This is a genomic window from Parabacteroides chongii, assembly GCF_029581355.1.
Taxonomy (GTDB): Bacteria; Bacteroidota; Bacteroidia; order Bacteroidales; family Tannerellaceae; genus Parabacteroides; species Parabacteroides chongii.
The window spans coordinates 263,186-378,528 of record NZ_CP120849.1 but is presented as its reverse complement, the minus strand read 5'-3'; the positions used below and the strand labels follow the sequence as shown (position 1 = coordinate 378,528).

Genomic DNA, 115,343 nt, shown 5'->3' with positions numbered 1-115,343 from the left:
GTATTACCTGTTCCGATGATGAATATAATCAATGGTGGTTCACATAGTGACGCTCCGATCGCATTCCAGGAATTTATGATCCGTCCTGTAGGAGCAAAGAGTTTCCGTGAAGGACTGCGTATGGGGGCAGAGGTCTTCCACGCATTGAAGAAAGTATTGCACGACCGTGGTCTGAGCACGGCTGTTGGTGACGAAGGTGGTTTTGCTCCGGCTCTTAATGGAACAGAAGATGCCCTGGGCTCAATCATGGCTGCCATTAAGGCTGCCGGATACGAACCGGGTAAGGATGTAACCATTGCTATGGACTGTGCTGCTTCTGAATTTTACGATAAGAAAGGTACTTACGATTATACCAAATTTGAAGGGCCCAACGGTGCAAAGCGTACGGCAACCGAACAGGTTTTATATCTGACTGAGCTGGTAAACAAATATCCGATCGATTCTATTGAAGACGGTATGGATGAAAATGACTGGGAAGGTTGGAAGCAATTGACCAAGGCGTTGGGTGATCGTGTTCAGCTGGTAGGCGACGACTTGTTCGTAACTAACGTTGAATTCCTGAAGAAAGGTATTGAAGAAGGTTGTGCCAACTCTATCCTGATCAAAGTAAACCAGATCGGAACATTGAGTGAAACACTGGATGCTATCGAAATGGCCCATCGTAACGGATATACTTCTGTTACTTCACACCGTTCAGGTGAAACGGAAGATGCTACGATTGCTGACATCGCTGTAGCAACTAATTCAGGACAGATCAAGACCGGTTCATTGAGCCGCTCAGACCGTATGGCTAAGTATAACCAGCTGCTTCGCATTGAAGAAGAATTGGGTAACCTGGCTGTCTATGGCTATAAGACTTACAAAAAGTAAGAAATAGATTTGATATATATTTGAAAGCCTCCCTGGTAGAATTGTATAACCATCCGCGATAGCAGATAAGGCAATAAAAAATAGCCGTCCAGTTTATTTGGACGGCTATTTTTGCGTATGTATCCAACGATCAGGCAGTAAATCGCGATATTTTTCTATGGGAGTGTTTGGTGCCCATGCAGCACATTTGTCAATGATGTCACAGAAGTAATCAAACACATAAACTCCACATCGGTGACATGTTATTGCCAACGAGTGATACAATGCGGCAGCTTCGGCTCCTGTGTGGGAGCCTATTGTAAGCCTGCGGCGCGTCAGGGATATGTAGCGATTGATCCGCTCCACTTCATTGTTGTCAAGTCGATATGTCGGTGATGCAAAAATCAACGGTATCTCATGCCATTGTTTAAGAGCGTGATTAGTAGCTGCGAGCAAAGGGTCATCGGGTGGTATGCCAGTACGGTCTTTTACAGCAATTAGCCTCATGTAGATTTTCTCAAGTATCACCTTTGAGTATCGCTGTCTCCACTGAATGTGTGTGTTCTCTGTCCATCCATCTTTACCGATGCGATGCATGTGCTCAAAGTGATACAGCAAACCAAAGAGTTTTGCTATTTCCTGAGCTTGACTATTATCCTTTATATCAAGAAACTTGCGCTTTATATGCTGAAGACATGGCAGTCGTTTTATTCCGGTCATCTCACCGATGCCGATATTGCGATAGCCAGAGTAATAATCGCATTGAAAGGCTCCTTTGAAGCCCTTAATCGGCGTTCAAACACCTCAGCACTGCGTGAGCCGTCATCATAAAAGAAGAAAACAAGACCTGTGGTCATACCGACGAATACCCATATATATCCTTTTTTTTTTTTCTTTCCCGATGGAGTAGCTACCTGAAGTCGCACTTTTGATATGTTTCATCACCACAGATATAATTGTCATCAAGTATGGCTTTAGCAAGAGCCTTATACAGATTTTCCAGTTGCACCTTTGTCTTGCTGACAAGTTTCTGTGCGGTACCCTTGTCAAGATCAAAGCCGTGTGCACGGAAGTATTCGACTGCATTCTCAAGTGGCATTCCATGTAGATAGCGCAGTTCCGCGAGTCCGGCTATAAAAGATGCCGTATACTGAGAGTTGAAAAGAGGCGCTACAGGTGCCATTCCTTTGAAGACCTTGTCATCCTGAACATACTTCTTTATCTTGTATATTTTCTTGATAAAGCGTGTTGGTATCATTTCATACCGTACCACCTCACATGTTCCGATAAATGTAGCCAACTCAGCTCTGAAGTCAGGAGTGTCAGGCTCAACCTCGATAATTTCAACCTTACACTCCGGATGAGTTTTTCTTTAGCACCATTATTAGTCCGTTTTCTTTGAGGCTTCTGCTCTGTCTGCCCGGCAACAGCTTCTATCGGTTTTGCCTGCATTTCAGAGGATGAACCTTGTAAACGCTGCACCGCTTTACGTGCAGCCTTCTCTTTGCTTAGTTCTGCACCTTTTCCTTTGACCACATCCTCCAGCGAGATTATCTGTTTGCGCAGTTCTTCTACGGTTGCAATCAGTTTTTCATTTGCTAAAGTAAGCGAACTGACAGAACTCAGTGCCACATCTAACTTCCCTTGAAGAAAGTCGATTTGGCGTTGTAACAGTTCTATCAGTTCATCTTTTTTCATACTCTAAAGATATGAAAAATATCTGATACAGGCAACTTTAATAGGTGTTATTATTGCTGATTGTCAATACATTAAATACTATTTAACGGCCATTCTGAAGCGACTTTCGACTGTAACCTTTACAGGCGTCAGACCTCTCATCAACATATAAAAATCGTCCCACTGAAGCCGGCGAACACTCGTATCATCTTTTTTGGCGACTTCTCTGAAATGCCCTTGCGACAATCTTTTAGTGTACATTAAAAATCCATCGCCATCCCATCTTAAAGCCTTCATGGTCTTGCGGTCACGTGAGAAAAACACATAAACATCACCCGAGGCAGGTGAATGGCCTTTCCATGACCACACCTTTTGTGTCAGTCCGCGTATACCATAACGCATTGATACCGGAGATGGGCATACCCATAATCGCAAACCCTGTTCAAGCCCCCACATAACCTGCCTCCTTTCTTGTCCTGTCGACAAACTTTGCTATAACATCAATATCTGTGTCAGAGGGAAAACTGACAGTTACGTGTCCATCCACTTTCACTGTTATAACACGGTCAAGGGTGGAGGGAAGAAAACCTGCTTCTTCAAAGATAATGTCTTCAAAAGGTACTTCCTGGTATTGTTCTCGTTTATGCCCTATCGGTTCCGAGTATCCGGGCAAACCGACAACCTTTAGTTTGTGGGAGTTAAGATAATTGTGTATTTGCTTACGGGTTACTCCATGTTTGTCACAAAAACTTTGGAATGTTCCCGGTTGTTTTCCTTCAGCACACAGTTCTTTAAAATCATCGTAAATTTGAGAGTAAAGGAGGCCTTTCCCTGTTAGTCTTCTATATCCTGTAATAGTTTGTACCTGTTGGAATTCACCCTTGAGAACAATTGGCATTTGACATTGAGACACCCCATGTTCCCGACAATAATCACTAAATGAACCTGGTTGCTTTCCTGAAGCACATAGTTCTTTAAAAGCAGAAAAAACCTGCCTGTAGAGTTTAACTTTATCCATAATTTTATTTTTATGGCAAGGTTAATATTTCTACAGGCAGGCTACAATACGCTATCGCGGATGGTTATACGTAGAATTATCAGAGAGGCTTTTTATGTATTTATCCTTTATTGCTTTATACCTTGTATGGTCTTTGTCTCTCTATCAGTAGAAAGCTTAAAGAAATAAATGCCAGTGGATAGACTGCTGGTGTTCAGTATGTTGTTCGGGCGTTGTATTTTCCGTACCAGTTTGCCATCAGAAGAATAAACTTCCAACACCTTTACCTGCTGGTGATTTTGTATCTGAACTTCTTCGCTGAATACATGAGGGTGAATATCTATTTCCTCTTTAACCGGTGTCAGTTCGTTGCTGACGCTTGTTTCTATTCGGGCACTGACGGGAAGACTTTCCTCTTTCCCATAGAGGGCCGATACCTGGAACAGCGATACGTCGGAGATTCTGTTTTTGACCGTATATTGTGTTTGTGAGCCCGGCAATGTCGCTAGTGGAGATTGATCCTGATACACCTTATATTCCGTCAATTCAGGGAAAGCTGTGATCAGGGAACTTTCGGGCAAATCAGAAACAACATTTGATCTTTTGACTGACAACCGACGTGTCTCCGAGGGTTCGGCTGGAGTAACCGGTATGCGTCGCATACCGGATGCCGTATAGTTTGAAGTTAATTCACCATCCTGAGATGAAATGTTAATGGCCAGGAGTGTATTGGCATTTAACTCCTCCTTTGCGAAAGTTTTCCACTCTTTTCCGTCTAACGAATAAATATTTCCTTTTCCATCTATTGCCGGTCCCTCATCAACGAAAGCCGGATAAACGTCATTGCCATATTCTTTCACATGGATGGCTACCAGTAGCTCCTGATTAGAATCGATTACAAAGGGAGTTTTGAGTTTGACCGAATTGAATTTGTCAGGATCGGATTCGATGACATCTTCTTCATAGATACGATTTCCTTGCTTGATATATATACCGTATGTCACATTCGATACCGGATAGATGCAGACGTGTGTAATCGTTTTCTTATGCACGGGGGACAAGTCGCTCGTGTCCCATTTTTGTGCGAAATAGAAAGGTTCCCCTCGTAATCCGTATTGATTGTAACGGCTTGACGTACCCCATCCTGCTAACTGATCATATAAGGGAGCCGACCATTTCAATAAAATATCTCTGTTGTCTGTTTCCTGATATGTCAGATCGGCGGGGCCTTTATAGTTACTTCCTATCGTTTCCCCCGTTTGCGTCATTCCATACAGCGTGGTTACTCCCGTTTGCAATGGGTCGAGCCAGAGATCCATCCTGCCTGTATTGTTTTCGCTGTATTTATTCCAGTGGAAGGATAATTTGCCATATAGGTTGATGCCTTCGGGGTCTTCGCAACTGGAGTTACCTCCGCTCAATGTCCCGATGATTAATCCGTTACTGTTGAACAGCGGTGAACCGGAAGAACCGCCTTCGGTTACTCCGTGTCCGTTGGGGGTTGCATCGTAGATGACATTCCAATGAGCGATTTTCGCTCCTGTTTGCCCTGTGTCGCTATTTCTCCAGGTTATTGATTCTGTGGGGTATTTGCCGTAAGTGGATATCTTCATATAGTCGCCTGCCGGATGGTGAATTCCGACTCCGGAGAGAGAAGGTTTGTTTATACGATCCCATCCATTGAAAAACACATCGTAATCGTCCGGTATATTCTGATTCAATAACAGGAGCAGGCCGTCTGAACCATTTTCGACAGGGATAGCTACTTTTCGGGTACAACCGACCATGGTTTTGATCGGAAGGATCGGTGATTCGTTATCGCAACCCGAGTGTTCTTCGTGAAAATAAAACAACCATTGATTCAGCTCTTCGTTGGTAGCCTCCTTTGTCCCAGACATATTCAGTGAGCAGTGGAAGGCGCTTAATACATAAGGCTTTTTATCTTTCGCTGTGTTATTTATCAAAGAAGCAGAGCAGATATAGGTGGCATCGTCTATCAATTGTATCATCTGAATGATTCCTTTCTTTTGGAGTTGCCAGCTGTCTCCCTCTTCGCAATTGATGTTAACCTGGCAAGGACCTGACTGACCGGCACCGGGGGCTTCAATGGATAAGTGGTTGTATCCGTATCCTACCTTGTCGATTCGCAGAAGCACTTCTTTTCCAGAGGGGGCGGGTACATATTCCAGTACAGCTTCATTACCTGCGATAAGTTCGGTTGCAAAAGCTCCGTTTTGAGGATGTGTACGGTTGGTATAGGCTCCCAATACCTGGGTTTTGTTTGCATTGTAAATATACAATTTACCTCCTTCCGGAATGTAGAAGTCGGAATAATAGAAGATCAGGGCAATTGCATCTTTCGCCTGCAGATGTAACTGCCATACTTGCTGACCATCAGGTAAGGTGATCCAGTCCCCGTCGTTCGCTATGTTGAAGTCGGTGTCGATTACTTTGGCAATACACAGCGGAGCACCTTGGCTAACATGCCATGCATCGACAGCTTTTAGATCTTCGACACTGAATTTTACCGGGATTTGTATGGCTTGCTTTGTACTTCGGAAGTTCGACTTGAACTGAAAACTAGGCGGCAGGCCTCCCTCGCTGATCTGTGCCTGTAAATTAATGACTGTAAAGAGACAAAAAAGACAAATAGTCAGTTGTCGTAAAAGTGGGTTGTAAAGATTCATGGAATCGATATTTTATATTAATATTTGTGTATGTAAGCCGGATCTCTTTCCGATGGATATATATCGACCAGCTTGATTCTCTATTAATGATTCAGGTGTTGCCTGATACAAGAGGTTGATTGGAGGACTCAAACTTAAGACTATACCGGTTATTCTTTGCAAAGATAAAAGTTTATGCAAAGGATGTTATAGATGGTTCTCTTTTTCTTGTTGCTTTATTTGTTATATATAGTCTAGTGCCGGGTGTTGAAGATTAAACAATTTTATCCTGTGTATTAACCGTTAAATATAGGACTTTTAACCTCTTTTCTTATAATGTTTATATAAGTAAGGTATACGTTTTGTTTTTGCAAGGCATAGATTATATATGTGTAATCTGTGCCTTTCCTTTTTGTAAAGCATATATTCTTGATAAAAAGGTGCTGATTTTGATTCTTAATAGTAGGGAGATTGACTTTCAAATAAAGGGAGTAATGACCTTAATTGTTTGGTGCAAATAGAAAATCCCGGTGTATCTATCAGACTGACACACCGGGATTTTTTTGTATGAATTGTAAATAGCTATTTGTTTACAGTAGGGAGAACCATTCACGGATCGCATCGATCAGAACTTGATTCTCTGCTGTTGTCTGGGTGGACAGGCGGATATATGTTTCATCCAGACCACGGAAGTTAGATGCATCGCGGATCAGGATACCGTAATTGTCCCACAGATATTTCTTTAATTCAGCGGCCGTCCCTTTTTTCAAACGGACGAGGAAGAATGTTGTAGAAGTCGGTATTACTTCCAGGTTGTCGAACTTATTCAACTGGTAGATCAGTTCGGCTGTTTCGCGTTGCCATTTGCGGATAGGCAAAGTGAATTGTGCCGGATGGATCAGAATATATTTACTTGCTTCGAGCGCAATGGCATTAACCGACCAGGGGATAATATATTTGTTTACCATAGCCGTTATTTCCGGTGAAGCAACCAGGTAACCGATACGTAACCCCGGAATGTTGTATGCTTTCGATATAGACTGGATCAGGATCAGGTTCGGATTGTTCTTTACGTCCGAAGGTTTCAACATATCTTCGGTAGTAAAGGCAACATAAGCCTGGTCGATGATAAACTTCGTATTGCGATTGGCTGCAAGCAGTCTGAGTATCTCTGTACGATGAAGCAGTTTTCCATCCGGGTTATTCGGATTACAGATCCAGCAGAAATCCTGTCCTTCCAAAGAAAGCTCCGATAGGTCGTCGGAGGTCGAGAAAAAGGTCAGTTCGTGTTCGTGCAGGCGGCAGGCATCTTCGTACTCCGCGAAAGAAGGGACGGCGATGGTGGATTTGGCACCTTTCCATGCCTGGGCGATCAAATAGAATGCAGTGATCGAGCCGTTTGTCACTACAACGTTTTCTTCTTTTATCTCATACCGGCGGGCAAGCAGTCTTTTCAGTGATGCAGCATCCGGCTCCGGATAACGTGTCAGTTTACTGAACTGCTCATTGAGATGTTCTTTGAGTTTATCGAGGTTAGCGCCGTGCCAAACGTTAGAACTGAAGTTTATCTTTACTTCGTTCTGGGAATTATAAAAGTCATCGCCGTGTCCGAATAGCATACTTTCTTGTTTTATATAATTAATAATGTTATAAAAGGTGGTGCAAAAATACTAATCTTTTTGGCTTTTCCTATCAATCGCCTTATAGATTGCGTCCTGTATGCGCGTACGTATATCCAGGGCACTGAGCTTGTTGTTGGCTCGTGAAGGATTTACTCTGTTACAGAGGAATATATAAAGTAGCTGATTATCCGGGTCTACCCAGAAGCAAGTTCCGGTAAATCCCGTATGACCATACGTTGAAGGGGGCGTGAGGTTACTGCAGGGTGAACCTTTATGAGTGCCGACAGCCGGTTTATCGAAACCCAGTCCGCGACGGCTTGTCGGGCTTTTGCTCTGTGTGAAAAGGCGGCAGGTTTCTGCTGATAAATATTGTTCGTTGCCGTATGTCCCCTGATTGAGGAAAAGCTGTAAGACTTTCGCCAGGTCGTTGGCGTTCGAGAAGAGACCGGCATTGCCCGATACACCCCCCTGAAAGGCTGCGGCTTCGTCATGTACGTAACCGCGTAATAGCTGGCGGCGTACGAACTGGTCGTTCTCGGTCGGGACGATTTGCAGGCTGTCCATTCTCCTGAGCGGATTATAGGTGGTATGCCACGCTCCGAGGCGGCTGTAGAAATCGTTATGGAGGAGTTGGTCCATCGGTTGCTTCATGAGATTCTCTGCCATCATCTTCAGCATGATAAAGTTGATACAGCTATATACATACTTTCCGCGTGTACCGAGGCGGGAGTCTTTTATGTCCTGCATGATACTGTCTTTAAAAGAGTCATGCAGGTAGAAGTTGCGTGCCACTTCTGTAGTAAATCCAGGCTTCTTTGTAGTGGAGACCAGTTCCGGCAGATAGCTGAAATCGTTGCGGACATAGGTCTTGGCATCGAAGCGTACCGGATGTGTGGCATTCTTTTCACGGCTGTAAAGGCTGCCTTTGTAACTGTCTTTATCTATTGCATCCAGATAAAAGTTGATTGTGGAAATGACGCCCGATTGATGGTAAAGCAGCTCTTTTATGTTCAGATCCTTCTTGTTGGACTCTTTTAGTTCGGGGATATAATCTGATATTTTATTATTAAGGGTGAACTTCTTCTCATCATAGGCTTTCATGACTGCCAGTAATGTCCCGGCAGCCTTGGAGGCAGATGCGAGATCATAAACGGAATTTTCCTTTACGTTCTGCTTTTGGCTATAATCGAAATATCCGAATGATTTGTCGTAAATGACCATTCCGTCTTTGGCAACCAATACCTGGCAACCTGGATAGGCTTTTTGCTCCAGCCCTTCCTCGACGATAGATTCGATCACGTCGAGACGGACGGCATTGGCTCCGACTTCCTCCGGTTCATGATAGCCCAGCCGTGTCTTTTCCGTAAAGATCCCTGAGCCTGCGTGGAATAATCCGGGGATCGTGACGGGGAGTTTGCCTTTTGCCGGAACTCCTCCGAAAATGACTTGTGCTGCATATTCCTGTGCCAGTGGTGTACCCTCGTATCCCATAATTACGGCTTTTGCTTTCAAGATAGAACTCTTATATTCTTTACAGAAATAGGGGAGGGTAAAGAATGCATAGATCATTTCTTTTTTAGTCGCTAACCCGCGAAGCAATTGACTTTCGGGTATACGGACGGTGTGTACGCCACAGATGATCACGTCGTATTTCTCCAGTTGTTTGTAGACATTCTGTACTTGTGCGGCAGTCGAATTGCGGCTGATACTGAAACAGGCGACGCTGTCGTAACGCCCCAGTATTTCCTGAAATTCATTTCCGGCGGATGCTCCGATCGACAATGCAGCTATCTTCTTTTTATCCAACTGTCTGACCGGTACTATATTGTCTTCGTTTTTCAGCAGTGTGATTGCTTCTGCATTGAGCTTGGCGGCAAGCCAGGCGGCATGGGGCGAGTTCAACCGTTTACTCAATCCTTTCGTTTCGATCGGGCGATAGTTGTTCAGTCCGGTAATGTATTTATATTGAAGTATTTTTATGCATTTGGCTTCAATATCTTCTATATTGAGAATACCTTCGTCGATCGCTTCTTTTACAGCTGTAAAGTCATTGATCGGTGCAGCCGGTGCCAGCAAAATATCATTTCCCGCCAGCAATGCTTTTACCGACGGGTTGTTCGATTTACTGGTGGAGGCACCTTTCATGGCGAGTGCGTCCGTAAAGCACAGACCTTTGAAGCCCAGTTCCTCTTTCAATAGTCCGGTAACTATTGGGCGGGAAAGGGAAGAAGGGAGGTTACGGGTTTTATCCAGTGCCGGGATATAAAGGTGTCCGGTCATGATTCCGGCATACCCGTCATATATATATCGTTTAAAAGGATATAGTTCGACACTGTCCAGGCGGGCCCGGTCATGGTGGACGGCAGGCAACGTATTATGTGAATCTTCCGAAGTATCGCCATGTCCCGGGAAATGTTTGGCTACAGAGATAATGCCGGCCCTCTCCAGGCCGCGGGCATAGGCAATACCTTTGTCGGCTACAGCCCGCGGATTCTCTCCGAAAGAACGCAGGCCGATTACCGGATTGTCTGTATTGCTGTTCACATCTATGTCCGGAGCGAAATTTATTTGTATCCCCATCTCTTTGCATTGGCGGGCTACTTCCTGCCCGTATTCAGTAATCAGCTTATCATCTTCGATGGCTCCCAGCATCATATTTTTAGGAAAGCGCGTAGTTCCGCTAAGCCGCATGGATAATCCCCATTCGCCATCCAGTGAAACGAACATCGGAACACGCGATGCTTTCTGGAGCCGGTTGGTCACTTCCGCCTGGGTGACCGGATTTCCTTTATGGAAAAGGATTCCGCCGATCTTTATCTCATTCACATACCGCATAAGCCGTTGCATGTTGCGGTTCTCCGATTTAGGTTCGGCTATGACCATAAAGAGTTGCCCTATCCGTTCATCGTAAGTCATCGCGTCAAACACAGAATCGACCCAGTGATTCATTTTTGCCTGATCGGTGTTACGGTACATATTAGGTATAGTCTGTGCTTTGGCAGTCAGTAAACACACAGAGCAAAACAGCATTGTAAGTATCTTCCTCATCTTCACGTTATCATTATTATTCTCCAAAAATACACAAATCTGCCGAGGTTTTGTATGAGTGACGTAAATATTCTTTGAACTATTTGCGTATCAAATAAATCTTTCGTTACTTTGCATCCGCTTTGCGCAATCTCTGTCGGGAAAAGGTAACCCGTTATATTGCGTTTCATTTAAAGTTACAATTAAAAAGCTATAAAACAATGGATTTAATTAAGATTGCAGAAGAAGCGTTTGCTACAAAGAAGGAATATCCTTCATTCAAGAGTGGTGACACTATTACAGTAGCTTACCGTATTAAAGAAGGTAACAAAGAACGTATCCAGCAGTACAGAGGCGTAGTGATCCGTATCTCAGGACATGGTGACAAAAAACGTTTTACTGTTCGTAAGATGTCTGAAAACGTTGGTGTAGAAAGAATTTTCCCGATCGAATCACCGTTTATCGAAAGCATCACTGTAAACAAGCTGGGTAAAGTACGCCGTGCTAAATTGTATTACCTGCGTGCTCTTACAGGTAAGAAAGCAAGAATCAAAGAAAGAAGATTCTAATCCGTTTGGATTTAATTGCCATACAAAAAAGCCATCCGATTTATTTCGGGTGGCTTTTTTGTTGTTTATGCGTTTTGTCTGTCAAAAGGACGTTTCACCGATGTTTTTATCCGTTTCGTCGATCGAAATTCTCCATATAAAAGGGGATCGCTATCTTTACGTCCTATAAATGAATCCTGTATGTTACGTTCCGGAAAGAGTGAGTTGTTGATTGGTTTTACGATATCGGTGTTATTGACCCTTTTCGTTAATTTCCCGATGTTGATGCGTAGTTATGATTATGCAGTAAATGTGGCGAACGATAAATATATGATGGCACCGCCAATGCTGTTGCATGGTTCTTTCTTTTATTTCCCTCTGATTTGGTTTTTCTTGTTTGCCTTTATCCTTTTTATGGTCAATGTGCAAATGTATAAGGTCGGCGATCAGTTGCTGAAACTGAAAGAATATAAGGTCGTATTGTTTGCCGGTGGAGTCAGTTTTCTTGTCGGGTTGGGGCTTCTGACTGTTTATCCGTTTGCCCAGCAAGAGTTTTTTGCCCAGGACATGGAGATACGGGAATTTGTGATAAAGGATATTCCTGATGTGAAGAAATCGCCTTCCGATAAAATAATTCCGGGATATGGACGCCCTGTAACAAAGGCAAGAGAGCGGCATGAGGCTGTTTCGATTAGCCGGATGACAGCTCCTCCTTTCTTTTTCCATCCGCAACTTACGGAACACTTGTTTGTGTTATTGACCGTACTTCTGAGTGTCCTCCTGATTCGTTTGCTCAGTGGCAAGCAGCAGATGATGCTGGAATACGAACAGTTGAAAACGGAAAAGCTGCAAACTTCATACAATGCCCTGATGGGGCAGATCAATCCTCACTTCTTCTTTAACTCGCTCAATGGTCTTAACTCGCTGATACGTAATGGTGAAAAGGAACAAACACTGACTTATCTGGATGAACTGTCGAATGTATTCCGCTATATCCTGCAAAGCAATAAAAAGGAAATGGTTACACTGGCGGAAGAACTGCAGTTTGTAAAAGCCTATACATATTTGCTGGGAGTGCGTTATGAAGGCAAGCTGTTTTTTTCCATACAGGCGGAACCAGCGCTGCTGTTTTTGTCGCTGCCTATCCTGAGCGTATTGCCGTTGATTGAAAATGCAGTGAAACATAATGTGATCAGTAAGCAGTATCCGTTGCAAATCGACATTTATACTACAAGGGAGAACATGTTGGTGGTCTCCAACAAAGTTCAGCCGAAAGTAGAGGAGGGACACAGCAGCGGCATCGGCTTAAAGAATCTATGGGGCCGTTACCGTCTGTTGACCGGTAAGGATATCAATATCTCCAACCGGAAAGAGTATTTCAAAGTCTCTCTCCCTTTATCGAATATGCCGGTATGAATAAGAACCCATTTTCATGAACCAAACTAAATAGTATGAATGCAGTAATAATAGAAGATGAAACGGCTGCGGTAAGCACCCTGAAAGCGATATTGGCACAAAACTCCATGATCCCGGTAGATGTCATCGCAGAGTTGGAAAGTATAGAAGAAAGTGTGGCTTATTTCCGTATGGCTCCTCAGCCGGATATCATTTTTATGGATATCCATCTGGCGGACGGCTCCGCTTTTAAAATATTTGAGCAGGTAGAGATCGAAGCTCCGGTTATCTTTACAACCGCTTATGATGAGTATGCATTGCAGGCTTTCCAGGTCAGCAGCATCGATTATTTGCTGAAACCTGTTACGCTTGCTTCCCTGGAACGGGCATTGGGTAAACTCCGCCTGTTCAGTCCGGAGGAACGTCTGGCCCATATCCGGCAGACCAATGATGCGATACAAAGCCGCCATGTTATCAAGAGCCTGCTTATCATGCTTTCTGACAAGTTCTATCCTTTGCAGGTAAAAGATATTCAGTTTTTCTATACGACAAACGAAAAGGTGACGGCTTATACAGCCGATGGTAAACAGCATCCGGTAGACCGTACATTGGACACCTTGACCGACCAGCTCGACGGTCGGCTTTTCTTCCGTGCAAACCGCCAGTTTATCATCTCCCGGAAAGCAATCAAAGACATCGACTTATGGTTCGGCAGCCGTTTGTCAGTCAACCTCACCCTGCCTATTCCCGAACGCATTATTATCAGCAAGACAAAGACTCCGGTTTTCAAGAAGTGGATACTTATGGAAGAGTGAACAGACGAAATACTGCATCATTCGGTCAAGTTTTTTCGCCCCGCCCTTTAGGCGGTTCACCGACTAAGTTGTACCATTGATCGCCCCTTAACCTTTGTTCACCGAAGTTTCTTATTTATTTGTAGTGTAAATTTAAAAGATACGGAACTATGTTGAAATGTATTACTTTCGATGGGGATGCTTCTACGTTGAACGCCTTGATGGGCTATTTTGAGAAGTTGGATAAAGCATTGGCTGATGTGCATGATGTATTGCACAGGGAACAAACCGAGCAACCTGTTTTTGTTCGGGAAGGAAGTAAGATCATTCGTCTTTGCAAGGAAGAAATCCTTTTCCTGGAGGGCTATGGCGATTATGTAAAGATTCACCGTACCACAGGCAAGCCGCTCCTGTCGCAGGTAAGCCTGAAACGTTTTGAAGAAAATCTCGCGGACGGTTTGTTCTGCCGCGTGCACCGTTCGTATATCGTTTCCCTCGCCCATATCAGTTATATCGAGCGGAAACGGATACGTATCGGCGATGAACTGATACCGATCAGCGATTCCTACCTGCCGGCACTTATGGGACGGTTGGCATTGCAGGAATAGGGGATCGGTTTCGGATAACTAAAAAGATTCTATAAAAATGTAATTTGAGAAACAATGCCGTAATCAGGTCTGTTTGGATGAAAATTAAAAAACAAATAGACTATGAATTACGGCATTAGTGTTCTGTTCAGGGCGATACCATTGTTGATGGCCCTGTTTTGTTTCGGTTATGGGTGGTTCGTCCTGGTCTATGGGACAGACCCGAGCCGGTTTGTTGCAGGTCCGGTAGTATTCTCGTTGGGGATGATCTGTATCGCCCTGTTTTCGACTGCGGCAACGATCATCCGGCAGATTATCCATACGTTTGGGGAAATAAGTCGGTATGCACTTCCAACACTGGGTTATTTATCCGCCCTCCTGACCGTGATAGCAGGTATCTGCATCATGAGGTCGCCCGATGCATCATCGTTTGTTGCCGGTCATGTGATTTGCGGAGTGGGATTGATCACTGCCTGTGTCTCTACAACGGCTACTTCTTCCACCCGGTTTACGATGATTACCGTCAATGCGAAAAAGACGGACCACGATGTGCCGCCCGAAGCGTTTACCCGTGCACAGGGACTGATCCTGATCGCTATTGCCGGATTGATTGCACTGGTTGCCTGGGTATGGGCTTTTTATCTGTTGGCCAACAGCGATTGTGGGTCGGAATATTTTGTAGCGGGACATGTCATGATCGGTCTGGCTTGTATCTGTACCAGTCTGATAGCTTTGGTTGCAACGATTGCCCGGCAGATCCGGAATATATTTACTCCAACGGAGCGGGAGTTCTGGCCTGTGATGGTATTGGTCATGGGAAGTATTTGTGTGGTTTGGGGTATCATCCTGATTTTGGCCACCGCCAATCCGGCAAACGGAGCGACTGGTTATATAATGATAGGGTTGGGACTGGTCTGCTACAGTATATCCAGTAAAGTGATCTTACTGTCGAAGATATGGAGGCATGAATTTAAATTATCCAACCGTATCCCGCTGATACCTATTTTTACGGCGTTGACTTGTTTGTTCCTCTCCGCTTTTTTATTTGAACTGGGGTCGGCTCATGCTTACTATTTCATTCCGGCACGTGTATTGGCTGGCTTGGGAGGTATTTGCTTTACCTTATTCTCGATTGTCAGCATTCTGGAAAGCGGGACGTCTTCGAAGTAATAATATCATTGGTCCAGCACTGTAGTGTTAGCCCTATTATCACAGGCATGCTGGATCAGTGACTCTGCTGTCTCAGGATCAGGAGTATCCCTGTGATGAATTACAACTTCAACTTATAGAACAACTCGCTCAATGTGTACGAAACCGTTACCCCAAAGGCATCCCGCCCGAATACATTATTTTTCAACTTCGTGCGGTCATAATAAATAGCGGCATTGATACGACCGTTTATTACCGGTAAGCCCATTCCGGCACTTAGTCGGTAAGAATAACCTGTTTGCCCGCTGATCTGTAGGTAAGGAGTCGACAAATTTATGCCGGCTTTGTAGGTGATCCGTTTCCAATAACTTCCCGAGGTATACCCGTTGGGGAAATAACTGACCCCCATCTTTAATTCATGCGAATCTTTGAACTTTACCCGGCTGTCACCTGATGAAAGGCTGCTGTATTGATGTAAATTATAATCGATGGCATATGTCCATTGCTTATAAATCAACGAACCACCCACTCCGAAATATTGCGGCAGGTATTGTGTTGTATTCCGTTTATTCTCTTCCGTTTCACTGCTTTCGTAAGTAATAGCAATGGAGTTTTCCATTTTCAGCCGTTGTTTATATCCGTAAACAGCTCCTACCGTAAAAGAGACGTCACGACTGATCGGACGGTGATACTGTATTCCGAAGTCTGTATAGAAATTGTGCGTGTACATTCTGTTTTCAACCGAAGTACTGCTTTGGCTTTCTGTCAGCTTCGTGTTTCCGAATATGTAACTCACATTGATACCGACTGAAAGATTCTTGCTTACCATAAATGCATTTGTCAGATAAACCTTGGATAGCCCGCCATATCCTTCAAATGTACTGGTGTAATAGGAGTCGGGTGATCCTTCCAGCGGTTGCGTGCTTTGGAAATAGTAACCGACCGATGAATAAGGTGTCAGTCCCGCTGCCATATACCAGCGGGGAACAATACGTCCTGCCAGGGAAAAGGCTGATACATTTCCCGTGAAAGCATGGCTGCTGCCGCTTTTCGACTGGTAGGATTCGCTTTTCAGGAATGCGGAAGTCTCGGCAAAGAGGCGGAGCGTGTCGAGTCCCGTCAGCCCGGCGGGGTTTTCCGTATTGATCAGCCATGAATCGCGCATACCGGTCGATACGCCTCCCATGGCAGAATTGGAACCATATAGACCTGTTACGATTTCTCCAAGCCCGAACATAGAATAGGGCGAGGAAGTCATGATATTTTGGGCATTGGTTGTCAGTACCGGCAGAAAGGAAAGGATCAGATATTTAATAACTTTCATATATTTTGTAGATTAGCTGTAAGACAATAGGAGAACGACCCTGCTGGTCGTTGAAGGTCAGGTTTCGAAACGATGCTGTATAAGTATCTTCGTTGAATACCAGTTGCAGGTTGTGCTTGTACATTCCAAAAGCACCCAGTTCCTGCTGCATAAAATCGGTGAGGTCGAAATAGTAATAGGTGTTTTCGTCGTATGTATCATCTTTTACCAGGGTACCGCTTTGTACGGCTGTTCCCAGATAATCGGTTACCGCATCGGTTACCACATTATTTTCATCGGCTATATAAAGAAAAATACTGTCGGGGAGTGTATTTGTTCCCGAGAATGTACCCGGCTCCGGGTAAATTTTCAGTAAAGCACTTTCGATAGCCACCTTTTCCCCCTGCATCAGGATATTATTAATGAAAGGAAATTCCAAACGTGTGTACCATCCCAGTCCGCCAAAAAGAACGCCACGATTCCCAAGCGAAGTAGACGGAATTTCTTTCTGGGTTACCGGGAAAGGCTCCATGATTGTTCCGCTGCGGTCGTGATCGATATGGTTGAACTGCGTGGTCGTGTTAGGGATGAATGTCAGAACCTGTTCATTCTCTTTTTCATCGATGATATGATAATGAAGGACGAGTGTCGCCGAACTGTCTGCAACTTGGAAAGAAAGAATCGACCGGTTGTCCGTTATCTCCGGTATGACTACAAGACCTTTGAAATAATCTTCAAAATAGTCGGAGCTGACCTGGATATCCCGTTTGTGGAAACGGGTCAGAAAATCTTGTCCCATCTCATCGGGCAGGCGTACCAGTACCTTTTCTCCGCTTAAAGGACGGGGAGTGAAAGAACTCGTAGCCAGAGGCTCGGTCTCGTAGTCGAATGAAGAGGTATTATAAAGATACCCGTTGTCATTCAATCTTATTTTTTCTGTCAGTTTATGTATATTGAATCGTAGAGGTTGCAAGGTGTCGCCTACGTAATATCCTCCGTAATTAAACGAAAGGACAAGCGAATCGAGCACGACCTGGGCATCGATCTCAGTTGTGTATGACGGGCAGTTATAAGCTATATAACCGGAGGAAGATATGTTGCCCCAGACCGGATGAGTGTACTCGCCTAGCATGACAAGTGATTTACCGGAGGTCTCCAACGAGTCGATCAGCAAGGCGGTAACGGTCACCGTACTGGTGTCGGTACTGATATTGCGGAATGCGGAATCGACTAATCCGTTACCATACTTATTACTCTCGTCATAGCAGGATTGGAAAAGGCAGCCGGCCATAGCCAGGCATATCCATAACAGAAAAATGCTTCTTCTCATATTATTATATACTGTTCAATTGACCGCACAAAGAACCGGATTCGCTCTTTTTCATGCAAGAATAACCTGCCAATGCCCCTGATTTCTCTGTTAATGGCCTGATTGCGCAGATTAGCCGCCAATCGAACCCGGAGAAAGCGGAAAAAAGGTTTTACCCTCCTGAAATCCCCATTCATCGGGTAGGAGGGGCTGTTTGTCGATTAAATTTGCCGGGGTTTGAGATACTTTATTCTTTTGCATTCGTAAACAGTAACACGTTATATGATGACACAAAAGAGACTATTTCTGTTCCTGCTGGCTCTGCTGCCTTTGGTAATGGTATCCTGTGGGGATGACGATGATGATGATTTGATAGGAAAGTGGTATCGCGTATCCGATTTCGACGGACTGGCCCGCAGCGATGCTTCCTCGTTCTCTATCGGGAATAAGGGATATTTGGTCTGTGGATTTGATGGAACAAACCGCTTGTCGGATTTATGGGAGTATGATATGAGTCGGGATAGCTGGACACAGAAAGCGAACTTCCCCGGTACGGCACGTAACTCGGGAGTTGCCATGGCGGTAGGCAGCAAAGGATATTTCGGAACCGGCTATGACGGATCGAATAAACTGAGCGATTTTTGGGAGTATGATCCTACATCCAATAGCTGGACGCAAAAGGCTGATTTCCCCGGTGGGGCACGTTATGATGCAGTGGCTTTCGGTATCAGCGGCAAGGGATATTTGGGGTGTGGTTATGATGGGAACTATCTGAAAGACTTCTATTCGTTTAATCCCGGTACCAATAGCTGGCAGCAGATCGTCAGTATCGGCGGTACGAAGCGGCGCGGGGCTACCAGTTTCGTGATAAACGATAAAGCATATATTTGTTGCGGAACGAATAACGGAACCTATGTGGACGACTTTTGGATGTTCGATCCGTCGACGGAGACATGGAGTCAGTTGCGTGACATTGCCGATACATCGGATGAAAGTTATGATGATGACTATAATATAGTACGTACGAATGCTTCTGCCTTTGTTATCGACGGGGCGGTTTATCTGACCTGCGGAGAAAGCGGAGGCATACGTTCGGACACATGGAAATATTATCCTACAACTGATTTGTGGGAAAATGTTGCCAAGTTTAAAGGATCGGCCCGTACAGTTGCGGCTTCTTTCTCAAATGGTGAAAGAGGATTTGTGGTGACGGGAAAAAGTAGCACTTACCGTTTTGATGACATTTGGGAACTTCACCCTTATGAATACGACGATGATGACTATTAAAGGTAGAAAGGCTCTTTGGAGCCTGGTGCTGCTACCGGTACTGATTTTATTTCTTTATTTTCGTCCTGGTGAAATGGGGTCCCGGGGTGACCGGCAACCGGAGTTGCAAACGTTTCAATTGGAGGATGGCTGGGGCTATCAGATCGTGATGAATAAGAAGGTGTTGATATATCAGCCCTCCATTCCTGCAATTGATACGCTGAGGTCTTTTCCGGATGAGGCGAGTGCCCGTAAGATCGGTTCGCTGGTACTGGAAAGGCTTAGGAATAACAAGGATTTTTCAATAACAATTGATGATATTAAACATTCACTCTCTGATTTAGAAACAAACGATAATTCAACGTGAACGTCGGAAAGGGCTGCCAGTGACTGGTCGCCCTTTCTTCTTGTTTGGTCGATATTTCCATTGAATAAATTTGTATATTTGCCGGCATGGAATCATTTCAGATTGTATTACCATCGCCGGCATTGGCTCCTTATATCAGGCATTACTGGTTGCTGGAGACGGATAGCATAGACCGGAGTACGGAACGAATTATTCCGAGTGGTACTGTTCAAATGGTTTTCTATCGGGGAAATCCCGTTTCACTTTCCTCTTCACAAAATACGTCTCTTATCGATAGTAAAGTGGTCCTGTGCGGTCAATTCGTCGGCTTTTCCGATCTGAGTTATACGGGGAATATTAGGATATTGGCTGTCGTTTTCCATACATATGCAGCGAGTGCCTTTTTCCGTATGCCGGTCAGCGATTTTTGCGATCAGAAATTTACGGCAGATGAGGTAGGTGATCGTGAATTGCTGGAATTGGAAGACCGTATCCTGAATGAAACGGATGATCGGCATTGTATCTGTATGGTGGAACAGTTCCTGCTTCAACGTCTGAATCCTCCGAAAGCTTATAATTTGGACCGGATGCGTTCCGCCATTTCTTTCATAAACCGCCAGAAAGGAGAAATTCGTATATCGGAACTGGCTTCTTCCGTCTTTTTAAGTACCAAACAGTTTCAGCGTGTCTTTACCGGACATGTAGGAATCTGCCCGAAAGATTTCCTGCGGATCGTCCGTTTTCAACATGCTTTGTATGTACTGCAATCATCACCGGAAATCAATTTCTCGCAGTTGGCCTGTGAATGCGGTTTTTATGATCAGCCTCATTTGATCAATGAGTTTAAAGTATTTTCCGGGTATACGCCGAAAGAATATTTGGCTGTTTGTGCTCCTTATTCCGATTATTTCTCGGAGGAGGATAAGTAATGTCTTTTTTTTCCAAGTTTAGGGTTTGCCGTTAGACTACATTTGTCGTGTCAATTGGCAGAAATAATTAAATAATGAAAAAGAGAACATGAAAAAGTTAGTTTCTTTCTTTGAGATTCCGGCAGCAGACTTTAGCCGGGCCGTAAAGTTTTATGAAGCGGTGTTGAATTTGAAATTAAATGTTTTGGATTGTGGTACGGAGAAAATGGCTTTCTTCCCGGAGGAAGAAGAGGTAACTCCCGGCGCTATCTCATGGGCGGCTGATTTTCTACCGTCGAAGAATGGCGTGTTGGTTTCTTTGAATGTGGAAGATATGGAAGAAACACTTTCCTGCATAAAGGAAAATGGCGGTTCCATAGTCCGCGAAAAAACGAAGATCGAATCGGACTGTCGGGGTTATTTCGCTATGTTTTCCGATAGCGAAGGGAATACACTCGGATTGTATTCGGATAAGTAAAGAGTTGGTATAAAGGGCGGTTGAACACCGCCTTTTTCAGTATACGACTGGCTAAAAACACGGAACATGTTCTCTTGTCGGATATGCATCGTTGTAAACAAATCATTCTTTGGATGGTTTTATAAAAAGAAACTAAAATAGAATGATCATGGAATGTCGGATGGAAAAGGATACGATGGGGAATGTCAGAGTTCCTGTTGATGCCTATTACGGTGCTCAGACGCAGCGTAGTGTTGAAAATTTTAAGATAGCACAAGATATAAACCGGATGCCGAAGGAAGTTATTTATGCCTTTGCCTATCTGAAGAAAGGTGCGGCCTTGGCAAACCGGGATGCTGGTGTTTTATCTTCGGAGAAATGCGAACTGATAGAACGTGTTTGTGATGAGATATTAGCAGGAAAACTGGATGATGCTTTTCCTTTGGTGGTATGGCAAACCGGTAGTGGAACACAGACCAATATGAATGTAAATGAAGTGGTCGCTAATCGTGCTCATGTCTTGAACGGAGGTAAGCTGACGGATGAAGTGAAGATACTGTTACCAAACGATGATGTGAATAAATCACAATCCTCGAATGATACTTTTCCTTCAGCCATGCATATTGCCGCCTATAAGATTTTACGGGAGAACACGATCCCAGCCCTGGAGCTACTGCATAAAACCCTGGTGATGAAGAGCCGTGAGTTCATGCCGATCGTCAAGATAGGGCGGACGCATTTTATGGATGCTACTCCGCTGACACTCGGTCAGGAATTCAGCGGTTATGCAGCCCAACTGGAATATGGTATCCAGACATTGAAGAACACCTTGCCTCATTTGGCTGAGTTGGCTTTGGGAGGAACCGCAGTAGGAACGGGTATCAATACCCCGGATAATTTTGCTGAAAACGTAGCCCGCCAAATAGCTCAGCTTACCGGTTTGCCGTTTGTTACGGCACCGAATAAATTTGAGGCACTCGCCACGCATGATGCTATTGTGGAAAGTCATGGTGCATTGAAAGCAATAGCCGTCAGCTTGATGAAGATTGCCAATGATATCCGTATGTTAGGTTCCGGACCACGTGCCGGAATAGGGGAGATTCATCTGCCGGAAAACGAACCGGGTTCGTCTATCATGCCGGGAAAAGTAAACCCTACGCAGTGTGAGGCTCTTACGATGATTGCTGCACAGGTGATGGGGAATGATGTGGCAATTTCTGTCGGCGGTGCTTCCGGGCAGTTTGAGTTGAATGTTTTTAAGCCGATGATCATCCATAATTTCTTGCATAGTGCCCGGTTGATCGGGGATGGCTGCAGGAGTTTTAATGATCATTGTGTGGCGGGTATTGTTCCTGTAAAAGAGAATATAAAGAAACATCTGGACGACTCATTGATGCTTGTCACTGCCCTGAATACGAAAATCGGTTATTATAAGGCTGCCTCAATAGCTCAGAAGGCTTATCGTGAGAATAAAACGTTGAGGGAAGCGGCGATAGAGTCGGGATTCTTGACAGCAGAAGAGTTTGACAAGTGGGTCGATCCTTCCAAAATGGTTGGAAAGATTGATTTTTAGCATAAAACCACTATCTTTATGCTGGTAAAGAGTAAAAACTGTATGGAAGCAAGTAAAGCGCAGTCACCTGGCATATGGGAACGTTTATCGTCGTTGGTAAGCTGGTTTCGGAAGAAGGAGGTAAAAGAGATGAATGTCTATTTTATTTCCGGGATGTGTTATAACTGTAAGGTATTTGATAAGCTGAGGCTTCCGAAAGGATATAAGAAAGTATATATCGAATGGAGTATTCCCCGGTCGGATGAATCCTTGTCGGAATATGCCCGGATTATGGCAAAAGTGATCGATACTTCATCTCCGTTTATCCTGATCGGTTACTCTTTCGGGGCAGTGGTCATGCAGGAGATGACCCTTTTCCTGAAACCTGCAAAATGTGTCATCATCTCTTCTTTTAAAAGTAAACGGGAAATCCCGATTCTTTTCCAGGCTGTCCGTAAGGTGAATCTGATGGAATTCATGCCGAAGCGACTTTTTTCTTCAACCGACTTTATAACCAATGCCTTCAACCGCCTGGTTTATAATGCGTCCAATTCCGACCTCGCCGAATATATGACAGTCACTGATCCTGTCTACATAAAATGGGCAGTGGAGCAGATCACCGATTGGGTTCCGGATAACAAGAGTGAGCACCTTTATCATATTCATGGAACTGCCGACCAAATATTTCCGTATGACCGCCTGGAAGATGTTTTTCCGGTGGAGGGCGGTGATCATTTGATGGTTGTGAAAAAAGCGGATACGGTCAGTTCCATATTGGAAATTATCTTGCTTAAAAAAGAAGACTGACCGGTTTATGTTTTAAGGTCATATCTTGTTTAATAGAATAATTACTAAATAGTGTCATGCGGATGAGCTTTTCAGTTGCTATCGGGGTTATTATAAGCAACTAAAAAAATAGAACAGTATGGCAAATGTATTTAGTGACAAATTAACGACAGAGGAACGTAAAGAACTTCCTTCTTCAGATTTCGGCCTCCCGGAAACGCGGGAATTTCCTATGCCGGATGCTGCCCATGTGAGAGCTGCCGAAGCTTATTTCAGATATGCGCCGGAAGAGAAAAAGTCTTTATTGGCACATCGTATCCTGCTAAAGGCGGATGAGTTCGGTGTAGATGTACACAGTCCGGTGATCCTGGAATGGGCGGACAAGTACGAAGGCTGAAACAACAAAAATGTCCGGGCTTCTCAAAAGTCCCGGACATTTTATCTTAACCGTTTTATAACCTTTGGTTATTCGTTTATTTTACTTCTTCACCTTTGTCATTGAAAGTAACGGTACTTTCAGTTCCTTCCGCTGTAGCGATCACCAACTTGTATGTCTTTGTTTCATCTTTTTCTGCTACAGAGGCTTCTTTGATCGTTTGGCCTGCATAGGCTTTTTCAACTGCACCTTTCACGACATCCGGTATTTCTGTTACTTCAATCTTTTTGTATTCATCCTGTGATGCCTGACATACAGCAACTGCATTTACACTTGCTTCTGCTGCGATAGCACTCATACAACCTACACCCATCACCATTGCCATTACAACTAATACCTTTTTCATGATCTTAATTTTTTAATTAAACAATCTTTTATGCTAATACACCTATGATAGTTCAATTGGCGTGCCAAAATAATTTGGTTTGAGTAAGTGGTTGATTATCAGCGATGATCACTTTTGCTAACGCTTGTGTAATTGTGGAATTGGACTGTGGAATCGTGGAAATCTGATGAAAATATCCTCAAAAATCAGTTAAACAACAGCTATGTTTCGTATGTTTAAAATATAAAGTTATTCTACAGATATTACCAGTTGAAAAAGTATTTGGGTACTTATGTGTATGAAGACTCCAATTAGGAGGATAAAACAACAAAGGCTATCAGTCTTTCGACTAACAGCCTTTGGAGCGGAAGCGGGGGGATTCGAACCCCCGGTACCCTTACGAGTACGTCAGTTTAGCAAACTGGTGGTTTCAGCCACTCACCCACACTTCCATGTGTTCTGTGCTTCTTCCTTAGAATTGCGCTGCAAAGATAGGCGTATGTTTTTAAATAAACAAAGTATTTTGCATCTATTTTTTGAGAAAAAGATACTACTTTTGTGACCTGTTCTGATACTCAGTATTTTATTTAATAAAAAATGAACAAGAAAAAACAGACAAAGAAGAATATTCTTATTGGGATAATCGTATTTTTAGTCTTATTAGTGGCAGGTACTGGTTTTTGGGGGTACCGTTTGGCATGGGCTCCCAATTTTTCCCCGAAGGCAACTGTCTATTTATATATAGATGAAGAGAAAGATTTTGAAAACCTTTGTCGTCAGTTGATCGATTCTGCCGATTGTAACCGGATCGGTAGTTTTAAACAGTTGGCAGGTATATTAAAATATCAGAAAAATATGAGGACCGGACGATATGCTATATCACCCGGAATGAATAACCTGGAACTATTAAACAATCTACGGCGCGGACATCAGGTAGCAACCCGGCTTACTTTCAATAATATTCGCTTTAAGGAGGATCTTGTTGAACGTTTGGACGATCAGTTGATGCTGGATAAAGACGAATTGCTCTCCTTACTCAATGATTCCGCCTATTGTGATTCGTTAGGTTTTACGACTCAGACGGTCATGGCGATGTTTATCCCGAATACGTATGAAGTATACTGGAATATTCCGGCAGAGAAACTGATGCAACGGATGAAGCGGGAGTATAAGTCTTTCTGGACGGATGCGCGTTTGGAAAAGGCAAAGGCTGTCGGTCTGACTCCGGTTGAAGTATCTGTGCTTGCTTCTATCGTGGAAGAAGAAACGGCGGCTGTGGATGAGTATCCGATTGTTGCAGGCTTGTATCTGAATCGCCTGCATCGCGGTATACCGTTACAGGCTGATCCGACCGTAAAGTTTGCCGTAGGGGATTTTACCTTACAGCGTATCCTGTTCGAGCATCTGGAAGTCGATTCTCCTTATAACACATATAAATATGCCGGCCTGCCGCCGGGACCTCTGCGTATCCCAACCATCAAGGGGATGGACAGTGTTCTGAATTATATGAAGCATAATTATCTTTATATGTGTGCCAAAGAGGATTTTTCAGGACGCCACAATTTTGCAGCGACATTAGCAGAGCATAACCGTAATGCAAATCGTTACAGGGCTGAGCTTAACAGGAGAAAGATTCGATAAGTTTTTTATCTCTTGTTGGGGTAAAAACTGTATCTTTGGCAGTTGGTATAACATAAAAATCAATTTAAGAAAACAAATATACATGGAAAAACAACTATTCTTGGGGGATGAGGCCATCGCACAAGCTGCGATTGATGCCGGTATTTCCGGTGTTTATGCCTATCCGGGTACCCCTTCAACTGAAATTACCGAGTATATCCAAGGCTCGGCTGTAGCGAAAGAACGGGGGATACATAGCCGTTGGAGTGCGAATGAAAAGACTGCAATGGAAGCTGCATTAGGTATGAGTTATGCCGGAAAGCGTTCTTTGTGCTGTATGAAGCATGTCGGACTGAACGTGGCTGCAGACTGTTTTATGAATGCGGGAATGAGCGGTATCAACGGTGGTATGATTATTATTACTGCGGACGACCCTTCTATGCACTCTTCACAAAATGAACAGGATAACCGTGTATATGGTAATTTTGCCATGATCCCGATGCTGGAACCTTCCAGCCAGCAGGAAGCATACGACATGGTATATGAAGGTTTCGAACTTTCAGAAAAGTTGGGTTACCCGATACTGATGCGTATCACTACGCGTATGGCTCACTCTCGTGCAGGAGTGGTGACGCGTCCGATCAAGGATGAAAATACAATGAATTGCCCGCCGGACGGACGTCAGCGTTTTATCCTGCTTCCGGCTTTGGCCCGCAAGCGTTTCAAGGTGTTGCTGGAAGCTCAGAAAGTATTTACCGAATCTTCTGAAAATTCCATATATAACAAGTATTTCGATGCTCCGAATAAAGAGTTGGGTATCATTACCACAGGTATTGCTTTCAACTATCTGTCTGAGAATTATCCGGACGGATTCGAATATCCGGCTCTGAAGATCAGCCAGTATCCGTTACCTCGGAAACAGATCGAAAAGATCGTGAACGAATGTAAGGAGATTCTGGTACTGGAAGAAGGGTATCCGGTGGTGGAAGAGCAGTTGAAAGGCTTCCTGGGTAAAGGTGTTACAGTGCATGGCCGTCTGGATGGAACTTTGCAGCGTGACGGTGAACTGACACCGGATGCTGTAGGTAAGGCTTTGGGTAAAGAGATCAATAGTTATTATGCAATACCGGAAGTGGTAGAACAGCGTCCGCCTGCTTTGTGCCAAGGATGCGGTCATCGAGATGTATATGAGGCTTTGAATGAAGTGCTGGCTGAATATAAAGATCCGAAAGTATTCGGTGACATCGGTTGTTATACGTTGGGTGCATTACCTCCGTTCCGTGCTATCGACTCTTGTATCGATATGGGGGCTTCTATTACGATGGCGAAAGGTGCTTCCGATGCTGGTGTATTCCCTGCTGTATCAGTGATCGGCGACTCCACTTTCACGCATTCGGGTATGACTGGTTTGCTGGATTGCGTAAACGAGGAAACAAACATAACGATCGTTATTTCCGATAATGAAACAACGGCGATGACCGGTGGTCAGGATTCTGCCGGAACAGGACGCCTGGAAGCTATCTGCGCCGGTATCGGTGTCGATCCGGCTCATATCCGTGTGATGATCCCGTTGAAAAAGAATTATGAAGAGATGAAAACGATCATCCGCGAAGAGATCGAATATAAGGGCGTATCAGTCCTGATCCCGCGTCGTGAATGTATTCAGACATTAACCAGAAAGAAAAAAGCAAGCAAGAAATGAGAGCAGATATTATATTGTCAGGTGTAGGAGGACAAGGTATCCTCTCTATTGCCGCCGTTATTGGAGAAGCAGCTTTGAAAGAAGGCCTGTATATGAAACAAGCGGAAGTACACGGAATGAGTCAGCGTGGGGGCGACGTACAGTCGAATTTGCGTCTGTCGGACCAGCCGATCGCTTCCGACCTGATCCCGAAAGGACATGCAGACCTGATCATTTCACTGGAACCGATGGAGAGTCTCCGTTATCTTCCTTATCTGAAAAAAGAAGGATGGTTGGTGACAAACTCTCAGCCATTCGTCAATATCCCGAATTATCCGGATATCGATAAGGTGAATGAAGAATTGGATAAACTGCCGCATAAGGTAGTTCTGGATGTAGAAGCGATAGCCAAGGAAGTAGCTACGGCCCGTGCTGCAAATATCGTGATGCTGGGGGCGGCAACTCCTTTTATCGGTATCGAGTATGATAAAATAGCAGACGGTATCCGCCATATCTTTGCCCGTAAGGGGGAAGATGTGGTCGAGATGAACCTGAAAGCGTTGAAAGCCGGCTATGATGTAGCCCAAAGTTTAAAATAGAGTTTTATGAAGAAAAGTCTCTTAACCGCCATCTTAATGATCTTTGCCTTTATTGCTCATGCACAAAACGATGCGGACATAATAAAGGTAGGTGACCAGATGCCCGCATTTACGATCGTTTCCGATGACGGAACGCAAACATCGTCAGCATCTTTGAAAGGAAAAGTAGTCCTGATAAACTTCTTTGCTACCTGGTGTCCTCCTTGCCAGAAAGAGCTGGCTGAGGTGCAGCAGAAGCTGTGGCCGAAGTATAAGGATAACAAGAGTTTTCAAATGCTGGTGATCGGTCGTGAACATACGGATGCCGAACTGGCGAAGTACAACGAGAAAAAAGGGTTTACTTTCCCGTTATACCCTGATAAAAATCGAGCGATCTTCGGAGCGTTTGCCAAGAACTTGATTCCCCGAACTTATTTGATAGGTAAGGACGGGAAAGTGATTTATGCCGGCAAAGGATATACGGATGAAGAGTTTGCCGAATTAATGAAAAAGATCGATACGGCAATAAAATAAAAGATATGCAGTATAAGAATATACATTTAATATATTTCTCCCCGACGCATACATCGGCTAAAATATCTTATGCTATTGCAGAAGGTTTAGAAGCGGAGACTTTGTCCGAGTCGGATATAACCTGCGAGGGCTTGAAAGAACCGTTACTTATCGGGGAGAATGAATTGGTGATCGTTGCTGCTCCGGTCTATGGTGGCCGTGTTGCAGAAACGGCGATGGAGCGTATCCGTATGTTCCAGGGAAAGAATACACCGGTCATTCCTGTAGTCGTTTATGGGAATCGTGATTATGAAGATGCCTTGAAGGAACTGAGTGATGCTTTGTCGGAGCAGGGGTTTATTCCTGTCAGCGCAGGGGCTTTTGTCGGTGAACATTCTTATAGTCGGAAAGATATGCCTATTGCGGCAGGTCGTCCGGATAAAGATGATTTGTTCAAGGCTTCGCAATTTGGACATGATACGCTGAAGAAGCTGGAGGAAGCTGGCTGTTTGTCTAAATTGTCGGTATTGGAGGTAAAAGGTAATTATCCTTATAAGGTTAAAGGACCGTCTACTCCGCAAGCACCGGTTACGGATGAAGAGCTTTGTACACAGTGTGAATATTGTATCGATGTTTGTCCGGTTGCTGCCATCTCGATTGTCGATGACCGGATGTTCAGCGATCCCGTACTCTGTATTAAATGTTGTGCCTGTGTGAAGGAATGTCCGGAAGGAGCGCGTACGTTCGATACGCCTTATACGGCTATGCTTCACAAAAACTTCAGTGCACGGCGTGAACCTGAATTGTTCTTTTGATTTTATTAAATAATCAGCTTATAGCCGATCCCCCGAATAATCATTCTTTGAACCGAGGGATCGGCTTTTTTGTTTTTCCTTCACGTACGTACATTATATTACAACGTCTTTGAAGGAAAAATAATTACAAAATAATCTCCGAAATATTTGGAGCGTATGTTGTAAAGCACTACTTTTGCACCCGCATTCGAGAGAGAACGGCGCACTAGAAATGATGAAAGGGGTAACCTGTGGAAAGGGGATGAGGTTAGAGATTCTAAGCAAGATTCCAACCGCCGCGGCGACTCAAAAAAACTTTGAATTTTTCTTCTGAAAAAATTTGCCGGTTAAAATAAAGTCCTTACCTTTGCAGCCGCAATCGAAAGATGAGCGAAAGTTCTTTGAAAGATTTACATATCAACAAGTAGTACAAGTATTAAAAATTAATACCGTCAAAAACTTGAGAATAAATAACGGATTCTGAGCAAGAAAATAAAACAATTTAAACAACGAAGAGTTTGATCCTGGCTCAGGATGAACGCTAGCGACAGGCTTAACACATGCAAGTCGAGGGGCAGCGGGGTAGCAATACTCCGCCGGCGACCGGCGCACGGGTGAGTAACGCGTATGCAACCTGCCTATCAGAGGGGAATAACCCGGCGAAAGTCGGACTAATACCGCATAAAACAGGGGTCCCGCATGGGAATATTTGTTAAAGAATTATCGCTGATAGATGGGCATGCGTTCCATTAGATAGTTGGTGAGGTAACGGCTCACCAAGTCCACGATGGATAGGGGTTCTGAGAGGAAGGTCCCCCACACTGGTACTGAGACACGGACCAGACTCCTACGGGAGGCAGCAGTGAGGAATATTGGTCAATGGGCGAGAGCCTGAACCAGCCAAGTCGCGTGAAGGATGAAGGATCTATGGTTCGTAAACTTCTTTTATAGGGGAATAAAGTGCTGGACGTGTCCGGTTTTGTATGTACCCTATGAATAAGGATCGGCTAACTCCGTGCCAGCAGCCGCGGTAATACGGAGGATCCGAGCGTTATCCGGATTTATTGGGTTTAAAGGGTGCGTAGGTGGTTTTTTAAGTCAGCGGTGAAAGTTTGTGGCTCAACCATAAAATTGCCGTTGAAACTGGAGGACTTGAGTATGTTTGAGGTAGGCGGAATGCGTGGTGTAGCGGTGAAATGCATAGATATCACGCAGAACTCCGATTGCGAAGGCAGCTTACTAAACCATAACTGACACTGAAGCACGAAAGCGTGGGGATCAAACAGGATTAGATACCCTGGTAGTCCACGCAGTAAACGATGATTACTAGCTGTTTGCGATACACGGTAAGCGGCACAGCGAAAGCGTTAAGTAATCCACCTGGGGAGTACGCCGGCAACGGTGAAACTCAAAGGAATTGACGGGGGCCCGCACAAGCGGAGGAACATGTGGTTTAATTCGATGATACGCGAGGAACCTTACCCGGGTTTGAACGCATTTGGACCGGCCTTGAAAGAGGTCTTCTAGCAATAGCCATTTGCGAGGTGCTGCATGGTTGTCGTCAGCTCGTGCCGTGAGGTGTCGGCTTAAGTGCCATAACGAGCGCAACCCTTATCTTTAGTTACTAACAGGTCGAGCTGAGGACTCTAAAGAGACTGCCGGCGTAAGCTGTGAGGAAGGTGGGGATGACGTCAAATCAGCACGGCCCTTACATCCGGGGCGACACACGTGTTACAATGGTGGGGGACAAAGGGCAGCTACCTGGCGACAGGATGCTAATCTCCAAACCCCATCTCAGTTCGGATCGAAGTCTGCAACCCGACTTCGTGAAGCTGGATTCGCTAGTAATCGCGCATCAGCCATGGCGCGGTGAATACGTTCCCGGGCCTTGTACACACCGCCCGTCAAGCCATGGGAGTTGGGGGTACCTAAAGTCCGTAACCGCAAGGATCGGCCTAGGTAAAACCGATGACTGGGGCTAAGTCGTAACAAGGTAGCCGTACCGGAAGGTGCGGCTGGAACACCTCCTTTCTGGAGCGAAGAGTTCGTTATCAAGTTGACTAAAGGTATTAGTTAACTTGTACTACGGTTGAATATGTATAAAATATAGATCATACTTACGATAAAAAGTAAGTAAGAGAGAAAAATGATGCTGAGGGGAACCAAGGCAAAGTTGACAGTCCTATAGCTCAGTTGGTTAGAGCGCTACACTGATAATGTAGAGGTCGGCAGTTCAACTCTGCCTGGGACTACGAATATAATTGACAATTGACAATGCACAATTGATAATTATAGAACTCAAACTCTAATTGTCAATTGTTAATTATCAATTGTCAATTGAAACTGGGGGATTAGCTCAGCTGGCTAGAGCATCTGCCTTGCACGCAGAGGGTCAACGGTTCGAATCCGTTATTCTCCACACAACTCAGCAATGAGTAAAAGATCTTTGACATGATGGACAACGTAAAATAAAGTAACGAAAAAGAGCAAGCTGAAGATATATCAATCCGATTCACAGAGATGTGACCGGAAAAAAGAAAGTAAGCAAGGGCAGACGGTGGATGCCTTGGCTCTCGGAGGCGATGAAGGACGTGATAAGCTGCGATAAGCCGGGGGGAGATGCAAATAATCCTTGATCCTCGGATTTCCGAATGGGGCAACCCGGCAGGTTGAAGGCCTGCCACCTCGTAAGAGGAGCGAACGTGGGGAACTGAAACATCTAAGTACCCATAGGAGGAGAAAATAAAAATGATTCCGCAAGTAGTGGCGAGCGAACGCGGAAGAGCCCAAACCGGTATTGTTTAGGCAATATGTAGGACCACGCCGTGGCAAGAAATCAGGAAAGTGGAACGCTTTGGAAAAAGCGATCAGAGAGGGTGAAAATCCCGTACACGACTTTCTGACGAAGCCTAGTGGTATCCTGAGTAGCGCGGAGCACGAGGAATTCTGTGAATTAGCGGGGGCCCATCCCGTAAGGCTAAATACTCCCGAGAGACCGATAGCGAACCAGTACCGTGAGGGAAAGGTGAAAAGAACCTCGAACAGAGGAGTGAAATAGACCCTGAACCCGTCTGCCTACAAGCGGTCGGAGCAGCCTTAAGGTTGTGACGGTGTGCCTTTGCATAATGAACCTACGAGTTACTTTCTCCGGCAAGGTTAAGTGATTCAGTCACGGAGCCGAAGCGAAAGCGAGTCTGAACAGGGCGCCATAGTCGGAGGGAGTAGACGCGAAACCAAGTGATCTACCCATGGTCAGGTTGAAGGTTAGGTAACACTAACTGGAGGACCGAACCGGTAAGCGTTGAAAAGCTTTCGGATGAACTGTGGGTAGGGGTGAAAGGCTAATCAAACTTGGAGATAGCTCGTACTCCCCGAAATGCATTTAGGTGCAGCCTTTATTTAGTATAGCATGAGGTAGAGCGACTGATTGGATGCGAGGGCTTCACCGCCTATCAAGTCCAGATAAACTCCGAATGCGTGCTATATATTGATAAGGAGTGAGGGCGCGGGTGCTAAGGTCCGCGTCCGAGAGGAGAAGAATCCAGACCATCAGCTAAGGTCCCCAAATAACAGTTAAGTTGAACTAACGAAGTCAGACTGCAGAGACAGCTAGGATGTTGGCTTGGAAGCAGCCATTCATTTAAAGAGTGCGTAACAGCTCACTAGTCGAGGAGTTTGGCGTGGATAATACTCGGGCATAAACTGTTTACCGAAGCTATGGATGTCGTAAGACATGGTAGGGGAGCATTCCAGCGGCGTCGAAGGTGAGGGATAACCCTTGCTGGAGCTTTTGGAAAAGCAAATGTAGGTATAAGTAACGATAAAGGAAGTGAGAAACTTCCTCGCCGAAAGACTAAGGTTTCCTGATCAACGTTAATCGGATCAGGGTAAGTCGGGACCTAAGGATAAGCCGAACGGCGATTCCGATGGAAGAATGGTTTAATATTCCCATACTACTTTATGGAGCGATGTGGAGACGGAGAAGTGACAGTCCTGCCATCTGACGGAATAGATGGTTAAAGGGTGTAGACGTGGATCGTGGTAGGCAAATCCGCCATGAGAGTCGAACCTGACAGTATACCGAGTACTTGTACAAGGCAATATGGACGTAATCAGGCTCCCTAGAAAATCCGCTAAGCATATTCATAAAGTACCCGTACCGTAAACGGACACACGTAGTTGGGTTGAGAATACTGAGGCGCTCGAGTGATTCACGGTTAAGGAACTAGGCAAATTGACCCTGTAACTTCGGGATAAAGGGTCCCTACTGAAAGGTAGGGCGCAGAGAATAGGTCCAGGCAACTGTTTAACAAAAACACATGGCTGTGCGAAATAGAAATATGAAGTATACAGCCTGACACCTGCCCGGTGCTGGAAGGTTAAGAGGAGAAGTCATCGCAAGAGAAGCTTTGAATTGAAGCCCCAGTAAACGGCGGCCGTAACTATAACGGTCCTAAGGTAGCGAAATTCCTTGTCGGGTAAGTTCCGACCTGCACGAATGGTGTAATGATCCGACACTGTCTCAACCGTGAGCTCGGTGAAATTGTAGTATCGGTGAAGATGCCGATTACCCGCGATGGGACGAAAAGACCCCGTGAACCTTTACTATAGCTTTACATTGAATTTGGGCAACTAATGTGTAGGATAGGCCGGAGGCTTTGAAGCAGGTACGCCAGTATTTGTGGAGCCGTCGTTGAAATACGGCCCTTTGGTTGTTTGAGTTCTAACTCGCGGCATGCGAGGACACTGTATGGTGGGTAGTTTGACTGGGGTGGTCGCCTCCAAAAGAGTAACGGAGGCTTCTAAAGGTACCCTCAGACCGATTGGTAACCGGTCGTAGAGTGTAATGGCATAAGGGTGCTTGACTGGGAGAGATACAACTCGATCAGGTAGGAAACTAGAGCATAGTGATCCGGTGGTTCCGCATGGAAGGGCCATCGCTCAAAGGATAAAAGGTACTCCGGGGATAACAGGCTGATCGCTCCCAAGAGCTCATATCGACGGAGCGGTTTGGCACCTCGATGTCGGCTCGTCACATCCTGGGGCTGGAGAAGGTCCCAAGGGTTGGGCTGTTCGCCCATTAAAGTGGCACGCGAGCTGGGTTCAGAACGTCGTGAGACAGTTCGGTCTCTATCTATCGTGGGCGTAGGATATTTGAGAGGCTCTGACACTAGTACGAGAGGACCGTGTTGGACAGACCCTGGTTTACCGGTTGTACCGCCAGGTGCACCGCCGGGTAGCTAAGTCTGGATTGGATAAGTGCTGAAAGCATCTAAGTACGAAGCCAGCCTCAAGATAAGATATCCCTCAAGGGTCGTCGTAGACTACGACGTTGATAGGCTACAGGTGTAAGGGCAGTAATGTCGAAGCCGAGTAGTACTAATAGCCCGAGACTTTCTTTTTCCGGAGAAAGGGTTGATATATCTGAAGAATTGAAAATTGACAATTGAGAATTGACAATTATTGATTCGCTCTATGGTTACGTTAAAGTAACGTTGTCCAAAGTCAAACATCTTAAAAGGTATTAAGGTGGTTATAGCGTTGGGGATCCACCTCTTCCCATTCCGAACAGAGAAGTTAAGCCCAACCACGTCGATGGTACTGCGTAAAAGTGGGAGAGTAGATAGCCGCCGTTTTATTCAAGCGAAAGCTGAAAGACAGAAGGAGTTCATTCGAAAGAGTGGACTCCTTTTTTATTTATCATGGTTTCACTTTTTATCCGTTTTGATCCGCCTAATCCGTGTCATCCGCGTACTAAATGTTTAGTCGAAAGACAGTTTTATAATTTCTCCGTAGGAAGGAACGTTCTTGAAAGCATCCTGGATATCATATTCTCCGGCATATACCCGGGCACAGGTTAAAACTCCTCCGTGGGCGAATATGCAGACATCTTGTAGCCCGCTTTTTCTTATTTCATCAAGAAATGAACTGACACGTTCATATTGGTCCTTTAAGGATTCCCCTCCCGGAGTCCTGGTTTCTATCCAGTCGGCAAACCAGGCTTCAGAACGTGGATCGGCTGATAACTCCTCCCATGACTTCATCTCCCATTCTCCGAAATGAAGCTCTTTTACCCGATCTTCCCGGGTAGCTTCCGGATAACCGCAATAAGAGGCGAGCCGTACACAACGGGTTAACGGGCTGCACCAGACTTTATCGAACGTTAGTCCGGAGAGCGATTCTTTTACTTTTTCGGCCTCTTCTTCAAAAGACGGACGTAATGCTACATCTGTCTGCCCGTAAGCATAGCCTGCAGGAACATCGACAGAGGTGTGTCTGATCAAATAGATATTCATATAGTAACTTCTAAAGTGTTGTTGTATATATAACAGCAATCCCGAGGTAAAAGCTCAATTCGCAAAGCAAAAATGTGGCTCCGCAACAATCGCCGGTATACCCTTGTATCTTCTTTTTCATAAACGTTGTCAGCATATACCAGGTGGCAACCGGAAGAAGGCCTGCCAGAAAATAAACCGGTTCCGGCAACCAGCATAAAGGAACTAACAGGCAAATCAGACTGAACAGATATTCTCCTGTCGTCATGCGGCTGTATACCGTCTTGCTCTTGGCTTCTTCCTCTTTCCGGGCATACGGCAGGCGGTTGATGATCATACCAGCCACTCCCTTACTATAAGGATCGCCCGCCAGGATCGCGCAGCCTGCCAATTCAACAGGAAGGCTGCTGAGTAATAAATAATAAAGCCCAAGGTAACAGATCAAGCCGATCACCCCGTAGCTTCCTATGTGAGAATCCTTCATGATCGCCAATACCCGTTCCCGGCTCGTACCCCCTCCGAATCCATCGAAGAAATCCGCCAGTCCGTCTTCATGCAGGCAACCCGTAATCAGCAACCGGGTGACCATAGCCAGTGCCAAAGCCACCCCTGCCGGTAGAATAAGAGAACCAGCATACAATACAATTACCATCAATCCGGCAGTAAACCAGCCTACCAGTGCCCACCGGCTGACTATATTTTTGAAATATTCGGCAGGAACCTCTGCCAGTTTCCAGAAAGGCAGACGGGTAAAGAATATGAATGCAGCCAGTATACGTAACATCATATCTGTAAATGTTAGGAATGGAAAACCATCCGGTTAGAAATATTTCGTTACCGCTGCCTGACGGAAAGTATGCATTTCATTGATCATGCGTACGGCTGAGTCGATGATCGGGTATGCACATACAGAGCCGGAACCTTCCCCTAAACGTAATCCCAGGTTTAAGACCGGATTAGCCTGAAGGGCATCCAGTACTTTTCTGTGTCCGGCTTCATCTCCGCAATGTCCGAATATGCAATAAGGAAGCATTTCCGGATACAAACGCGAAGCTGCCAACACACAATTGGTCATAATAAAACCGTCGACCAGGATAACCATTTTTAGTTCAGCCGCCCGGAGCATGCCACCTACTGCCATGACCATTTCATAACCTCCGAAATAACTGATCACATCCAATGGGCTGTTGTCACCTTTATAGTTTTCGAGCGCCGCTTTCAATACATTGTATTTATGTTGTACGCCACTGCTGTCCAAACCACTTCCGGCACCCACACATTCGATCAGCGGAATCCCCGTGAGACAAGTCATCCACATGCTGGATGCAGCCGTGTTGCCTATGCCCATCTCTCCGAAACTGATCACGTTGCAGCCTTCTTTGTGACAGTCTGAAACGATCCCGGCTCCGTACTGAAGTGCCAGCTCCATCTCTTCACGCGTCATAGCCGCCTCATGGAGGAAGTTACGGGTCCCTTTTCTGATTTTACGGTCTATTAACTGCCGTATCGAAGGAAAATCGAAATCGACTCCCCCATCGACAATCTTTATATCGAAACCATGCTGGCGTGCCAGGAAGCAGACGCCGGCCCCTCCGTTCAGGAAGTTGTGGATCACCTGGCGGGTGACTTCCTTGGGGGATTTACTTACCCCTTCATCGGCAATACCGTGATCGGAGGCGTATATAACATTGACCGGATGATTTAGAGCAGGAGTGAGTGTCTGCTGGATCAGTCCGACCTGAAGAGCTATTTCCTCCAGTCTGCCTAACGAACCTTTGGGTTTGGTCAGGTCATTTATTTTCTCTTGTAGTGCTTCCGCAATAGCAGTATCCGGTTTTTCAATATGAAAGGTAATCATTGTTTAATTATTTTGTTATTGTTTTATTTTCATGGGTATTCCGCTTATCATCAGTATGACTTCATCGGCGCGGGAGGCAATGTATTGGTTTAGCCATCCCTGCAGGTCTGTGAATTTTCGCTGTATCGGATCGGGGGAGACACCTCCTAATCCTATTTCATTGGTCACGAATATGAGATAAGCCTGCTGCTCAACCAACCGGTTGAATTCCTCTTTCAGTTCCTTGAGCGACAATTCGACATTGCTGTCGTTGTCAAAAAAGAAATTAGTGCCCCACAAGGTGACACAATCTATGATAACTACCCGTCCGTCCAGGTTGTGGCGGCTCAGGTATTTTTCTTCTTCGATATTGGTCCATTCCGGACCGCGGTCGGCTTGGTGACGGAGAACACGTTGGCGAAACTCTTCATCCCAGACACGGGACGTAGCCAAATAAACCGGGTTAGCGCTTAACGATAAGGCTAACTTTTGTGCGTATCCGCTTTTACCGGAGCGCTGTCCTCCTGTTACCAGTACGATATGTTTGTCAGGCATCGCTTTATTCTCCTTTCGGCTTGTTGCGGGTGGAAGCTCGTTTCGTTTTATTTATCGGGTTGTTCTTACTCGTTTTCCGTAAACTGGCAGATTTCGGAGAGGCGGCCAGACGTTGTGCAACGGCGGCTCTTCCCAAAGATTTACCGAACTTCGGACGCATAGCCTCTTTGAGCGCCTTTTCTTCCTGGCTTAGTCTCTCTTTGGGCTTTTCTCCGCTTTTGGCTGCTTTTCTGGCTGCAGCATATTTGTTGTATTTGACATACTTGCCAGGTCTTAGCTTACTGCCGGAACCGGATGATTTCTTTTTTTCCGTAGCAGGAGCACTGGCGGCCGGCACATCGGCTTCTGCCGGTTTTGTTTTTTTCTCCACTTTGGCTGTTGCTTCGCCGAAGATGAGATTTTGAGTTTTACCGGCACCCGTACGGGCATGTTCCTGCGCCTGTTTGAAATTTACCTGGATATCATCAAGCATGATGATGTCGGACTTGCTTACTTTTTGTCCGACTTCCGGCAGGTTGCCATTGACGGTAACACGCCCCATTTCGATAAACTTGTCTGCCTCCCTGCGGGAGCAAAAACCTGCGTCACTGAGCAGTTTGTTTAGTCTTATTTCCATATTCATATAATTTTCTTTATTGTAATAATAATGATAGAAGACAAACAAGCAATCCCATAGCTAGTTCTGTATTGCTGTTTATTTTAGTTGCTATTAACATGTCCTCTGTTGTAAAAGGACGGTCGTTGACTCCGATGTGGGGCTTTTCTACCGCTTGTCCGAAATAGTCGTGCGTACCTCCGAAACGGCAATCCAGAATAGCAGCCAGTGCCGCTTCGGGGTAGCCTGAGTTCGGGCTGAGATGTGCGCGACCGAAACGGGTCAGAAAGTCCCTTTTATGCCAGTTGCCGGAAACCAGCAACATCAGCCAGGCGGTCAACCGTGCGGGCAGGTAGTTGGCAACATCGTCCAACCGGGCAGCTGCCTGTCCGAAATCCTTATACCGTTCATTTTTGTAGCCGATCATTGAATCGAGCGTATTGATCATTTTATAAGCCATCATTCCGGGCAGCCCCAGAAAGCCGAACCAAAACATCGGGGCGATCACTCCGTCGCTTAGGTTCTCAGCCAATGTTTCGAGGGCAGCAGCTCTGATCTCCTGCGGGGATAAGTTGGAGGTATCGCGTCCTACGATGCGTCCGACCTGTATACGGCCCTCCTCCACGCTGCGGTCTACGGCTTCGAAAACGGCTTTGACCTCTGTGATCAGGGTTTTTCCGGCCAGACAATAAAAAACACCGATCCCGACAAGGACAGCATACAATTGCGTATGGATGGCCCCTGCCCAAAAAAGCAGCAAACGGGTCAGAGCATAAATACCGGCGACGAGGATCAGTGTCAGCAAGCCTCCTTTATAAAAACGGTTCTCACCCCGGTTGAGCTTTTTCTCTCCGAAGGAAATCAATTTTCCGAACCATACAATGGGATGGGGCCAGCCTTCCGGGTCGCCTAGCAGACGATCTGCCAGCCATCCGCCCAGAAAAGGGATCACCTTGAGCAAATATATCGATTGAGTTGACCAGTACATATTATTTGTTTGAGATACAAAGGTAGAAAATTGTACCGTTTTTTGTTTTGTAAATTCACTAATAAATATCTACCTTTGTCTTATGCTTAGGATAATAACACATATAGAACGATTATTACTGGTACATGACTGCGTGATTGTGCCGGGTTGGGGTGGGTTTGTACTTCAGACAGTATCTGCTGTATGCAATGAAAAGGAACACTTGTTCAGCCCTCAACGAAAGGAAATCGTTTTTAATATTACATTGCAACATAACGACGGGCTGCTTTCGGAATCATACATGCAAATGTATGATGTCAATTACCGGAAAGCACAATTGATGCTGGAAGAAGATGTTGCGGATATGAAAGCTGCTTTGCAGGAAGAGAAGACATTGTCTTTAGGTGTGTTAGGTTCCTTTAGTCTGGGACAGGAGGGGCAGGTTATTTTCCATCCGGGAGAATCGGATGCATTCAGTGTCGGTTCTTATGGTTTGGTTTCTTTCAACTTCCCGTTGCTTCAGCCTGTTCTGGCAGAACGCGAAGAAGTGGCTCTGCTTACCCGTAAGAGAAAGAAAGATATCTTATATATTCCGGTTAGCCGGAAATTCCTTCGTGTCGCTGCGGCTTCGGCAGCAGCAGTCGCCTTGTTCCTGTTGATATCGACTCCGGTAAAGGATGTCAATCAGGCTGCTTATACGGCAAGTTTTGTTCCGACCGAGATGGTTGTAAAAAGTGCTCCTGAAATAAAGCCCGCAGAGGAAGTTGTTCCGGAAGAAAAGGCGGTGCCCGAAATCAAGGCGGTGAAAGCTGAAAAGAAAGTGGTTGCCGAGACTCCTGCTCCAAAAGTAAAGAAACAGGAAGCGGCTCCCAAACCGGTAGCTTCCAAGCCCAATCAGAAAATGTATCACATCGTGATCGCCAGTTTTCCGACCGAAGATCAGGCTGACAAATATATAGCAGAAGTCGACCGTAAGGATTGCAAGCATGTTAGTAAAGTCGTTCGTGATGGAAAGTACCGTATTTATGCCGATAAATTCGATAATCGCGAACAGGCGGAAAGTTACATGGCTACGTTGCGCATGAATGATAAATACAAGGATGCGTGGTTGTTTATCAGCCGCTAAATACTTTTGTTTGTATTTGATCTCCCTTTTCCATATCCGCGGTATAAAGTTTTTGCAAAGTAACTATCATACTATCATTATTGACTGTATCTGTTTGTAAACCAGTTGCATATCTTATGATAGTTGCTGCTTTTAACTATCATTCAACTATCATAACTATCATACAAAACGATCTTTTTCTCCGTTATATTGCTGATAAATAACAGTTTGAGCTTTTTGGAGCATTCGGGCGGATCGATGGAATGGTTGTCATTTTTTGCTTCTTCCTTGACTTTTTTTGATAGCTTCTTTTTTATTTTCACGAAAATGCTTACTAATTGTATTCGAGACCCCGGTTTTACCCCTTTTTAGATCCGGATGTTGACGATGCTCACACCCGGGTGTCAGGTTATTTTAGACCCGGGTCTCAAATAGTATAAATCGTTATGTTGCTGAAAATAAGTCATGTATCTGTCGGAAATAGAAGGTGGCTTATCGGGATTTTAAATAGGTCTATGATGGTTGATGATAGATGAATGATGGTTGAAAATACTAACTATCATAATATAAAATGTTGATTTATAAAATGATATGATGAATAATGATAGTATGATAGTTGTTTATGATATTGAAATAGTATCCATATTTATTCCTCCTCTTGTTTGGGTTGTCTTTTCTTTTTCAACCGGCCTGCTTTTCGTAGTGCCTGGTCCAGGATGTACTGGATCTGGCCATTGGTGCTGCGGAATTCATCCGCAGCCCAGGTTTCGATAGCATCCATCATCTCTGCATCTATCCGCAGAACAAAGTTTTTGGTTGCATTCTCTTTTTTGGCCATCACTTATATTAATATTAAAAATTTAGAATCATTGATATAATGTACCTGTGTTAATAACAGGCTGAGCAGATTCGTCAGCACAAAGCACAACGAGCAGGTTGCTGACCATGGCTGCTTTTCTTTCTTCGTCGAGTTCGACTATGCTCTCTTTCTGCAGTTTCTCCAATGCGAGGTGAACCATACTGACCGCTCCTTCTACAATACGTTCCCGGGCGGCAATGATAGCATCAGCCTGTTGACGACGAAGCATAACGCCTGCAATTTCGGAAGCATAAGCCAGATAGTTGATACGTGCTTCTACAACTTCGATTCCGGCAAGTGTGAGACGGCTGTTCAGTTCGTCTTCGAGACGCAGAGTTACTTCCCCGTCATTATCGGAACGCAATGTAACTTTATCGGTTGTTTCGTTCGTATCATAGGCATACATTCCGGCAACCTGGCGTAAAGCGGCATCGCTTTGGATTTGGACGAATGATTTTACATCTCCTGAAATATCAAAGGTCGCTTTATAGGTGTCTTTGATTCTCCATACCACTACAGCACCGATCATTACCGGATTACCAACTTTGTCGTTTACTTTGATTGGCTCCAGGTTTAGATTGAAGATTCGCAGGGTTACTTTGGTCTTCAAAAAAAGAGGGTTTACCCAGAAAAAGCCGTTTTCAATGATTGTGCCGACGTATTTTCCGAAGAATGTCATAACCCGTGAGTTATTCGGTTGAATAATGACTAATCCGTAACACATGAAAATAGCACATAGTGCACCGATAATGCCTATGGCAATACTCCAGGGTTGTTTCAGTGTGAACATGAAAATGGAAGCGCCCAGTATGATCAGGATAAATAATATAGCCAGGAAACCTGAAATCCTGATACCGTCAAATGCTTTTTCTTGTGCTTTCATAATAATTTGTATTTGATATTATTTTGATATCACAAATTAAAGCAATAATCCGGATATAACCAAATAAAATATCCCCTTTTTATAAGAGGATATTTAAAATATTATTTAGCTTTGTCTACTCAAAAATTACACGATTGGAATTTCAACTCGACACGGACAATAGAGAGTTTCAGGATGCCCTGCAACTGATCACTCATACTCGTCAGTCTGTTTTCCTGACAGGGAAAGCAGGGACGGGCAAATCGACTTTTCTTAAATATATCTGTTCACATACCAAAAAGAAGCATGTCGTGCTGGCGCCTACCGGAATTGCTGCGATCAATGCGGAAGGGGTGACTTTGCATTCGTTCTTTAAGTTGCCGTTTCGTCCGATGCTTCCGGATGATCCCGACCTGAGTTTGAAAGATGGCCGGATTTTCGAGTTCTTCAAATACAGGAAAGAACACCGGAAGATCATTTCGGAGGTCGAACTGATCATTATCGATGAGATTTCGATGGTAAGGGCGGATATTATCGATTGTGTGGATCGTATTTTGCGGGTCTTTTCCGGGAATATGCGTTTGCCGTTCGGTGGGAAACAGTTGTTATTCGTGGGCGATGTGTTCCAGCTGGAGCCGGTTGTGCCGTCCGACCAGAAAGAGATATTGAGCCTGTTCTATGCCAGTCCGTTTTTCTTCTCGGCGAGAGTATTCCAGTCGATCAACCTGGTGCCGATAGAATTGCAGAAAGTGTACCGCCAGACCGATCCGGTGTTTATCAATGTATTGGACCGGATACGGAGTAATGCCGCGAGGAAACAGGAGCTGGATGTTTTGAATGCCCGTTACTTCCCGGAGTTTGTGCCGAACAATGAGGATATGTATATCACGCTTGCCACTCGTCGTGATCAGGTCGATTTTATCAATGAGAAGAGACTGGCGGAGCTTCCCGGGGATGAGTTCATCTTTACCGGACGTATAGACGGCGACTTTCCTGAATCTTCTTTGCCTACCCAGCTGAACCTGGCGATCAAGGAACAGGCACAGGTGATCTTTATCGATAATGACCACGAGCGCCGTTGGGTAAACGGAACGATCGGTATGGTTTCGGGTATCGATGAAAACGGAAATGTGTATGTCCTGCTGGAAAACGGAATCGAGCATCTGGTCGAACCTACCTCCTGGCGCAATTACAAATATAAATATAACGAAAAGGAAAAGAGGATAGAGGAGGAAATTGTCGGAACTTTCGAACAGTTGCCGATCCGCCTTGCCTGGGCGATCACGGTGCATAAGAGCCAGGGGCTTACCTTCAACCGGGTCGTTGTCGATCTGACGGGAGGCGTATTTGCCGGGGGGCAGACATATGTGGCTCTGAGCCGTTCTACTTCGCTCGAAGGACTGGTGCTGAAAAGCCGGGTGACACCTCACGATATTTTTGTCCGCAAGGAGATCGTTCAGTTCAGCCAGATATTTAACAGTAAGGAACTGATCGAAAAGAGCCTTCGTGAAAGTGAAGCAGAACTTTTGTACGCCCGTGCCGCCCATGAATTCAATCGGGGGAATATGAAAGAGGCGGTGGAGTCGTTGGCACAGGCTGTCGGAAAACGCAATGAGCTGGATAAACCGTTGGTGCAACGTCTCCTCCGCTCCAAGCTCCAGCGAATCAATACGCAACGGGCGGAGATTAAGAAATTGAAAGACGAACTGCATGCCCAGCGTGAAATCCTCAAAGAGTACGCCCATGAGTATTATCTGATGGGAAATGAATGTGTCACGAAAGCCAATGATCCGAATGCGGCTCTCCGCTCGTTCGACAAAGCCTTGAAACTATACCCCGAATATGTGGATGCCTGGGTGCGAAAGGGCGTTACCTTATTGGATATTGGTGAAACATACGATGCGCAGGTTGCTTTGAACGAAGCGGTCCGGCTGAGTCCCCTTTCATTCAAAGCCCGTTATAATCGTGGGAAATGTTACCTGCGCATGAAATATTATGAAGAAGCGGTTGCCGACCTTCAGAAGGCAGTATCCATCAAACCGAAACATGCATCGGCACACGAGTATTTGGCAGAAGCTTACCGGTTTGTCGGCGAAGAAGAGCTGGCGCAACAACATCAGGATATAGCAGATAGTTTGCGGGAAAATCGAAATATTTAAGAAAGTCTATAAAAATCAAACGTATTCGTAATGTTTGGGTAATATAGATTATATATCTTTGTGGCGTTATATAAAAAGTGTTTCGATTGTTTTATTTTAAATACCATCTAGTATGAAGAACTTATCTGTGTTTGTTCTTTTCCTTTTTTGTCTGACGTTTGCTGTGAATGCACAGGTTACAACTTCCGGGATCAGTGGTAAAGTAACGGCGGAAGGAGAGCTTCTGATCGGCGCGACCGTGCAGGCTGTTCATGAACCTTCCGGTACGACGTACGGTACTGTGACCAATGTGGACGGACGTTATAATTTGCAGGGCATGCGTATCGGCGGTCCTTATACCGTAGAAGTATCGTATGTCGGATTTCAGAAAGCCGTATATAAAAATATTACCCTTCAGTTGGGGGAAACGTATCAGTTGGATGTGAATCTGACGGAGTCGTTATCGCTGGATGAAGTGGTTGTCACAGCCTCGAAGGCGGCTTTGTTCAATTCCCAAAAGACAGGGGCTGCCCAGAACTTCAACCAGGAACAGATCATGTCGACCCCTTCCGTTAGCCGGAGTGTTTTCGATATTACGAAAATGAATCCTATGGGAGTGAATACGGGAAGCGGCATGTCGTTTGCCGGTTCCAGTAATAAATATAATTCATTCCAGATCGACGGAACCGTGAACAATGATGTATTCGGACTCTCTTCCAGCGGGACCAACGGTGACCAGGCGGGTGCCAATCCGATTTCTCTGGAAGCCATTGAAGAATTGCAGGTGGTTGTCGCTCCGTTTGACGTCCGTCAGAGTGGTTTTACGGGAGGCGGGATCAATGCGATCACCAAATCGGGAACCAACACTTTCCACGGTTCGGGTTACTGGTATTATAATAATGAAAACTTCTACGGGAAAACTCCGGGAAAGAATGTGACCAACCGTACTAAGCTGGATGATCAGAGCAGCGGTACTTACGGGTTGACACTGGGCGGACCGATTATCAAAAACAAACTGTTCTTTTTTGCAAATTATGAACGGGTGAAAGAAACCTATCCGTCTTCCAATAATATCGGGGAGGATGCTTCCAAGTTGAGTACCAGTGAAGTGGAACAGGTTATTAATAAAATATCGGAACTGACCGGCGGTTATGACGGCGGCGGTTATGGTCTGCAGGATATCGATACCCGTTCGGATAAAGTCCTGGCACGTATCGACTGGAATATCAACCAGAAAAATAAATTCACTTTGCGTTACAGCTGGCTGGATGCCCGCAGGATGGTTTTCACGAATGGAACGGCGGTTGCCAACCTGAATGATTACGGTTATTATATGAACAATACCACTCATTCGCTGGTCGCAGAATTGAATACGCAGTTTAATTCAGCCTGGTCCAATGAAGTTCGTTTCGGCTGGACAAGTGTGAGTGATAGTCGTGATCCGATAGGACGGGCATTGCCTGCCGTACAGATCGACAACATGACGAACGGGACGACGCTCAAATTCGGAATGGAGCCTTTCTCTGCGGCTAATGGGCTGGACCAGCGTATCTTTACTCTGGAAGATAATGTAACATGGAACAAAGGAAATCATGCCCTGACCTTTGGTACACATAACGAGTTCTTCCATATGGAAAATCTGTTTATCGCTAATAATTACGGTTCGTATGTCTATAGTTCACTGGACGATTTCCTTTCTGTGGGTACGGCTAATGAAGCGATGCCGAAACGTTATACATATGCTTATTCACGTGAGGATATAACCGGGACGAATCGTTGGGCTCCGGCTTTTGGTGCTGCCCAGTTGGGTTTTTATGCACAGGATGAATGGAGGGTGACCAATGATTTCCGTCTGACATACGGTTTGCGTCTGGATATTCCTGTCTTTTTTGATACACCGAGGGCCAATGACCTGTTCAATAGTTCATCGGTCGCTTCTACTTTGGATTTGAAGACGAACCGGATGCCGGCAAGTAAAATATTATGGTCGCCGCGTATCGGTTTCCGATGGAATCTGAATGAGGATCATACGACTTTATTGCGTGGTGGTGCCGGTATATTCACGGGGCGTGTTCCTTTTGTTTGGCTTTCAAACAGTATTTCAAAAGCCGGTATCGAGTTAAGTGAAACATTCCTGTCCAGCAAGGAAAGCTTTGATGCGGCAAGAGCAGATGGATTCAAGTTCAATGCAGATCCTTCCAAACAATATTATAACCGTAATGCAGCTGTTCCGACGGCAGAGATCAATGTGGCGGATAAAAACTTTAAATTCCCCTCGGTTGCCCGTGTCAATTTAGCATTGGAACATACGTTCCCCTTTGGTGTGAAAGCTACTTTGGAAGGTATATATTCCAAGACGCTGAATAATATCCTGTATGAAAATGCGAATTATCAGTGGACCGGAAAGACCTTGAATAACGGCGGCGATAACCGTCCTGTTTATGAAAAACAGGATAAGAACTTTACCCAGATCATGTATCTGAAAAATACCAGCGAAGGGTATACATATAACCTGTCGGCTAAACTGGAAAAGAATTTCGATTTCGGTTTGAGTACGATGGTTGCCTATACCTACGGACAAGCTAAGTCGCTGACTGACGGTAATTCATCGCAGGCTTATTCCGGATGGAAATACAACCCGACCTATTACGGGGATATTAACCCTGAATTAACCTGGTCGAGCTTCGATGTCCGTAACCGTATTATTGCCTCTGTCTCTTACCGCAAGGAATATGCGAAACATTTTGCTACTACTGTCAGCCTGTTCTATAACGGACAAACCGGCGGCCGTTATTCCCTGCTCGATTATTCGGATCTCAATCATGACGGTTATAACAACGATCTGCTGTATGTACCGACCGATGCCGAGTTCGATAAGATGACTTTTACCGAGTATACCAAGACGGTAGGAAAAGAAAAAGTCGTAGTTTCTCCTGCCGAGCAGAGAGAGGCAATGGCTAAATGGATAAACGGCAACGAAGAACTGAAAGATTCTAAAGGTACGCATATGAAACGGTATCAGATGGTAATGCCTTTCGAACATCATTTCGATTTCCATATCGCACAGGATTTCTTTGTCGATATTGCCGGCAAGCGGAATACGATCCAGGTTAATTTCGACATTATAAATGTGGGTAACTTATTCAATAAGAGCTGGGGATTGTACAACCAGACTTCTACCGGACATGACCTGGCTCCTCTGACGACCAAGATTGTGGATGGTGAAGCATCTTATCAGTTCCATGATCCGGGCGAGATGGTAAAGAATGAGGAGATACTTTCTCGCTGGCATGCACAAGTCGGTTTGAAGTATATTTTCTAACGGGTATTTTGTGATTGGAATTAAATAATCGGAAGAGGTTCACTATCTTTGTGAACCTCTTTCTTTTTGAGGGAATATGGATATGAAAAGATATTTTAGTTTGATTATAGGATGTGTGATAGGACTCGGTATCCTTTTTTCCGGTTGTTCTTCGTCAAAACGTCATGACCGTTACGTCGTGGTCCTTTCCATGGATGGTTTCCGGTCCGATTATCCGGACCGCGCTTATACTCCGACATTAGATTCTCTGACGAAAGCTGGGATACGTGCTGCTTTCCGTCCTTCTTTTCCCAGTGTTACTTTTCCCAACCATTATAGTATGGCGACCGGTTTACATCCGGATCATCATGGCTTGATCAATAATTTTTTCTATGCGCCGGACCTGGATAGTATTTATCGTATGGCGGATCCGACACCGGGCTTTTACGGAGGTGAACCGATTTGGAATACGGCAGAGAAGCAGGGTGTGCATGCGGCTTCTTTCTTTTGGGTAGGCAGTGAATATCCGATTCAGGGGCGGCAACCTTCTATTTGGAAACCTTTTGATAAGCAGGTCCCTTATTCGGATCGTGCCGACTCTGTCGTAGCCTGGTTGCGTCTGCCTGAAGATATACGTCCTCATCTGATTATGTGGTATATAGAAGAGCCGGATGCGATCGGACATGTCTGTACGCCTGACTCTTCAGCTACCTTGCGGAAGGTAGAGGAGCTGGACCGGGTACTGGCACATTTCTTTGAGGAAGCCCGCCGACTGGATATTTTTGATAAGATCGATTTCATTGTCCTTTCCGATCATGGAATGGCTACCTGTGTACCGGAGAAATATGTTAATCTGAATGACTACTTGCCCCGCGATAGTTTCGATTACATTTTTGACGGTGTCCCGACTTTACTTTATCCGAAGAAAAGTTATACGGAGACTGCTTACAATATTCTGAAAAAGGTCCCGAATGTCACCGTCTGGAAGAAAGACGAAATACCAGCCGAATATGTCTATGGAAGTAATCCCCGCATAGGCGACCTGGTGGTCTTGCCGCATATCGGAACCTATCTGCATTTTCGTGATAGGCCTTATCCTTATTTGGGGGCAACTCATGGCTATGATAATTTTACTCCGGAGATGGAGGCTATCTTTTATGCAGCAGGACCGTCCTTTAAAAAGAATGTGGAATTGCCGGTAATGGCTAATGTCAATTTATATCTGATCATTTGCCGCCTGCTGGGGCTGGAACCTGCGCCGAATGATGGTGACAGTGAGGTTGTAAACACCCTGTTTCGTTAAACAATAAAAAAAGCGATCTGATACAGATCGCTTTTTAATTTTATCAAAGGGCTTCTTTTAATAACTGAAATTCATCCCCGGACAAAAAGCGATCTGACTACTGGCACTTTTGATCTGAATCTTGTTTTCGCGGGCTAGCCAACCGATTGCAGACCATAAATCAGCTTCACACAAAGATGTTGCTTTCTTCAACTCCTCAAAACTCCAGCATCCACCATCCAGCAACAGATTCCAGATGGTACCTGCATTTAATCCAATTGTTCCTTTTGTCATGACAAACTCTCTTTTATGTTTATGGTATGTAGTATTTAAACTGAATTGGGAGGAGAAATGATATATTCCGGCTGTTATTTTAGTGTGTTTTATAAAAAGGACGGTCCTGCAAAAGATTTTTTTTGTAAATCAGGACAATGGATATCCAGGGGCTTAAAAAAAATGATTGTTTGTTTATAAGCGTTTTGGAGGAAAAAAATGTTGAAAAAGATTGTTATAAAGTACGGTAGTGTCAAATTTAATCTTACATTTGCGGTGTATTGAGATTGATTTAAACTTGTATTTGAAGTTTTGCTCGCAACTTAGATTTGTAAAGTACATTCATTCAACTATTATTCTATTCATCCCTCAATAAACAATTAACTAAATAAGTTTTTATAAATGAATCTTTACATTTCAAATTTGAGTTACAACGTCACAGACGCTGACTTAAACGATTTATTTGCAGATTATGGTGAAATCCTTTCTGCTAGAGTTATTACAGACAGAGAAACAGGCCGTTCAAGAGGATTCGGTTTCGTAGAATTGAAGGATGACGAAATGGGCCGTAAGGCTATCGAGGAATTAAACCAGGCTACTTATGATGAAAAAGTAATCAACGTAACAGAAGCACGTCCGAGAGAAGATCGTGGTGGAAGCCGTGGCGGTTTCGGCGGCGGTAATCGTGGCGGTGGTTTCGGCGGTGGCAATCGTGGCGGTGGCTACGGTGGCGGTAATCGCGGAGGCTACGGTAACAACGGTGGCGGAAGAAGATATTAATCCGAATTTATAGCAAAAGGAAAGCGACTCGATAAGGGGCGCTTTTTTTGTTTAAGATAGATTTAGAAACATAGGATCCAAGCTAGTCCTATTTTGTAATTCCCCATCAAGGTGGGGGAAAATCCCCTTGGGGATGGGGATAATATTTCTTTGCTGTGGAAATGTCTGTGGAGAATGAGGAAAACAAAAAAGCCTACCAAAATGAATCAGCAGGCTTCTTTGTAGTGCGTCCGGGGATCGAACCCGAGTTTCCGCCGTGAGAGGGCGGCGTCCTAGGCCACTAGACGAATGCACCGTTTCGTGTCATAGTTTTCATTGTTTGACGCTGCAAAATTAAGTATTATTTCTTTTCGATGTTCTCTTTATGCGGAAAAAATATAAATAAATTTCATCAGTCCTGTCAGAATGATACAGGAATGGCCCTTATACCACTAAAAGGCGTTAAAAGGACGAGCAATTTCGTTTATTTTTCATTGTTCTTCCTGTTTATTTATTCTACCTTTGCCTCCTGTTATTGAACAATATACTATTGAACAATTACTAATACCAGTATTATAAATAACTAATATTATGGCAGAACTAAAAGAAAAACTTTTCTCAGATTTCGCTCCGGTCTCTACAGAAGAATGGATGGCGAAGATTACGGCTGACCTGAAAGGTGCTCCGTTTGAGAAAAAGCTTGTTTGGAAGACAGGCGAAGGATTTAATGTAAATCCTTTCTATCGTGCAGAAGACATCGAAGGTTTGAAGACAACCGAGTCTCTTCCCGGTGAATTCCCTTATGTTCGCGGAACAAAGAAGGATAACGATTGGAAGGTACGCCAGAACATCGAAGTAACTTGTTTCAAAGAAGCTAACGAAAAAGCGCTTGACATTTTGAACAAAGGGGTTACTTCACTCGGTTTCATCATCAAGGGTGATGAAGTGAATGCCGAAAATATTGCAACATTACTGAATGGTATCTGTCCGGAATCTGTCGAGCTGAACTTCAACACTTGCAACTGCAAGGCTGAAAAGCTGATCGGTATTCTGGAATACTATCTGAAAGGTAAAGACGTGGATCTGGAGAAATGTTTCGGTTCTGTCAACTACGATCCTTTCAAGAAACCGTTAGTGAAAGGTAAAGAAAATGGAAATTGGGTGGAAGCTGCATCTGCTGTGCTCAAAGCAGGACAGGCTTTACCTGGTTATAAAGTATTAGCTGTAAACGGTTTCTACTTCAACAATGCCGGTGCTTATATCACTCAGGAACTGGGTTATTCATTGGCTTGGGGTAACGAACTGATGGCGAAGCTGACTGAAGCCGGTTTCAGCGCAGACGAAGTTGCCAAGAAGATCAAATTCAATCTGGGTATCAGCTCCAACTACTTCATGGAAATTGCTAAGTTCCGTGCTGCCCGTTGGTTGTGGGCTGAGATCGTTGCTGCTTACAATCCTGCATGCAACTGTGCCTGCAAGATGAATGCACATGCTCAGACTTCCGAATGGAACATGACTGTTTACGATGCTCACGTAAACCTGTTGCGTTCTCAGACTGAAGCGATGTCTGCTGCTTTGGCCGGTGTTGATTCTATCACTGTTCGTCCGTTCGATAAGACTTATCAGACTCCGGATGATTTCTCAGAACGTATCGCACGTAACCAACAATTACTGCTGAAAGAAGAATGTCACCTGGATAAGGTGGTCGATCCTTCTGCCGGTTCTTATTATGTAGAAGTACTGACTAACTCGTTGGCTGACGTTGCCTGGAAACTGTTCCTGGAAGTAGAAGACAATGGCGGTTTCGGCGCTGAAGTGGCTAACGGTAACATACAGAATGCAGTAAATGCTTCTAACGTAGCCCGTAAGAAAGCGGTTGCTACCCGTCGTGAAATCCTGCTGGGTTCTAACCAGTTCCCGAACTTCACAGAAGTAGCTGCCGGTAAGATCAAAGAAACAGCTTCCTGCTGTTGTGGCGGTGGTCACTCTTGTGGTGAATCAACTGTTACTCCTCTTGATTTCTCTCGTGGTGCATCTGAATTTGAAGCATTGCGTCTGGCAACGGAAAATAGCGGTAAGACTCCGAAAGTGTTTATGTTGACTATCGGTAACCTGTCTATGCGTATTGCCCGTTCACAGTTCTCAAGTAACTTCTTTGCTTGTGCAGGATACAAGGTAATTGATAACTTAGGTTTCGAAACAGTAGAAGCCGGCGTTGATGCAGCGATGGAAGCAGGTGCTCAGATCGTTGTTCTTTGTTCTAGTGATGACGAATATGCAGAATATGCTCCTGCTGCTTATAAAGCATTGGCCGGACGTGCTGAGTTCGTTGTAGCCGGTGCTCCTGAATGTATGGAAGACCTGAAAGCTCAGGGTATCGATCAATTTATCAATGTAAAGAGCAACGTGCTCGAAACATTGAAGGCTTTCAACGCAAAATTAGGAATCGCTTAAGTAGAAACAATTATGAGACCAAATTTTAAAAACATAGATATCAAGAATGCCGGTTTTGCAGCTACCAATGCTGCCGAATGGGCAAAAGCCAATGGCATTGAAGCCGATTGGAAAACACCTGAGCATATCGAGGTGAAACCTGTTTATACGAAAGAAGACCTGGAAGGTATGGAGCATCTGAACTATGCATCCGGTCTGCCTCCTTATCTGCGTGGTCCGTATAGCGGTATGTACGCTATGCGTCCCTGGACGATCCGTCAGTATGCCGGTTTCTCTACCGCAGAAGAATCAAATGCATTCTATCGTCGTAACTTGGCTTCCGGTCAGAAAGGTCTGTCTGTTGCATTCGACCTTCCGACACACCGTGGATACGATGCCGACAACGAACGTGTTGTAGGTGACGTTGGTAAAGCAGGTGTATCCATCTGTTCGCTGGAAAACATGAAAGTATTGTTCGCTGGTATTCCTTTGAACAAGATGTCTGTTTCCATGACCATGAACGGTGGCGTTCTTCCGGTATTGGCATTCTACATCAACGCAGGTCTGGAACAGGGCGCTAAGTTGGAAGAAATGGCCGGTACAATTCAGAACGATATCCTGAAAGAGTTCATGGTGCGTAACACCTATATCTATCCGCCTGAATTCTCTATGAAGATCATCGCTGATATCTTCGAATATACATCACAGAAGATGCCGAAGTTCAACTCTATTTCTATCTCCGGTTACCACATGCAGGAAGCCGGTGCTACGGCAGATATCGAAATGGCTTATACACTGTGCGACGGTATGGAATATCTTCGTGCCGGTGTGAACGCAGGAATCGATGTGGATGCATTCGCTCCGCGTCTGTCATTCTTTTGGGCTATCGGTGTGAACCACTTCATGGAAATCGCCAAGATGCGTGCTGCACGTATGTTGTGGGCGAAGATCGTGAAGAGCTTCGGAGCCAAGAACCCGAAATCACTGGCATTGCGTACTCACTGCCAAACTTCAGGATGGTCATTGACAGAACAGGATCCGTTCAACAACGTAGGCCGTACTTGTATCGAAGCTATGGCTGCTGCACTGGGACATACACAGTCTCTGCACACCAACGCGCTGGACGAAGCTATCGCATTGCCGACAGACTTCTCTGCACGTATCGCTCGTAACACACAGATCTATATCCAGGAAGAAACAAAGATCTGTAAGGAAATCGACCCGTGGGCCGGTTCTTACTATGTAGAATCTTTGACAAACGAACTGGTACACAAAGGTTGGGCATTGATCCAGGAAATCGAAAGCATGGGCGGTATGGCAAAAGCCATCGAAACAGGTCTTCCGAAGATGCGTATCGAAGAAGCTGCAGCTCGTACACAGGCTCGTATCGACTCAGGTGTTCAGACAATCGTTGGTGTTAACAAATATCGTCTGCCGAAAGAAGATCCGATCGATATCCTTGAAATCGACAACACTGCCGTTCGTAACGAACAGATTGCCAATTTGAAGGTGTTGCGTGAAAACCGCGACGAAGAAGCTGTTCAGAAAGCATTGGCCGATATCACTGAATGTGTGAAAACTAAGAAAGGCAACTTGCTGGAACTGGCTGTTAAGGCTGCCGGCCTGCGTGCATCACTGGGAGAAATCTCGGATGCCTGCGAAGTTGTTGTGGGACGTTATAAAGCAATCATCAGAACTATATCAGGCGTGTATTCATCAGAAACAAAGAAAGATGCAGACTTCATTAAGGCTTGCGAGCTGACAGAAAAGTTTGCTAAGAAAGAAGGTCGCCAGCCTCGTATCATGATCGCTAAAATGGGTCAGGACGGACACGACCGTGGTGCTAAGGTTGTTGCAACAGGTTATGCAGACTGTGGTTTCGACGTGGATATGGGACCGTTGTTCCAGACTCCGGCAGAAGCTGCCCGTCAGGCTGTTGAAAACGACGTTCACGTAATGGGTGTTTCTTCTCTGGCTGCCGGACACAAGACATTGATCCCGCAGGTTATCGATGAGCTGAAGAAGTTAGGCCGCGAAGACATCATCGTCATCGCCGGTGGTGTAATCCCTGCACAGGACTACGACTTCCTGTATAAAGCAGGTGTTGCTGCTATCTTCGGCCCGGGTACTTCAGTGGCTAAGGCTGCTGTTCAGATCCTGGAAATCCTGTTAGGAGAAGAATAAGAAGAGATTCTTATGATTATATAAAGAGGGTTGTCTCGTGATGAGGCAACCCTTTTGTCGTTTATTCGACCGAAAATGACTTTCCTTTATCGTTTATCACATACTTTTTGTTTAAGTTTACAGTCTTAATAATGTAACACCATTTAATACCTATGGATAGAATAAACTGCTTTATACCTTATATATCTCCGGAACAGGTGAAGCCGACGGTCGACGAACTGAGAAGCACCGGACTGACTGACAAAATATATTTAATGACTTCCAACCCGGAAGCGGAACCTTACGAAGGTTGTGAGATTCTACAGATCGATACATTGACCAGTACGCAGACGATGAGGTCGATATATCAGCTGGCGGATAACCGCAATGTATTGTATTATACCCGTTATACTCCCTTAAAGTTCGGACAGAACGGATTGGAACGAATGATTTCCGTGTCTGAAAGTAAATTCTGTTACATGGTTTATGCCGATCATTATCTCCTGACCGGCGGAATCAGGCAGGAACATCCGGTAAACGATTACCAGCAGGGAAGCTTGCGTGACGATTTCGACTTTGGACCTTTGATGATAATAACTTATAGAGCCTTGGATAATTATTTCGGTGGCTTAAAGAAATCTTCGGTTTCATATAAATATGCAGGCTTTTATCATTTGCGTCTGCATATGTCCAAAATACTCGGGCTTGTTCACCTGAGAGAATACCTGTATACTTGCGAAGAAATAGACTTGCGTAAGAGTGGCGAAAAACAGTTCGATTATGTAGATCCGAAAAACCGGGAGGTACAGCTTGAAATGGAGCAGGCATGCAAACCTTTATTGCATTTTTACGGAGCTTTATTGACGAAGAAGCCTAAAAAGGTGAAATTTCAATCAAGAGGATTTAAGTATGAAGCCTCGGTAATCATTCCGGTTCGTAACCGTGTGCGTACGATCGAAGACGCTATTCGTTCGGTATTGGGGCAGGAGACGAACTTTAAATTTAATCTGATCATTGTAGATAACCATTCGACGGATGGGACGACCGAATTGATTGACCGTTATGTAACCGACGACCGTCTGATCCATTTGATTCCCGAACGGGATGATCTGGGTATCGGTGGTTGTTGGAATGAGGCGGCGGCACATCCGCTGTGCGGTAAATTCTCCGTGCAGCTTGACAGCGATGATGTTTATAGCGGTCCGGATACCTTGCAAAAGATAGTGGATGCTTTCTATGCGGAAGAGTGTGCCATGGTGATCGGAACCTATAAGATGACTGACTTCGACCTGAATGAAATACCGCCCGGAATCATTGACCATCGCGAATGGACGGAAGAGAACGGTCGTAACAATGCGCTTCGGATCAATGGATTGGGAGCGCCCCGTGCTTTTTATACCCCGATCCTGCGTGAGCTGAAAATGCCGAATGTGAGTTACGGGGAAGATTACGCGATCGGTCTGGCTATCTCCAGGACGTATCGGATCGGACGTATTTACGATGTCCTGTATCTGTGCCGGCGCTGGGAAGACAATACGGATGCGGCACTCGACATACGGAAGATGAATGAGCATAACGCTTATAAGGACAGCTTGCGTACGATAGAATTGTTAAAGAGAAGTGGTTTGGGCTAAGTCTGTTTAAAAGGAATCTGAATTATGAATGGAAGTATAACTCAGCAAGTCCGGGAACTGATAAGTTACCATCGCAGGAATTGGGAACTGGCACGAACGAACTATGCTGCTCTCGACCGGGTGCAATCGCGAAAACTCATGGTAAACGGATATGAGGTGGAGTTACAGTTCAATCCGGAACGTATCCGGTCGTCGGCAGCTAAGATAGATAAAGCTTCACTGGCTGCCCGTCCCTGTTTTCTTTGTGAAGCCAATCGTCCCGGCAATCAGCAATGGATCGACTTCGGCGATGAATACCAGATCATCGTGAATCCTTATCCCATCTTTCCGGAACATCTGACGATTCCCATCCGGGCACATCAGGAGCAGTGTATCTGGGGACGTTATGCCGATATGCTGGCACTGGCGGAGGCGCTCGACGAATTTATAGTCTTCTATAACGGTCCGAAATGCGGTGCTTCGGCTCCCGACCATATGCATTTCCAGGCTGGAAGTAAAGGATTTTTACCTCTTGAGGTGAACTGGCTCCAGGCAGCCAAGGAGGAGGTGAAAGTAAAAGGACAGGCTGTACTATACGCTTTACGTGACTTCTTGCAGCCTGCGTTTGTGATTGTTTCCGGAAAGAGGGAAGATGCAGTTGCCCTGTTCGACCATCTGTATGAACTTATGGACTGTAAGATGGGCGAATATGAACCGATGATGAATGTGTTGTCGTGGAAAGAAGACGGCAAATGGATCACGTGTATCTATCCGAGAAAGAATTTGCATCCTTCCTGTTATTATGCTGAAGGAGAAGCTAATATATTGATCAGTCCGGCAACCGTCGAGATGGCAGGTGTCTTTGTGACTCCTTTGGAAAAGGATTTCCGTAAGGTAACGGCAGACGACCTTCGGCAAATCCTTCGTGAAACCTGTCTCCCGGAAAAGGAGATGGATCTTTTAATCAGTAAATCTAAATTATACTCTTTATGAATCAGACAAAGCGAACTTCTCCCTGGAGTTGGATTCCCACACTCTATTTTGCTGAGGCATTGCCTTATGTAGCTGTGATGACGATCTCCGTCATTATGTACAAACGGATGGGAATCAGCAATACCGATATTGCCCTTTATACCAGTTGGCTGTATCTGCCGTGGGTTATTAAACCTTTTTGGAGTCCTTTTGTTGATTTATTGAAGACGAAACGATGGTGGGTCGTTACGATGCAGTTTCTGATCGGCGCAGGGCTTGCCGGGATCGCATTTACGTTGCCGATGGAGTATGCTTTCCAGTTATCGCTGGCTATCTTCTGGCTGGTGGCTTTTAGTTCGGCTACACATGATATTGCGGCAGACGGTTTTTATATGCTGGCGCTCGATCCGCATGAACAGGCTTTTTATGTGGGAATACGCAGTACTTTCTACCGGATTGCAACGATTGCAGGACAGGGGTTGCTGGTTATGCTGGCAGGGGTGCTTGAAGTGGCTACCGGTAAGATTCCGCTGGCATGGTCGATCACTTTTCTGATTATGGCAGGTTTGTTTATCGGCTTTTGCCTGTATCATAAATATATATTGCCGGTACCTGCTTCCGATAAGGCGGCTGTGACGGTGACGGCTTCCACCATCTTTAAGGAATTCTTTGCTACCTTTGTTTCTTTTTTCAAGAAGAAGCAAGCTTTGGTAGCTATTCTGTTTATGCTGTTGTATCGTTTTCCCGAAGCCCAGTTGGTGAAGCTGGTGACACCGTTCCTGATTGATTCGCGGGAAGTGGGCGGACTGGGCTTGACCACGTCGGAATTAGGTTTGGTATATGGCACGATCGGCATTATAGGTCTGACGCTGGGTGGTATAATCGGTGGTATTGTGGCTTCACAAGGAGGTCTGAAGAAATGGCTTTGGCCGATGGCGTTAGCTATTACATTGCCTGACTTGACTTTTATCTACCTGAGTACCGCACTGCCGGAAAGTTTGATCACGATCAATGTCTGTGTCTTCATAGAGCAGTTCGGATACGGGTTTGGTTTTACGGCCTATATGCTTTTCCTGATCTATTACTCTGAAGGAGAACATAAAACGGCACATTATGCAATCTGTACGGCTTTCATGGCATTAGGCATGATGCTTCCTGGCATGGTGGCCGGATGGTTACAGGAACAATTGGGGTACGTAAACTTCTTTTGGTGGGTGATGGGGTGCTGTTTGATCACATTAATTGTCACTGCTTTCCTAAAAATAGATCCGGTATTTGGCCGGAAAGAGGGCTAATAAAATTGTCTGCCGACAATTGTCGACAAGCTTGTTCATAATTATCGGCAGGCTTGTTCATAATTATCGACAGGCTTGTTCATAATTGTCGACAAGCAAATAGAAAGGGTTGTTAATACCGTTTTATGCTTGTAAAATAATAACTTAAAGCGTATAATATGATATTAATAGCCGATAGCGGTTCAACGAAGACGGATTGGTGTATGGTGGAGAAAGGAAAATCTGTTCTTCGTTTCCAAACACGGGGTATGAATCCTTTCTTTCAGACGGAAGAAGAGATGAGGAAGGAGATTGAAACCGGATTGCTGCCTGCATTAAAAGATCTCATACCTTCCGTCGTCTGTTTTTACGGGGCGGGCTGTGCTTTCCCTGAAAAGAATGACATGATCCGGCGGTCTGTCAACCGGTATTTGTCTGTTCCTGTAGAGGTTGGGAGCGATCTCCTGGCTGCAGCCCGTGCCTTGTGTGGCGACAAGCCGGGGATAGCTTGTATCCTGGGTACCGGTTCGAACTCCTGCTATTACGATGGTAAAGAGATTGTAAAGAACGTTTCTCCCCTCGGATTTATTCTGGGCGATGAGGGAAGCGGTGCCGTATTGGGCAAACTATTGATCGGGGATGTATTGAAAGACCAGCTGCCTCCGGCTCTTAAAGACCTGTTTCTTTCACAATATGGGCTGACCCCAGCATCAATTATGGATAGGGTTTACCGGCAACCTTTTCCAAACCGTTTTCTGGCAGGTTTTTCTCCTTTTATACGGGAGCATTTGGATGAACCTGCCATTTGGGAATTGGTCACCCGTAGCTTTCTGGCATTTTTTACCCGTAACGTGAAGCAGTATAATTGTTTTGAATTACCTGTCCACCTGGTCGGTTCAGTTGCCTGGTATTATCAAGATATACTGAAAGATATTGCTTTTGACCTGGGGATACGTATCGGAACGGTTGCACAAAGTCCGATGGAGGGATTGATCGCGTATCATGGGAAGTAAACTTACATTTCGTTTTATGACCGGAAAAACTATTTATTATGTCATTTACTAAAATAACAGAACAAGATTCATTATATAATGACCTGGAAGATAAATCTGTCCGGGAGTTGCTGGAAGATATAAATACAGAAGACCAAAAGGTCGCACTAGCTGTGCAAAAAACAATTCCTCAGATAGAAAAACTGGTAGATCAGATTGTTCCCCGGATGAAACAGGGAGGGCGTATCTTTTATCTGGGTGCCGGAACAAGTGGCCGGCTGGGAGTGCTCGATGCTTCAGAAATACCTCCTACTTTCGGAATGCCCTCCACTTTGGTGATCGGTCTGATTGCCGGTGGCGATACAGCTCTTCGCAATCCGGTAGAGAATGCGGAAGATGATATGGATCGTGGTTGGGAGGAACTGCAGGAGCATCAGGTCACAACCAAAGATACAGTGATCGGTATTGCTGCATCCGGTACGACTCCTTATGTGATCGGAGCTTTGCGTAAAGCCCGTGAGAGGGGGATACTGACAGCCTCTATCTCCAGTAATCCGGATTCACCCATGGCTGCTGAGGCTGATGTGGCGATCGAAATGATTGTTGGTCCGGAATTTGTAACCGGCAGTTCGCGTATGAAGTCCGGTACAGGGCAAAAGATGATTCTGAATATGATTTCAACATCTGTGATGATCCGTTTGGGGCGTGTAAAAGGCAACCGGATGGTCAATATGCAATTGACTAATCAGAAACTGGTCGACCGCGGAACACGGATGGTGGCAGAGGAGTTGGGACTGAGTTATGGCCAGTCGCAGCGGCTCCTTCTGATGTATGGATCGGTAAAAGAGGCGGTGGATGCTTATCGAAAGGCTTCCATATAAAGTAGAGCTTTGAACAAACCCTACACAGACAAAAACTACTTATTAAGTAACCCCCTTGGCTACTTAGTAAGCAGAGGTTTGTTTACTTATTAAGCAGATGAAGGTTTACTTACTAAGTAGTTTTCTGTTTTCTTGATAATAAAGAAACGAACAAAGAAAGGTGAATAGAGTCTTGTCCTGATTTTGCGTGATTACTTTTCGGTAAGATACGAATTAGACATCTTTTTGGCCAAGCCCAAAGCCTTTTTCCGGAGTTTTAATGATAACTAAAAGATAGCCAACATCATATTTGGTAATCTCTTTTGTTTCACGTAAATTTGTGATAAAAGAAACAGGATTATGGAAATGCAACGACGACTTTATCCGATAGGGGTACAGACTTTCTCGAAGCTTCGAGAGGGGAATTATGTGTATATTGATAAGACTGAATATGTTTATCGCATGACACATTCAGCTTCGAATTATATGTTTTTGAGCCGTCCACGCCGATTCGGTAAGTCGCTGCTAACTTCAACGCTCCATGCCTATTTCGAGGGACGCAAGGAGTTGTTTGAAGGGTTGGCTATGGAAGGGCTGGAGAAAGAATGGATAACCTATCCGGTACTCCACTTTGATGTCAGCATGGCGAAGCATGTGGATGAAGCCCGTTTGAATCGGATGTTGGATTTTCTCTTGTCGGGATATGAGGATCGGTATGATTGCCATATAGAGGAGAAAGATGTTAATATCCGGCTGGCGAATTTGATACAATGTGCTTACAAGCGGACAGGGCGGCAAGTGGTGGTGTTGATTGATGAATATGATGCGCCGCTTCTCGATGTGATGCATGAAGAAAAAAACTTGCCTGTGTTACGAAACGTGATGCGTAATTTCTATAGTCCACTGAAGGCTTGCGATCCTTATCTGCGCTATGTCTTCCTTACCGGTATTACGAAGTTTTCTCAATTGAGCATATTCAGTGAACTGAATAATATAAAGAATATCAGCATGGACGATTCCTATTCCGCCATTTGCGGTATCACGGAAGAGGAGATGTTGACGCAAATGAATCTTGATTTGGAATTGCTTGCGAAGAAGATGCAGATTACCTGTCCGAAACTTGTTGCACGTTTGAGGGAGAATTATGACGGCTATCATTTTACTTACCCCTCGCCTGACATCTATAATCCTTTCAGCTTGCTGAATGCTTTTGCGGACGGTAAAATCGGTTCTTATTGGTTCGGCAGTGGTACACCTACCTATTTGATCGAGATGCTGAACAAATACCATGTAAAGCCTCAGCAGATCGGAGGTCGGAAAGTTATTTCCGAATCGTTCGATGCGCCGACGGAACGGATGACGGACATCACCCCGCTACTCTACCAAAGCGGTTATATCACGATAAAAGATTACTCCGAACTGACGGAACTTTATACGCTCGACATTCCCAATAAGGAGGTACGTATGGGGCTGATGAAAAGTTTGTTGCCCGGTTATCTTCACCAACATACCGCCGATGGTCTTACAACGGTTGCGCTTCTTTTCGAGGCGATAGCCGGAGAGCGGATGGACGATGCCCTTTGTTTATTGCAGACTTTCCTTTCCACGATCCCAAAATGCGATAATACCGATTACGAGGGGCATTACCAGTCTTTGCTATATACCATATTCAGTTTGCTTGGTATGTATGTGGATGTGGAAGTACGTACCCCCCGTGGTCGTGTGGATATGGTGATGCGGACGAAAACGACACTTTATGTCGTGGAGCTAAAACTCGATAAAACGGCGGATGCAGCCATGAACCAGATAGATTTGCGGAATTATCCCGAACGTTTTGCTTTGTGCGGGTTGCCCGTCGTGAAAGTTGCCATCGGTTTCGACCGGGAGCGACATACTATCAGCGATTGGCAGATAAGGTTCTAATCACTCCAACAAGAAAATAAAGATTTTGTACAAATCTAGTAAAAATGTATTATATTTGCGACATGCATTGTTCCGGACCTGTATCCGCAGGAAAGGATTAAAAGGGAATCGGGTGAAAATCCCGGACAGTCCCGCTGCTGTAAGCTTCATAACGGATTGGGCAACACTAGTGCCACTGACGGAGAAGTTGACAGATAACAGTGGACAGTGGACAGTTTAACTGTCAATTGTCAACTATCAACTGTCAACTGAAAAGTTGGGAAGGCGCTCAAACCGGAAGTAAGTCAGAAGACCTGCAAGGCATACTATTTCGACGGCTTCGAGGAAAGGCCGGAAGAGAACAGGAGACAGATTGTCGTCTCCACTATTCTTACTCCCGTTTCCCGTCTGGCTGTCTGAACATTTTTGTTTTTAATTATTTTGCCATAATAATTAGGAAAAGAGGCATGGATCGGTTTGCGGGATGAGCTCCGTAACCGGTGCATGCTTTCCTTTTTAATGAATGAACAGGATGACAGTAATACTTGTTTATTATAGGAAAAGTGCGTTTATTTGCAAACATAATTAATTAACAACAGGCAATATGAAGAAGGTTACAGGTTTAGTTTTGGTTATTTTGATGGTATTCATAGCCGTACCGGCAAAATCCCAGTTGAAGTTTGGGGTAAAAGGTGGTTTGAACATATCATCCGTTCATATGAATTCCGATATCCTGAAAGCGGATAATGTGACAGGATTCCAGATCGGTCCGATGATCGAGACTACTATTCCGTTGATAGGCATAGGCTTGGATGCGGCCATTCTCTATTCACAGAAAGGAGTCGACATGAAAACGGAGGGAACAGTTACCTCGACAAGTATGAAAACAGATTATTTGGATATCCCCGTCAATTTGAAGTGGAAGTTCGGTATTCCTTTGGTAAAAGCCTATCTTTCTGCAGGTCCGTATGTAGGTTTCCGTGTAGGAGGAGATAAAATTTGGAATGTTTTGGGTGAACAGATTAAAGCGAAAAACTTTAGCGCAGGCCTTAACTTCGGTGTAGGAGCGGAACTGATCAGCCATTTGCAGGTCGGCATCAATTATGGCTTGGGACTGACTGATAATTACAGCTCGGATAAGTTCGATATGAAGGCGAAGAATCGCGGCTGGTCCATTACTGCAGCGGTTTTGTTCTGATAACAGAAAGAAGATATGGAGGGCCGGGCTTTAACAGTCCGGCCTTTTTTGTTACTTTTGACCTCGTAAATGAAATATGCAGATGTCATACTACCCTTGCCGCTGGAAAATAGTTATACCTATAGTATCCCTGCGGATTTGGAGGCTGCCGTAACTCCCGGTTGCCGCGTCATTGTTCATTTCGGTAAGAAACGTTATTACACGGCTATTGTAATGGAGGTGCATGAGCGTAAACCGAATACGGACTTTGAAACGAAAGATATCTATGCCTTGCTGGATGCCAGTCCGGTATTGCGCAGGCCGCAGCTCCGTTTCTGGAGATGGATTGCCTCTTACTATATGTGTAAATTAGGGGATGTCTATAAGGCGGCTTTACCTTCCGGACTGAAGCTGGAAAGTGAGACAGCGGTGACTTATAATGCCGATTTTGTGGCTGACGGTCCTTTGCGTCCCAACGAGCAGGCTGTATTGGATGCCTTCAAAGGCGTACTCAAACTGACCGTATCCGAACTGGAGAAAAGAACCGGTTTGCGTAATGTCGTGCCGATTGTGGCTTCCTTGATGGCGCGCGGCGCTGTCGAGGTCAGCGAAGAGATGAAACGCGGATTTGTGCCGAAGATGCAGACATTTATCCGGCTGTCGCAGGAATATGCCAGCGAGGAACGTTTGCAAGAGGTTTTTGCTGATTTTAAGCGGGCAAAGAAACAGGAACTTTTGCTGGTCTGTTTCTTGGATTTGAGTCATGCCTTAAATCCGTCGTTGAGTAAGGAAGTTTCAAGAAAGGAGCTGCTGGAACACAGTGGCTGTTCTGCTGCCATATTGGACGGGCTGCTGAAGCGGGGTGTTTTGGAAAGCTATGAAAAAGAAGTCGGACGCTTGCAGGTGCCGGTATGCCGGTTGCAATCGCTCAGTCCGCTCAGTCCGGCACAGGAAAAAGCGTACGGTGAAATACACGATGTATTTACATCTAAAGAGGTTTGTTTGCTTCACGGCGTTACTTCGAGCGGAAAAACGGAAATCTATGTCCGACTGATCGACGAGGTCCTGAAGATGGGCAGGCAGGTTTTATATATGCTTCCGGAGATAGCCATCACTACCCAGATCACGGAGCGGCTGGCTAAATTGTTTGGAAACAAACTGTTGGTATATCATTCTAAATTTTCCGATAATGAACGTGTGGAGGTTTGGAACAAACTTCTTCACGGTGGAGAGCCAATGGTCGTACTGGGTGTTCGTTCCTCTCTCTTTCTCCCGTTTAAGGATCTGGGACTAATTATCGTAGATGAGGAACACGAAAACACTTACAAACAGCAAGATCCGGCACCACGCTATCATGCCCGCAATGCCGCGATCGTATTGGCTGGAATGCATGGGGCAAAGACTTTACTGGGATCGGCTACTCCTTCGATCGATTCCTATTTCAATGCAACGACCGGCAAATATGGACTGGTCGAACTGACTACCCGTTTCGGCGACTGTCTGATGCCGGAGATTATCACGGCCGATATAAAGGAGCTGAAGCGTAAAAAAATTATGAAGGATACGCTTTTCTCTCCTTTGCTGGTTGAAAAGGTGAATGCCGCTATTGCACATGGTGAACAGGCTATCCTGTTTCAGAACCGACGTGGGTTTGCTCCGATGATCGAGTGTAAGAGTTGCGGGTGGGTGCCTCATTGTGTGAATTGCGATGTCAGTCTGACTTACCATAAATACCATAATCAACTGGTTTGCCATTATTGCGGATATACAATCCAGTTGCCGCCCCATTGTCCGGAATGTCAGAGTTCGGAGTTGAAAATGATGGGATTCGGTACGGAGAAAGTGGAAGAGGAGATTGCATCCCTATTTCCGGCAGCCAAAGTAGAGCGGCTGGATTTTGATACCGCCCGTACCCGTACGGCTTACGAACGTATTATTTCGGATTTCGAGAAAGGAAAGACGCAGATACTGATCGGAACACAGATGTTGTCGAAAGGACTGGACTTTGGAAATGTGAGTGTTGTCGGTATACTGAATGCCGATAACCTGATGAACTATCCGGACTTCCGGGCTCACGAACGTGCTTTCCAGTTGATGGTGCAGGTGAGCGGGCGTGCAGGCAGAAGGGATAAGCGGGGTACGGTTGTCTTGCAGACTTCCCAGCCGGAACACCCTTTGATACGGATGGTGCAGCATTTTGCTTATCAGGAAATGGTCCGTCTGCAACTGAGCGAACGGAGTATGTTTCGGTATCCACCTTATTACCGGTTGATTGTCCTGGTGCTCCGGAGCCGTAATGAGACGGTCTTGCAGGAAATGTCAGCAATATATGCGGAAAAATTACGTGTTCGTTTGGGGGAAAGGGTATTGGGACCTGTCACTCCGCCTGTGACCCGTGTACAGACATTGCATATCAAAAAGATCGTTCTAAAGATTGAGATAGCTGCAGCGATAGCCCCTGTCAGGGAAATCCTGGACGCGATTCATTCGGAGATGCAGCGCTATCTTCCTTTTAAACAGTTGATAGTGCACTATGATGTGGACCCGGCGTAAACATTAAAAAAACAATTAAATAACCATTATAATGAAGCAGGAAAAGATAAGATTGTTATTTGTATGTCTCGGAAATATTTGTCGTTCTCCCTCGGCTGAGGCGGTGATGAAGAAGCTGGTAAAGGATGCCGGTCTTGAAGATTTTATCGAAATAGATTCGGCTGGTATCCTGGGTTATCATGAAGGAGAGCGTGCCGACCAGCGGATGCGTAGTCACGCAGCTCGGCGGGGATATGTGCTCGATTCGATCTCCCGTCCTGTCCGTACTTCCGATTTCTACGATTTCGATTTGATCATCGGAATGGATGACCGCAATGTAGATGATCTGAAACAAAAAGCTCCCGACCTGGAATCTATTGCCAAAATACACCAGATGACGGAATATTCCTGTAATAAATTATACGATTATGTGCCCGACCCTTACTATGGAGGCGCTTCCGGCTTTGAGTTGGTTCTCGATTTACTGGAAGACGCCTGCGGGGGATTACTGGAGACTATTTCTTCAGATCTGGGTAACTGATACGGGTGTGGAACATCGTTTTCAGCTTGTCGACAAAAACACTTTTAATCGTTTCCACATCCCGGAAAGTCAGCGGAGCACTTTTCAGTAATCCGTCTGCGATCTGTCCGTCGATAATTTTATCCACCAGTTGTTTGATGCTTTCTTCCGTATGTTCTTTCAGACTGCGGGAGGCAGCTTCGACTGAGTCTGCCATCATCAACACGGCTGTCTCCTTAGAGAACGGGTTAGGTCCCGGATAGGTAAACACCTTTTCGTCGATCTCTTTATCCGGATACTGGTTTTTGAATGAGTTATAGAAATATTTGGCTTTACCCAGTCCGTGGTGCGTTCGGATGAAATCGACAACCGCTTTAGGCAACAACGCTTTTTCTGCAATTCTTACTCCGTCGGTGACATGGTTGATGATCACTTTGGCACTCTGGTCGAAAGTCAGTTGGCTATGCGGATTCACACTACTTTGGTTTTCGGTGAAGAAAGCCGGGTTTGCCATCTTTCCTATGTCATGATACATGGCTCCCGTACGTACCAGTTGCGCGTTTGCCCCGATCTTGGCAGCCGCTTCGGATGCCAGGATAGAAACCTGCAAAGAATGCTGGAATGTCCCGGGAGAGGTTTCCGATAACTTTTTAAGGATAGGCGTATTGATGTTGGATAATTCTACCAGCGTAATGCTCGATACATATCCGAATGTCTTTTCCAGCATGTAGACCAGGATATAGGTAAACATCAACAGGATGAAATTAATACCGAAATATAAGATCATCAGCCAGTTGATCTTGTTGAAATCGGCTTCCTGATAGAGAGCGAGACTGATGTAACATAGCGTATAGGACATAAAGATCAGGAATGCGCAACGGATCAGTTGTGAACGTTCTGACAAATCCCTCAGACTGAATGTGACCACCATCCCCGCAATGATCTGTAACAACAAGAACTCATGGGGGAAAGGAACCATCAGCGAACAGATCAGGACGATGACAAGATGTGTGAACAGGGCTGTCCGCGAATCGAAGAAGGTCCGCACAACAATGGGCACGATCGCATAAGGCAGAATGTAAATATTGAACAAGGCGTAGGTCACACACAGTTCCGTCAATATGCAACTGACAAATATGCACAGGACGAGAAACAGGGCGTTCCGTCGGTTATGCAATATCTTTAGCCGGAAAGACCACAAGTATAACCAGAAACAGAAGATAATACCGAATACCAGTACGAATTGCCCGCCGAGGATAATGCTCTGTCGCTGGGCGCCTCCCGACTTCGTTTCGTGTACGATCTTCAGGGAACGCAATACGTTGTAAGTGTGATTGTCTATGATTTCTCCCCTGTCTACAATACGTTCTCCCGCCTGCACCATGCCATTGGCCAATGCTACGCTCCGGAGCATATCGTCTTTGACCTTTTCCGACATAGCCTCGTCATACGCTATGTTTTCTTTCAGGTAGTTATTGATGTCACAAGACTGTAAGATCGATTTGTCCAGGCGCGACGGACAGTTATTGATGATGAACTCATAAGCTGTTTTCACCGTGAAGAAGTCGCTGGCATACCGTGAATGTGCGACATTATTTTCCAGGAGGTTGACACGTGCATAATTGTCTTTTTTTAGATTCTCCAGTTCTTGGGGAGCTATGATTCCGTTTTTATATAAACTGACAAGGCTGTTTTCGATATATTGCATATAAGCCGGAGTCGCTTTCTTGTTCAGCTCCTTGTTATAGGCTGTCCGCAATTTGTCCACTTCCGTATTCTCCACCGTTGCATCCATACGGAAATAAGGTTCGAAGTTTTTTAGTACACTGTCTTTTTCAGCTTCGACTTCAGCATCGGTTTTATAGATAGGGAAATCGCTTGGAGCGGTGAGTAATCCGTATCTCCAGGGTTTGCCTTCATAGAACTGATAACGGAATTTTCCTTCACGTGGAAAAAAGTAAGCAATCAACAGCGATGCTACTATGAAATATACGGCGGGATGTATGCTATAGTTTTTTAGTTTCATAAGTTTCTTATTTGAGGGCGAAATGTACATAAAAAAGTTTATTAAGAGAAAAAAAAGGGCTACTTTTGCCGCATTATTATAGAATGAAAGAATTATGACTCAAAGGAAAGTTAGAGTCCGCTTTGCACCCAGCCCGACAGGGGCGCTGCATATCGGAGGTGTTCGTACTGCATTATACAATTATTTGTTTGCCAAACAAAATGGCGGAGATTTGATTTTACGTATTGAAGATACCGATTCCGGGCGGTTTGTTCCGGGAGCTGAGGGGTATATCATTGAAGCGCTTACCTGGTTGGGTATCAAGTTCGACGAAGGTGTGAACTTTGGAGGCGAACAGGGCCCTTATCGTCAGAGTGAGCGGAAAGCTATTTACAAACAATATGTCGATCAGTTGTTGAACGACGGTCTGGCTTATATCGCTTTCGATACACCGCAGGAACTGGATGCCAAACGTCAGGAAATAGCTAATTTCCAGTATGACGCATCTATCCGTCTTCAGATGCGCAATTCATTGACTCTTTCTGCTGAGGAAACAAAGGCGTTGATCGATGCGGGTCATCAGTATGTTGTCCGTGTCAAGATCGAACCGAACGAAGATATTCATGTAAACGATATTATCCGTGGCGAAGTGGTGATCAACTCTTCTATCTTGGATGATAAAGTATTATATAAATCGGCAGACCAATTACCTACTTACCACCTGGCAAATATCGTGGATGACCATCTGATGGAAGTGACCCATGTGATCCGTGGTGAAGAATGGTTGCCGAGTGCCCCTCTTCATGTATTGTTATACCGTTATTTGGGTTGGGCGGATACAATGCCGCAGTTTGCCCACCTGGCCCTGTTGTTGAAACCGGAAGGAAACGGAAAACTGAGCAAACGTGACGGTGACCGTTTGGGATTCCCTGTCTTCCCGTTGGAATGGCATGATCCTAAGACCGGTGATGTCTCTTCGGGATATCGTGAAAGCGGTTACCTGCCGGAAGCAGTCGTGAACTTCCTTGCCTTGCTGGGATGGAATCCGGGTAACGACCAGGAGATTATGAGCATGGAGGAACTGATCAAATATTTTGATCTGACCCGTTGCAGCAAGGCTGGTGCTAAGTTTGATTATGAAAAGGGAAAATGGTTCAACCACCAGTATATTCAGAAAAAAGACAATAAAGAAGTGGCAGCCTTGTTCATGCCTATCCTTGAAAGCCACGGCGTAAAAGCCGAACCGGCTTATGTGGAGAAAGTGGTAGGGATGATGAAAGACCGCGTTTCCTTCATTAAGGATTTATGGGATACATGTGCTTTCTTTTTCGTTGCCCCGACCGAATATGACGAGAAGACAACGAAGAAACGTTGGAAAGCCGATTCTGCTGCCCAGTTGGCAGAATTGATCGAAGTGCTGCGCGTTCGTGAGCCATTCGATATAGAGGGAACGGAAGAAGAAGTGAAAGCCTGGATCGAAAGCAAAGGATACCATTTGGGAAATATCATGAATGCTACCCGTCTGGCTTTGGTTGGTGAAGGAAAAGGTCCTCATATATTTGATATTACAGAAGCTTTAGGAAAAGAAGAATCTATTCGCCGCATCGAAAGAGCGATTGAAGTGCTTAAATAAGTTATGTATAGTCTGGCAATCCACTTTTACGCATTTATTATTGCGCTGATATCTCCATTTCATAAGAAGGCTCGGATCATGCGTCTGGGTCAGTGGAGGACCAATTCTATTCTTCGTGAGAAGATCGACCGGAATGCAAAGTATATCTGGTTTCATGCTTCCTCCCTGGGCGAGTTCGAACAGGGCCGTCCGATGATGGAGAAGATCAAGGCGGAACATCCGGAGTATAAAATACTGCTTACTTTCTTTTCCCCTTCGGGATATGAGGTTCGTAAAAATTATAATGGGGCGGATGTCATTTGTTATCTGCCCTTCGATACGCCTTACCGGGTTAAAAAGTTCTTGAATCTGGCAAACCCGGCTATTGCCATATTTATCAAATATGAGTTTTGGGGAAATTACCTGCATGAGTTGAAGCGCAGGGATGTTCCTGTTTATATTATTTCTGCCATCTTCCGTCGCGACCAGCTCTTTTTTCAATGGTTCGGCTATCCGTACCGGAAGATGCTTTATTGTTTCACGCATTTGTTTGTACAGGATGATCGGTCGGCTGCATTGCTGAATGAGTTCGGAATAAAGAATGTGACGGTTACCGGTGATACCCGTTTCGACCGGGTGCTGGATGTCCGTAATCAGGCACGCGAATTACCGAATGTAGAACGTTTTGTTTGTGAAGGAGGGGAAGAAAAACACCTTACTCTTATCGCCGGAAGTTCCTGGCCGCAGGATGAGGAAATTCTGATCCCTTATTTCAATGAACATCCGGAGATGAAGCTGATCATTGCTCCACATGAGATACACCGCGAACATCTGATGTATATCGAATCGCTGTTGAAGCGTCCTTCCGTCCGTCTATCGGATGTGAAACAGGATCCGTCTTTGCTGGAAGGTAAAGATTGCCTGATTATCGACAGTTTCGGACTATTGTCTTCGATCTATCGTTATGGCACGATCGCTTATATCGGTGGTGGTTTCGGTGCCGGTATACATAATACGTTGGAGGCGGCTGTTTATGGCATTCCGGTTCTGTTCGGTCCCAGATACCAGAAATTTAAGGAAGCCCGTGATCTGATCAAAGTCGGTGGCGGTTTTTCCGTATCGGATAAACAGGCCTTCTGCGATAAGATGGATGAACTGCTTACCTATCATGAAGTGTTGGAAGCTGCGGGAGATAGTGCGGGACGTTTTGTTAGCGGTAATGCGGGATCGACTGATAAAATATTAAAGGAGATTCCTTTGGGATAATAAAAGAATAATTTAACAGATAAATAATTCATAGAGAAAAGCTACCTCATTATGGGGTGGCTTTTTTTATGAAATGTTATCTTTGTTTCCGTTCTTAATTAATCAATGAATGTGTATGAAAAAAGTCTTTAGTTTGTGTTTTTTGGTTCTCGGTGCGCTCTTTTCCTGTGGATCAGTGAAAGACCAGCCGGAGGAGGCTTCTCTTTCTTCTTATGTAAATCCTTTTATCGGAGCATCGACCAGCATGGATGCTGGCGGTTCCTATCATGGTTTGGGTAAAACGTTTCCGGGGGCGACTGCTCCGTTTGGAATGGTGCAGGTGAGTCCTAATACGATAACAGGTGGTGATAATGGACCGGGTTATAGTGATGAACATACTTCTATTGAAGGTTTTGCTTTTACACAAATGAGTGGGATCGGCTGGTATGGCGATCTGGGGAATTTGTTGGTAATGCCGACAGTCGGTAAGTTGCATACTTTTTCGGGAACGTTGGAAGATCCGGATAATGGTTATCGTTCCCGGTATGATAAAGCATCGGAGAAGGCTTCTGCAGGTTATTATTCCGTGATGCTTACCGATTATCAGATAAAAGCGGAAGCGACGGCCCTTCCTCATAGCGGTATGTTGCGTTTTACATTCCCGGAGAGTAAAGAGGCTCGTATACAAATAGACTTGGCACGCAGGGTAGGAGGAACTTCTACCTGGCAGGCGATCGAAGTGATCAATGACCATACGATCAGAGGTGAAATGAAATGTCCTCCCGAAGGTGGCGGCTGGGGAAATGGTGCAGGAAAATCTGATTACACAGTCTATTTCTATGCTGAATTTTCCCGTCCTTTCCGATCGCATGGCGTATGGTCGGCCGACATACCGGACGGGTGGACACGAAAACGGGAAGATATCGAGAGCGAACGTTATCATGAAGTTGTTCGGAATGCCCGCATTATCCCTGATGTGAAGTCGTTGACCGGAAAGCATTTGGGCTTTTATGCGGAATTCGATACCGATGCAGGAGAACAGATCCTCATGAAAAGTGGGATCTCTTTTACCAGTATGAAGAATGCGGAAGAGAATCTGCATTCGGAAATGAATGCCTGGGAGTTTGACGCAACATTGGCTGACTGTCGCCGGTTATGGGACGATGCCCTGTCCAAAATAACTGTGACCGGAGGTACGGAGGATGAAAAACATATCTTTTATACTGCTCTTTACCATACTATGATCGACCCGAGGATTTGTAGTGATGTGAACGGGGAATATATGGGAGCGGACAAGAAGGCGCATATGACGGATCAGTTCACTAAACGAACTATTTTTAGCGGATGGGATGTTTTCCGTAGCCAGATGCCTTTGCAAACTATTATTAATCCAACCCTGATCAATGACCTGCTCAACTCGTTGGTGGAGATTGCCGATCAGAGTGGAAACGAATATCTGGAGCGATGGGAATTGTTGAATGCCTATTCCGGTTGTATGTTGGGTAATCCGGCTCTGTCTGTTTTGTGTGACGCTTATTCAAAAGGAATCCGTTCTTATGATATAGATAAGGCATACCGTTATGCTTTAAATACTTCCCGGTTGTTTGGTAATAATAAAGAAGGATATACGCCGGGTTCTATCTCTCATACATTGGAATATGCATACAATGATTGGTGTATGGCCCGTCTGGCTGAATGGTTGGGCAAGGATACCGATAAGGAATATTTTGACCGCCGGGCTATGACCTATTCAACAATTTATGATACCGATTATGGTTGGTTCAGGCCACGTAATGAAAAAGGTGAATTTCAACCTTTACCCGAAGCGGGAAGACTGGCGGAAGGATATGGTTGTACGGAGAGTAATGCATACCAGCAGGGTTGGTTCATTCCACACGATGTGGAAGGTATGGTTCAAATGATGGGTGGGCGTGAAAAAGTGCTGGCCGATCTGACGGATATGTTTGAACAGACTCCCGAAGGTTATCTCTGGAATCAATATTATAACCATGCTAATGAACCGGTTCATCATGTTCCGTTCCTGTTTAACCGTCTGGGTGCTCCCGAACTTACTCAAAAATGGACGCGGGATATCTGTCGGAATGCTTATAAAAATTCAGTCTTGGGTCTAGTCGGAAATGAAGATGTCGGGCAGATGTCTGCCTGGTATGTATTGGCAGCTAGTGGATTACATCCGGTATGTCCCGGTGACCAGCGTTATGAAATAACCAGTCCGGTATTTGAGAAGATCGTTTTCAATTTGGATCCGGACTATGCTGAGGGAAAAACATTTGTGATTGAAGCTCGCAATAATAGCCCTGAAAATATATATGTCCAGCAGGCTACTTTAAATGGAAATCCTTACAATAAATGTTATCTGACGCATGCCGACCTGATGAAGGGCGGAACGTTGGTATTGCAGATGGGGGCAAATCCTTCGGATTGGGGAAAATGAGACAAAGACTTATATATATTGAATATCTGATACATAATAAGAAATGATACATACTATTCAAAAATCCGAACGCTTGAATGTAGTAGATGCGCTTCGCGGTTTTGCTTTGTTGGCGATTGTGTTGTTGCATAATCTTGAACATTATAATATTTATTTCATTCCGGAATTTCAGCCGGCTTGGTTGCAGGTTCTGGACAAATGGATGTGGGATAGCTTTTTCTTTCTGTTTAGTGGAAAGGCTTATGCTACTTTCTCCTTGCTTTTTGGTTTCAGCTTCTATATTCAGTTTCATCATGCGGAACAAAAAGGGATCGATTTTCGGGGACGTTTTGCCTGGCGGTTGGTTCTGTTGTTCTTGTTTGCCCAGCTTCATGCTTTATTTTATAATGGTGATATCCTGGTACTCTATGCCGTTGCTGGTTTTGTACTTATTCCGGTATGTAAACTGAAAGATAAAATTGTTTTTTGGATCGCCGTCTGTTTGTTGCTTCAGCCTTTTGAATGGGGCAGAATGTTGTATGCATTATTTGACCCGGATTATGTCGCTGTCGGAAATAGATTCATGATCTATTCAGAACGGGTAGGAGGGGTAACTATGAATGGTTCTTTTGGGGAGGTCTTGCGCAGTAATATATGGGATGGACAATTATATAGTAATTTCTGGCAAGTAGAAAATGGACGGTTGTTTCAGACATCGGCCTTGTTTATGTTTGGAATGTTATTAGGACGTAATGGATCTTTCATAAGGAGTGATCGTACAATTGGTTTCTGGAAACGTATCTTGGGTATAGGTGTATTGGCATTCATACCACTTTATCTGCTTCGGGTTTTTGTCCCCGAACATATAGGCAATCCATCCGTATTGCTTCCATATAAGATAATAACACAATCTCTTAGCAATTTTGCTTTTATGCTAATTTTGGTTTCGATCTTTGTGCTGATTTGGTTTAAAAAGGAGAATGGGTGTAACTGGCAAAAGTTTATTATACCTTATGGGCGTATGAGCCTGACAAACTATATTTCGCAGTCTATTATAGGAGTATGTATTTATTATGGATTTGGCTTGGGATTGTATCGTGTTACCGGGGCTACAGCGACTTTGCTTATCGGATTGTTTATTTTCTCCGCTCAATGGCTATTCAGCCGTTATTGGTTGTCACACCATAAACAAGGACCTTTGGAGTATTTGTGGAAACAAGGAACTTGGATAGGAAGTAAAAACAATAAAAGAAGTAATTAGGAAACATTGATAAAACAACCCCGACAGACCAATAATCTGCCGGGGTTGTTTTTCTTCGTTCTTCAATTCAATTCTTAATTTTCGTCTGTAAACATCGGATCCCAGGCCGGAAGGCGGGTCGGTGTTTGTTTGAGAACGTCTTTCACTTTGTCGGTGATGTATTTCTTTTCGACTACCAGACGGAACATATATTCGTTGAACCATTCGTCGGTCATGATCAGGTGGCCACTGTTGGCACCCGGTCCCCAGCTATTTTCTACCATCCATTTTTTAGGTGTGCCGTTTGCATCGAGATCGACAGCCATCAAGGTCATAGCATGTGACGAACCGCTGGCGAATGTTTGGATACGCTGTTTCTTATCCATACCGAAAGTAGTTCCCATCAGTGAACCGTAGTCGTAATAGTTCACATCCAACAGACCCCGTTCACGATCGAAGAATTTACCTACGTCGCAAGAGAAATACATCATTGTACTGTCTTTGATAGAGGCGATAGCCATCTCTTTGATCTCTTCAATCGGCAGGTTTACGTAAGTCCAGTTCTTTCCATCATAACGGTGACGGTCGAAATCGATCTCATATAACTTATAGTATTCACGGCTCGGATCGTTCATCAGCATGACATAATTGTTTGTCAGGTCTTTGCCGATATATTCGTCGAAGAATGATTTGGGAGTATATTCTTTTGTTTCAACCGGGTTGCCTTGTGCATCTTTGCGAGTCCAGGTAAATTTCGTAGGCGGTTCACCCAGGTTGAGGACCAGCATCCGGTAAATGGTTCCCAACATTTCTGTTTTGTCTTTTTCCAATGCAGCCACTTTGGCTCCTTTGGCAGACTGATCGCGTAATTGCAGGCCGAACTCTTTTAACTTAAGACCGATCAGGTTGGCCATTCTTCCCGTACTTTCGCTACTATGGGTTTCCACCATTACGTCAGCGGGAACTACGCCATATTTACCCAGGATATCGGATATGCCGGTGAATTGTCCTCCGTCGCTAAGCGGATTTTTGAATAACCATTCCACCATTTTGTCATCCATCGACTTTTCGCGTGTGTCGATGATCCCTTGCAGGAACAGGTTGGCTTTTTCCAACTGGTCCCAGAAGAAGGAATAATTCTGTGAGAATTGAAAATCTCCCATATTATATTTCGCGATCGCCTGTGCCCGGAATACGTTCAAACCGGTAAACAACCAGCAACGGCCGGAAGACTTTTGATTGGTAATACCTTTACTGTTTACTTTATTAGAGAAGTAAGTATCGAAATTGTTTTTGCTGTCGGCATTTACTGCCAGCTTATTGATGTCGTTGTTACTGATGGCGTTATGGATAGCCTTGTCGGTAGGAGTTCCTTTGTACGATTGTTTGATCTGTTGCAGCATTTCCGGAGAGATTCCTTTGTCGGTCTGCTGTCCGAAGGCGGATAACGTAATACCCAATGCGAGGGCAGTTATCCATAGGTTGTTTTGTTTCATGATATATTTAGTTTGTAAGTTTATATTGGTTCACAAACTTACGATAAATAGCCGGAAAAAACGAAAGGAGATGTATTAAATGTTTGTATTACCGAACGCAGATGACGCAGAAAGCGCAGAATATCGCAGATAATTTAATAATAAAAGTCTGCGAGACTCTGCGTTTTCTGCGTCATCTGCGTTCGGTAATTCCTTTTATGCCCGTTTTCTGGCCAGGAACTTCTTACTTAACCATTTTCTTACCGGTTCGTCATATAGTTTCAGGCATAGGTAAGCCAAAACTATATTCAATGCACAAACACACAAAACTACCTGCCAGGTCTCGGCAAGCGTGTAAAGTTCCTTGTCGATCAACCAGGCATAGAACAGATACATCACAGGATAATGTATGATATAGAGTGGGAAGGAGATGTCTCCCAGGAATTTACATATCTTTGTCGACTTCGTATCGGTAGTGGTTCCCGATGCACCTATCCAGATAAGAATAGGGAAAATCAGGATGATACAAACGGATTCATAAAGTCCGTTCATGGAAATCGGGTCTGTCCCTTCCACGAATGGTACAGAGAATAATCCCAGTAATATGATCGAACAGATCCAGAATGCGCCTCTCACTTTGATGGGTTTGAAGTTACGGGATAAAAGCATACCCATAGAAAAGGGGAAGAGCATGCGTAATAATCCGCCTACAAAATTCACGCCGTCCAATGTCCAGCCGACTCCGATGTTACCGTAGCCGGATACGTCGAGGGTGGCGAATGCTGCCAGTGCCGCGCCCATCAAAAAGACGACAACAGTCAATGCTTTGGTTGACAAACGGCGAATGAACAGGGCGTAAAGAATATTGCCGATATACTCGAAGAACAACGACCAGCTGGGACCGTTCAGTGGGAACATTTCACCGTTTCCTCTGACCTCATAATTGGCTCCCGGTATTGCGGGAATGAAGAACAACGAACACAGTAGGGATAGCATGACCAGGGAGATAGAGACGTGTGTCCCGTCCCATTTTACACTGCCTTGAATCAGGAAAGAGATAACTCCCAGAACCGCTCCCATGATAACCATCGGGTGGAGACGGATCAAACGGCGTTTAAAGAAATCTTTCATAGTCAGCGTCTTCGACCAGCGGTCGTCATAGGCATAGCCGATAACGAAACCGGACAGGATAAAGAAGAAATCCACTGCCAGATAACCATGATTGATAGTGTCGATGGTAGTGCCTCCGGCGAAAGCGTAGCCTTCGAAGACGTGATACCATACGACTAAAAGTGCTGCTACTCCTCTTAATCCGTCGAGAAGATCGTAATGAGGTTTACTGTCTGTAAACGCAGCGGAAGAAATGTTTTGCATGATAAGAGTTTATTATTTAGATTATTACTACGTGTAACTAATGAAGCTCCAAAATTATAAAACTTATGCGTCCTAAAATTTGTCCTATATCAAATTTTACCGGATAATGATTATTTCTGTGCTCTGAGGCGGCTGAGTGTAGAGGGGGTAATTCCCAGATAGGATGCGACATATCCCAGTTGTACTCGCTGATAAACTTCTGGGAATTGTCGTTTGAATTCTTCGAATCTTTCTTTTGCTGATAACGTAAGACGTTCTTTATGTGAACGGTGCAAGCGTCTGTATTCGTTTTGATGAATAACTCTTCCCCAATTCGCCAATTCAATATTGGTTTGAAAAAGCTGAAGTAAATCGGTCAATGATATTCGATAGGCTACTACATCTTCGAGTGTTTCTACAAACTCTTCGCTTACCTTGTTATAATATAGTTCGTCCATACTAAAGACAATGCTTCCTTCATGGGCAAAGGAGGTCGTTATTTCCTCTCCGTTCACCAGCCAGAAAGAACGAGTCATGCCTTTCTCGATGAAGTAGGCCGATTTGCAAAACATATTTTCCTTTATCAACTGATACTTTTTAGGGAAATGGCATAAAGTAACATGTTCTTTTAATGTTTGTATCGTTGTATCGGAAATTGGGTATGAAGAGTTTATCTTGTCTATAATATTTACCATAAGAGATTCTTGATTGTTTTCCATCCTTTGCAAAAATAAGATGAATAACCCAACATTTCTCCTATCGGGAAGATATTTTCATAGAAAAGGTGATAAAGTAGATTAATCAATCTAAATAAGAGAAGCATTTATTCGAACCGGAGATTACATGTAATAGAATAGTGTTGTGTAACAATGTTTATTTATATATTAATAATGTTTATATTATGATTGATAATGTTGAATGTATTATTATCTTTGTTGCGTAAAGATTGAATAAAATGGATGAGAAAAAGAAACGATTACCCTTGCAATGTCCGGCCTGTGATTCTCCTCTGAGAGTGGGACGGTTGTTTTGTGAACAATGTGATACAGAGGTCTGTGGAAACTTTGAGCTGCCTCCTTTGGCAAGATTGACCGAGAAGGAGCAACTGTTTATCGTTGATTTTATCAAGTCGAGCGGCAGTTTGAAAGATATGGCGAAAAATATGGGGGTGAGTTATCCGACTGTCAGGAATATCCTGGATGATCTGATTGATAAATTAAATAAGATTGAATAGTTATGAAGAAACAATGGTTGAATTTTCTTGTTAATCCGTTTGAATGGATTGCCGGTTTTCAGGCGTTAGGGTGGGGGCTTTTAGGAATGGTTGTTTCCACTGTTATCAGTTATCTTTCCGGATGGCATTATCATGGTTTATTGCACTTTGGGCCGGCCCCGAATCCAGCCTGGTGGTGTTATGCTGTTGAACATTTGGTGGTTTGGATTGTACCGGCTACTCTGTTTTATTTGGGCGGATTGATCTTGTCGCGTTCCCGGATCAGAATGATCGATGTGTTGGGGACAGTCGCTTTTGCTCAGATTCCTTTCATTTTTATGAATTTGTTCAATATGTTGCCTCCGATGCAAAATCTGGCAAAAGTAGATATGAATGTGCCGCCGACAGAATTGTTGGCGCAACCAGGTTTTCTGGTAGGAGTTTGGCTTTCGCTAATCGGTGTAATATTCTTGGTTTGGGTGTTGGTTTGGATGTTCAAGGCGTTGAAGGTCTCCTGTAATCTGAAAGGGTATTCGTTGGGTATTCTCTATTGTGTGGCTGTGTTTGGTGGGGATATTCTTTGCCGTTATTTGATTGGTTTGTGTTATTAATATATAATCAAAGTTACTGAGGAGTGCAAATGTTATTTGATTTTGGGGTGGGGATAACTCTAATCATCATTGGACTTTTGGCGGTGCCATTTCCTATGTTGATAAGTGGTTATAATATATTGCCCAAGGAAAAGAAAGAGAAGGTGGATATAAAAGGCTTAAGCCATTTAATCCGTAGCTGGCTGGTTGGTATGGGAGTAAGCCTCATAATAGGATCGGTTTTATTGGAACTTTTCGGGCTTCAGGAAATAAAAGGACCTTTTATCGGTATCCTTCTTCTAGGGGGATGTTTTTTACTTTTGATAAAAACAAATCGGTATATTCCGTAAATTACTCTTATAGCAGTAATTTACGGAGTGCCGGAATATCTTCTACGATATGGTCTGCTCCGGTTTCTAATAGTTCTTTATAATCACCGAAGCCGTATAAGACACCGATAGAGTCAATTCCTGTGTTTTTTGCTCCGATGATATCGTGTTTTCTATCGCCTATCATTACAACAGAACTCAGATCGGTTATATTGTTCGATTGTAAGATGTAATTGATAACATCTGTTTTAGTATGAAGCGAACCATCCAGGCCGCTACCGGCAACAAAGGAAAAATAGTTACTCAACCCGAAATGATCGAGGATGCGTTTGGCAAAGATTTCCGGTTTGGAAGTGGCCAGTATCACTGTTCTGCCGTTTTTTTGAGCATCAGCGAGTAATTCTTTGATTCCCGGATATAATTCGTTTTCCAGAATGCCTTTGTCGGCATATCTTTCCCTGTATTTGTCGGTGGCAATAATTGCTTGTTCATCGGTGAAGTTGTAAAAATCCTTGAACGAGTCAAGGAGGGGAGGGCCGATGAAAGGGGTTAATTCCCGTAAGTCATTTACCTGAATGCCGAAATGGTTTAGTGCGTATTCAACACAACGCGTGATTCCGGTTTCAGAGTCGGTGATTGTACCGTCGAGGTCGAAAAGGAGATATTTGTATTGTTTCATTTATTGTCAATTTTGAATCTATTTGTCACAATAAAAGAACCAGGAACTCGGATGACGCGGATTAGGCGGATCAAAACGGATTAAATGATCCGATCCGTTCAAATCCGCTCAATCCGCGTCATCCGCGTTCCTGGTTCTTATTAAAATAGTTCATATCTTTCTAAATCATTACTTATTTATTTCTTAGAAGCCCAAACCAAGCCATCCTGTCTGATATGCCAAATAGTACCGTCTGTGCCGGGTAATGTGATTTCATACATGGAAGGAGTATTGAACAGACTGATCTGCTTTGCTTGTTCAGCCGGACATAATTCTTCGGGTTTGAGAGCTGCTACAGATGGAGCATATTCGCCGAATGTCGCTGCATACTCGTTCTGACGGTAATACAGGTTACGTAGAAGCCATTTTACTTCATCATTCGGATCTGTAACAAATGGAGTTTCACCTGTTCCGGCAACCTTATCCGAGATCTGTACAAATCCCCAGTATTCAGGCATGTGGATATTGATTACCCCTGTCGGAGCCCATACCCAGTTGTATTCGCGTATTTTGTCTTCCCCTTTGATGGGAACTTTTACATACTTGCCGTCCTGTACCTCTGTGGTCCATTCTACACGGGAGAAGTTTGTGCGGATATGTTCACCAGCAGTAGGAGCCTTTTTCCCTCTTGCTACCTGATAAATCGATGACCAGGGAATAAAGACCTCTACGCTCCACGATTTGTCGGTGTCTTTCGGATTATTCAGTGTGCCATCTACGTAAACAGCTGATTTCATACCTGCAAATTCCCAGTTATTCAGTACTTGTGGATTGTCGCGATACGGTTTGCTCAGATACAGGTCCCATTCCGTTCCCAAAGCATTTACCTCGTATTCGAGATAATTGTGTGTGTCGTTTGTCGGATTGAGGAATATCTCAAAATCGTTATCCTGATAGATTACGGCATCGTGTTCCGTGATCGTAGCCCATACGTGGGGCTCTTCCATCAGGACTGCGAAATACATGCCCTTGTCGTCGTAAGTCATTTTGGCCCGTGTCTGCAAGAGGGGTTTGGGGCGTTTGTCGCCTTCGATATCGACAAAGTCCGTAGTCCAGGGGATGGCATCCCATTCTTCGGGGGACATTTTTCCGTCTATCTTGATCGGAGCCGGCGCTTTATAACATACATACGTCGGAGGATTGTAAGGAGCCTGCGGCGTGTAAGTAATCTCTTTTCCTTTCTCCTGTGGCGCTTGTGCACAAGAAAGGAGTAACAATGCTGCCATTGGCGCAGTAAAAACTGTTTTCTTCATTTGTTGTTTAATTTAGTATGTTTATTCTGATTTATTATTTGACTTTTGAATGATCTCCATAGCAGCTCCCAGCCATGTGTCGATATCGTCCGGGTAATGTTGGGAAGTGCGTGTGTCGCTGCGTTTATGCCCCAGGCGTACGACTACGGCATTCAGTTCCGGGATGGCAAAAATATACTGTCCCAAAATACCCCGCATATAAGGAATTTCCAGATTCTTATAAGTCAGATGCCAAAACTGAAAACCGTAACAATGGTTCTTTTCATTGTATTCTTTAAATACCAGACTGGTATCCGGTGTTGTAGCCTCTTTTATGTATGATTCGGAAACGAGCTGTTTTCCGTTCCAGCTTCCTTTATTTAATATCAGTTGACCGAAACGGGCGAAGTCGCGGGCGTTGCTGTTGAAGCAGCAATATGCTTTTTCGATACCCTCTTTTTTATCCAGGCTCCAAAGGGCATCTTCTTCTGCGTTTATCGGAGTCCATAATTTTCTTGAAACATATGAACTTATATTTTCACCGGTCGCTTTTTCGACGATAAGGGACAGTAACTGCGTGACACCGCTCTGATAGATGAAGTTGACACCCGGTTCTTCTATTTCCTTCATACCTAAAGCGATTTTTTGCAGGTCATCCCCGTAATACAGCTTTGTAGTGGGAGAGAAGGGGGAAGAGTAAGCCTCGTCAAAGTCGACGCCCGCACTCATTGTCAGTAAGTGACGGAGTGTTAACGTCTTGCCGTTGTAACCTTTAAATTTCGGGTAGAAGTCGCTGACCGGCTGATCTACATTTTTAATAAAACCGTCGTCTATGGCACATCCGATGGCCAGCGATACGATACTTTTGGCCATAGAAAATGAGTTGCTGTGCGATTGAGGGGAATAACCTTCCCAGTACTGTTCAAAAAGTAAGGAACTGTCTTTGATGATGACAAAGGCTACGGTTCCCAGGTCTTCGAACACGGGCAGGTATTTTTCCGGAATGGATAATTTATTGTATGCTTCCGCCTCCGCCCAGGGATGTGGGTTACTAGCTTTCACTGTCCGGTTTTCAAAGATCGGATACTGGTCGATCTTCGGGAGCAGGTGAATAAGGGCACGCCGCAGATAATAATTGGAGGGCAATACCAGATAGCCTCCGATACAACATAGAGCCAGTAGTATTGCCCATCCTGTCTTTTTCATTTATTCTGAATCTTCTTTATACCAGCTTGCATACATGTGGTAGTTTTTTGCAATCTTTTGGTTGATCTCTTTGGCCTGTTCCGGGTCTACTTTCTTTACGAATTTAGCCGGTACGCCGGCGTAGATACTGCCCGGTTCAACGATTGTCTTGCTCAGAACGACTGATCCGGCAGCCACAATCGCCCCTTCACCGATCACTGCATGATCGAGCACGACAGACCCCATTCCAATCAGTGCACCGTTGCAGATTTTAGCACCGTGGATAGTTACATTATGTCCTACCGAGACATCGTCGCCGATCTCGATGGTCGATTTCTCATACAGTGTATGCAGGACGGAACCATCCTGTATGTTCACTCCGTTGCCGATACGGATTGAATTTACGTCACCACGGAGTACGGTACCGAACCAGATGCTGCAACCGTCTCCTATTTCGACATCGCCGATGATGGCGGCGTTGTCTGCTAAAAATGTGTCTTTACCGATCTTGGGGGTAAAGCCTCTGACTGATTTTATTATTGCCATAATTATTCAATTGACAATTAACAATGGACAATTGACAATGAAAAGACAGCGACAACTAATTGTCAATTGTCAATTATCCATTGTCAACTGATTAGATTTCTGCTGTTTTCTCTTTTAACCAGGTCTTTTCATCTTCGTTCAGATGCGGACTTAACAAGTCGTACACCATTTGGTGATATTTGTTTATCCAGGCGCGTTCTCTAACGGACAACATCGGAACGATGATCAGTTTCGTATCGATGTAGCATAGGGTCAGCGTGTCGAATCCGTAGAATTTGCCATATTCCGTTTCGCTGTCTTCGCGAACGAGTACCATATTCTCTGTCCGGATACCGTATTCGCCGGTTCTGTACATGGCGGGCTCGTCACTGATTACCATACCCGGTTTTAGCGGGATAGGATTCAGTTCCATGCGGATGCTCTGCGGACCTTCGTGTACATTCAGGCAATGACCGATTCCGTGCCCTGTTCCGTGCAGGTAATTAATACCCGCATCCCATAATGCTTTCCGCGCGAGGATATCCAGTTGTACGCCTTTCGCTCCTGCCGGAAATTTACATTTGGCAATGCCGATTGTTCCTTTTAAAACACGGGTAAAATCTTTTTTCATTTGCTCGGTCGGTTCGCCTAAAGCAATTGTACGGGTGATGTCGGTGGTTCCGTCCAGATACTGGGCTCCGGAATCCATCAGGAGCATGTTGTCAGCTTTTATTTCCGAATCGGTTTCGGGTGTGGCTGCATAATGAACAATTGCTCCGTGGTCAGCATATCCGCAGATCGTTTCAAAACTGTCCATGATATACTGCGGTTGTTCTGCCCGTAAAGCCGTCAGGCGGGCAGAAGCGCTGAGTTCGGTTACTTTTTCTCCTGCTGCTAATTTCTTTTCCAGCCAAATGTAGAAACGGGTCAATGCAATACCGTCTTTCACTACGGCATTACGGAATCCTTTTATTTCAGTTTCATTCTTACTGCTTTTCAGATGATTGGCAGGTGTGATGTCTTCTACTATTTTACAACCTTTAGGTAATGCATTGTAAAGTGAGAGATTCGTTTTAGACGGATCGATGAATACGGAACTTGTTTCCGGAAGCCGGGAAAGGTATTTCTGTATCATCGTATAGTCCGCCAAAGTGACTCCCTCTTTTTTGAGATGCTCTGCTGCTTCCGCTGTGATCTTTCGGGGATCGATAAAAAGTACGCTCTCATCTTCCGATACAAATGCGTAACTGATCACCACGGGGTTGTATGTGACATCTGTCCCGCGTATATTGAACGTCCAGGCAACTTCATCGAGGGCAGCAATGATAAGGCTGTCGGCTCCTTGCTTACGTAGCTGGTTATTGATTTCATCCAGTTTTTCGCGAACGGATTTACCGCTCAGTTCTACCGGCATTTCGAATAACGGATTGCCGGGGATGGCAGGCCGGTCTTTCCATACCTGATCGATCAGATCGTAGGATGCTTCCAGTTTGATTCCTTTCCGGTTCAGTGTCCTTTCCAGTTGGGCGGCATCGGTCACGCTGTAGGTTTGTCCGTCCATTCCGACTGTTTGTCCGTTTTGTAGTTCGTGGAGCAGAAAGTCGGGAATAGTCGGCGTTTCCGGCAAAGCCATTTTATAAAGTTCGATACCAGTCCCTTCCAGTTGGATGCCGGCTTGCAGGAAATAGCGGGAGTCAGTCCATAATCCAGCCTTATCTGCGGTTATGACCACAGTTCCGGCTGAACCGTCAAAACCGGAAATCCATTCGCGTGATTTCCAGCGGTCGGCAGGATATTCGCTCAGATGAGGATCTGAACTGGGAATGATATAAGCATCTATATTTTTTTCTTTCATCGCTTCTCTAAGAGCGGCGATACGTTCCTGAATGTTTGTTTTCATCGCATTATTGTTTTAGTCAACGTTACTATTGGCAAAGTTAATAAAATATCGGAGAAATAGTTTTTTTAGTTTGGAAATCCCGATAAGGCATATCGGGAAGAGTTGTTCCGAAGAGTTAGTTCCGGAAGAGTTTCATATTATATGTAACTTTTATTTCATAATATATGGAACTTTAGTTTCACAATATATGGAACTATTCTGGTTGTAGTTTCACGATTTTAGTTGACTGCATTCTGTCTAATATATAAAATCGGTTGACTCGGTTTATGCTTAGTAATAAAAAAGGTTGTCCCTGACTTGAGATAGTTCAAATAAAAGTAGGGGTTTTGGACCTATATGCTGTCTATTAAATATAAAAATGATATATTTGTTGGATGTTACTTAATCGGATGGTCATGAAAAGAATGTTGTTGGCGTTAAGCGTTGTTGCTCTGTTTTGTATGAGCTCCTGTTCTTCGTACTATTATTCTGTTTTGGAATCGAATGATACGATAGGTGAGAAAAATGAAGACAAAGATTTTGTCATAGAAAATGACAGTGTATTCATCTCTTATTGTTTCTACGGTGAAAATGCACCGATCTCTATTACCGTATATAATAAGACGGATGAGCCTTTGTTTGTAGACTGGCAGCGTTCCGCTTTGATTATAGACGATGTGGCTACCAGTTATTATCAGGAAAAAGCACCTATCCAGGGGCAGACGGAGTCTTCTTATTCCGGAGATACGTATCGATGGAGCAGAAACTACAGCATTTCGGACGGTTATTCCGGCGGATCGTTTGCCGGTGAAATCGCATTGCCTAAGGGAGTGAGTTTTATTCCTCCGAAGTCGAAAGTGGAATCTACACCTTTAAGATTGTCGAATTTCCCGTTTGACCGTATACCGAAGGATCAGTACAGCAAGCAGAAATTTGCAAAATCGAACTCCAGTGTGGTAAATGTGAGAGTAAAGAAATTTACAGAAGAAAATACTCCGTTAGCTTTCAGAAGCTATTTGAGCCTTTATACTGCTGATCATGATGGTGGGAAAAGAAAATACTCTACTTTTGAAAGTAGTTTCTATGTATCCCAACTGATCAAGACCGGAAATGTGACACCTGCATCTTTTGATGCCGGAAAGAAACAAGCTGGTGACTTTTTTTATGTTCATAATGTGAAGGGTGCGAATGCCGGTCTGATTGTCGGTGCAGTAGCGATCGGAGCTGCCGGTATCGTCATAGAATCGACGTTAGCCCCCAATGGGTATTAAAAACCATTATATATAAATGAAGAATATAACAGATTTGAAAACTGTCCGTCTCAGAGATGACCTGAATGCTGTCGTGATACTGGACCAAACCCGACTACCGGCTGAAGAATCTTATTTGGAGCTTTCTTCGGCGGAAGAGATATGGGATGCGATTTATAAATTGAAAGTACGCGGAGCACCGGCGATCGGTGTTGCAGCCGCTTATGGAATATATGTTTGCAGCAGGCAGATACAGGCTGCGTCCTTTGATGAGTTTTATGCGGAGTTTCACCGTATAAAGGAGTATCTGGCAGGAGCCCGTCCTACAGCAGTTAATTTGGTGGCATCCCTGGAGCGGATGGAAAAAGTTGTACTTGACAATGTTTCGGCAACAGTCTCCACGCTGGTAGAGTTGTTACACGATGAGGCGATAACTATCCGTGAAGAAGATGCTGCTGCTTGCCGGCGTATCGGGGAATATGCCTTGTCGTTATTGCGTCCGGGTATGGGGATTCTGACCCATTGTAATGCAGGGCATCTGGCTGTTTCTGAGTATGGGACGGCATTGGCTCCGGTTTATTTGGGGGAGGAGAGAGGTTACGGTTTCAAGGTTTTTGCAGATGAAACACGTCCCTTATTGCAGGGTGCCCGGCTTACGGCTTACGAGTTGCACCGCGCCGGCGTGGATGTTACGCTTATTTGTGATAATATGGCTTCGTCTGTCATGCAGAAAGGATGGGTACAGGCGGTTGTTGTCGGCTGTGACCGGGTAGCGATGAACGGAGATGTGGCGAATAAGATCGGAACTTCGGGAGTGGCAGTGCTTGCCCGTCATTATGGTATCCCTTTTTATGTATTGGGGCCTACATCTACAATTGATAAACAATGTCCGGACGGAAAGTTCATCATTATAGAAGAACGTGCTCCGGAAGAGGTATCCGAGATGTGGTATACACACCGGATGGCTCCCGATGATATACATATATATAATCCAGCCTTTGATGTGACCCCTCATGGGCTGATAACGGCTATTATTACGGAAAAAGGGATTGCCTATCCTCCGTTCGAAGAGAGTCTAAAGCTGTAGCCTGCAGAGCTTCTGTATGTTAAAGCATTCATAGAAAAAGAAAAAATACGAATTATTCTCCGAAAGTTTTGCTAATAACGAAAGAATCAGTAATTTTGCTGCCCATTTTGAGGATATAATTAAAAACAATAAATAATTAAATTATGATCGTAGTTCCATTGAAAGAAGGCGAAAACATCGAGAAAGCGCTTAAGAAATTTAAAAGAAAGTTCGAAAAAACAGGTGTGGTTAAAGAACTGAGAAGTCGTCAGGCTTTTATAAAACCTTCTGTTGAAAAGAGAAAACAAACAATGCGTGCGGTTTACGTACAGCAATTGCAGCAGGTAGAAGAATAAAATATCCTACCAGGCTTGTTTTATTGAATTCTTATTCCTATTTTCGTTGCATAAAAGTTGATGCAACGCAGATATGTTGATAGATTCATTTTTAGATTATCTTCGGTATGAAAGGAATTATTCCAATTATACGATAGAGGCTTATTCAAAAGATTTGCGTCAGTTTGAAGAGTATGTGAAAATGAATAAGGATAACAGATTTGTTTCGGAGGAAGTCGATGCAGATTTAGTCAGATGTTGGATTGTCTCTTTGATGGACGAGAAGATATCTCCTGTATCGGTCAATCGGAAATTAAGTTCTTTGAAGTCTTTTTTTAAATTCCTTATGAAGCAGGGAAGCATCTCTGTAAACCCGTTAAGGTTAATTACCGGGCCTAAAACAAAGAAGCCGTTGCCTTATTTCGTCAGAGATAAGGAAATGGAACTCTTGTTGGATGGAGATGGGTTTGATGAGGATTTTGAAGGTGTAAGGAATCGCCTGATACTTGAAATGTTATATGATACGGGTATTCGTCGTTCGGAATTGATCGGAATCCATGATTCCGATGTCGATTGTGAAACAATGCAGATACGCGTGACTGGTAAACGTAATAAGCAGCGGTTGATTCCATTTGCAGAAGGATTAAATGACTTAATACAGGCATACACTGAAGTTCGAAATCGTGAAGTTGGTTCGGAGAGCGGATGGTTTTTTGTAAGAAAAAACGGGGAACAATTATCGGCAGGTATCGTTTATAATATAGTAAAGAAGAAACTGTCGGAGATCCCAACATTGGCGAAACGTAGCCCTCATGTATTGAGACATTCGTTTGCAACAAGTATGTTGAATAATGGAGCAGAGCTGAATGCTGTGAAAGAATTGTTAGGACACAGCAGTTTGGCTTCAACCAGCGTTTACACACATACAACCTTTGAGGAATTAAAAAAAGTGTATCATGCTCATCCAAGAGCTAAAAAAGAAGGAGGTTAATTATGGACATTAGAATTCAAGCAATCCATTTTGACGCAACAGCTCAGTTAGAAGCGTTTATTCAGAAGAAAGTTAGTAAGTTGGAGCAATACTTCGACGGCATAATATTAGCAGAAGTAACGTTGAAGGTTGTGAAGCCTGAATCAGCTAAGAATAAAGAAGCTGCTGTGCGTTTGAAAATAAAGAATGGCGATTGCTTTGCGGAGAAGATAAACGACACTTTTGAAGCGTCTATTGACGAATGTGTTGAAGCTTTGGAAAAGCAATTAGTTAAATTCAAGGAAAAAATCAGAGCCAAATAAAAAAAACGGTAGATAAATTTGGTATGTAAGAAATAATATCTAAATTTGCAGCCGTTTCGCCTACCCGACGAAACGGCTTCTTTTAGAAAAGAAGGTTTGCCTCTTTAGCTCAGTTGGCCAGAGCACGTGATTTGTAATCTCGGGGTCGTTGGTTCGAATCCGACAAGAGGCTCAAAAGAAAAGTTTTTGACATATTGGGCAGTTACCAGAGTGGCCAAATGGGGCTGACTGTAACTCAGCTGTCTTTCGACTTCGGTGGTTCGAATCCATCACTGCCCACAACTAAGGAACAATCTAAAAAGCAGATTGGTTCGTGAAAGAATTAAAATTGCGGAAGTAGCTCAGTTGATAGAGCATTAGCCTTCCAAGCTGAGGGTCGCGGGTTTGAGCCCCGTCTTCCGCTCTTTTTATTTCGCCTGTGTAGCTCAGCGGTAGAGCACTTCCTTGGTAAGGAAGAGGTCCCGAGTTCAAGTCTCGGCACCGGCTCAAATGATGAATTTAGAACATGATCATTAATCAAATAAAGAACAATTAAGTTATGGCAAAAGAGAAATTTGACAGATCGAAACCACATGTGAACATTGGTACGATTGGTCACGTTGACCACGGTAAAACAACTTTGACAGCTGCTATCACAACAGTATTGGCAAAGAAAGGTCTTTCAGAACTGCGTTCATTCGATTCTATCGACAACGCTCCTGAAGAAAAAGAAAGAGGTATTACTATTAACACTTCTCACGTAGAGTATTCGACTGCAAACCGTCACTATGCTCACGTAGACTGTCCGGGTCACGCCGACTACGTAAAGAACATGGTTACTGGTGCTGCTCAGATGGACGGTGCTATCATCGTAGTTGCTGCAACTGATGGTCCTATGCCTCAGACTCGCGAACACATCCTGTTGGCTCGTCAGGTAAACGTACCGAGACTGGTTGTATTCATGAACAAATGCGACATGGTTGACGACGAAGAAATGTTGGAATTGGTTGAAATGGAAATGAGAGAATTACTTTCTTTCTATGATTTCGACGGTGACAACACTCCGATCATCCGTGGTTCTGCTTTGGGTGCATTGAACGGTGATGCAAAATGGGAAGATAAAGTAATGGAACTGATGGAAGCTTGCGATACTTGGATTCCGCTGCCTCCGCGTGAAGTTGACAAACCTTTCTTGATGCCGGTTGAAGACGTGTTCTCTATTACAGGTCGTGGTACTGTTGCTACAGGTCGTATCGAAACAGGTATCGTAAAAGTTGGTGAAGAAGTTCAGATCATCGGTTTGGGTGCTGACGGTAAGAAATCTGTTGTTACAGGTGTTGAAATGTTCCGCAAACTGTTGGATCAGGGTGAAGCTGGTGACAATGTAGGTCTGTTGCTGCGTGGTATCGACAAGAACGAAATCAAACGTGGTATGGTTATCTGCCACCCGGGTCAGGTTAAAGAACACTCTCGCTTCAAAGCTGAGGTTTATATCCTGAAGAAAGAAGAAGGTGGACGTCACACTCCGTTCCACAACAAATACCGTCCTCAGTTCTACATCCGTACATTGGACGTAACAGGTGAAATCACTCTTCCGGAAGGAACTGAAATGGTAATGCCTGGTGATAACGTAACAATCGACGTTGAGCTGATTTATCCGGTTGCTTGCAACGTTGGTCTTCGTTTCGCTATCCGCGAAGGTGGACGTACAGTAGGTGCTGGTCAGATCACAGAATTAGAAAACTAATTCAAAAAACAAATAATCGTAGCCAGTCTGTAACAAGACTGGCTATTTTACGGAACTAGCTCAGTTGGTAGAGCACTGGTCTCCAAAACCAGGTGTCGGGAGTTCGAGCCTCTCGTTCCGTGCTAAAAATCTATAGATTCGATGAAAAAGATAATTACTTATATTAAGGAATCTTATAACGAACTTGTTTATAAAGTTTCTTGGCCTACTAGAACAGAGCTTTCCAATAGTGCTGTGGTTGTTATGTTTGCTTCCCTTATAATCGCAGCAGTAATCTTTGTTGTAGACTTAGGCTTCGAAAGCGTAATGCGTTTCTTCTACGAGAAAATCTTTTAATCAGTTTTAGATATGTCTGATATCCAAAAGAAATTTTATGTTCTGCGTGCCATCAGTGGTAAGGAGAATAAAGTCAGGGAATATCTCGAGGCTGAGTTGAAGAATACGGATCTGGGTGAATATGTCAACCAGGTTTTGATTCCTACGGAGAAAACTTTTACTGTACGTAATGGTAAGAAAGTGATGAAAGAAAGAGCTTACTTACCGGGTTATGTTTTGGTAGAGGCTGCATTGGTTGGAGAAGTCGCTCATCGATTGAGAAACATTCCCAATGTAATTGGATTTTTGGGTGGGTCTGATAACCCTGTTCCGTTGCGTCCTTCAGAAGTAAGCCGTATTTTAGGTACGGTTGACGAATTGCAGGATCAGCAGGAAGAACTGGATATCCAATTTTATGTTGGTGAGAGTGTGAAGATCACTTTTGGACCGTTCAGCGGTTTCACGGGTGTAATCGAAGAAGTCAACGCCGAGAAAAAGAAACTCAAAGTGATGGTAAAAGTCTTCGGGCGTAAAACACCGCTTGAGTTGGGCTATATGCAAGTTGAGAAAGAGTAACGCTTTTGTTACGAGAAGTGTTTTCTTTCTGTTATTGATGTTATATATCTAAATTTTAGAAAAATGGCTAAAGAAGTTGCTGGACAAATCAAATTGCAGATTAAAGGAGGAGCAGCAAACCCTTCTCCCCCAGTAGGACCTGCCTTAGGTTCTAAGGGTATTAATATTATGGAGTTTTGCAAGCAATTTAATGCCAGAACCCAAGACAAGGCTGGTAAGATATTACCTGTGGTAATTACTTATTATGCTGATAAGTCTTTCGACTTTGTCGTTAAAACCCCTCCTGTTGCTATCCAGTTATTGGAAGCTTCCAAACAGAAGAGTGGTTCTGCTGAGCCGAATCGTAAGAAGATTGCTGAAATCTCTTGGGATCAGGTAAAAACTATTGCAGAGGACAAATTGGTCGACTTGAACTGTTTTACTGTTGAAGCTGCCATGCGAATGGTTGCCGGAACAGCTAGAAGTATGGGTATCACAGTTAAAGGGACATTCCCGGGTAATAATTAATAAACTTCAATTGAAATGAGTAAACTGACAAAAAATCAAAAGTTAGCTTTAGGCAAGATTGAAGCTGGGAAAGCATATACATTGAAGGAAGCATCAGCATTAGTAAAAGAAATTACTACTTCTAAGTTTGATGCATCAGTAGATGTGGATGTTCGTTTAGGTGTTGATCCTCGTAAGGCTAACCAAATGGTGAGAGGTGTTGTTTCACTGCCTCACGGAACTGGTAAGCAGGTTAGGGTTCTCGCATTATGTACGCCGGACAAGGAAGCTGAAGCAACTGCTGCTGGAGCTGACTATGTTGGCTTGGATGAGTATATCGATAAGATTAAAGGTGGTTGGACTGATATTGACGTTATCATCACTATGCCTTCAATCATGGGTAAGATCGGTGCTTTAGGTCGCGTATTAGGTCCTCGTGGTCTGATGCCTAACCCTAAGAGTGGTACGGTTACCAATGAGATCGGCAATGCAGTGAAGGAAGTTAAGCAAGGTAAGATCGACTTTAAAGTAGACAAATCCGGTATCGTTCATACATCAATCGGAAAGGTATCTTTCAATGCCGATCAGATTCGTGACAACGCTAAGGAATTTATTTCAACTCTTTTGAAGTTGAAACCGTCTGCAGCTAAAGGTACATATATAAAGAGCATTTATCTTTCAAGTACAATGAGCGCGGGTATTAAAATTGACCCGAAATCAGTTGAAGAAAACTAATTAAAATTATTGCACAATGAAAAAGGAAGATAAAGGCATAGTAATAAGCCAGCTTACAGAAACTGTAAAGGAATATCCTAATTTCTATTTGACTGATATCGAAGCATTGAATGCTGAGAAGACAAGCAAATTGAGAAGAGAATGTTTCAAACAGGACGTAAAGTTGGTTGTTGTAAAGAACAACTTGCTTAAAAAAGCACTGGAAAATGTAGAAGGTGATTTTTCACCGCTGCAGATTGCTTTGAAAGGCAATACAGCTGTTATGTTTTCACAAACAGCGAATGCTCCTGCTCGTCTGATCAAAGAATTTACTAAAGGTGCAAAGAAAGGCGAAATAGCTAAACCGGTATTGAAAGCTGCCTATGTACAGGAAAGTTTTTATGTCGGTGCTGAAAACCTGGAAGCCCTTGTAAATATCAAGAGCAAAAACGAACTTATCGGCGATGTTATTGCATTGTTGCAATCTCCGGTGAAGAACGTTATCTCTGCTCTTCAGTCATCAGGACAAACTATCCATGGTCTGTTGAAGACTTTGGAAGAAAGATAATTATTTAATATTTTACAGTAAACAATCATTTAAATCATACAAAAATGGCAGATTTGAAAGCTTTTGCAGAACAATTAGTAAACCTGACCGTAAAAGAAGTAAGCGAACTGGCTACAATCCTTAAAGAAGAATATGGTATCGAACCTGCTGCTGCAGCTGTTGCTGTTGCTGGTCCTGCTGCTGGTGGCGCTGCTGCTGCAGAAGAAGAAAAAACATCTTTCGATGTTGTATTGAAAGCAGCTGGTGCTAATAAATTGGCTGTTGTTAAGGCAGTAAAAGAATTAACTGGTCTTGGTTTGAAAGAAGCTAAAGATTTAGTTGATGGTGCTCCTAGCGCAATTAAAGAAGGAATCGCTAAAGCTGATGCTGAAGGATTAAAGAAACAGCTGGAAGAAGCTGGAGCTGAAGTTGAGCTTAAATAGTATTTATAACCTGGTTTCCAGGTGATTTGGTTAAGAGTCTCCCTAAAGGGGATTCTTAACCTTTTTGTGTCTATAATTTCAATAAGTTCAATAAATTCCTTACTAGATGTCTTCAACAGCTGAAAACCAAAGAGTTAATTTTGCTTCGATTAAGAATCAATTTCCGTATCCGGACTTTCTCGAAGTTCAATTGAAGTCATTCCAAGACTTTCTTCAACTTGACACACCTCCTGAAAAGAGAAAGAAGGAGGGATTGTATAAGGTGTTTGCAGAGAATTTCCCTATTGCAGATACCAGAAACAACTTTGTGTTGGAGTTCTTAGATTACTATATCGATCCGCCCCGTTATACAATCGATGAATGTATTGCGCGTGGATTAACCTATAGTGTGCCTTTAAAAGCAAAGTTAAAACTGTATTGTACAGACCCGGATCATGAAGATTTTGATACTGTTATCCAGGATGTATATTTAGGCCCGATTCCTTATATGACGGAACGTGGTACTTTTGTGATAAATGGTGCTGAACGCGTTGTAGTTTCACAGTTACACCGTTCTCCGGGTGTATTCTTTGGTCAGAGTACACATGCTAACGGTACAAAATTGTATTCAGCACGTATCATTCCATTCAAAGGCTCATGGATCGAATTTGCAACAGACATTAATAATGTGATGTATGCTTATATCGACCGTAAAAAGAAATTACCTGTAACTACCCTATTAAGAGCTATTGGTTTTGAAAGCGATAAAGATATTCTTGAAATCTTTAACCTGGCTGAAGAAGTAAAAGTTTCGAAAGCAAATCTGAAGAAACTGATCGGTCGTAAGCTGGCTGCACGTGTATTGAAAACATGGGTAGAGGATTTCGTGGATGAAGATACTGGCGAAGTTGTTTCTATTGAACGTAATGACGTTATCATCGACCGCGAGTCGGTTTTAGATAGCGACAGTATTGAAGCTATTCTGGAATCTGGTACGCAGAATGTATTATTACATCGCGAAGATCAGAATCTTTCAGATTATGCAATCATCTATAATACGCTTCAGAAAGACCCGAGTAACTCTGAGAAAGAGGCTGTACTATATATTTACCGTCAGTTGCGTAATGCAGAACCTGCAGATGAAGCAAGTGCCCGTGAAGTTATACAGAACCTGTTCTTCTCTGAAAAACGTTATGATTTAGGTGAAGTAGGCCGTTACAGAATCAATAAAAAGTTGAACCTTACTACCAGCAATGATGTAAAGGTTTTAACAAAAGAAGATATAATCGAGATCATCAAATATCTTATCGAGTTGATCAACTCGAAAGCTATTGTGGATGATATCGACCACTTGAGTAACCGTCGCGTACGTACTGTAGGCGAACAGTTATATAACCAGTTTGGTATCGGTCTGGCTCGTATGTCACGTACTGTACGTGAACGTATGAACGTTCGCGATAATGAAGTATTTACTCCGATCGATTTGATTAATGCGAAGACTATTTCTTCTGTCGTTAACTCATTCTTCGGTACAAATGCTTTGTCGCAGTTTATGGACCAGACAAACCCGTTGGCTGAGATTACTCACAAACGTCGTCTGTCTGCCCTTGGACCGGGTGGTTTGTCAAGAGAGCGTGCCGGATTCGAGGTTCGTGACGTTCACTATACACACTATGGTCGTCTTTGTCCTATTGAAACTCCTGAAGGACCGAATATCGGTTTGATCTCTTCTTTGTGTGTATATGCGAAGATCAATGATCTGGGGTTCATTTCGACTCCGTATCGTAAGGTTGTGAATGGTCAGGTTGACTTTGCTAACGAAAGCCTGCAATATTACACTGCGGAGGAAGAAGAGGAAATGACTATTGCACAGGGTAATGCTCCGCTGGATGAAAACGGTAAGTTTATTCTTGAAAGAGTAAAGGCCCGTTTCGAAGCAGACTTCCCTGTTGTGCCACCTTCTGAAATAGACTTGATGGACGTGGCTCCGCAGCAAATCGCTTCAATTGCTGCATCTTTGATTCCGTTCCTGGAACATGATGATGCGAACCGTGCATTGATGGGATCTAACATGATGCGCCAGGCAGTTCCTTTGTTGCGTACGGATGCTCCGATCGTCGGTACAGGTATCGAGGCACAGGTTGCCCGCGATTCACGTACACAGATTATGGCTGAACGTGACGGTGAAGTTGTATTTGTAGATGCAACTTGTATCAAGATTAAATACGACCGCACTGAAGATGAAGATTTCGTAAGCTTCGAGGATGCGGTTAAGACATATGTTATTCCGAAGTGGCGTAAGACTAACCAGAGTACGACCGTCGACCTTCGTCCGATCTGCCATCGAGGTCAACGTGTAAAAGCTGGAGACATCCTGACTGAAGGTTATTCTACACAGAAGGGTGAACTGGCTTTGGGACGTAACGTGAAAGTGGCTTATATGCCTTGGAAGGGTTACAACTATGAGGATGCTATCGTACTGAACGAACGTATGGTTCGTGAAGACTTCTTTACTTCTGTTCACGTGGATGAATATATCCTTGAAGTGCGTGAAACAAAACGTGGTATGGAAGAGCTGACATCTGATATTCCTAACGTAAGTGAAGAAGCTACTAAGGATTTGGATGAAAGAGGTATCGTTCGTGTAGGTGCTCGCATCGAACCGGGTGATATTCTGATCGGTAAGATTACTCCGAAAGGTGAATCAGATCCTTCTCCTGAAGAAAAATTGCTGCGTGCAATCTTCGGTGATAAGGCAGGTGATGTAAAGGATGCTTCACTGAAAGCTACTCCGTCTCTTCGTGGTGTTGTTATCGATACTGCTTTATTCTCTAAAGCTGTTAAGAAACGTAAGTCGAGATTGACAGATAAGGCTATTCTTCCGAAGTTGGATGAAGAATACGAAATGAAGATGGCCGACCTGAAAAATCTATTGGTAGAGAAATTATTAACTCTAACTAACGGTAAAGTTTCTCAGGGTGTTAAAGACTATATGAATACAGAAGTGATTGCGAAGGGAGCCAAATTCTCTCGTAAAGCACTGGAAGATCTGGATTATAATGCTGTTCAGGTAAGTAAATGGACTGCCGATGCAGATAAGAACGAACTTATCAAGCAGGTTATCCTGAACTATCTGAAGAAATATAAAGAACTGGATGCCGAACTGAGACGTAAGAAATTCGATCTTACTATCGGTGATGAACTGCCTACCGGTATTGTTCAGATGGCAAAAGTGTATATTGCTAAGAAGCGTAAGATTCAGGTAGGTGATAAGATGGCCGGTCGTCACGGTAACAAGGGTATTGTTTCCAAGATCGTTCGTCAGGAAGATATGCCGTTCCTGGAAGACGGAACTCCGGTTGATATCTGTTTGAACCCGCTGGGTGTGCCTTCTCGTATGAACCTGGGACAGATCTTTGAGGCTGTATTAGGTTGGGCAGGTAGAACAATGGATGTTAAGTTTGCGACTCCGATTTTCGACGGTGCTTCTTTGGATGACCTGAATGAAATGACTGACAAAGCCGGTATTCCCCGATATGGTAAGTCTTACCTGTATGATGGTGGAACCGGTGAGCGTTTCGACCAGCCGGCAACAGTAGGTGTTACTTACTTCCTGAAGCTGGGTCACATGGTTGACGATAAGATGCACGCCCGTTCAATCGGTCCGTACTCTCTGATTACTCAACAGCCTCTGGGTGGTAAAGCTCAGTTTGGTGGTCAGCGTTTCGGAGAGATGGAAGTTTGGGCACTGGAAGCCTTCGGTGCCGCACATGTTCTTCAGGAAATCCTTACTATTAAGTCTGATGACGTTGTAGGACGTTCTAAAGCTTACGAGGCTATTGTAAAAGGTGATCCGATGCCGCAACCGGGTATTCCGGAATCTCTGAATGTATTGCTTCACGAGCTGCGAGGTTTAGGTTTAAGCTTTACTCTGGATTAATTCAACAACAATATAAGTAGGTGAGTTTCGGCTCATCTACTTTATCTATTGATAACTCTTTATAAATAAACAATATGGCTTTTAGAAAAGAAAACAAGATAAAGAGTAACTTTTCAAAAATAACCATCGGTCTGGCTTCTCCTGAAGAGATTCTTGAAAACTCTAGCGGCGAAGTGTTGAAACCGGAAACGATTAACTATCGTACGTACAAACCTGAACGTGACGGTCTTTTCTGCGAACGTATTTTCGGTCCGATCAAGGATTACGAATGTCATTGCGGAAAATACAAACGTATCCGTTATAAAGGTATTGTCTGCGATCGTTGCGGGGTAGAAGTTACAGAGAAGAAAGTGCGTCGCGAACGTATGGGACATATTCATTTGGTTGTTCCTGTCGCTCATATCTGGTATTTCCGTTCTCTACCCAACAAAATCGGGTATCTGTTAGGCTTGCCTACCAAGAAACTGGATTCTATCATTTATTATGAACGTTATGTGGTTATTCAGCCGGGTTGTGTAGACACTGTTGCTGAATTAGACCTACTTTCGGAAGAAGAATACCTGCAGATCCTGGATAACCTGCCAAAGGAAAACCAGATGCTGGAAGATACAGATCCTAACAAGTTCATCGCAAAGATCGGTGCTGAAGCCGTTTATGATTTGCTGGCTCGTTTGGACCTGGATTCTCTGTCTTACGAACTGCGTCACCGTGCAAGTACAGACGGTTCACAGCAACGTAAGAACGAAGCTTTGAAACGTTTGCAGGTGGTTGAATCTTTCCGTGCATCCAGAGGTCGTAACAAACCGGAATGGATGATCGTGAAGGTTGTTCCTGTTATTCCTCCCGAACTGCGTCCGTTGGTTCCGCTGGATGGTGGACGTTTCGCAACCTCCGACTTGAATGATTTGTATCGTCGTGTTATTATCCGTAATAACCGTCTGAAACGATTAATTGATATTAAGGCTCCGGAAGTGATCTTACGTAATGAAAAACGTATGCTTCAGGAAGCTGTGGACTCTCTGTTCGACAACTCTCGTAAATCGAGTGCTGTTAAGACAGATGCTAACCGTCCGTTGAAGTCACTGTCCGACAGTTTGAAAGGTAAACAAGGCCGTTTCCGTCAGAACTTGTTGGGTAAACGTGTTGACTACTCTGCCCGTTCGGTTATCGTTGTAGGTCCGGAATTAAAGATGCACGAGTGCGGTCTGCCGAAGAATATGGCAGCCGAACTTTATAAACCTTTCGTTATCCGTAAATTGATCGAACGCGGTATCGTAAAAACGGTTAAGTCTGCAAAGAAGATCGTTGACCGCAAAGAACCGGTTGTTTGGGATATCCTGGAATATGTAATGAAAGGTCACCCTGTGTTGCTGAACCGTGCACCGACACTGCACCGTTTGGGTATTCAGGCATTCCAGCCGAAACTGATCGAAGGTAAAGCTATCCAGTTGCACCCGTTGGCTTGTACGGCATTCAACGCCGACTTCGACGGTGACCAGATGGCTGTTCACTTGCCTTTAGGAAATGAGGCTGTATTGGAAGCACAGATGTTGATGCTTGCTTCTCACAATATTTTGAACCCGGCTAACGGTGCGCCTATTACCGTTCCTTCACAGGATATGGTGCTTGGTTTGTACTATATCACTAAAATGCGTAAGGGAACGCTGGGAGAAGGTCTCGTATTCTACGGTCCGGAAGAAGCGACTATCGCATACAATGAAAAGAAAGTAGATATACACGCACCCATCAAGGTTTACGTCGATAACGTAGAAGAAGACGGAAAACTTGTAAAGAAAATGATCGAAACTTCTGTCGGTCGTTTGATGGTGAACGAATTTGTTCCTTTCGAGGTCGGTTACATCAATGAAGTACTGGGAAAGAAGGCACTTCGTGATATCATTGGTAAGGTAATCAAGACTTGCGGTGTTGCTCGTACGGCTCAGTTCCTGGATGATATTAAGAACTTAGGATACTATATGGCATTTAAGGGAGGTCTGTCGTTTAATTTGGCCGACGTACTTATCCCGCCTGAAAAAGACGAACTGGTTAAAGAAGGTTACGATGAAGTGGAACAGATCCTGGCTAACTATAGTATGGGTTTCATTACCTTCAACGAACGTTACAACCAGATTATCGATACCTGGACACATGTCAACAGTAAGTTGTCTAATATCCTGATGAAGCAGTTGACTGCTGATAACGACGGATTCAACTCTGTGTACATGATGATGGACTCCGGAGCCCGTGGTTCTAAGGAACAGATCCGTCAGCTGTCTGGTATGCGTGGTTTGATGGCAAAACCGCAGAAGAGCGGTGCTGAAGGTGGTCAGATTATTGAAAACCCGATCCTTTCAAACTTTAAAGAAGGTTTGTCTGTATTGGAGTACTTTATCTCTACCCACGGTGCTCGTAAAGGTTTGGCCGATACCGCTTTGAAGACTGCCGATGCTGGTTACCTGACTCGTCGTCTGGTAGACGTATCGCATGATGTGATTATTAATGAAGAAGACTGTGGTACATTGCGTGGTCTGATTTGTACAGAATTGAAGAATAACGAAGAAGTGATTGCTTCTCTGTACGAACGTATCCTTGGCCGTGTATCAGTACATGATATTCAGCATCCGTTGACTGGTGAATTGATCGTAGCTGCCGGTGAAGAAATTCGCGAAGATGCCGCTAAGATGATTCAGGATTCTCCGATTGAAAGTGTGGAAATCCGTTCAGTACTTACCTGTGAATCGAAGAAAGGTGTTTGTGCTAAGTGTTACGGTCGTAACCTGGCAACAGGCCGCATGGTTCAGAAAGGTGAAGTTGTCGGAGTTATCGCTGCACAGTCTATCGGTGAGCCGGGTACACAGTTGACACTGCGTACATTCCACGTCGGTGGTATCGCTTCTAACATTGCAACAGAAAACAGCATTACATCTAAATACGATGGTATCCTGGAAATTGACGAACTTCGTGCAGTAGATGCTGACGATGCAACTGCCGGAAAGAAGTATCAGGTTGTTGTAAGCCGTCTGGCTGAAATGCGTATCGTTGATCCGAATACGAAGATCGTATTGCTGACTCACAATATACCTTACGGTTCTAAGTTGTTCTTTAACAATGGAGACAAGATCAGTAAGGGTGACGTAATCATCGAATGGGACCCGTTCAATGCCGTTATCGTATCGGAAGTTTCCGGTAAGATCGAATTCGAAAGTGTAGTGGAAGGTGTTACTTACAAAGTGGAAAGTGACGAAACTACAGGTTTGAAGGAAAAGATCATTATCGAATCTAAAGATAAGACAAAAGCTCCGGCTGCTCATATCGTAGATGAAAACGGAAATTATCTGAAGAACTATTCATTGCCTTTGGGTGCTCACGTAGTTAAAGAGAACGGCGATCCGGTTAAGGCTGGTGAGGTTCTGGTTAAGATTCCGCGTGCAGTTGGTAAGGCTGGTGATATCACCGGTGGTCTTCCACGTGTTACCGAGTTGTTTGAAGCTCGTAACCCGTCTAACCCGGCTGTCGTTTCTGAAATCGACGGTGAGGTTGGTTTCGGTAAGATCAAACGTGGTAACCGTGAGATCACTGTAACCTCTAAGCTGGGGGAAGTGAAGAAGTACATGGTGCCTCTGTCAAAACAGCTTTTGGTTCAGGAAAACGACTATATCCGTGCAGGTATGCCGTTGTCTGACGGTGCTACTACTCCTTCGGATATCCTTGCTATCAAGGGACCGACTGCCGTTCAGGAATATATCGTGAATGAAGTGCAGGACGTTTACCGTCTGCAAGGTGTGAAGATCAACGATAAACACTTCGAGGTTATCGTTCGTCAGATGATGCGTAAGGTAGAAGTGGTTGATCCGGGAGATACTCGCTTCTTGGAGCAGCAGATTGTTGATAAGCTGGAAGTAATGGATGAAAACGATCGTATCTGGGGCAAGAAAGTTGTTTTGGATCCGGGAGACTCTCAGACATTACAGGCTGGTCAGATTGTAACTGCCCGTAAGTTGAGAGATGAAAACAGTATGCTGAAACGTCGTGACATGAAACTTGTAGAAGTTCGTGATGCTGTTCCTGCTACTGCCAATCAGATCCTTCAGGGTATTACACGTGCTGCACTGCAAACAACTAGCTTCATGTCGGCTGCATCATTCCAGGAAACAACCAAGGTGTTGAACGAAGCTGCTATCAATGGAAAGGTAGACCGTTTGGAAGGTTTGAAAGAAAACGTTATCTGCGGTCACTTGATCCCGGCAGGTACAGGTCAGAGAGACTTCGACAAACTGGTTGTCGGTGCTAAAGATGAGTTCGAACGCATCTTCGCTAACCGTAAGAATGTTGTTGATTTCAATACAATGGATAAAGATGATGAGTAAAAAGCTCGTCTGATAATATAAAAAAAGGTTTCCGGTATTCCGGGAGCCTTTTTTTGTTTTTGTTCATTTGTTTAATCAGTATAGATAGTTTACTTTTGTCTGTCGCCTATAATAACTAAACATATAAATATCATGAAAAAGATTTTATTGAGTATTCTCTCTGTTTTATTGTTTGCCGGTTTCCTGTCGGCTAAGCAACCGGATGTACCATTGAAGGTAATGACGTTCAATATCCGCATGGATACAAAAGATGACGGAGATAATCAGTGGAGTAACCGGAAGGATCTAGCTGCTAATTTGGTAAAGTTCTATAACACGGATATATTCGGTGCACAGGAAGTGCTGAATCACCAGCTAAATGATCTTTTGAGCCGTTTACCCGAGTATGCTTATGTCGGTGTCGGCAGGGAAGACGGCAAGACAAAAGGCGAATATGCCCCGATTATCTATAAGAAAGACCGTTTTGTGCTAGAGGACAGCGGTAATTTCTGGTTGGCAGAAGATATGAATGCTGTAGGCAAGAAAGGTTGGGATGCCGCCTGTGAGCGTGTTGCTACCTGGGGTATCTTTAAAGATAAAGAATCCGGCAAACAGTTTTTCTTCCTGAATACCCATTTGGACCATATGGGGAAAGTGGCCCGCCATGAAGGTGCTTCACTGGTTCTGAAAGAAGCCCATAAGCTATCCAAGGGGCTGCCCGTTATTGTGACAGGTGATTTTAATGCAACTCCGGATGATGACCCTATCAAAGTGCTGACAGATGTAAATGATCCCCGGCACGTTACCCATACGCGTGAGATTGCAGATTTGAAATACGGTCCGGAATGGACGTTCCATGATTACGGACGAATTTCCCTGGAAAAGCGGGAATGGATTGACTATATATTTGTAAAAGGTGACATAAAGGTCCTGAATAATGGTGTCTTAACCGATACGCTCAACCATCTTTATCCGTCCGATCATTGTCCGGTTATTGCCACTTTGCTAATTAAATAGAATATATTGGTCTATAAGTAAATGTACTTTGGAGTAATTCCATTTATATCTATTTTTATAGATGTTTTATTTTGTTAATTATCGGAGAAATATTAGTTAATAGCAACTTTGTGTTTGGAGGTTTTTTGTACAGTTTGTATCTTTGTTGCGTTCATGATGCAGATGTGCGTTTGAACTGAAAAACCTTAGCCTAAAAGTCAGGATAATAAATATTAAACACAATAAGGTATTTTTTTTACATTGGTCTAAAGAATTGAGAATTAAAAACACAACTGGAAAAGGGTCGCCTGTGAAGGTGGCCCTTTTTATTTGCAATATATTTCATGGATATTTCTTATATCTGTATATTTGTGCCCGAATTAGTTAAACTTAAAACATAAAGAAAATGGAGAACGATAAAAAAACGTCTAACGAGATACAGGTAGAACTGTCTGAAGAGATGGCACAAGGTACTTATGCTAATCTGGCAATTATCTCACATTCAACATCTGAGTTTATACTCGACTTTATCCGCGTGGTTCCGGGCGCTCCGAAAGCACAGGTGAAAAGCCGTGTCATCCTGACTCCGGATAATGCTAAACGATTGTTTTTTGCTTTGCAGGATAACCTGGCAAAATATGAAGAACAGTTGAAAGGTGGCAATAATAAGACTGCTAACTTCGAAGATTTTATGCCGCCGATGGGTGGTGTTCAGGGAGAAGCTTGATTTATAGTCTCTTCCCAAAAGAAAAGGGATCGTTTCTTGATAATAGAAACGATCCCTTTTTTAATTTTTGAGCTTGTGTGTTACTGCACTTTCTTGTTGATAACAATGTGACCGATGTAACCAATGATGATAATAGCCAAACCTGCAATAAGGATAGTGTTAGTTACACCTCCGGTAATAGCCGGTACAGCAAGAATGATTACACCGATTAAGAGCACGATTACCCCAAGATTTTTAACTAATTCGTTCATGGTTATAGATGTTTTTATAATTATTTTCTTTTCTACCGCAAATAAAGTAATAATAACCCGATTGCAAAAATATTTTAGAATAAAAATAATGAAACCATCGAATTTAGCTCCTATATTTGTAGTATCAATACAGTTATATATGCTACGAATACTTTACTTGGTTTATTTATGGCTGTTTTTCGTACCTGTCTTTGTGGTGCTTACTATCGTTACAGCCTTAACCGTTATTATTGGTTGTCTATTGGGAGGAGAAAAGATTTTCGCTTATTACCCGGGGATGATTTGGTCGCGACTGACATGTTATCTGGCACTTTGTCCGGTGAAAGTAAAGGGACGGGAGAATATAGACCGTAAGCAATCGTATGTATTTGTGGCGAACCATCAGGGAGCATTTGATATTTTTCTGATTTATGGCTTTCTGGGAGTTCCCATTAAATGGGTTATGAAAGCAGGCATTGGAAAGATTCCTTTTGTCGGGGCTGCCTGCCGGGCTGCCGGGTTTATTTTTGTGGATAACTCAACCCCTAAAGCCGCTATCCGTAGTGTACAGGAAGCCGAACGTTGTCTGAAGAACGGTGCTTCGGTGGTCGTATTTCCGGAAGGATCGCGTACGTATACCGGCAAAATGATCCGGTTTAAGAAAGGGGCCTATCAAATGGCGTTCGACCAGCATTTGCCTATCCTGCCGATCACGCTGAACGGACCTTTCGATGTCCTGCCGATCGGTTCACTGAATGTACACCGTCATAAGATGGAAATGGTGATCCATCCGGCTATTTCGACAAACGATATGGATTCATCCCATAAAAGCATGCAGCAGTTTGCGGATCATACGCAGGAGATTATTGCTTCCGCTTTATGGGATAAGTATAAATGAAATTACTTCCAGGCTTTCAGCAGGCCGGTTTTAGTCACGCCCAAACTGAAACCGACACCTTTCCCTATCATCGTTCCGGAATCGGCAGCGACAGAGCCGGTGAACAACCAGCCTTTTAACTGCGGATGCGTGTAGTTGATATCTATCAGAGTGGAAGTGCCGTACTTTTTGTTCAAGAACGGTAAGTAGGAGGTGCCCCAGCCGTTCATCGCCGTGAACAATACACGGTAGGAGAGAAGCGCATTAATAGAACCTTCAGCTCCTATATGCCAGCTTTTAACCCGGTTGTTCTTGAAACCGAGAATACCATCTTCGTTATATTCAGGCGCAGGGATCAACGGTGAACCTATTCCCCGGTTGAAATAGGAGAAACCTGTCAGATATTCCCCATTGTTATAATAATCATCGTTTCCGCCTCCGCGTCCGCCTTCCCATTTGTCGTGGTCAAAATCGATAAAATGCATAGGACCACTTTGGTTCATCGTAACCAGATATTCACCGACTATTTTGCTCAACCACGGAGTAGCCGGCAGATCTATTTGTATCCCCCATAGCCCGTCGCTTTTGTTGGCAAACTCTATGCCTGATTTGTCATTGAAGTAATGTTGGTAGTAAAAATGTCCTCCCCAATCTTTTGTAGTGTAACTTAATTTGAAATCGAAGGAACCGTAATGGCTTCCCAATACATTGATCTGATCCGACAGAGTGGCGTCCTCTCCTCCTTTTTGTCCGAAAATGACACGTATCATGTCTTTAAAAGACTGAGGCTGTTTACCTATCTTGGGATTGGTCGATGTCCCTCCCCACTGGGCGAAGTGTTGTGCACCCATCGTGAAAGACAACGGGAAATCATTTCTTGTATCCTTGATGCGGAGGAAAAAGGATTTATGATGCCATAATACATTCTTTACATACGTTTGTTTTACATTGGCAAAATCCTCCAGATAATCGGTATCGAACGATCTGCCCATGGCAAAATCCCCTCTGACCTGCAGCAAACCCTTTGTCCAGGGGACAACGGTAAACTCCGGCATGCTCAGGTTGACTTCCGGAATAGGGCGCGCATTGGGAGATTGTACCATATCGCCAGAGCTCAGATTACGGTCCCATAACGAATTATAGCGTTCTTTGCTACCGACGCTAAGCAGTAAACTCCGGTATCCGATTTCCGCATAAGCCTGCTGAATAAACACATTGCGATGGCGCGGGACGGCAGCAATAACGTCCAGTCCGGCACCCCAGCGGAACTTATTCCCAAAATGCTGATTGTGGAACACTCCGGCATCTAAAAAACCGTTCCCTGCATCCAAAGGGACAACTCCGTACCGGTTGCTAACCATCCAGAACGGCGTGTTTGAACTGGTGGCGGCAGAACCGAACAGCTCTACTTTATAAATGGTGGAATCTTGCGTCTTGTTGATTTGGGAATAACCATGCGCTGAAATGCTGAGCAAAATTATTCCGGCTAATATGCTATGTAAGGCTTTCATTCTAATTAAATTTTGTCCGCAACAAAGGTAATGATAATTATAATGCTGCTACAGGCGCATTTAAAAAAGAAGCTTAAGCATTATAAAAATACAAATATAATTGTATCTTTGTTGTCACAGCTTGATTTACAACGTTTAATATGGATGATAAGCAACTATTTTTTGAATTTCTGGAACTTGAAAAGTATAGAATTTCATTATCTTTGGGAGAATGCCAGTTAGATTCCCTGCCTTTGGGAAAGGGGGAAACGGGCATAGTCTTCAAAGCCCGAATGAATGGAAACGACGTTGCCTTGAAATTCTTTTTATTCAAAGGAGATGATGAGGGAAAGGTTATATGGTTAAATAAGCTTAAAGCTCGATATCTGACACTCTCTCTTCTGGAAACAAGAAATAACATTGTACAGTATGCCGACTTTGATATTGTGACCATACACGGAGAGGAGATTCCCGTCCTGGTCATGAAGTTGTATAAATGTTCGCTGGAAGAATACAGGAATATTCTTTCGGTGGATACCTTTCTCAAGCTGTTCCGCTTTCTGACCAATACTGTGCATTTCCTACATAGTATGGGAATCTGCCACGGGGCGATCAGACCGCGCAATATCCTGGTGGACGATCATCATGAGTTTGTATTGACCGATGTCTCTATTGTTGAAAGCAGTGATTCCGGCTGTTCCGACATTACCGCGATAGGAGAGGTGCTGCAATGGTATGCCTTTGGCAATACCGGTAATGACGCAGCCGTAAGCAAGGTATTTCCGTCTTTGAAGATGTATGATGAGATTGTGGAACGCTGTCTGACCGAAGATAGCAGCCGGCGCTTCCGTTCGGTAGATGAGATCTTGTCTTTCGTCGAGATTCAGAAAGAGCGCGATCCGAACGAGCTGCTGAAAGAGTTCAGCCTGATATGCAGGAAGAACTTTCCTAAGGAACTGCCTGAGTTTGTCCATTGCTCCGACCAGACGAAGATCAACAAGCTCTTCTCCGAATTTGTATCCCGAAAAGACTTTTTCGGCAGCAATCTGATTTACTTTACGGATGTGGAGCGGAATATCTTTTCCCCGCAGATATGCAAGAACGGATATATCAAGTTCGATAACTCCGCCCAGTATAAAGTGCTGGATATTTGGATTCATAGCGACAATGACATGCGGAACGACTATATCCTGGTCCACCATTCGAACACCTTGCCGGAAAAGGTGAACGGCAAGGACGTATACCGCTGGGCCGTTTATAAAGACCATACGCAGATAACCTGGGAGGAAGCCATGAACGGTTTCGCGGAAAGTGACGGAGATATCATTGCCCTGGACCGCACCAAGATCGAATTTTACAACCGTATCCCTCGTGAGGGCTATACTTTCATCGCTTTGAACCACCTCCACAGCCTGGCTTCTCCTGCCAATACCGGAACGTTGCGCGATTATTTCTTCCGTTTCAGCTTTAGCTATGTCAACCGTTATATCCTGGAAGATATGAACAATCTGAGCAAGCAGCACATTTCCGCTTTGCGAAGAAAATAATCAGAAGTTCTTTTCCGTCATCCAGCTGAATACCGTTTGGTAAGTATGATCACGGGAAGGCTTTTCCGAGAGGATCAGATCGTGTATGCCGCCCACGATCGTGTCGCGTGTGACATAGTCTCCCAGTTTAGGCGCATACTTCTGAATATCATGCACATTGAGCACGATATCGGACGACAGGTATTCGTTGTGCCACTCCTCTGTCTCCGGATAAGAACGGTTGGATGACATCACAAGGATCGGGCAATCCAGCTTCAGCCCTTTCCGGACTTTCTGCTGTCCTTCCTGGATCGCTTTTATCCACCCCGCCTTTTTAGGGTGTCCGTTGATCATTTTCCAGTTTGTATCATATTCCCATTCCCCTTTGAATTGCTTCAGCAGGCTGTGTGCATAAGAGGCGATGCCGTAGCCCTGCACGGTCAGGTTCGGGAACAGTCTCCCGACGAACGCGACGGCCGGAATAGCCACCTTCTCCATAAACCAACCGAAGTTCCAGTCCAGGAAAGGACTGTTCAGTATCAGTCCGTCTACCGGGAGGTTTCCTTTTTTACTATCCAGATAGAGCGGGGTGATCAATCCGCCCGTTGAATGCGCCATCAGCAGTATCTTGTCGTTCCCTTCCGACCGTATGGTTGCCAGCGCCGTATCGATATCGGCAAAATATTCCGTAAGGCTTTTGCAGAAAAAAGGATTTTGGTTCGGTAGGATCGAGCGCCCGTATTTCCTCAGATCCATCGCGTAAAAGTTGTAACCATGCGCATTCACGCTGTCTCCCAACTGCTTTTGGAAGAAATAGTCGTTATAACCGTGGATATATAATACTGCCTGTTTCACATCCGTCAGCCGGGGCTTTTTTACCAATGTGCAGACCACTTTCCCTTCATAATCGTCGGGCATCTGAAACGTACGCCGCAGGTATCCGTCTCCCAGTACATCGGGGACGTATTGTGCATAAATGCTGATAGCCAACGAAATAAGTAAGGTCGTAAAAAACAGTTTGCGTCTCATAATCGTTTTCCTTTTATAACCGTGATCGGTATGTCATTGTTCCGGACACAAAGGTAGGTAAACAATTAGAACGTAGATGCTGATATTTTAATCTTTTAGATACGACTAAGTAGTTCTTTCCTCCCGTATTTTTATTCGTTTTGGCATGCTTGAATTTAATTTTTAGCATGCTCGAAATTAAATTTATGCTAGCCAAAAATTAATTTTGAGCTAGCTCAAAAGCAAAGGAATAGGGAAGAAAAACAGTAAAAGTATACGATAAGCGAATTAAATAGTCGTATCCTGCCGGTTAGTTTGATAAGTCCTGCTCTTTATTTCATTAAACAAAAGAAATGTGTACTTTTAGGACTTCATTAGTAAACATTAAGGGAAGATAGTTATGAGACGTATTTATTATTTGTTGCTGGTATGCCTGTGTTGCACCAGTTTGTTTGCAAAAACTAAGAAAGCCGTGTATATAATCATTGACGGGGTTCCTGCCGACCAAATCGAGCGGCTTCACACGCCCGCCATATTCGATATCGCTTCCAGGGGAGCGTATGCGAGAGCTTATACGGGCGGTGAGATAGGACAATATTCCCAAACGGCAACGATTTCTGCTATCGGCTATACCAATTTGCTGACAGCTACCTGGTTTAACAAACATAATGTAGGCGGTAACTCCGACCTGCAGCCCAACTATAATTACTGGACTATCTTCCGGATTGCCAAAGAACAGCCGAAAGACTATAAAACAGCCATCTATTCCAGCTGGACGGACAATCGTACAGTCCTGATCGGAGAGGGAAAGAAGGAAACAAACCATCTGAAAATAGATTATGTGAAAGACGGCTACGACCTGGATACGATCCGTTTCCCGAAGAAAGAGAAGGATTTGCATATCTTCGACATCGACGAACAAATCTCGAAAGATGCCGCGGAAGGAATCCGTAAGGATGCACCCGATCTGAGCTGGGTGTATTTGTGGTACACCGACGATGCGGGACATATTGCCGGCAACGGCGCTTTCTTCGATGAATATGTGCGGAAGGCGGACGACCAGGTTGCCCGTATTTGGGAAGCCGTCAAGTATCGCGAAGCCAATTTCGACGAAGAATGGATGATCGTCGTAACGACCGATCACGGCCGTGGCGAGAACGGTCACGGACATGGCGGGCAGTCCTGGCGCGAACGTACTACCTGGATTTCGACGAATGTTCCGGTAAACAGCCATTTCACGGCAGGCGGATTGGCTATCACGGATATTGCCCCTTCCATTTGTCGTTACCTAGGCTTCGAAGTCCCGCAGGCTGTCCTTTGGGAACAGGATGGCATGCCGTTCATCGGTAAGGCGGATATTTACGATTTACAGACTATGCCTTATGACAATACGGTGGAACTATCTTGGAAGTCTTATTCCGGAAACGTCCCTGTTACGGTCTATGCCGCTGCCGGAAACAAATTTAAGGAGGGCGGCAAAGACGAGTGGATAAAGGTAGCCGAGCTTCCTGCCGGAGCGACGAAATATACGGTCGATCTGCAAACCTTGCCCTCTTCGAAGCTCTATAAGTTCGTCGTGGCGGCTCCCGGAAATCATTTGAATCGCTGGTTACAAAAATAGACATATAAATCAAATGGTATGAAAAAAACTCTTTGTGTATCAATTTTATTGCTTTTGGGCGCCCAGCCGATGATGGCTCAGGAGCGTCCGAACATCATTGTTTTCCTGGTCGATGATATGGGATTGATGGATACTTCGCTGCCTTTCCTGACGGATGCGGAGGGTAATCCGGTTCGTCATCCGTTGAACGACTGGTATCAGACACCCAACATGGAACGAATGGCGCGTCAGGGTATTCGTTTCTCGACTTTCTATGCTCAAAGCGTCAGTTCGCCGTCGCGTGCCTCTATTATGACCGGACAAAACTCGACCCGGCACGGTACGACCAACTGGATCAATTCGGAAAGTAACAACAAAACTCCGTTCGGACCGGAAGGTTGGAATTGGAAAGGGCTGACGAAAAGTGATGTTACTTTACCCCGTGTCCTGCATGATGCCGGATATAAGACGATCCATGTCGGCAAGGCTCATTTCGGCTGTCAGGACAGTGAAGGGAAAAATCCCTGCAATATCGGCTTCGACGTGAATATCGCAGGCTCTTCAATCGGACAACCGGGAAGTTACTATGGAGAGAACGGTTACGGAAACATCAAAGGAAATAAAAGCCGTGCCGTGCCGGGACTGGAGAAATATCATGGCACGGATGTCTTTTTGAGTGAGGCATTGACTTTGGAAGCTAACAAACAGATCAATGAAGCGGTAGGCGAGAAGAAACCTTTCTTCCTGTATATGTCTCATTACGCAGTACATGGTCCGTTTGAACCCGATAAGCGTTTTGCCGAACATTACCGGTATACGGGAAAACCGAAGGTGGCAGCCGATTTCGCTACGCTGATAGAAGGCATGGATAAATCGTTGGGCGATATTATGGATCACCTGGAAGAACTGGGAATAGCAGAAAATACATTGATTCTGTTCCTGGGAGACAACGGTTCCGATGCTCCTCTCGGAGACGATAAAGGCTATACCTCTTCTGCTCCGTTGCGGGGAAAGAAAGGCACGGAGTATGAGGGCGGTGTCCGTGTTCCGTTCATTGCTTGCTGGGGAAAGCCGGATTTTCAAAATTCGAATCAAAAGAAACTACCGATTGAAATAGGCGGCATTCAGCGCCAGCTGGGTACGGTGATGGATATCTATCCGACAGTTTTGTCCCTTGCCGGAGCTGATAATCCCCAAGGACATGCGGTTGACGGTGTGGACTTGCGCGTTCAGCTGGAAGGAAAAAAGAACAATATCCGTTCGGAAAAGGTATTGATGCATTTTCCCCACGAACATCGCGGAAGTTATTTCACTACCTACATTGATGGCGATTGGAAACTGATTTATTATTATAATCCGGAAAGGCCCGCCGAGCCCCGTTACCGTTTATATAACCTGAAGAAGGACCCGGGCGAAACGCTCGATCTCTCGCTTCGTGACAAAAGTCGTGTGAAGGCTATGGTGCAAGCCATGAGTGCTCAGCTTGAAGCTGAAGGGGCACTTTATCCGGAGGATGCAAAGGGTAATCCGCTGAAACCGTTCTTCTCTGATGTCTTCTAACAACTTTGATCGGTTTAGTAGTAATTGTCATAAAAATTGTTATTTTTGCATAGTGAGAAAACTAATACATCTTTGAGTACCTATAGAGACATAATAAATCCTTTGGAAGTCAATTCTGAAATGAACTTTGCAACGTTTTACAATACGTATCATCAGCGTTTTGTACGGTATGCCTATTATTATGTGAATGATGAACCGACAGCTGAAGACATGACCCATGATGCATTGCTTTATTATTGGGAAAATCGGCATAAGCTGGCGGCAGACATGGATGTGTTAGGTTATATACTTCAGTCGGTAAAGAATAAATGCCTTAATTATCTGAAGCATGTGCAGGTAGAATGGGAGTATAGTAAAAATTATGCTAATCTGTACGACTGGGAGATCGATATGCGTATCCAAACGTTGGAGAGTGAAAGCTATGCAACTATTTTCACAAAAGATATTCTCAAAATAGTAGAAGACTCCCTGGCTGAGTTACCCGAACAAACCAGGGAGATCTTCTTGTTAAACAGGCTGAAAAATAAATCCAGGAAAGAAATTGCCCAACTGTTGGGTGTCTCCCAGCAGAAGATCGATTACCATATAAATAAGGCGAATGACCATCTTAAACATCGCCTGAAAGACTACGTCCCCTTTCTCCTTTTATTCTTTAATTGAATTTTTTTTGAAAAAAGTTCCATTGTCGTTTGGGATTTTTGCCTGGTCGGTTGCTCTATTATTGTACACACAAAAGAATATAGATGCAAATGGATCGACATATATTGACACGTTACTTTTTAGGACAAAGCCCGGAGGCTGAAAAAGAAGATATACGACAATGGCTGGAAAGCGATGAAGCCAATCGTCAGGTTTTTATCAGCGAAAGGATTCGGTTCGATGCTTCTTTGTTGGTAGACGAACAGGCATTGACCCGTAAAAAGTATTTTCATCTTTCTCCGCGGGTCATCCGTTATGTGGGGATTGTTGCATCGGTGTTGTTTTTGCTGGGAGGTTTCTATACTTATGACACTTATCGGAACGAACAACTGCTGCATGCAGTCCAGACAGTGCATGTTCCTGTCGGTAACCGGACAAACATAATATTGCCGGATGGTACGAGTGTTTGGTTGAATGCCAATACGACTTTGCGTTATCCCATCGCATTCTCTTCTAAAAACAGAGAAATCATATTGGATGGGGAAGCTTATTTTGAGGTGGTGAAAGACAAGAAACCTTTCATTGTAAAAACAGATAAATATAATGTAGAGGTGTTGGGTACGACTTTCAATGTAGAAGCCTATGCCGATAAGCCGGCATTCAGGACAATGCTTTACAACGGAAAAGTGAAACTATATAATTCGACAGATCCCGAAACCGTTTTTCTCTCGCCCGGACAAACGGCTCAGTTGGTGGGAGGCCGCCTGGAAGTCTCTTCTACAACCGACGGGAATAGTTGCCGTTGGAAAGACGGTCTGATTTATATTGAGAATAAATCGTTTGATGCTGTTATGGAATTGTTTGAGAAATTTTACGATGTCAGGATTGTGGTAAATAACCAGAAAGTCGGTGATCTCGGATATAATGGGAAGCTGCGTATTTCGGATGGAGTGGACCATGCCTTACGTGTGTTGCAGAACGATTTCCCATTCACCTATAAGCGTGATGAAGAAACTAACATTATATATATTAACTAATAAAAAAAGGAATTGCCTATGAGGAAAAGAACATGAAAAAACACGCTGAAAAAAAGGACCGGCAGTTGCGCCAACAACCACCGGTCAAGCAGTACATTTATAAATATACTTACTAATTTAAAATCGTAAACAAAGGTATGAAAAAACTTTTTTTATCTGGGTCTTTGGAAGAAAAAGATTCGGGAGGAAAACAAACGGGTAGAGTTATGAAGTTAACGACAGGTTTTTTGTTATTATGTTCAGCTTTTGCGTTTGCTAATCCGGCAAACTCCCAAAATGCAAAAGTCAGTTTGAACAAGCAACAGGCTCATTTGAGCGAAGTTCTTGAAGCTATCGAAAGTCAAACAGACTATCTGTTTATTTCAAATCGAAACATCGATTTGAAACAGAATGTATCAGTGAATGTGTCGGATGTTTCTGTCCGTGAAGTCTTAGAAACTATTTTGAAAAATACAGGGTTGACCTTTAAGTTGGAGGGCGTGAATATCGTTTTATCCAAAAGAGATGAGGATGCTTCCGCGCAAGCAACCCAACAGGATCGTAAGATCACCGGAACTGTTGTCGACCAGACCGGATATCCTGTGATCGGGGCGAATGTAGTTGTAAAGGGAACAACGAACGGAACGGTAACGGATCTGGACGGAAAGTTTAGCCTTGAAGTTCCGGCCGGAGCTGTTTTATCCATTACTTATATAGGTTATGTAGAGCAGGAAATGAAAGTAGGCAATGAATCTGCATTGGCCGTTGTTCTGAAAGAAGATTCCCAAGCATTGGATGAAGTCGTAGTTGTTGGATACGGTACACAGAAAAAGGTGAATGTGATCGGTTCTATTGCGATGGTAGGTGCTGAAAAGCTGGAGAATCGTGCGACTTCTTCTGTCGTTTCCGCATTGACCGGTCAGATGCCGGGTGTAACGATTACTCAGCCGGGAGGACGTCCGGGCGATAATACAGGTACGATTCGTGTACGTGGTGTCGGTTCTTTTGGTGCGACACCGGATGCATTGGTATTGATCGATGGTATTCCCGGTAATATGACAGACATCAATCCGAATGATATTGAATCGGTTTCTGTCCTGAAAGATGCTTCTACGGCTGCGATCTATGGAGCACGTGCGGCGAATGGCGTTGTGTTGGTGACGACTAAGCTGGGTAGAGAACAGAAAGTTGC

The 115,343-nt window shown here is 44.3% G+C and carries 96 protein-coding genes, 9 tRNA genes, 3 rRNA genes and 1 riboswitch (2 of these 109 running past the window's edge); of the genes, 74 read left to right on the top strand and 34 right to left on the bottom strand.

All coding sequences use genetic code 11. The annotated features are described in order from the left end of the window. On the top strand, positions 1-870 hold the 3' portion of the coding sequence (gene eno / locus P3L47_RS01715) for a phosphopyruvate hydratase (RefSeq protein WP_122363841.1). 417 nt of this gene lie to the left of the window's left edge; 870 of the gene's 1,287 nt are visible here — the last part of the coding sequence; the start codon falls outside the window, past its left edge; it ends in the stop codon at positions 868-870. A 105-nt stretch (positions 871-975) separates the two neighbouring features. On the opposite strand, the gene P3L47_RS23735 is transcribed toward eno, so the two are convergent. From P3L47_RS23735 to P3L47_RS01675, 8 genes are all read right to left on the bottom strand, one after another. After that, complete coding sequence (locus P3L47_RS23735) at positions 976-1,578, bottom strand: IS66 family transposase (protein WP_427910562.1); 603 nt, start codon at positions 1,576-1,578, stop codon at positions 976-978. A 181-nt stretch (positions 1,579-1,759) separates the two neighbouring features. Continuing rightward, a complete protein-coding gene (locus P3L47_RS01705) occupies positions 1,760-2,107 on the bottom strand; it encodes an IS66 family transposase (RefSeq protein ID WP_277782504.1) in 348 nt (115 codons plus the stop codon). Beyond that, complete coding sequence (locus P3L47_RS01700) at positions 2,104-2,547, bottom strand: hypothetical protein (RefSeq protein ID WP_277782503.1); 444 nt, start codon at positions 2,545-2,547, stop codon at positions 2,104-2,106. Before P3L47_RS01700 ends, P3L47_RS01705 begins: the two co-directional genes overlap by 4 nt. A 78-nt stretch (positions 2,548-2,625) precedes the next feature. Then, positions 2,626-2,982, bottom strand: coding sequence for an IS66 family insertion sequence element accessory protein TnpB (tnpB, locus tag P3L47_RS01695; protein WP_122359943.1), 357 nt, complete (start codon positions 2,980-2,982; stop codon positions 2,626-2,628). Beyond that, positions 2,969-3,544, bottom strand: coding sequence for a hypothetical protein (locus tag P3L47_RS01690; RefSeq protein ID WP_277781594.1), 576 nt, complete (start codon positions 3,542-3,544; stop codon positions 2,969-2,971). The genes tnpB and P3L47_RS01690 overlap by 14 nt, the downstream gene beginning before the upstream one ends. Positions 3,545-3,651: 107 nt before the next feature. After that, positions 3,652-6,210 (bottom strand): T9SS type A sorting domain-containing protein, encoded by a 2,559-nt coding sequence (locus P3L47_RS01685; RefSeq protein ID WP_277782502.1) that lies wholly within the window; start codon positions 6,208-6,210, stop codon positions 3,652-3,654. 569 nt (positions 6,211-6,779) lie between these two features. Continuing rightward, positions 6,780-7,808, bottom strand: a complete 1,029-nt coding sequence (locus P3L47_RS01680) for an aminotransferase class I/II-fold pyridoxal phosphate-dependent enzyme (protein WP_122363843.1) — start codon at positions 7,806-7,808, stop codon at positions 6,780-6,782. A 51-nt stretch (positions 7,809-7,859) separates the two neighbouring features. Beyond that, the gene (locus P3L47_RS01675; protein WP_277782501.1) at positions 7,860-10,859 is read right to left on the bottom strand and encodes a serine hydrolase domain-containing protein; all 3,000 of its coding nucleotides are present in this window, start codon (positions 10,857-10,859) and stop codon (positions 7,860-7,862) included. Between the two features lie 200 nt (positions 10,860-11,059). Here P3L47_RS01675 and rplS point away from each other — a divergent pair, with 200 nt between their 5' ends. From rplS to P3L47_RS01650, 5 genes are all read left to right on the top strand, one after another. Then, complete coding sequence (gene rplS / locus P3L47_RS01670; protein WP_122357157.1) at positions 11,060-11,407, top strand: 50S ribosomal protein L19; 348 nt, start codon at positions 11,060-11,062, stop codon at positions 11,405-11,407. 309 nt (positions 11,408-11,716) lie between these two features. Further along, complete coding sequence (locus tag P3L47_RS01665) at positions 11,717-12,802, top strand: sensor histidine kinase (RefSeq protein WP_410510742.1); 1,086 nt, start codon at positions 11,717-11,719, stop codon at positions 12,800-12,802. A 35-nt stretch (positions 12,803-12,837) separates the two neighbouring features. Next, positions 12,838-13,596 (top strand): LytR/AlgR family response regulator transcription factor, encoded by a 759-nt coding sequence (locus P3L47_RS01660; RefSeq protein ID WP_277782500.1) that lies wholly within the window; start codon positions 12,838-12,840, stop codon positions 13,594-13,596. 149 nt (positions 13,597-13,745) lie between these two features. After that, positions 13,746-14,183 carry a LytR/AlgR family response regulator transcription factor gene (locus P3L47_RS01655; protein WP_277782499.1) on the top strand — a complete coding sequence of 146 codons (438 nt, stop codon included), beginning with the start codon at positions 13,746-13,748 and terminating at the stop codon, positions 14,181-14,183. A 102-nt stretch (positions 14,184-14,285) separates the two neighbouring features. Beyond that, positions 14,286-15,332, top strand: coding sequence for a DUF2776 domain-containing protein (locus P3L47_RS01650; protein ID WP_277782498.1), 1,047 nt, complete (start codon positions 14,286-14,288; stop codon positions 15,330-15,332). A gap of 100 nt (positions 15,333-15,432) precedes the next feature. On the opposite strand, the gene bamG is transcribed toward P3L47_RS01650, so the two are convergent. Both bamG and P3L47_RS01640 read right to left on the bottom strand, forming a co-directional pair. Beyond that, positions 15,433-16,635: a BamG family beta-barrel-assembly machinery protein gene (gene bamG, locus P3L47_RS01645; RefSeq protein ID WP_277782497.1), complete on the bottom strand. Its 1,203-nt coding sequence runs from the start codon at positions 16,633-16,635 to the stop codon at positions 15,433-15,435. Next, positions 16,622-17,944, bottom strand: coding sequence for a DUF4270 family protein (locus tag P3L47_RS01640; protein ID WP_277782496.1), 1,323 nt, complete (start codon positions 17,942-17,944; stop codon positions 16,622-16,624). The genes bamG and P3L47_RS01640 overlap by 14 nt, the downstream gene beginning before the upstream one ends. A gap of 264 nt (positions 17,945-18,208) precedes the next feature. Here P3L47_RS01640 and P3L47_RS01635 point away from each other — a divergent pair, with 264 nt between their 5' ends. The 7 genes from P3L47_RS01635 (at position 18,209) to P3L47_RS01605 (ending at position 23,635) form a co-directional block, all read left to right on the top strand. Then, on the top strand, positions 18,209-19,210 hold the full coding sequence (locus tag P3L47_RS01635) for a Kelch repeat-containing protein (RefSeq protein WP_277783660.1): 1,002 nt from the start codon (positions 18,209-18,211) through the stop codon (positions 19,208-19,210). Beyond that, positions 19,185-19,556 carry a DUF4907 domain-containing protein gene (locus P3L47_RS01630; protein ID WP_122363852.1) on the top strand — a complete coding sequence of 124 codons (372 nt, stop codon included), beginning with the start codon at positions 19,185-19,187 and terminating at the stop codon, positions 19,554-19,556. Before P3L47_RS01635 ends, P3L47_RS01630 begins: the two co-directional genes overlap by 26 nt. 86 nt (positions 19,557-19,642) lie before the next feature. After that, the gene (locus P3L47_RS01625; RefSeq protein WP_122363853.1) at positions 19,643-20,464 is read left to right on the top strand and encodes a helix-turn-helix domain-containing protein; all 822 of its coding nucleotides are present in this window, start codon (positions 19,643-19,645) and stop codon (positions 20,462-20,464) included. An 88-nt stretch (positions 20,465-20,552) separates the two neighbouring features. Then, positions 20,553-20,921, top strand: coding sequence for a VOC family protein (locus tag P3L47_RS01620; RefSeq protein ID WP_122363854.1), 369 nt, complete (start codon positions 20,553-20,555; stop codon positions 20,919-20,921). Between the two features lie 148 nt (positions 20,922-21,069). Continuing rightward, positions 21,070-22,473, top strand: coding sequence for a class II fumarate hydratase (gene fumC / locus P3L47_RS01615; RefSeq protein ID WP_277782495.1), 1,404 nt, complete (start codon positions 21,070-21,072; stop codon positions 22,471-22,473). 42 nt (positions 22,474-22,515) lie between these two features. After that, complete coding sequence (locus P3L47_RS01610) at positions 22,516-23,259, top strand: alpha/beta hydrolase (RefSeq protein WP_277782494.1); 744 nt, start codon at positions 22,516-22,518, stop codon at positions 23,257-23,259. A 118-nt stretch (positions 23,260-23,377) separates the two neighbouring features. After that, a complete protein-coding gene (locus P3L47_RS01605; RefSeq protein ID WP_122363855.1) occupies positions 23,378-23,635 on the top strand; it encodes a hypothetical protein in 258 nt (85 codons plus the stop codon). Between the two features lie 76 nt (positions 23,636-23,711). On the opposite strand, the gene P3L47_RS01600 is transcribed toward P3L47_RS01605, so the two are convergent. After that, positions 23,712-24,020 (bottom strand): hypothetical protein, encoded by a 309-nt coding sequence (locus P3L47_RS01600; protein ID WP_277782493.1) that lies wholly within the window; start codon positions 24,018-24,020, stop codon positions 23,712-23,714. Positions 24,021-24,364: 344 nt separating this feature from the next. Next, positions 24,365-24,451, bottom strand: a tRNA-Ser gene (locus P3L47_RS01595). A gap of 145 nt (positions 24,452-24,596) precedes the next feature. Here P3L47_RS01595 and mltG point away from each other — a divergent pair. The 10 genes from mltG to rrf all read left to right on the top strand — a co-directional run bounded on the left by mltG (position 24,597) and on the right by rrf (position 34,821). Continuing rightward, positions 24,597-25,640, top strand: coding sequence for an endolytic transglycosylase MltG (gene mltG / locus P3L47_RS01590; protein WP_277782492.1), 1,044 nt, complete (start codon positions 24,597-24,599; stop codon positions 25,638-25,640). An 82-nt stretch (positions 25,641-25,722) separates the two neighbouring features. Beyond that, positions 25,723-27,321: a thiamine pyrophosphate-dependent enzyme gene (locus tag P3L47_RS01585; protein WP_122363858.1), complete on the top strand. Its 1,599-nt coding sequence runs from the start codon at positions 25,723-25,725 to the stop codon at positions 27,319-27,321. Further along, positions 27,318-27,899, top strand: a complete 582-nt coding sequence (locus P3L47_RS01580) for an indolepyruvate oxidoreductase subunit beta (RefSeq protein WP_277782491.1) — start codon at positions 27,318-27,320, stop codon at positions 27,897-27,899. The genes P3L47_RS01585 and P3L47_RS01580 overlap by 4 nt, the downstream gene beginning before the upstream one ends. Before the next feature lie 6 nt (positions 27,900-27,905). Then, on the top strand, positions 27,906-28,412 hold the full coding sequence (locus P3L47_RS01575; RefSeq protein WP_122363860.1) for a TlpA family protein disulfide reductase: 507 nt from the start codon (positions 27,906-27,908) through the stop codon (positions 28,410-28,412). 5 nt (positions 28,413-28,417) lie between these two features. Beyond that, a complete protein-coding gene (locus P3L47_RS01570) occupies positions 28,418-29,206 on the top strand; it encodes a 4Fe-4S binding protein (protein ID WP_122363861.1) in 789 nt (262 codons plus the stop codon). A gap of 485 nt (positions 29,207-29,691) precedes the next feature. Then, positions 29,692-31,216 (top strand): 16S ribosomal RNA (locus tag P3L47_RS01565). Positions 31,217-31,363: 147 nt separating this feature from the next. After that, positions 31,364-31,437 (top strand) — tRNA-Ile (locus P3L47_RS01560). A gap of 93 nt (positions 31,438-31,530) precedes the next feature. Further along, a tRNA-Ala gene (locus tag P3L47_RS01555) sits at positions 31,531-31,604 on the top strand. A gap of 115 nt (positions 31,605-31,719) precedes the next feature. Beyond that, positions 31,720-34,587: ribosomal RNA gene (locus P3L47_RS01550) — 23S ribosomal RNA — on the top strand. Positions 34,588-34,710: 123 nt separating this feature from the next. Next, a 5S ribosomal RNA gene (gene rrf / locus P3L47_RS01545) occupies positions 34,711-34,821 on the top strand. The 16S, 23S and 5S rRNA genes sit together here with 2 tRNA genes alongside, the layout of an rRNA operon. A gap of 126 nt (positions 34,822-34,947) precedes the next feature. On the opposite strand, the gene cobC is transcribed toward rrf, so the two are convergent. The 6 genes from cobC to cbiB are packed head-to-tail and all read right to left on the bottom strand — an operon-like array spanning position 34,948 to position 39,435. After that, the gene (gene cobC / locus P3L47_RS01540; RefSeq protein WP_122362473.1) at positions 34,948-35,481 is read right to left on the bottom strand and encodes an alpha-ribazole phosphatase; all 534 of its coding nucleotides are present in this window, start codon (positions 35,479-35,481) and stop codon (positions 34,948-34,950) included. 10 nt (positions 35,482-35,491) lie between these two features. Further along, positions 35,492-36,244, bottom strand: coding sequence for an adenosylcobinamide-GDP ribazoletransferase (locus P3L47_RS01535; RefSeq protein WP_277783659.1), 753 nt, complete (start codon positions 36,242-36,244; stop codon positions 35,492-35,494). Positions 36,245-36,280: 36 nt separating this feature from the next. Continuing rightward, positions 36,281-37,318, bottom strand: a complete 1,038-nt coding sequence (cobT, locus tag P3L47_RS01530; RefSeq protein WP_277782490.1) for a nicotinate-nucleotide--dimethylbenzimidazole phosphoribosyltransferase — start codon at positions 37,316-37,318, stop codon at positions 36,281-36,283. A gap of 15 nt (positions 37,319-37,333) precedes the next feature. Further along, positions 37,334-37,852, bottom strand: a complete 519-nt coding sequence (locus tag P3L47_RS01525; protein WP_277782489.1) for a bifunctional adenosylcobinamide kinase/adenosylcobinamide-phosphate guanylyltransferase — start codon at positions 37,850-37,852, stop codon at positions 37,334-37,336. A gap of 4 nt (positions 37,853-37,856) precedes the next feature. Further along, positions 37,857-38,468, bottom strand: a complete 612-nt coding sequence (locus P3L47_RS01520) for a S4 domain-containing protein (protein WP_277782488.1) — start codon at positions 38,466-38,468, stop codon at positions 37,857-37,859. Between the two features lie 16 nt (positions 38,469-38,484). After that, positions 38,485-39,435 carry an adenosylcobinamide-phosphate synthase CbiB gene (gene cbiB / locus P3L47_RS01515; RefSeq protein ID WP_277782487.1) on the bottom strand — a complete coding sequence of 317 codons (951 nt, stop codon included), beginning with the start codon at positions 39,433-39,435 and terminating at the stop codon, positions 38,485-38,487. An 82-nt stretch (positions 39,436-39,517) separates the two neighbouring features. Between cbiB and P3L47_RS01510 the strand changes: the two genes are divergently transcribed. After that, complete coding sequence (locus P3L47_RS01510) at positions 39,518-40,540, top strand: HU domain-containing protein (RefSeq protein ID WP_277782486.1); 1,023 nt, start codon at positions 39,518-39,520, stop codon at positions 40,538-40,540. A 625-nt stretch (positions 40,541-41,165) separates the two neighbouring features. Here the strand turns inward: P3L47_RS01510 and P3L47_RS01505 are convergent. Beyond that, positions 41,166-41,357 (bottom strand): type II toxin-antitoxin system antitoxin, encoded by a 192-nt coding sequence (locus P3L47_RS01505; RefSeq protein WP_122362468.1) that lies wholly within the window; start codon positions 41,355-41,357, stop codon positions 41,166-41,168. A 28-nt stretch (positions 41,358-41,385) separates the two neighbouring features. Beyond that, the gene (locus P3L47_RS01500; RefSeq protein ID WP_122362467.1) at positions 41,386-42,261 is read right to left on the bottom strand and encodes an SPFH domain-containing protein; all 876 of its coding nucleotides are present in this window, start codon (positions 42,259-42,261) and stop codon (positions 41,386-41,388) included. Positions 42,262-42,395: 134 nt separating this feature from the next. Between P3L47_RS01500 and P3L47_RS01495 the strand changes: the two genes are divergently transcribed. The 3 genes from P3L47_RS01495 to P3L47_RS01485 all read left to right on the top strand — a co-directional run bounded on the left by P3L47_RS01495 (position 42,396) and on the right by P3L47_RS01485 (position 48,982). Beyond that, a complete protein-coding gene (locus tag P3L47_RS01495) occupies positions 42,396-44,399 on the top strand; it encodes a tetratricopeptide repeat protein (RefSeq protein WP_277782485.1) in 2,004 nt (667 codons plus the stop codon). Between the two features lie 112 nt (positions 44,400-44,511). Further along, complete coding sequence (locus P3L47_RS01490) at positions 44,512-47,700, top strand: TonB-dependent receptor (RefSeq protein ID WP_277782484.1); 3,189 nt, start codon at positions 44,512-44,514, stop codon at positions 47,698-47,700. Positions 47,701-47,782: 82 nt separating this feature from the next. Next, complete coding sequence (locus P3L47_RS01485; protein ID WP_277782483.1) at positions 47,783-48,982, top strand: alkaline phosphatase family protein; 1,200 nt, start codon at positions 47,783-47,785, stop codon at positions 48,980-48,982. Positions 48,983-49,039: 57 nt separating this feature from the next. On the opposite strand, the gene P3L47_RS01480 is transcribed toward P3L47_RS01485, so the two are convergent. After that, the gene (locus P3L47_RS01480) at positions 49,040-49,255 is read right to left on the bottom strand and encodes a winged helix-turn-helix domain-containing protein (protein WP_122362463.1); all 216 of its coding nucleotides are present in this window, start codon (positions 49,253-49,255) and stop codon (positions 49,040-49,042) included. Between the two features lie 381 nt (positions 49,256-49,636). On the opposite strand from P3L47_RS01480, the gene P3L47_RS01475 reads away from it, so the two are divergent. Next, entirely contained in the window at positions 49,637-50,014 is a 378-nt protein-coding gene (locus P3L47_RS01475; RefSeq protein ID WP_122356366.1) for an RNA-binding regulator, read from the top strand. Positions 50,015-50,236: 222 nt separating this feature from the next. On the opposite strand, the gene P3L47_RS01470 is transcribed toward P3L47_RS01475, so the two are convergent. After that, positions 50,237-50,309, bottom strand: a tRNA-Glu gene (locus tag P3L47_RS01470). Between the two features lie 275 nt (positions 50,310-50,584). Between P3L47_RS01470 and mutA the strand changes: the two genes are divergently transcribed. The 11 genes from mutA to P3L47_RS01415 all read left to right on the top strand — a co-directional run bounded on the left by mutA (position 50,585) and on the right by P3L47_RS01415 (position 66,452). Beyond that, on the top strand, positions 50,585-52,447 hold the full coding sequence (gene mutA / locus P3L47_RS01465; RefSeq protein WP_277782482.1) for a methylmalonyl-CoA mutase small subunit: 1,863 nt from the start codon (positions 50,585-50,587) through the stop codon (positions 52,445-52,447). Between the two features lie 12 nt (positions 52,448-52,459). Then, the gene (scpA, locus tag P3L47_RS01460) at positions 52,460-54,610 is read left to right on the top strand and encodes a methylmalonyl-CoA mutase (RefSeq protein ID WP_277782481.1); all 2,151 of its coding nucleotides are present in this window, start codon (positions 52,460-52,462) and stop codon (positions 54,608-54,610) included. A gap of 152 nt (positions 54,611-54,762) precedes the next feature. Next, entirely contained in the window at positions 54,763-56,223 is a 1,461-nt protein-coding gene (locus tag P3L47_RS01455; protein ID WP_277782480.1) for a glycosyltransferase family 2 protein, read from the top strand. 24 nt (positions 56,224-56,247) lie between these two features. Next, entirely contained in the window at positions 56,248-57,195 is a 948-nt protein-coding gene (locus P3L47_RS01450; RefSeq protein ID WP_277782479.1) for a DUF4922 domain-containing protein, read from the top strand. Continuing rightward, entirely contained in the window at positions 57,192-58,469 is a 1,278-nt protein-coding gene (locus P3L47_RS01445) for an MFS transporter (protein WP_277782478.1), read from the top strand. Before P3L47_RS01450 ends, P3L47_RS01445 begins: the two co-directional genes overlap by 4 nt. 158 nt (positions 58,470-58,627) lie before the next feature. Beyond that, a complete protein-coding gene (locus P3L47_RS01440; protein ID WP_277782477.1) occupies positions 58,628-59,461 on the top strand; it encodes an ATPase in 834 nt (277 codons plus the stop codon). 38 nt (positions 59,462-59,499) lie between these two features. Continuing rightward, complete coding sequence (gene murQ / locus P3L47_RS01435; RefSeq protein ID WP_277782476.1) at positions 59,500-60,321, top strand: N-acetylmuramic acid 6-phosphate etherase; 822 nt, start codon at positions 59,500-59,502, stop codon at positions 60,319-60,321. Between the two features lie 339 nt (positions 60,322-60,660). After that, a complete protein-coding gene (locus P3L47_RS01430) occupies positions 60,661-62,223 on the top strand; it encodes an ATP-binding protein (RefSeq protein WP_277782475.1) in 1,563 nt (520 codons plus the stop codon). A 50-nt stretch (positions 62,224-62,273) separates the two neighbouring features. Further along, positions 62,274-62,538, top strand: a riboswitch (cobalamin riboswitch). A 268-nt stretch (positions 62,539-62,806) separates the two neighbouring features. Next, positions 62,807-63,400: a porin family protein gene (locus tag P3L47_RS01425; RefSeq protein WP_122362454.1), complete on the top strand. Its 594-nt coding sequence runs from the start codon at positions 62,807-62,809 to the stop codon at positions 63,398-63,400. Between the two features lie 69 nt (positions 63,401-63,469). Then, a complete protein-coding gene (priA, locus tag P3L47_RS01420) occupies positions 63,470-65,932 on the top strand; it encodes a replication restart helicase PriA (protein ID WP_277782474.1) in 2,463 nt (820 codons plus the stop codon). A gap of 31 nt (positions 65,933-65,963) precedes the next feature. Next, positions 65,964-66,452 carry a low molecular weight protein-tyrosine-phosphatase gene (locus P3L47_RS01415; RefSeq protein WP_122362452.1) on the top strand — a complete coding sequence of 163 codons (489 nt, stop codon included), beginning with the start codon at positions 65,964-65,966 and terminating at the stop codon, positions 66,450-66,452. Here P3L47_RS01415 and P3L47_RS01410 read toward each other — a convergent pair. Then, complete coding sequence (locus P3L47_RS01410) at positions 66,427-68,457, bottom strand: HD family phosphohydrolase (RefSeq protein ID WP_122362451.1); 2,031 nt, start codon at positions 68,455-68,457, stop codon at positions 66,427-66,429. The two genes, P3L47_RS01415 and P3L47_RS01410, sit on opposite strands and share 26 nt — an antisense overlap. Before the next feature lie 94 nt (positions 68,458-68,551). On the opposite strand from P3L47_RS01410, the gene gltX reads away from it, so the two are divergent. From gltX to P3L47_RS01390, 4 genes are all read left to right on the top strand, one after another. Further along, the gene (gltX, locus tag P3L47_RS01405) at positions 68,552-70,069 is read left to right on the top strand and encodes a glutamate--tRNA ligase (RefSeq protein WP_277782473.1); all 1,518 of its coding nucleotides are present in this window, start codon (positions 68,552-68,554) and stop codon (positions 70,067-70,069) included. A gap of 3 nt (positions 70,070-70,072) precedes the next feature. After that, positions 70,073-71,314, top strand: a complete 1,242-nt coding sequence (locus tag P3L47_RS01400; RefSeq protein ID WP_122362449.1) for a 3-deoxy-D-manno-octulosonic acid transferase — start codon at positions 70,073-70,075, stop codon at positions 71,312-71,314. 115 nt (positions 71,315-71,429) lie between these two features. After that, entirely contained in the window at positions 71,430-73,748 is a 2,319-nt protein-coding gene (locus P3L47_RS01395; RefSeq protein WP_122362448.1) for a GH92 family glycosyl hydrolase, read from the top strand. A 43-nt stretch (positions 73,749-73,791) separates the two neighbouring features. Then, the gene (locus P3L47_RS01390) at positions 73,792-74,988 is read left to right on the top strand and encodes a DUF418 domain-containing protein (RefSeq protein WP_277782472.1); all 1,197 of its coding nucleotides are present in this window, start codon (positions 73,792-73,794) and stop codon (positions 74,986-74,988) included. A 74-nt stretch (positions 74,989-75,062) separates the two neighbouring features. On the opposite strand, the gene P3L47_RS01385 is transcribed toward P3L47_RS01390, so the two are convergent. The 3 genes from P3L47_RS01385 to P3L47_RS01375 form a co-directional block, all read right to left on the bottom strand. Then, complete coding sequence (locus P3L47_RS01385; protein ID WP_277782471.1) at positions 75,063-76,463, bottom strand: C1 family peptidase; 1,401 nt, start codon at positions 76,461-76,463, stop codon at positions 75,063-75,065. A 195-nt stretch (positions 76,464-76,658) separates the two neighbouring features. Next, positions 76,659-77,816 carry an acyltransferase family protein gene (locus P3L47_RS01380; RefSeq protein ID WP_129732170.1) on the bottom strand — a complete coding sequence of 386 codons (1,158 nt, stop codon included), beginning with the start codon at positions 77,814-77,816 and terminating at the stop codon, positions 76,659-76,661. A 110-nt stretch (positions 77,817-77,926) separates the two neighbouring features. Further along, complete coding sequence (locus P3L47_RS01375) at positions 77,927-78,490, bottom strand: Crp/Fnr family transcriptional regulator (RefSeq protein WP_277782470.1); 564 nt, start codon at positions 78,488-78,490, stop codon at positions 77,927-77,929. Between the two features lie 260 nt (positions 78,491-78,750). Between P3L47_RS01375 and P3L47_RS01370 the strand changes: the two genes are divergently transcribed. From P3L47_RS01370 to P3L47_RS01360, 3 genes are read left to right on the top strand one after another with little or no spacing between them, the layout of a single operon-like run. Next, positions 78,751-79,029, top strand: coding sequence for a DUF2089 family protein (locus P3L47_RS01370; RefSeq protein ID WP_075558769.1), 279 nt, complete (start codon positions 78,751-78,753; stop codon positions 79,027-79,029). A gap of 2 nt (positions 79,030-79,031) precedes the next feature. Further along, positions 79,032-79,619 (top strand): YIP1 family protein, encoded by a 588-nt coding sequence (locus tag P3L47_RS01365; protein ID WP_277782469.1) that lies wholly within the window; start codon positions 79,032-79,034, stop codon positions 79,617-79,619. Positions 79,620-79,648: 29 nt separating this feature from the next. Next, positions 79,649-79,948: a DUF3784 domain-containing protein gene (locus tag P3L47_RS01360; protein ID WP_122362442.1), complete on the top strand. Its 300-nt coding sequence runs from the start codon at positions 79,649-79,651 to the stop codon at positions 79,946-79,948. Between the two features lie 7 nt (positions 79,949-79,955). Here the strand turns inward: P3L47_RS01360 and P3L47_RS01355 are convergent, their stop codons facing one another. From P3L47_RS01355 to P3L47_RS01335, 5 genes are all read right to left on the bottom strand, one after another. After that, a complete protein-coding gene (locus tag P3L47_RS01355) occupies positions 79,956-80,606 on the bottom strand; it encodes an HAD family hydrolase (RefSeq protein ID WP_277782468.1) in 651 nt (216 codons plus the stop codon). A gap of 176 nt (positions 80,607-80,782) precedes the next feature. Next, positions 80,783-81,898: a carbohydrate-binding family 9-like protein gene (locus tag P3L47_RS01350; RefSeq protein ID WP_277782467.1), complete on the bottom strand. Its 1,116-nt coding sequence runs from the start codon at positions 81,896-81,898 to the stop codon at positions 80,783-80,785. A gap of 21 nt (positions 81,899-81,919) precedes the next feature. Continuing rightward, complete coding sequence (locus tag P3L47_RS01345) at positions 81,920-83,083, bottom strand: serine hydrolase domain-containing protein (protein WP_122362439.1); 1,164 nt, start codon at positions 83,081-83,083, stop codon at positions 81,920-81,922. Further along, positions 83,084-83,608 (bottom strand): gamma carbonic anhydrase family protein, encoded by a 525-nt coding sequence (locus P3L47_RS01340; RefSeq protein ID WP_122362438.1) that lies wholly within the window; start codon positions 83,606-83,608, stop codon positions 83,084-83,086. It lies immediately after the preceding gene. Between the two features lie 91 nt (positions 83,609-83,699). Continuing rightward, the gene (locus P3L47_RS01335; RefSeq protein ID WP_277782466.1) at positions 83,700-85,487 is read right to left on the bottom strand and encodes an aminopeptidase P family protein; all 1,788 of its coding nucleotides are present in this window, start codon (positions 85,485-85,487) and stop codon (positions 83,700-83,702) included. A 395-nt stretch (positions 85,488-85,882) separates the two neighbouring features. Here P3L47_RS01335 and P3L47_RS01330 point away from each other — a divergent pair, with 395 nt between their 5' ends. The 21 genes from P3L47_RS01330 to P3L47_RS01230 all read left to right on the top strand — a co-directional run bounded on the left by P3L47_RS01330 (position 85,883) and on the right by P3L47_RS01230 (position 104,205). After that, on the top strand, positions 85,883-86,737 hold the full coding sequence (locus P3L47_RS01330) for a hypothetical protein (protein WP_233577177.1): 855 nt from the start codon (positions 85,883-85,885) through the stop codon (positions 86,735-86,737). Between the two features lie 16 nt (positions 86,738-86,753). After that, positions 86,754-87,803, top strand: coding sequence for an S-methyl-5-thioribose-1-phosphate isomerase (gene mtnA / locus P3L47_RS01325; RefSeq protein ID WP_277782465.1), 1,050 nt, complete (start codon positions 86,754-86,756; stop codon positions 87,801-87,803). 143 nt (positions 87,804-87,946) lie between these two features. Continuing rightward, positions 87,947-88,138, top strand: a complete 192-nt coding sequence (gene rpsU / locus P3L47_RS01320; protein WP_122356288.1) for a 30S ribosomal protein S21 — start codon at positions 87,947-87,949, stop codon at positions 88,136-88,138. A gap of 73 nt (positions 88,139-88,211) precedes the next feature. Continuing rightward, complete coding sequence (locus tag P3L47_RS01315) at positions 88,212-89,108, top strand: tyrosine-type recombinase/integrase (RefSeq protein ID WP_277782464.1); 897 nt, start codon at positions 88,212-88,214, stop codon at positions 89,106-89,108. A 2-nt stretch (positions 89,109-89,110) separates the two neighbouring features. Then, a complete protein-coding gene (hpf, locus tag P3L47_RS01310; protein ID WP_122362433.1) occupies positions 89,111-89,410 on the top strand; it encodes a ribosome hibernation-promoting factor, HPF/YfiA family in 300 nt (99 codons plus the stop codon). 98 nt (positions 89,411-89,508) lie between these two features. Beyond that, positions 89,509-89,582 (top strand) — tRNA-Thr (locus P3L47_RS01305). A gap of 24 nt (positions 89,583-89,606) precedes the next feature. Then, a tRNA-Tyr gene (locus P3L47_RS01300) sits at positions 89,607-89,689 on the top strand. 51 nt (positions 89,690-89,740) lie between these two features. Beyond that, positions 89,741-89,813: transfer RNA gene (locus P3L47_RS01295), tRNA-Gly, on the top strand. An 11-nt stretch (positions 89,814-89,824) separates the two neighbouring features. After that, a tRNA-Thr gene (locus P3L47_RS01290) sits at positions 89,825-89,896 on the top strand. A gap of 52 nt (positions 89,897-89,948) precedes the next feature. After that, positions 89,949-91,136 (top strand): elongation factor Tu, encoded by a 1,188-nt coding sequence (gene tuf, locus P3L47_RS01285; RefSeq protein ID WP_122362432.1) that lies wholly within the window; start codon positions 89,949-89,951, stop codon positions 91,134-91,136. 49 nt (positions 91,137-91,185) lie between these two features. Next, positions 91,186-91,258 (top strand) — tRNA-Trp (locus P3L47_RS01280). 19 nt (positions 91,259-91,277) lie between these two features. Continuing rightward, positions 91,278-91,472: a preprotein translocase subunit SecE gene (gene secE / locus P3L47_RS01275; RefSeq protein ID WP_007654183.1), complete on the top strand. Its 195-nt coding sequence runs from the start codon at positions 91,278-91,280 to the stop codon at positions 91,470-91,472. A gap of 12 nt (positions 91,473-91,484) precedes the next feature. Then, positions 91,485-92,027 carry a transcription termination/antitermination protein NusG gene (nusG, locus tag P3L47_RS01270; protein ID WP_075558757.1) on the top strand — a complete coding sequence of 181 codons (543 nt, stop codon included), beginning with the start codon at positions 91,485-91,487 and terminating at the stop codon, positions 92,025-92,027. A 63-nt stretch (positions 92,028-92,090) separates the two neighbouring features. Continuing rightward, a complete protein-coding gene (rplK, locus tag P3L47_RS01265; protein WP_122362431.1) occupies positions 92,091-92,534 on the top strand; it encodes a 50S ribosomal protein L11 in 444 nt (147 codons plus the stop codon). Positions 92,535-92,549: 15 nt separating this feature from the next. Further along, positions 92,550-93,248, top strand: a complete 699-nt coding sequence (rplA, locus tag P3L47_RS01260; protein ID WP_007654180.1) for a 50S ribosomal protein L1 — start codon at positions 92,550-92,552, stop codon at positions 93,246-93,248. A 16-nt stretch (positions 93,249-93,264) separates the two neighbouring features. After that, positions 93,265-93,795, top strand: coding sequence for a 50S ribosomal protein L10 (rplJ, locus tag P3L47_RS01255; RefSeq protein ID WP_277782463.1), 531 nt, complete (start codon positions 93,265-93,267; stop codon positions 93,793-93,795). A gap of 44 nt (positions 93,796-93,839) precedes the next feature. Then, positions 93,840-94,217: a 50S ribosomal protein L7/L12 gene (gene rplL / locus P3L47_RS01250; RefSeq protein WP_122362429.1), complete on the top strand. Its 378-nt coding sequence runs from the start codon at positions 93,840-93,842 to the stop codon at positions 94,215-94,217. A gap of 106 nt (positions 94,218-94,323) precedes the next feature. Next, positions 94,324-98,136: a DNA-directed RNA polymerase subunit beta gene (rpoB, locus tag P3L47_RS01245; RefSeq protein ID WP_277782462.1), complete on the top strand. Its 3,813-nt coding sequence runs from the start codon at positions 94,324-94,326 to the stop codon at positions 98,134-98,136. A gap of 74 nt (positions 98,137-98,210) precedes the next feature. Beyond that, a complete protein-coding gene (gene rpoC / locus P3L47_RS01240; protein ID WP_277782461.1) occupies positions 98,211-102,503 on the top strand; it encodes a DNA-directed RNA polymerase subunit beta' in 4,293 nt (1,430 codons plus the stop codon). Positions 102,504-102,635: 132 nt separating this feature from the next. Further along, on the top strand, positions 102,636-103,499 hold the full coding sequence (locus tag P3L47_RS01235) for an endonuclease/exonuclease/phosphatase family protein (protein WP_277782460.1): 864 nt from the start codon (positions 102,636-102,638) through the stop codon (positions 103,497-103,499). Between the two features lie 385 nt (positions 103,500-103,884). Next, positions 103,885-104,205 carry a DUF3467 domain-containing protein gene (locus tag P3L47_RS01230; RefSeq protein WP_122362425.1) on the top strand — a complete coding sequence of 107 codons (321 nt, stop codon included), beginning with the start codon at positions 103,885-103,887 and terminating at the stop codon, positions 104,203-104,205. A gap of 80 nt (positions 104,206-104,285) precedes the next feature. Here P3L47_RS01230 and P3L47_RS01225 read toward each other — a convergent pair whose 3' ends face one another. Further along, positions 104,286-104,456: a hypothetical protein gene (locus P3L47_RS01225; RefSeq protein ID WP_199715697.1), complete on the bottom strand. Its 171-nt coding sequence runs from the start codon at positions 104,454-104,456 to the stop codon at positions 104,286-104,288. 139 nt (positions 104,457-104,595) lie between these two features. Here P3L47_RS01225 and P3L47_RS01220 point away from each other — a divergent pair, with 139 nt between their 5' ends. After that, positions 104,596-105,333, top strand: coding sequence for a lysophospholipid acyltransferase family protein (locus P3L47_RS01220; RefSeq protein WP_122362488.1), 738 nt, complete (start codon positions 104,596-104,598; stop codon positions 105,331-105,333). A gap of 2 nt (positions 105,334-105,335) precedes the next feature. On the opposite strand, the gene P3L47_RS01215 is transcribed toward P3L47_RS01220, so the two are convergent. Beyond that, the gene (locus P3L47_RS01215; protein WP_277782459.1) at positions 105,336-106,823 is read right to left on the bottom strand and encodes a capsule assembly Wzi family protein; all 1,488 of its coding nucleotides are present in this window, start codon (positions 106,821-106,823) and stop codon (positions 105,336-105,338) included. A gap of 140 nt (positions 106,824-106,963) precedes the next feature. On the opposite strand from P3L47_RS01215, the gene P3L47_RS01210 reads away from it, so the two are divergent. After that, positions 106,964-108,349 (top strand): protein kinase domain-containing protein, encoded by a 1,386-nt coding sequence (locus P3L47_RS01210; RefSeq protein WP_122362423.1) that lies wholly within the window; start codon positions 106,964-106,966, stop codon positions 108,347-108,349. On the opposite strand, the gene P3L47_RS01205 is transcribed toward P3L47_RS01210, so the two are convergent. Next, positions 108,350-109,357 carry an alpha/beta hydrolase gene (locus P3L47_RS01205; RefSeq protein WP_277782458.1) on the bottom strand — a complete coding sequence of 336 codons (1,008 nt, stop codon included), beginning with the start codon at positions 109,355-109,357 and terminating at the stop codon, positions 108,350-108,352. Positions 109,358-109,736: 379 nt separating this feature from the next. On the opposite strand from P3L47_RS01205, the gene P3L47_RS01200 reads away from it, so the two are divergent. The 5 genes from P3L47_RS01200 to P3L47_RS01180 all read left to right on the top strand — a co-directional run. Then, positions 109,737-110,957: an alkaline phosphatase family protein gene (locus tag P3L47_RS01200; RefSeq protein WP_122362421.1), complete on the top strand. Its 1,221-nt coding sequence runs from the start codon at positions 109,737-109,739 to the stop codon at positions 110,955-110,957. 18 nt (positions 110,958-110,975) lie between these two features. Continuing rightward, positions 110,976-112,496: a sulfatase gene (locus P3L47_RS01195; RefSeq protein WP_277782457.1), complete on the top strand. Its 1,521-nt coding sequence runs from the start codon at positions 110,976-110,978 to the stop codon at positions 112,494-112,496. A gap of 120 nt (positions 112,497-112,616) precedes the next feature. Next, a complete protein-coding gene (locus tag P3L47_RS01190; RefSeq protein WP_277782456.1) occupies positions 112,617-113,156 on the top strand; it encodes an RNA polymerase sigma-70 factor in 540 nt (179 codons plus the stop codon). An 89-nt stretch (positions 113,157-113,245) separates the two neighbouring features. Then, positions 113,246-114,172, top strand: coding sequence for a FecR family protein (locus P3L47_RS01185; RefSeq protein ID WP_277782455.1), 927 nt, complete (start codon positions 113,246-113,248; stop codon positions 114,170-114,172). 206 nt (positions 114,173-114,378) lie between these two features. Beyond that, positions 114,379-115,343 carry the 5' end (the start) of a SusC/RagA family TonB-linked outer membrane protein gene (locus P3L47_RS01180; protein ID WP_277782454.1) on the top strand. The gene runs 2,410 nt beyond the window's last position, so only the first 965 of its 3,375 coding nucleotides appear in the window; it begins with the start codon at positions 114,379-114,381; the stop codon falls past the right edge of the window.

Coding starts and splice junctions, on each gene's coding strand:
- P3L47_RS01635 (WP_277783660.1), top strand. CDS start 18,209: ATGACACAAAAGAGACTATTTCTGTTCCTGCTGGCTCTGCTGCCTTTG.
- P3L47_RS01505 (WP_122362468.1), bottom strand. CDS start 41,357: ATGGCCAAAAAAGAGAATGCAACCAAAAACTTTGTTCTGCGGATAGAT.
- P3L47_RS01365 (WP_277782469.1), top strand. CDS start 79,032: ATGAAGAAACAATGGTTGAATTTTCTTGTTAATCCGTTTGAATGGATT.
- P3L47_RS01685 (WP_277782502.1), bottom strand. CDS start 6,210: ATGAATCTTTACAACCCACTTTTACGACAACTGACTATTTGTCTTTTT.
- P3L47_RS01425 (WP_122362454.1), top strand. CDS start 62,807: ATGAAGAAGGTTACAGGTTTAGTTTTGGTTATTTTGATGGTATTCATA.
- rplS (WP_122357157.1), top strand. CDS start 11,060: ATGGATTTAATTAAGATTGCAGAAGAAGCGTTTGCTACAAAGAAGGAA.
- P3L47_RS01520 (WP_277782488.1), bottom strand. CDS start 38,468: ATGGAAATAAGACTAAACAAACTGCTCAGTGACGCAGGTTTTTGCTCC.
- P3L47_RS01370 (WP_075558769.1), top strand. CDS start 78,751: ATGGATGAGAAAAAGAAACGATTACCCTTGCAATGTCCGGCCTGTGAT.
- P3L47_RS01675 (WP_277782501.1), bottom strand. CDS start 10,859: ATGAGGAAGATACTTACAATGCTGTTTTGCTCTGTGTGTTTACTGACT.
- murQ (WP_277782476.1), top strand. CDS start 59,500: ATGTCATTTACTAAAATAACAGAACAAGATTCATTATATAATGACCTG.
- P3L47_RS01640 (WP_277782496.1), bottom strand. CDS start 17,944: ATGAGAAGAAGCATTTTTCTGTTATGGATATGCCTGGCTATGGCCGGC.
- P3L47_RS01620 (WP_122363854.1), top strand. CDS start 20,553: ATGAAAAAGTTAGTTTCTTTCTTTGAGATTCCGGCAGCAGACTTTAGC.
- scpA (WP_277782481.1), top strand. CDS start 52,460: ATGAGACCAAATTTTAAAAACATAGATATCAAGAATGCCGGTTTTGCA.
- P3L47_RS01185 (WP_277782455.1), top strand. CDS start 113,246: ATGGATCGACATATATTGACACGTTACTTTTTAGGACAAAGCCCGGAG.
- P3L47_RS01665 (WP_410510742.1), top strand. CDS start 11,717: ATGATGGCACCGCCAATGCTGTTGCATGGTTCTTTCTTTTATTTCCCT.
- P3L47_RS01650 (WP_277782498.1), top strand. CDS start 14,286: ATGAATTACGGCATTAGTGTTCTGTTCAGGGCGATACCATTGTTGATG.
- rplJ (WP_277782463.1), top strand. CDS start 93,265: ATGAAAAAGGAAGATAAAGGCATAGTAATAAGCCAGCTTACAGAAACT.
- P3L47_RS01400 (WP_122362449.1), top strand. CDS start 70,073: ATGTATAGTCTGGCAATCCACTTTTACGCATTTATTATTGCGCTGATA.
- P3L47_RS01500 (WP_122362467.1), bottom strand. CDS start 42,261: ATGAAAGCACAAGAAAAAGCATTTGACGGTATCAGGATTTCAGGTTTC.
- P3L47_RS01410 (WP_122362451.1), bottom strand. CDS start 68,457: ATGAAACTAAAAAACTATAGCATACATCCCGCCGTATATTTCATAGTA.
- P3L47_RS01625 (WP_122363853.1), top strand. CDS start 19,643: ATGGAATCATTTCAGATTGTATTACCATCGCCGGCATTGGCTCCTTAT.
- P3L47_RS01395 (WP_122362448.1), top strand. CDS start 71,430: ATGAAAAAAGTCTTTAGTTTGTGTTTTTTGGTTCTCGGTGCGCTCTTT.
- P3L47_RS01655 (WP_277782499.1), top strand. CDS start 13,746: ATGTTGAAATGTATTACTTTCGATGGGGATGCTTCTACGTTGAACGCC.
- P3L47_RS01360 (WP_122362442.1), top strand. CDS start 79,649: ATGTTATTTGATTTTGGGGTGGGGATAACTCTAATCATCATTGGACTT.
- P3L47_RS01455 (WP_277782480.1), top strand. CDS start 54,763: ATGGATAGAATAAACTGCTTTATACCTTATATATCTCCGGAACAGGTG.
- P3L47_RS01585 (WP_122363858.1), top strand. CDS start 25,723: ATGGAAAAACAACTATTCTTGGGGGATGAGGCCATCGCACAAGCTGCG.
- gltX (WP_277782473.1), top strand. CDS start 68,552: ATGACTCAAAGGAAAGTTAGAGTCCGCTTTGCACCCAGCCCGACAGGG.
- P3L47_RS01630 (WP_122363852.1), top strand. CDS start 19,185: ATGAATACGACGATGATGACTATTAAAGGTAGAAAGGCTCTTTGGAGC.
- P3L47_RS01680 (WP_122363843.1), bottom strand. CDS start 7,808: ATGCTATTCGGACACGGCGATGACTTTTATAATTCCCAGAACGAAGTA.
- hpf (WP_122362433.1), top strand. CDS start 89,111: ATGGACATTAGAATTCAAGCAATCCATTTTGACGCAACAGCTCAGTTA.
- secE (WP_007654183.1), top strand. CDS start 91,278: ATGAAAAAGATAATTACTTATATTAAGGAATCTTATAACGAACTTGTT.
- P3L47_RS01490 (WP_277782484.1), top strand. CDS start 44,512: ATGAAGAACTTATCTGTGTTTGTTCTTTTCCTTTTTTGTCTGACGTTT.
- P3L47_RS01445 (WP_277782478.1), top strand. CDS start 57,192: ATGAATCAGACAAAGCGAACTTCTCCCTGGAGTTGGATTCCCACACTC.
- P3L47_RS01580 (WP_277782491.1), top strand. CDS start 27,318: ATGAGAGCAGATATTATATTGTCAGGTGTAGGAGGACAAGGTATCCTC.
- P3L47_RS01390 (WP_277782472.1), top strand. CDS start 73,792: ATGATACATACTATTCAAAAATCCGAACGCTTGAATGTAGTAGATGCG.
- P3L47_RS01355 (WP_277782468.1), bottom strand. CDS start 80,606: ATGAAACAATACAAATATCTCCTTTTCGACCTCGACGGTACAATCACC.
- nusG (WP_075558757.1), top strand. CDS start 91,485: ATGTCTGATATCCAAAAGAAATTTTATGTTCTGCGTGCCATCAGTGGT.
- P3L47_RS01195 (WP_277782457.1), top strand. CDS start 110,976: ATGAAAAAAACTCTTTGTGTATCAATTTTATTGCTTTTGGGCGCCCAG.
- tuf (WP_122362432.1), top strand. CDS start 89,949: ATGGCAAAAGAGAAATTTGACAGATCGAAACCACATGTGAACATTGGT.
- P3L47_RS01230 (WP_122362425.1), top strand. CDS start 103,885: ATGGAGAACGATAAAAAAACGTCTAACGAGATACAGGTAGAACTGTCT.
- P3L47_RS01375 (WP_277782470.1), bottom strand. CDS start 78,490: ATGGTAAATATTATAGACAAGATAAACTCTTCATACCCAATTTCCGAT.
- P3L47_RS01380 (WP_129732170.1), bottom strand. CDS start 77,816: ATGCAAAACATTTCTTCCGCTGCGTTTACAGACAGTAAACCTCATTAC.
- P3L47_RS01345 (WP_122362439.1), bottom strand. CDS start 83,083: ATGAAAAAGACAGGATGGGCAATACTACTGGCTCTATGTTGTATCGGA.
- P3L47_RS01415 (WP_122362452.1), top strand. CDS start 65,964: ATGAAGCAGGAAAAGATAAGATTGTTATTTGTATGTCTCGGAAATATT.
- P3L47_RS01235 (WP_277782460.1), top strand. CDS start 102,636: ATGAAAAAGATTTTATTGAGTATTCTCTCTGTTTTATTGTTTGCCGGT.
- P3L47_RS01190 (WP_277782456.1), top strand. CDS start 112,617: ATGAACTTTGCAACGTTTTACAATACGTATCATCAGCGTTTTGTACGG.
- P3L47_RS01485 (WP_277782483.1), top strand. CDS start 47,783: ATGAAAAGATATTTTAGTTTGATTATAGGATGTGTGATAGGACTCGGT.
- P3L47_RS01205 (WP_277782458.1), bottom strand. CDS start 109,357: ATGAGACGCAAACTGTTTTTTACGACCTTACTTATTTCGTTGGCTATC.
- P3L47_RS01210 (WP_122362423.1), top strand. CDS start 106,964: ATGGATGATAAGCAACTATTTTTTGAATTTCTGGAACTTGAAAAGTAT.
- rpoC (WP_277782461.1), top strand. CDS start 98,211: ATGGCTTTTAGAAAAGAAAACAAGATAAAGAGTAACTTTTCAAAAATA.
- P3L47_RS01440 (WP_277782477.1), top strand. CDS start 58,628: ATGATATTAATAGCCGATAGCGGTTCAACGAAGACGGATTGGTGTATG.
- cobC (WP_122362473.1), bottom strand. CDS start 35,481: ATGAATATCTATTTGATCAGACACACCTCTGTCGATGTTCCTGCAGGC.
- P3L47_RS01525 (WP_277782489.1), bottom strand. CDS start 37,852: ATGCCTGACAAACATATCGTACTGGTAACAGGAGGACAGCGCTCCGGT.
- P3L47_RS01385 (WP_277782471.1), bottom strand. CDS start 76,463: ATGAAACAAAACAACCTATGGATAACTGCCCTCGCATTGGGTATTACG.
- mutA (WP_277782482.1), top strand. CDS start 50,585: ATGGCAGAACTAAAAGAAAAACTTTTCTCAGATTTCGCTCCGGTCTCT.
- P3L47_RS01575 (WP_122363860.1), top strand. CDS start 27,906: ATGAAGAAAAGTCTCTTAACCGCCATCTTAATGATCTTTGCCTTTATT.
- P3L47_RS01610 (WP_277782494.1), top strand. CDS start 22,516: ATGGAAGCAAGTAAAGCGCAGTCACCTGGCATATGGGAACGTTTATCG.
- cbiB (WP_277782487.1), bottom strand. CDS start 39,435: ATGTACTGGTCAACTCAATCGATATATTTGCTCAAGGTGATCCCTTTT.
- P3L47_RS01705 (WP_277782504.1), bottom strand. CDS start 2,107: ATGATACCAACACGCTTTATCAAGAAAATATACAAGATAAAGAAGTAT.
- P3L47_RS01215 (WP_277782459.1), bottom strand. CDS start 106,823: ATGAAAGCCTTACATAGCATATTAGCCGGAATAATTTTGCTCAGCATT.
- P3L47_RS01690 (WP_277781594.1), bottom strand. CDS start 3,544: ATGGATAAAGTTAAACTCTACAGGCAGGTTTTTTCTGCTTTTAAAGAA.
- P3L47_RS01605 (WP_122363855.1), top strand. CDS start 23,378: ATGGCAAATGTATTTAGTGACAAATTAACGACAGAGGAACGTAAAGAA.
- P3L47_RS01330 (WP_233577177.1), top strand. CDS start 85,883: ATGAAAAGAATGTTGTTGGCGTTAAGCGTTGTTGCTCTGTTTTGTATG.
- fumC (WP_277782495.1), top strand. CDS start 21,070: ATGGAATGTCGGATGGAAAAGGATACGATGGGGAATGTCAGAGTTCCT.
- rpoB (WP_277782462.1), top strand. CDS start 94,324: ATGTCTTCAACAGCTGAAAACCAAAGAGTTAATTTTGCTTCGATTAAG.
- P3L47_RS01340 (WP_122362438.1), bottom strand. CDS start 83,608: ATGGCAATAATAAAATCAGTCAGAGGCTTTACCCCCAAGATCGGTAAA.
- P3L47_RS01510 (WP_277782486.1), top strand. CDS start 39,518: ATGCTTAGGATAATAACACATATAGAACGATTATTACTGGTACATGAC.
- tnpB (WP_122359943.1), bottom strand. CDS start 2,982: ATGTGGGGGCTTGAACAGGGTTTGCGATTATGGGTATGCCCATCTCCG.
- P3L47_RS01480 (WP_122362463.1), bottom strand. CDS start 49,255: ATGACAAAAGGAACAATTGGATTAAATGCAGGTACCATCTGGAATCTG.
- P3L47_RS01660 (WP_277782500.1), top strand. CDS start 12,838: ATGAATGCAGTAATAATAGAAGATGAAACGGCTGCGGTAAGCACCCTG.
- P3L47_RS01475 (WP_122356366.1), top strand. CDS start 49,637: ATGAATCTTTACATTTCAAATTTGAGTTACAACGTCACAGACGCTGAC.
- P3L47_RS01200 (WP_122362421.1), top strand. CDS start 109,737: ATGAGACGTATTTATTATTTGTTGCTGGTATGCCTGTGTTGCACCAGT.
- rpsU (WP_122356288.1), top strand. CDS start 87,947: ATGATCGTAGTTCCATTGAAAGAAGGCGAAAACATCGAGAAAGCGCTT.
- bamG (WP_277782497.1), bottom strand. CDS start 16,635: ATGAAAGTTATTAAATATCTGATCCTTTCCTTTCTGCCGGTACTGACA.
- P3L47_RS01700 (WP_277782503.1), bottom strand. CDS start 2,547: ATGAAAAAAGATGAACTGATAGAACTGTTACAACGCCAAATCGACTTT.
- rplK (WP_122362431.1), top strand. CDS start 92,091: ATGGCTAAAGAAGTTGCTGGACAAATCAAATTGCAGATTAAAGGAGGA.
- rplA (WP_007654180.1), top strand. CDS start 92,550: ATGAGTAAACTGACAAAAAATCAAAAGTTAGCTTTAGGCAAGATTGAA.
- priA (WP_277782474.1), top strand. CDS start 63,470: ATGAAATATGCAGATGTCATACTACCCTTGCCGCTGGAAAATAGTTAT.
- P3L47_RS01220 (WP_122362488.1), top strand. CDS start 104,596: ATGCTACGAATACTTTACTTGGTTTATTTATGGCTGTTTTTCGTACCT.
- mtnA (WP_277782465.1), top strand. CDS start 86,754: ATGAAGAATATAACAGATTTGAAAACTGTCCGTCTCAGAGATGACCTG.
- P3L47_RS01450 (WP_277782479.1), top strand. CDS start 56,248: ATGAATGGAAGTATAACTCAGCAAGTCCGGGAACTGATAAGTTACCAT.
- P3L47_RS01600 (WP_277782493.1), bottom strand. CDS start 24,020: ATGAAAAAGGTATTAGTTGTAATGGCAATGGTGATGGGTGTAGGTTGT.
- mltG (WP_277782492.1), top strand. CDS start 24,597: ATGAACAAGAAAAAACAGACAAAGAAGAATATTCTTATTGGGATAATC.
- P3L47_RS01535 (WP_277783659.1), bottom strand. CDS start 36,244: ATGTTACGTATACTGGCTGCATTCATATTCTTTACCCGTCTGCCTTTC.
- P3L47_RS01350 (WP_277782467.1), bottom strand. CDS start 81,898: ATGAAGAAAACAGTTTTTACTGCGCCAATGGCAGCATTGTTACTCCTT.
- rplL (WP_122362429.1), top strand. CDS start 93,840: ATGGCAGATTTGAAAGCTTTTGCAGAACAATTAGTAAACCTGACCGTA.
- P3L47_RS01570 (WP_122363861.1), top strand. CDS start 28,418: ATGCAGTATAAGAATATACATTTAATATATTTCTCCCCGACGCATACA.
- P3L47_RS01430 (WP_277782475.1), top strand. CDS start 60,661: ATGGAAATGCAACGACGACTTTATCCGATAGGGGTACAGACTTTCTCG.
- cobT (WP_277782490.1), bottom strand. CDS start 37,318: ATGATTACCTTTCATATTGAAAAACCGGATACTGCTATTGCGGAAGCA.
- P3L47_RS01315 (WP_277782464.1), top strand. CDS start 88,212: ATGTTGATAGATTCATTTTTAGATTATCTTCGGTATGAAAGGAATTAT.
- P3L47_RS01225 (WP_199715697.1), bottom strand. CDS start 104,456: ATGAACGAATTAGTTAAAAATCTTGGGGTAATCGTGCTCTTAATCGGT.
- P3L47_RS01335 (WP_277782466.1), bottom strand. CDS start 85,487: ATGAAAACAAACATTCAGGAACGTATCGCCGCTCTTAGAGAAGCGATG.